This is a genomic window from Bradyrhizobium sp. GW821-FHT13H06 (assembly GCF_058803975.1).
In genome coordinates, this window is record NZ_JBXAPN010000001.1 from 953,837 (window position 1) to 1,065,145 (window position 111,309).

Genomic DNA, 111,309 nt, shown 5'->3' on the forward strand with positions numbered 1-111,309 from the left:
GAGCGCCGCGTCGTCCGCCGTTTCGGCAACGACAAGCGCACCGGCACCTGAGCGTTCATTTCACCACCCAGAATACGAAAGCGGACCGGCCATGCCGGTCCGCTTTTTGATTCGTGTCCGTTACCTTCAGGCTATGCGGCGCGACTGCCGTACATGCTCGAGATCAGCTTCCAGCAAGTGCTGTTGAAGCTGAGAAGAGCGCGCCCGGCCGTGAACGGCGACGCCGCAAGATCGGCGAGTTCGGCCTCAGGCGTCCTCGCGAGGTCGATCGTACCGGTCGATTCGCCGTGGCGGAAAGCCAGATGCGCCCCGAACTTCCTGGCGAGCGCCCGCATCGCGTGATTCTCGGCACCCGTGGTGATGCGCAGCTGCTTGTAGCCTTTCCAGCGCGCCTCCGCGATCAGGCGGCGGAACAGCACTGTGCCGACACCCTGGCGGCGCGCGGACGCTTCCACGCTGAAGGCGACTTCGGGCAAGCAATCATGTTCCGGCGGATGCAGCTCGGCCGCGCCGCGGACCACGCCATCGACGATATAGGCCACGATCACGGTGCCGTCCTCGGCGCAGCGGGCGGCGTAACGCTCGATGAAGCTGTCGTCGAGAAAGCCGTTGAAGCGATCATGTCGGCTGCCGGCATCAAGCCTCAGCAGATGATCACGCAGGAGCGGCAATTCTTCCTGCTGAATCAAGGTCCGTACATAGCCGGGAGCGGTGCGGACGGTCTCTTCAAGTACCACGTCAGAAACTCCTCTTGGTGTCCCTCGAGGAGGCGTTCGAATCCCTAGGCCTCCTATATTGTGCATCGCACCATAATTTTCAAGACGGAGACCTGCCCAAGTTAGAGGCAGCGAGAGCGACTAATTCGTTAATAAAATCAAAGTCCCGTAGTCTTACACGACCAGCTGCGTCTGGGTCACCACTGCAACCAGCTTGCCGTCCTCGGTTTCCAGCCGGGTGGTCCAGATCTGGGTCCGCCTGCCGCGATGAACCGGAGTGGCCGTGGCGATGACTGTGGTTCCCTCCTTGGCTCCGCCGATGAAATTGGTCTTGCTCTCCAGCGTGGTCGTGCCCTTGGCATCCTCGGGCAGATTGATCACGGTCGCCGCCGCGCCGACAGAATCGGCCAGGGCCATCACTGCCCCGCCATGAATGGTGTGGTGAAGGGTGCAGAGATCGGGCCGGACCGTCATCCGCGCCACCACGCGGTCCTTCTCGGCCTCGACGAACTCGACGCCCTTGAGCTCGGCGAACGGCATCTTCATCGCTTTAAGTTTCTCGAGCGGCGTCATCACATCTCCTCCCAATTGCTTGTTGTCTAAGGGTGAATTGCTTCGCGCGGCAAAGCAATGACCTCCGAGGTAATGGCGGTGCTGACATATGCGCCGCGTTCGCGCATATGCTCCCTCCATGCGCCACTTCCCGCCCCGCCGCGTCGTCTGTCTCACCGAAGAGACGGTCGAGACGCTCTATCTGCTCGGCGAGCAGGACCGTATCGTCGGCGTCTCCGGCTACGCCGTGCGCCCACCGCAGGTTCGGCGCGAGAAGCCACGGGTGTCCGCTTTCGTCTCAGCGGACATCCCGAAGATCCTGGCGTTGGAGCCGGACCTCGTGCTCGCGTTCTCCGATCTCCAGGCCGGCATCGCCGCCGATCTCGTCCGCGCCGGCATCGATGTCCACGTCTTCAACCAGCGCGACATCGCCGGGATCCTGGCGATGATCCGCACGCTGGGTGCACTGGTCGGCGCCGCCGGATGCGCGGAACACCTCGCGCAAGGCTTCGAGCGGCGCCTTGCGGCAATCGCCGCAGCGCCCCGCCCCTCGCCGCCGCCAAAAGTCTATTTCGAGGAATGGGATGATCCGTTGATCTCGGGCATCGGCTGGGTCTCCGAGCTGATCGAGATCGCTGGGGGCGTGGATGTCTTCCCGGAACTGCGGCATCGGCCGGCGGCAAAGGACCGCGTCATTTCACCGGACGACGTGCGTGAGGCTGCGCCTGACGTGATTCTCGCATCATGGTGCGGCAAGAAGGTCGTGCCCGCCCGCATCAAGCAACGTGACGGATGGAGCGGCATCCCGGCCGTGCGCGACAATCGCATCATCGAGATCAAGTCGCCGATGATTTTGCAGCCGGGACCCGCGGCGCTGACGGATGGGCTAGATGCGATCGTAGCGGCGTTGTGGGGATGAACGTGCCCAATCTGTCCATCATCATTGCGAGCGAAGCGAAGCAATCCATCGTGTCACTGTGGAGGAATTCTGGATTGATTCGTCGCAAGCGCTCCTCGCAATGAGGTCTGAGAAGTCGTCTTCCTCACGTCACCGCGTTGACGACCTGGTACTCCGGCCGGCGCCACACATCGCCGACGATGACATCCTCGATGATCTCGGCCGCCTTCATCACGTCACGCTCGCCGACATAGAGCGGCGTAATCCCGAACCGCATGATGTCGGGCGCGCGGAAATCGCCGATGACGCCGCGGGCGATCAGGGCCTGCATCGCGGCGTAGCCGCTCTCGAAGGCGAAGGAGACCTGGGAGCCGCGACGTTCATGGGCGCGTGGCGTCACCAGCTTCAGGGACGGACAGCGCCGTTCGACCTCGGCAATCAGGAGATCGCCGAGCCCCAGCGAGCGCGCGCGGACTTCGGCGATGTCGACCCTGTCCCAGATATCGAGCGAAGCCTCCAGCGCCGCCATGGCCAGTACCGGCGGCGTGCCCACGCGCATGCGTTCGACGCCGCCGGCGGCGGCATAGGCGAGTTCGAACGCAAACGGCTTCGCATGGCCCATCCACCCCGACAACGCGGCGCGAGCGCCGTCGGCGTGGCGCGGCGCGACGTAGAGGAAAGCCGGCGAGCCGGGACCGGCATTGAGATATTTGTAGGTGCAGCCCGCGGCGAAATCGGCGCCGCTCCCGGCGAGATCGACCGGCAGCGCGCCAGCGGAATGCGCGAGATCCCAGACCGTGACGATGCCAAGCGCATGCGCTTTCGCGGTCAGCTTCGCCATGTCGTGGCGGCGGCCTGTGCGGTAGTCGACCTCGGTGATGTAGAGCACCGCGACCTCCTCCGACAACGCGGTCTCGATCTCCTCCGGCGCCACCAGGCGCAATTGATGCCCGCGCCCGAGCGTTTCGATCAGGCCCTCGGCCATGTAGAGGTCAGTCGGGAAGTTACCGGTGTCCGACAGGATCACCTTGCGCGAGACGTTCATGTCGAGCGCGGCGGCGAGCCCCTGATAGACCTTGAGCGACAGCGTGTCGCCGACCATCACGGAGCCCGCTTCCGCGCCGATCAGCCGGGCGATGCGGTCGCCGACATGACGCGGCTGGGCGTACCAGCCGGCGGTGTTCCAGGCGCGGATCAGCTCGTTGCCCCACTCGCCCGTGATGACGCGGCCAACGCGCTCGGCAACGCCCAGCGGCAGCGCACCCAGCGAGTTGCCGTCGAGATAGATCACGCCGTCGGGCAAATGGAACAACGCCCTGGTGTCGTCGTAGACGCGAAGCCGGGTCATGGACATCCCTACAGAATCGTGCGCACGCGCCAGAGTTCGGGAAACAGCTCGACCTCCAGCATGCGCTTGAGATAGCTGACGCCGCCGGTGCCGCCGGTGCCGCGCTTGAAGCCGATGACGCGCTCGACCGTCGTCACATGGTTGAAGCGCCAACGCCGGAAATAGTCCTCGAAATCGACCAGCTTCTCGGCGAGCTCATAGAGCATCCAGTGCGTCTCCGGCGCCTCGTAGACGATACGCCAGGCCTGCAGCACGCCTTCGTTGAAGCTGTGGGTCTCACGGACATCGCGCGCCAGCACCGCCGCAGGCATCTCGAGCCCGCTGCGGTCGGCGAGGCGCAACACCTCGTCATAGAGGCTTGGCGTTGCAAGTTCCGCTTCGAGCAGCTTCGTGGTCTCCGCATCGTGCGCGTGCGGCTTCAGCATGGCGTGGTTGCGGTTGCCGAGCAGAAATTCGATCAGCCGGTATTGCCGCGACTGGAAGCCCGAGGATTGCCCGAGTTGCGAGCGGAAGCGGGTATATTCGCTGGGCGTCATCGTGCGCAGCACGTCCCAGGCGCCGTTGAGCTGCTCGAAGATGCGCGACATCCGCGCCAGCATCTTCATGGCGGGCTGCACCTCGTCCCTCGCGATGGCCCGACGCGCGGCGCTGAGCTCGTGGATGGCAAGCCGCATCCAGAGCTCCGTGGTCTGATGCTGGATGATGAACAGCATCTCGTCATGCGCCTCCGACAGCGGGTGCTGCGCGCCGAGGATCGCATCCAGTGCAAGGTAGTCGCCGTAGGACATCCGCCGGGCGAAATCGGTCTCGGCGCCTTCGCTCGTAGGATCGTAGTCACTGGACGTCATGACAGGTCCTTTCGATCGATCTTCCCGGGCTTTGCTCAGTCGAGGCCGACCAGGCGGGCGGTGATCGGCGAGGACGGATCCTTCAGCCCGTCGATCACGGTAAAATGGTTGAGGCCGGGCTCGACGACGAGGCGGGTCGGCACGTCGAAGCCGGTCCAGACATTGGCCAGCAGATCGGACTGGCGGATGAATTCGGGCCGCTCGCTGCCGCCGACCCAGGCGGTCACAGGCGAATGCCCGCGCGGCAGATGCAGCGCGGCGCTTTCCAGCGTCGCCTCCTCCATCGTCATGCGCAGCGTCTCGTTCATCTTGGTCTTCAGCAGCGGACGCAGATCGTGCAGGCCGCTGATCGAGAGTGTGCCGGCGATGCGGTTGTAGACGGCGGACTCGAGGCACCTGTCGTCGCACAGCATGCGGGTGACGAGATGGCCACCGGCGGAATGGCCGGCGAGCCGGATCGGACCTGCGACGAGCGAGGCCGCCTTGGCGATCGCGGCGGCGATCTCGGCTGTGATGTCGGAGATGCGCGCGGCCGGCGCCAGCGTGTAGCTCGGCAGCGCCACCGTCCAGCCATGATGGCGCGCGCCTTCGGCGAGATCGGTCCAGGTCGATTTGTCGAAGCGCAGCCAGTAGCCGCCGTGGACGAACACGACGAGGCCCTTGCTGTCGCCGTCGGGCAGGACCAGGTCGAGCTTCTGGCGCTCGCCGGCGCCATAGGCGATGTCGGAACGAAACTCTGTCAGTCCGGCGCGGTAGGCCGCCGCCTGCTCCGCCCAAAGCGCCGGCATCTTGTCCGAGCCCGGGATATGGGCCGAATTGGCATAAGCGTCATCCCAATCGCGCATCGTGCTTTCCTCGGCGGACTTAAGTCCAGCAAGCCGGACACCAGTCTGCCACCGGCAAGGCCGCCATCCTAGTCTTTATTTTAAGCTTAAAGGATTCGGGCGCGCCCGAGTTTCGGGCAGCGGAGCGGCAGATATTCCCGCCCGAATGGGGATCTGATGTGCCGCTTCCCTCATTGCGAGCGCGGCGAAGCAATCCAGAATCTTGCCGCCGCGGCAGCCTGGATTGCTTCGTCGCTTCGCTCCTCGCAATGACGGCGGAAAGAGCTAGGCCTTCTCCACGCCGCACCATTCCGCAATGAACAGCGCCATCGCCTTGGTCGTCTTCTTCAGCGACTCCAGGTCGACGAACTCGTTGAAGCCATGCATCTCGCCTCCGCTGGCCCCGAAACACAGGCTCGGAATGCCGTGATTGAGACCGTAGAAGCGCGTGTCGGTCAGCGCGGTGAAGACGAGATCCTCGACCGCGCCGCCATAGACGGCGCTGAAGGCCTTGCCGAACGCAGCTTCCGGCGCGGCGGCGTCGGTCAGTTCATAGCCTTCGGACAGGAAGCCAGACCATTCAATCTCCGGCGGATTGTTGGCCAGGAAACGGTGGTTTCGCGCTGCCGCAGCAACGCAAGCCGTGATCTCCTTCTGGTGATCGGCGATCGACCAGCCCGGCAATACCGCAATCCGGCAATCGACGTCGCACCAGGCCGGCACGCTCGAGGCCCAGTCGCCGCCCTTGATGATGCCGGGGTTGAAGTTGATGGGATGGTTGAGCGTCTTGAAGTGACGATCGGCCTTGGCGCGCTCGTTCCATTCGATCTCGAGCTTTTGCAATGCCTGGATCAGGTGATACGCCGCCATGATCGCGTTCGCGCCCGAACCTGCGAAGGCCACGTGGGTCGGATGCCCCTTCACGCGCAGGCGAAACCAGATCACGCCGACCTGCGAGCGCACCATCTTGCCGCCGGTCGGCTCCGGAATGAAGCAGGCGTCCGCGCGATAGCCGCGCTGCAGCGTGGAAAGTGCGCCAACGCCGGTGCTCTCTTCCTCGATCACGGACTGAAAGTGGATCCGCGCCGTCGGCCTGAAGCCGGCGGCCTTGATCGCGTCCAGCGCATAGAGCGCGCCGATCGTGCCTGACTTCATGTCGCAGGCGCCGCGGCCGAACATCTTGCCGTCCTTGATGACCGGCGAGAATGGCGGCGTATCCCACAATTCCAGCGGGCCGGCGGGCACCACGTCGCAGTGCCCCTGCAGGATCAGCGATTTACCGCCATTGGTCTGGGGACGGTAAGTGCCCACCACGGAACGAGCCTTCGAAAAATCGTGCTCGATCGGGCCGAAGCCGCGCAGATCCTTCAAATCGTCGACATTGATGTGCCAATCGTCGACCTCGTAGCCACGTTGCCGCAGGAGATCGCCGATCATGTCCTGGCATGGCCCCTCCGCCCCGCGGGTCGAAGGGATCGCGACGAAATCGCGGGTGGTTGCAAGCTGAGCTTCGAAGCCGCTATCGACGGCGTCAAGAATCCTCTGCTGCGTTTCGGCATTCATCAGGGCAACTCCAGGCATCTCAATGGTTCTCAAGGAGTGCGCAAACTAGCCGATTTCAGCCGTTGGGGTACTCCACAAAATAAGCATCCCGCAATGCATCTTCGAGCAGCCGGCCTTCGGAATAGCCATTCAGCGTCGCGGGCCGGCTCACACCGTCGAGCAGGCGCGGGCACGGCTCCGGAGCGCCGAGCACGGTGCGGACCGGAATGCGCTCCGCGTAGATCGGCAACGCATAGTCCTCGTCGTCGTCAGCGACGCCCTTGGCCCGGATCTTGGCCGAGGCTTCCTCGATCTCCATCGCGATGAAGGACGTTGCCTTGATCTCCTGCGCGGTGCTCTGCCGCAGGCCGGCGGTGCGATCCGGGAAGAAGCGGTCGACCATGGCGATCACCGCCCGCTCCTTCTCCTCGGGATCGGTGACGAGATAGGCCGTGCCGAACGCCATGACTGCGCGGTAGTCGGCGGAATGGTTGAAGCCGCAGCGCGCCAGTACGAGGCTGTCGAGATGGGCGACCGTCAGGCAGACGCGCTCGCCCTTGCTCTGGTTGCGCAGCATGCGGCTGGCGCTCGAGCCGTGCCAGTAGAGCCTGGTGCCCTCCCGCCAGAAGAAAGTCGGCGTGCAATAGGGCTGGCCGTCGATCACGTAAGAGACGTGACAGAGCATCGAGGAATCCAGGATGCGATGGACCGTGGCGTGATCGTAAAAGCCGCGATCGTGCCGGCGCTTCACCTGGTTGCGCGCCGACGTCGGATAGGAATTTGAGGTCTCAGTCTGGCTCACGGCCGCTCCCGCTCGGATTGGAAGAATTCCAGCGCAGTTGTAGCGAGGCTTTTGGTCTGCGATAGTTCCAATTCCATGCGAAAAATTCCGACCAATTCCTCCGCGCCCGGCAAGACCGAGCTGCCCCTCGACCTCACGGGGCCGCACATCACGGCCGGCGCCTCCGCCGCGCACCGGCTCTATCAGGCGCTGTGCGAGACGATCGTCTCCGGCCTCGTCAAGCCCGGCGAGCTGCTGCCGCCGTCGCGGACGCTGGCCAGGCAGACCGGCTTCCGGCGCAACGCCGTCGTCACCGCGTATGAGCGTCTGATCGCCGATGGCTTTGCCGACGCAACCGTCGGCTCCGGAACGTTCGTCGCCGCACGCGTCCCTGCGCGGATGGCCGAGCGGAACAAGCCGAAGGTGGTTGTCGAAACGCCCGGGCAAGGCGCGTTCGCGCTCGGCTGCACCCATATCGACGAGCGCGCGGTGCAGCGTTTTCGCGCCTTCGTCGGCCGCCGCATGCGTGCGTTCGGGGCCGAGCACCTGCACTATGGCGATCCCCGCGGCAGCCGCGAGCTCCGCGCGGCGATTGCCGATCATCTGCTGTCGGCCCGCGGCCTGCGCTGCGACCCCGATCAGATCATGCTGACGTCGGGCACGCTGCACGCGCTGCGCATCGTGCTGAGCGCGATCCTCAAATCCAACGACCAGGTGTGGTGCGAGGACCCCGGCTATCCCGCCGCGCGAAAAACCATCGCGCATTGCGGCTATCGCGCCGTACCCGTCCCCGTCGACGAGCACGGGATGCGTGTCGCCAACGGCCGCATCGCGGCGCCGTCCGCGCGCGCAGCCTACGTCACACCGTCGCATCAATTTCCACTTGGCGTGCAGATGTCGATGCCGCGGCGCCTCGAGCTTCTGGATTGGGCAAGGCAGGCCGGCGCATTCGTGCTCGAGGACGATTACGACAGCGAGTTCCGCTATGACGGCGCACCGCTGATGTCGCTCGCCGGCATCGATCGCCTCCAGCGCGTGATCTACCTGGGCACGTTTGCCAAGACGCTGTTTCCGGGCCTGCGCATCGGCTATTGCGCCCTGCCCGAACGCCTGATCGCGGACGTGGCGGCAGCGCGCGCGGCGCTCGATCGCTTTCCCGGCACGCTGATGGAAGGCGCGGTGGCCGACATGCTCAATTCCGGCGCCTTCGCCGCGAACCTGAAGCGCGTGCGAAAACTCTATCGCGAGGCGCGTGATGCCCTCGCCGAGACGCTGGAGGCCAAATCCGACGGCGCTCTATCCGTGCCGGTGCCATCCCACGGACTGCATCTTGTCGCCCGGTTCGATCCGTCGGTCGACCTGTCGGTGGCAGCGCAGGCCAAACGAGCGGCCGGCGCCGAGGGCTGGCTATTGGCCGACACCTATTCGCGCGCGCGTCCGCTGCCCGGATTCGTGCTGGGATTTTCGGGGCATGCAATTCCGCAACTCGTGGCGGCCGCCGACCGGCTCGCGCGGGAATCGCGCTCGGCCTTGCGCGCGAACAGCAGATCGGGCCGGCGGGCGTAACCAAGCTTCACTATCAGAATCGCTGACCGGCCCCTACATTGCGGCTTCAGTTTCGGGAGCTTCGTCATGTCACTTCTTCGCGCCGCCTGCTGTTCGCTCCTGATCGCCACCGCGGTCGCATCGACGGCGCGTGCAGGCAGCGTCGGACGCGAGCAGGACATCGTCGATCTGAAGCTCGGTCAGCGTGTGCTCGTGGATGACGGAACCTGCCCCGCCGGTCAGGTCAAGGAGGTGCGCGGCGCCAAGATGACGGACAAGGGTGTCTCGCGCACGAGCTCCTGCGTGCCGCGGCACGGACCGAAATCGAGATGATCGGCTGAGAAGCTACTTCGCCGGATCGAACATGCACTGCAAGGTCGGCTTGGCGATCTTGGTGAAGGTCGGGCCGATCTCACCCTGCTTGGATACCGGCACCCAATCGGTCTCGATCGTCGGCACGCCGGTCTCGGTAATGCCGCGCAGCAGCGCCTCGCGCAGATCGCGATCCTCGACGGCAGCGGCGGCATGGTCGTGGAGGCAGCCGCAAACCGCTTCCGGATGCTCCCAGCGCCCGAGCATGCGCGGCGCGCACTGCCGCACGAATTCGCTGCGTGGATCGGGTAGCCGGGAGGGCGTGCGAACCTGCGCCTGAACGGAACCGATCGTCAGAAGGGACGCGAATGCCGCGGCGCAGAGACGAAGCAACATGATGGCCTTGCCGGCTGTTGTCTTGTGTGCGGTCAGAAGCGCGCGGCGACCATGATTGGCTGCGCTGGCGTGATGGTGATGGGCGAACCGCTGTACTGGAAGGTGCCGACACCGGGGAGATTACCGTCAGGCGCTCCCGCAAACGAGGAGCCGGCGAGCACGAAACCGAAAGCAAGGATGAAGCTGAGCGCGCGCATGATCTTGTATCCCAATTCGGTGGCCGGCGGTGCGCCGTCGTCGTTGTGACGCTGATAACCATGGGCGGTTTCGCGCGTGATGCGCGAAAAGCTGAAAATGGTTTCGTCGCCGTGAGAATTGTTTCGTCCCGTCCGTGACGACGAAACAATTGTTGGAAAATGCCAGTCATTTCAGAGAGGTCTGGCTGCAGCTCAAAGTGCCCCGGCAAGTTCCGGCTGCAGCGCGAAAACGCACCCTGCGCCGGCGCCGTCATGCTCCCGCCTCAAGCGCTTCATACGCATTTTACGTTTTTCTGCTGAACAGGCGGCAAACGAGGGCCGGGTCCTATCGAACCGGGGGCGGTTCGGACGCGACCCAAGCCATCGAAACCGAGACGCCCGATTCATCGGGCGCATTCACGTGAGGAATGGCCACCATGACGGCGGGAAATCGCGCAACGCCGCGCGATACGGATCCACCGAGGGATCGCGGAGATGAACCACCCGTTCGCAGCAGCGCCGGCGAAATGGCGCTGCAATCGAGCCGCGGCTTCGAGGCTGCACCGCAGATGTTCGTGCGGCTGACCGGTTCGCATCTCGCGAAACCAGGCGATCGTCTTTGAGCGAGCGCAAGCGCGTCACGGAGTGAAGAACTCGCCGCACTTCTGGACGTTTGCGTCCGCCGGTCCCCACGGCATGATCGGCACGGTCGACGTCGAGTTCTTGGGCGACCCCTCGATCAGCCTGTCCGAATAGACCATGTAGACCAGCACGTTGCGCTTGGCGTCGCAGCCGCGCACGATCTGCATCTTCTTGAAGAACAGCGAGCGCCGCTGGCGGAACATGTCGTCGCCCTGCTCCATCTTGTTCTTGAACCTGATCGGGGCGATCTGGCGGCAGGCGAGCGAGATGTCCGAGACCTCCTCGGCAAGGCCCAGCCACCCCTTGAAGCCCCCCTTCTCCGGCACCGTGAAATGGCAGGCGACGCCCTCGACTTCCGGATCGTCGAGACCATAGGTCGCGAGCTTGTCGTTCGGGCTCATCCATTTGAACACGGTCGAGCGGCGGAAGATCAGATCGGGCTCGTCGGCGGCGGATGCCGACGCCATTGGCGCAGTCAGAGCCAGGAGGAATAAAGCGAGGCCTTTCAAGCGGATGCCCGAAAAACCGGGGAAACGAGATGACATGAAGCTCTCCGGTAACAAGTCCCCGCAATGTAGGAACGCGACAGCTCGACAGGAAGACGACAGGCAGCCCGGCGCGGCCGCCGTTTACCGCTCCGTGAGGCTTTTCTGCTACGGCTTGGACAAATGTAGCTGATCGCAGAACCACCCTGCTGGTGAACGCGTATCCCCTTTGCGAGACTAACGTCTGATTTGGATTGTGGATTCGAGGATGAGCAGCGTGAACGACTCGGGTTCTTTCGCCAAGCGGGCGCGGCTGTGGCAGGTCGCCGTTTTGACGGCGGCGGGTGCGATCGGCACGACCAGCCACGCAGACGCAGCGTTTTACTATTGGACGGATTATTCCGACGGCTCCTACTACGCCCGGCAGCGTCCCGAGCCACTGCGCCAGAAGCCACAGAAGAGCCGCACGGTCGGCAAGAAAGAAGTTGTCGCCGAGAAGGAAGCCGGCACCAAGCCGCAGGGACCGCTCGTCATCGTCGTCTCGATCGACCGGCAGAAGGTGACGGTCTACGACAGCAAAGGCGCGTTCGCGGAATCCCCGGTGTCGACCGGCATGAAGGGTCATTCGACGCCGATGGGTGTGTTCAGCGTCATCCAGAAGCACAAATTCCACCGCTCCAACATTTATAGCGACGCGCCGATGCCGTACATGCAGCGGATCACCTGGTCCGGCGTCGCCATGCATGCCGGCGTGTTGCCGGGTTACCCGGCCTCGCACGGCTGCATCCGCATGCCGATGTCATTCGCGGTGAAGATGTGGAACTGGACCAGGATGGGCGCGCGCGTCATCGTCGCGCCCGGCGAGATGACGCCGCACAGCTTCTCGCATCCCCTGCTCGCCTCCGTGCGTGTGCCGCCGCAGCCCACGGCGAGCCTCGAACCGCAGACTACTGTCGGCGAGAAGGGCGACAAGGGCGCCGCCGAAACCAAGCCCGCGGAGACGAAGACTGCAAGTGCCGACAGCGTGCTCGCGTTGCGCGCGTCCCTCGGCCATGCCGCGATGTCGGATGTGACCACGGGCAGCGCGCCCGCGCGCGAGGAAGCCGGCGCACCGGCCGATAAGGCGAGGACGGCCGAGGCATCCGGTACGGTCAAGCCAGGTCACGACGACAAGCCTGCCAACAAGGTCGAGGCGGTCAAAGCCGAGCCGGTCAAGACGGAGGCGGTGGACTCCGCGAAGACGCCCAATGCACCGGCCACGGCGCCGACAATGACTGCTTCGCCCGACGCAAAGAAGGACGAGACCCGCGTTGCTGACCCGGCGCCAGCTGTAAGACCGGAAGCGCCCAAGCGGGCCGGCCAGATTGCCGTCTTCATCAGCCGCAAGGATTCCAAGCTCTATGTGCGGCAGAATTTTGCGCCGCTGTTCGAGGTGCCCGTCACGATCGCCGCGAGCGACCGGCCGCTCGGCACGCATGTCTTCACCGCCGAAGTCGACAGGGCCGATGCCAATTCGCTGCGTTGGTCGGTGGTGTCGCTGCCCGTCTCCGCCCGTTCCGCGGCACGCGCGGACGACAGCCGCCTCGCGCGCGGCCAGCGCGGCGCCGCCGTGATCCCCGTCGCCGCCAGGCCCGTGGTCACGCCGGACAGCCCGGCCGAGGCCCTCGACCGCATCTCGATCCCCGCGGAGACAATGGCGAAGATCAACGAGATGCTGACGTCCGGCGGCTCGATCATCGTCTCCGACCAGGGCATCAACCAGGGCGAGACCGGCGAAGGCACCGATTTCATCGTCCGCCTGTACTAGGCTTCGTCGCTCCCGATAACGCGGTGTTGAGCAGTCCGGTCGTGCCGGCGGGGTAACATGCGGCCCGGATCATTTCGGGGGACGCCGTCATGATGAATCGCAGGACCATGCTCGTCGCAGCGGTTGCAGGCACGATCGCGCCGGCAGCACGCGCTTTCGCCGATGGCGGCATGAGCCGGATTGCGGCCTACGCCTTCTCCTTCCCCGCGTTGTCTGGCGACGACATCCGCCTCGCCGCGTTCACCGGCAAACCGCTGCTGGTGGTGAACACCGCCTCGCTCTGTGGCTACACTCCGCAATATGCCGGCCTGCAAGAGCTCTGGAACGAATTCCGCCCCCGCGGGCTCACCGTGATCGGCGTACCTTCCAACGACTTCGGGGGCCAGGAGCCCGGCGGCGCGAGTGAGATCACGGACACCGCGCACCACCAATATGGTGTTACCTTCCCGGTTACGGCCAAGGCCGTGGTGATCGGAGCGAAAGCGCATCCATTCTACAAATGGGCCGCCGAGGCGCGACCGAAGGAAGTTCCGAAGTGGAACTTCCACAAATACCTGATCGGCCGCGACGGCTATATCGCCGACGTCTTTGCGTCCGCGGTCGAACCGGCCGACACGCGAATCAAAACGGCCATTGCCAGGGCGCTGGCCGACAGTTGACGCAGGCGCGCCATCCGGCTGGGCACAAGTGTCGGGGCGCGTCAAACAGCCGTTGCAATGGCGATGCCGCACCATCTAGGCTAGGATCGTTTGGGGCAGGATGGTTTTTGCCACAGGCGAAAAGCCGCGGCGGGACAACGGGGCCAATCTCGAGGACAACACCATGCGTGTGGCGGCAGGACTGATTTTGGCAGGCGCGATGTCGGTTGCGATGACCGGCGCAGCATGGTCACAGACACCGGCCTCGAAGCCGGCAGCCGCGACGCAAGCCGCACCGGCGGCGACGCCGGTCGCGTCGGCGCCCGCGACGGCTCCGGCCGCCGCTCCCGCGACAGGCGCCGCGCCAGCAGGGTTCGTCAATCCGCCACCGCCCAAACAGCCGCCGCAGCCGGCACGCGCGGCCTGCAACACGCCGGGCGCGCTCGGTGTCGCCCGCACCGTCGAGATCGACACCACGGGCGGTCCCGGCTTCGGCTTCGAGCATTTCAAGGAGCTCGACTTCCTGCGCGACAAGGAGGTGGTGCTGACCTTCGACGACGGCCCCTGGCCGCGCAACACGCCCGCGGTGCTGAAGGCGCTCGCCGACGAATGCACCACCGGCATCTTCTTCTCCATCGGCAAGCACGCGACCTATGAGCCGGAGATCCTGAAGCAGGTCTACGCGGCCGGCCATACGGTCGGCGCCCATACCTGGTCGCACGCCAACCTCAACAACAAGAAGCTCACCGAAGCGCAGCGCAAGGAAGAGATCGAGAAGGGCTTCAGCGCCGTGAGATGGGCGCTCGGCGGCATCTCGCCCTCACCGTTCTTCCGCTTCCCGGCGCTCCAGCATCCGCCGGAGATGGTCACCTATCTCGGCAACCGCAATGTCGCGATCTTCTCCTGCGACATCGACTCGTTCGACTTCAAGGCCTCCAAGCCCGAGAAGGTGGTCGAGACCGTGATGAAGAAGCTCGATACCAAGGGCAAGGGCATCATCCTGATGCACGACTTCCAGAAGCACACTGCGGAGGCCCTGCCCGAGCTGCTCAAGCGGCTGAAGGCCGGCGGCTACAAGGTGGTGGCGATGCGCGCCAAGTTCCCGGCATCGACGCTGCCGGAATACGACCAGGAGCTGCTCAAGGACGCCAAGCTGCCGACGGTGAGCCAGCGCCCGGTCAATTCCGTGGTGACGACCGTTTCCGAATAGAAGGCCGTTGTCTTTCCGTATCGAAGGCTACGTCATCGTCTCAGCGGACGGCATGCTTGCCGACGCCGATCGCGTGATGCCCGAAAGCCTCAAGTTCGAAGGCGACAAGCTGTTCTTCGAGCAGGCGCTCGATCGCGCCGCGCTGATCGTGCATGGCCGGCACTCGCACGAGCAGCAGCCGAACTCGCCGAAGCGCAATCGGCTGATCCTGACCCGCAAGATCAGGGACCTCACCGTCGACCCGGAGATGCCGAACGCGACGCTGTGGAATCCGCAGCACGCGAGCTTCGATGAGGCCTGCGCGTTCGCGGACGTCGCCTCCGGCATGATCGCCATCATCGGCGGTCCGCTCGTGTTCGACATGTTCATGGACCGCTACGACGCGTTCTGGCTATCGGAAGCCCCGCATGTGCGGCTGCCCGGCGGCGAAGGCTGTTTCGGCGGCGTGCCGGCGCGGACGCCTCACGAGGTGCTGGCTTCGCACGGATTGAAGCCGGGCGCCCCGTACGTGCTCGACGCGGCACATGAGGTGACCGTAACGCCGTGGCGGCCGAAGTAGCCTCCCGGCATGGCCGGCTGGCTTTCGCGCACCGGTGGGATGAGGCTCCGGCGAGAATCTGAGGAACAACCCCATGCACAGTACCGGCATCAGGACACCTTTGCGTATCCTGCGGTTTTATCAAACAAAATTGGCGCCGCCGCCGGCCAGCGCAAAGCCGGCTAGCATATTGGCCGAGGCCCGATAATCGGCCCCGACGGCGGTCATGGCGCTATAGCCAACGTCCGCGGCGCTGCGTCAATACGAGCTGAGGACTGAGAAACACCGGATCAATAGACTGAGACAAAAGCGCAAAACTGGACGGCCTGAACCCTGGCGGAAGCCGCCAATTGGGTGCTGCCTGGCCCGAGACGGCAGCATTGGTACACAAACGAGCCGCTTTCGCTCTGCGGGATAGTCACCATATACGCCGGGGCTCGGGTCTCCCCCCGAAGGCCTCCAGGGCCCTCCGGAAATCCTTGCCATGATTGGCCCGGCTCGCCGGCTTCCGGCCTCAACGATGATCGAGACGCGACCACGGGCACCATGAACGACGACTGCACGACGACAGGTCCGACAGACGCCTCCGGACTGACGGGCAATGCAGCCCCGATTTCGTCCCTGCTACCGGCATTCGGCTTCACTGCCGATCGGATGGAGACAGATGCGAATGTCGCCGCCTGGCGAGAATCTGTCGCCACGCTGTTCGACGTCGACGAACTCGCCGCCGACGACCCGGGCCCGTTTCGCGCCGACATCAGCTCCTACGCCATGGGGCCGGTCCTGATCGGGCTGAGCCGTGCCAGCGGCCAGCGTTTCCGCCGCACCCCCGAAACGATTGCGCGCAGCGGCGTCGACCACATCATTCTCCAGCTCTATCTGAAGGGGGGCTATGACGGCGTCGCGGGCACCCGGCCGATCCGTGTGCGTGCCGGCGACATCTGCCTGTTCGACCTCGCCCAGACCCTGGAGACCAAGGCGACGGCTTTCGAGAACATCACGCTGGTCGTGCCGCGCCCGATGTTCGGCACCCATCTCTTGCGAGTCGACGACCTGCACGGCCTGGTCCTGCCCGGCAGCAGCGTGATCGCAAGGCTGCTGGCGGGACATCTCACCGCACTGGTCGAATTTGCGCCCCGCATGACGCTCGACGAATGCCAATCGGTGGTCGAGGGCACGGTTTCGCTGCTGGCCGCGTGCCTGCGCAACGAGCTCGAACGTGGCGACGCTGACGCCGACCATACCGTCGCTGCGAGCCCGTCCTTGATGCGGATTCGGCAATATATCGAGGCTGGCCTTGCCAGCGAGGATCTGTCGGCCAATTCGATCGCGGCCCATTTCGGCTTGTCCCGGGCCTCACTGTACCGGTTGTTCGCCCCCGTCGGCGGCATCGCAGACTACATTCGCAGCCGTCGGCTGCACCGCGCATTCTTCGATCTCGCCAATTCGGGCTCGCGTGGTCCGCGCATCAGCGAGGTCGCGCGGCGCTGGCAGCTCGGCACCGACGCGCATTTCACGCGCTCGTTCAAGGCAGCCTACGGCATTACGCCCCGCGCAGCGCGCGAGGCCGCCTTGCTCGGCCTGCAGCACGGCACCGATGCAACGAGCAGCGCAACGATTTCCCGCTGGATGCGCGAGATCGCGCCCCCAAGGGCGCATTGATCGCTACACGTCGCCGTAGGCCGCCTCGGCCGGACGCGTGGTGCGGCCGTAGCCGATGATCATGCAGAGCGCGCCGATGATCGACAGGTTCTTGAGCGCGTCGACCAGCATCTTGGCGTTGTCCGGCGGGGTCTGGTTCCAGAAATCGTAGAACAGGACGGTCGCGACGGCGACGTAGATGATCAGCAGCATCGCGAAGAAGCGCGCGCCAAGATTCAGCGCGATCATCAGCCCTGCGATGACCTCGAGTCCGCCGACCGCGATCGCCAGCAACTGCGGCGTGGTCATGGCCGTCGCCCCCTCGACCTGCGTGGCGTAAGGCGCGATGACATCGGGCACTACGATCTTGGTGGCGATGAAGTCCGCGGTCGCCTGGATGGCAAAGAGCTTGGTCGCGCCCGTGTAGATGAACAGCACGGCGAACAGGATTCGCCCGAAAGTCACGAACGCTGGCATGATCGGCCTCTTGGCAAAGCGCTACAGCATGGAACGCTTCAGGGGATTATGAAGAGTCCGATTGCGGTTTTCAAACGGGGAATGGAGAACCGCGAGGAATTCAAAACGCGCCACACATTCGCTACCCCTTCTCCCCTTGTGGGAGAAGGTGGCTCGTCGCGAAGCGGCGAGACGGATGAGGGGTATCTATCGGCACGGAAAGCTCGCGGGATCTCGACTCGCGGAAACAACCCCTCATCCGGCGCCATAGCCGAAGCTTCGCTTCGGCGTTCTTAAGAACGGCGGCCAAAGGCCACCTATGCCACCTTCTCCCACAAGGGGAAGGGACAGCACCCATCCATCCGCTGGACAACCTTCCGGCGGCCCTGCAGCCCGCCCTTACGTGAACAACGTCGGCTGCTGCCGGGCTGCGCGCTCCTGGGCTTCGACGACTGCGACAGCCGTCATGTTGAGGATGCCTCGCGCGGTCACCGACGGCGTCAGGATATGTGCCGGGCGTGCCGGACCGACCAGGATCGGACCGACGGGCAGCGCGTCCGCCAGCGACTTGATCATCTGATAGGCGACATTGGCGGTGTCGAGGGTGGGCATGATCAGGATGTTGGCCTCGCCCTCCAGCTTGGAGTGCGGCAGCACCATCCTTCGCGCAGCGGCGGAGAGTGCGGTGTCGCCCTGCATCTCGCCGTCGGCCTCGATCTCCGGATGCTTTTCCTTCAGCAGCTGGGTCGCCCGCCGCATCTTGCGCGAGGATTCGGTGTCGTAGCTGCCGAAATCCGAGTGCGAGACGAAGGCGATCTTCGGCTTGATGTTGAAGCGCTGCACGTGGACCGCGGCGAGCGATGCGATCTCCGCAAGCTCTTCCGCGCTCGGATTGGGCCGAACCTGCGTGTCGGCGATGAAGAAAGCACCCTTGCTGGTGATCAGCAGCGCAAGCGCCGCGTAGTCGCTGATCCCCGGCGAGAAGCCGATGATCTCGCGGACATGACGCAGATGGCTCATGTAGCGGCCCTCGACGCCGCAAAGCATGGCATCCGCCTCGCCGCGCGTCACCGCGAGCGCGGCGATCACGGTGTTGTTGGTGCGCACCACCGTGCGGGCTGCATCCGGCGTGACGCCGCGGCGGCCGGCGACCTCGACGTAAGACTGCACATAGGAGCGGTAGCGCGGATCGTCCTCGGGATTGACCAGGTCGAAGTCCTTGCCGGCGCGGATCGAGAGCCCGAAGCGCTTGATGCGCGCCTCCACGACCGAAGGACGGCCGACCAGGATCGGCCGCGCCAGGTTCTCCTCCAGCACGACTTGCGTCGCACGCAGCACGCGCTCGTCCTCGCCTTCGGCATAGATCACGCGCACCGGCTGGGTCTTGGCCTTGGCGAACATCGGCTTCATGACGAGACCGGAGCGGAAGGCGAAGCGCTCGAGCAGCGCGGTGTACTCGTCGAAATTGGTGATGGGTCGCGTCGCGACACCCGACTCCATCGCCGCCTTGGCCACAGCCGGCGCGATCCGCAGAATCAGGCGCGGGTCGAACGGGCTCGGGATCAGCGAGCCCGGGCCGAAGCCTTGGGTCTCGCCGGTGTCGAAACCCTGCGCGACCGCATCCGACGGCGCCTCGCGCGCGAGCTGCGCGATGGCCTCGACGGCGGCGTGCTTCATCTCTTCGTTAATGGCGGTGGCGCCGACGTCGAGCGCGCCGCGGAAGATGAAGGGAAAGCAGAGGACGTTGTTGACCTGGTTCGGATAGTCGGAGCGGCCGGTGCAGATCATGGCGTCGGGGCGCGCCTTTCGCGCCTCTTCTGGCATGATCTCCGGCACGGGATTGGCGAGGGCCATGATCAAGGGCTTGTCGCCCATCGCCTTGGCCATCTCGGGCTTGAGCACGCCGGGTGCCGAGAGCCCGATGAAGATGTCGGCGCCGCCGATCACGTCGGCGAGCGTGCGCTTGTCGGTCTTCTGCGCATAGACCGCCTTCCAGCGGTCCATCGAGGTGTTGCGCCCCTCATGCACGAGACCGTCGATGTCGCAAACCCAGATGTTCTTCCGCTGTGCGCCCATCGAGACGAGCAAGTTCAGCGTAGCGAGCGCGGCGGCCCCTGCCCCCGAGGCCACGATCTTGACCTCCGACAGCTTCTTGCCGTTGAGCCTGAGGCCGTTGGTGATCGCCGCGGCGACGATGATGGCGGTGCCATGCTGGTCGTCATGGAAGACCGGGATCTTCATGCGCTCCTTCAGGCGCGTCTCGATCTCGAAGCATTCCGGTCCGCGGATGTCTTCCAGATTGATGCCGCCGAAGGTCGGCTCGAGCGCCGCCACCGTCTCGACCACCCGGTCGATGGTGTCGGCAGCGATCTCGATGTCGAACACGTCGATGCCGGCGAATTTCTTGAACAGGACCGCCTTGCCTTCCATCACCGGCTTGGAGGCCAGCGGGCCGATATTGCCGAGGCCGAGCACCGCGGTGCCGTTCGAGACCACCGCGACCAGATTGGCGCGGGTGGTGAGCGTGGCCGCCTCGGCCGGGTTCTTGGCGATCTCGGTGCAGGCGGCGGCAACACCCGGAGAATAGGCCAGCGCGAGGTCGCGCTGGTTGGCAAGCGGCTTGCTTGCCTGGATCTCGAGCTTTCCGGGGCGCGGCAGACGATGATAGGCCAGCGCCGCCTGGTGGAGATCATCAGAATAGGACGACATGCGGAGTCTCGCCTCACGTTACCGGCATCAAAATGCATGATCCGGAGCTGCCGCCCAAGCGAAACGGTATTTCCGGGTCATGGAAACGGGATGAAGCACGCCGGGTGCCCCGGTGGCAACATCCGATTGCGCCCCCATCAACAGGACGCGCAGTCAACTGTCTGAAAACCATAGCTTTCCCTGGACCGCGCGGCGTTTGCCGAATATGGCAGGTTGCGCGGTGTAGAACGAGCAACTGGAGCCGGGAATGAAGCGAATCCTGATCGGCCTGATCATGGCAGCCGTGCTCGGCGCGGGCGGATGGTTCGGCTTCAATCTCTACGTCCAGCACCGGGCCACCAGCGAGGTCGAGGCGGCGTTCGAGCAGATGCGCTCGGGCGGCGGCAAGGCCAGCCATGGCAAGATCACGTTCGAGCTCGCGACCCGGACGCTGACGATCGAGGACATCGACGTCGAGCCCGCCAACCAGCCGCAGGCGAAGATCAAGATCGCCGGCATCAAGGGCACAGGCGTCCGCCTGATCGATGATGCCAGGTTTTCGGCCGACAGCATCGACATCACGGGTGTCGAGATTGCGATGGACGACGTCGGCCCCGGCAAGTTGAAAGTGGCCTACAAGGTCCCGCAGACGACACTGCGCGACTATGCAGGTCCCCTCCACGTTCAAAACATGCCGGCATCGAGCTCCCTGATCGACGCGTACCGGTTCGCGCTCGTCCAGTTCGCGAGCGTGACGGCAACGTCCGTGACGGTCCCGTCCATCAACATCAATTTCGACGCCGGCAGCAGCGGCGGCAGCGGTGAAGTGCTCTATTCCGGCCTCGCGCTGCAAAATCTCGGCCGCGGCAAGGTCGATGCGATGAAGACGGACCGCGCCACCTTCACGATCAACGTTGCGCAGCCGGGCAAGGCGGACAAGCTGACTGGCGAGATCTCGACCCTCATCGTCAACGATTTCGACTCGACCCCGATCCTCGTCGCACTCGATCCACAAGCGAGCGGTGTCGACAGCTACCGCCGGGTCTACCGGCAAATCTCGAGCGGCCCTTATGTGCTGAAGTCCGCGCTGGGCCTGCGTATGGATATCGACGGCTTCGCCATGGAAGACATCGACGTGCAGCCGTCGAGGCTCCGTTTGTTCGAGATGTTTGCCATGCTGCCGCAGGATAAGTCGGCCCCGCCGACGCAGGCGCAAACGCGCGAGCTGATGGAGAAGGTCGCTGGATTCTACGACGGCATTCGCGTTGGCAAGGCCGAGATCGGCAAGACCTCGATCGGCACACCGCAGGGAACCGGGAAGATCAACGCGATCCACTACCGGCAGGGCGAATTCGCAATCGAGGGCGTCGATGCACCCTCGCCGCAGGGTCAGTTCAAGATGGAGCGCTTCGCGCTCAAATCCTTCAGCATGCCGAACTTCATGCGCTGGGCCTCCGGTCTCAGCAGTCCCGGGCAGCCGCCCTCGCCCGACCAGATGCTGGGCCTGTTCCGGGTGCTCGAAGGCGCCGAGATCAAGGGCGTCGTCTCACCCTACAAGAACACGCGTCAATCCGTCACCATCGATACGATCAGCCTGAACTGGGGCCAGCTGGTCGGCTCGATCCCCAGCAAGGCCAATCTGGTCGTGAAGATGGTCACGCCCACGGATACCGCCAATCCGGCGCTACGGCCGCTGATCATGGCGGGTGTCGACAAGCTCGCGATCGACCTCGATCTCGGCGCCGCCTGGACGGAATCGTCCGGGGCGTTCGCGCTCGCGCCGGCGAGCATCGAGCTCGGCGACCTCGCCAAAGCGCAAGCCCGCTTCGCGCTCGCCAATGTGCCGCGCGGCCTGTTCACCACGACCAACCCAGTGCAGGCGATGGGTCAGGCGGCGCAGGTCGAGACTGGCGCGCTCGAGCTCTCCTTGCGCGACAGCGGCGTCGTCGATCTCGTCGTGGCGCAGTTCGCGCGCATGCAGAATGTCAGCCGCGACGCTGCGCGCAACGCCATCGTCCAGACGATCCGGACGCAAGGCGAGAGGATCGCGGCGTCCAATGCCGACGTGAGAATGGCGGTCGATGCGCTCGCCGGCTTCGTGGAGACGTCGGGGCAGACACTGACCATCAAGCTCACGCCCCGCGCCAAGGTCCCGCTGATGCAATTGATGCAGCTCTCGCAAAGCGACCCGGAGAGCGCGCTGGCGCAGTTCAGGATCGAGGCGTCGACGGGGCTGTAGGAGAGCTGTCTCGTGTCCCGGACGCGCTGCAACGCGCCAGCGTTGCTGCGCAGAGCCGGGACCTAGAATGCTCACTGTTCGCTGAGAGATGGGCCCCGGCTCTGCAGCGCACCGCTGACCGGACGATGCTTCACATCGCCGGGATAGCGGTGCGCTGCGTCCGGGGCACGAGACCGAAACCGCCGCACGCTCACTTCTGCGGCAGGTTCACCCGGATATGCAGCTCGCGGAGCTGCTTGGTGGTGGCTTCCGAGGGCGCGCCCATCAGGAGGTCCATGGCCTGCTGGTTCATCGGGAATAGCGAGATCTCGCGCAGATTCGTGGTGCCGCACAGCAGCATCACGATGCGGTCGACGCCCGCGGCCATGCCGCCATGCGGCGGCGCGCCGTACTGGAAGGCGCGGTACATGCCGCCGAAGCGTTCGACCACTTCCTGCTCGCCGTAACCTGCGATCTCAAACGCCTTCACCATGGCCTCCGGCACGTGGTTGCGGATGCCGCCCGAGGCGATCTCGTAGCCGTTGCAGGTGATATCGTACTGGAACGCCTTGATGGTCAGCGGGTCCTGGCCCTTCAGTGCCTCCAGGCCGCCCTGCGGCATCGAGAACGGGTTGTGCGAGAAATCGACCTTCTTGTCGTCCTCGTTGTACTCGTACATCGGGAAATCGACGATCCAGGCGAGCTCGAACCGATCCTTGTCGGTGAGATTCAACTCCTCGCCGACCTTGTTGCGGGCAAGGCCCGAAAACTTCCAGAACTTGTCGGGATCGCCGGCGACGAAGAAGGCGGCGTCGCCCGCTTTCAAACCGAGCTGCGCCCGGATTGCCTCAGTCCGATCTGGGCCGATATTGTTCGCAACAGGGCCAGCACCGAGGGCGCGAATTGCGTCTCCGATCCGCCCTTCCTTCAAGAGCTTCTCAACTTCGTCCCGCTTTTGCCGATCCTGAGGCTTGTTGAGATCCAACGTCCCTTCGACAGAGCTGGCAGCGCTGTCAACAACCAGTCCTGTAGCCTCGCCGCCCTCGCGCCACATGATGTAGCCGAGGCCGGGCTGGCCTTCGCCCTGCGCCCAGGAGTTCATGCGGTCGCAGAACGCGCGGCTGCCGCCGCCGGCGGCCGGGATCGCCCACACCTGGTTCTTGGGATCCTCGAGCATGCGCGCGAACACCTTGAAGCCGGAGCCGCGGAAGTGCTCGGAGACGTCCTGCATCTCGATGGGGTTGCGCAGGTCCGGCTTGTCGCTGCCGTATTTGCGCAGCGCCTCGGCGAACGGAATCCGGCGCCAGCCCTTGGTGACCGGCTTGCCCTTCGCGAACTCCTCGAACACGCCGGTGATGACGGGCTCCATCGCGGCGAAGACGTCCTCCTGCGTCACGAAGCTCATCTCGACGTCGAGCTGGTAGAACTCGCCCGGTAGACGGTCGGCGCGCGGGTCCTCGTCGCGGAAGCAGGGCGCGATCTGGAAGTAGCGATCGAAGCCCGACATCATCAGCAGTTGCTTGTACTGCTGCGGCGCCTGCGGCAGTGCGTAGAACTTGCCGGGATGAATGCGCGAGGGCACCAGGAAGTCGCGCGCGCCTTCCGGCGAGGACGCGGTCAGGATCGGCGTGTTGAACTCGAAGAAGCCCTGCCCCTCCATGCGCCGACGCATCGACTTGATGATCTCGACGCGCGTCATGATGTTCTGGTGCAGCTTCTCGCGGCGCAGGTCGAGGAAGCGGTACTTCAGGCGGATGTCTTCGGGATATTCCTGGTCGCCGAACACCGGCAGCGGCAGGTCGCCGGCCGGGCCCAGCACCTCGATCTCGCTGACATAGACCTCGACCTTGCCGGTCGGCAGATCGTCATTGTCGGTACCCTCGGGGCGACGGCGGACCTTGCCATCCATCTTGACCACGAATTCCGAGCGCAGCTTTTCGGCCAGCGAGAATGCCGGCGAGTCCGGATCGACCACGCACTGGGTCAGGCCGTAATGGTCGCGCAGGTCGATGAACAGCACGCCGCCATGGTCGCGAACGCGATGGACCCAGCCCGAGAGGCGGATCGTCTCGCCGATGTTGCTCTCGCGGAGCGCGCCGCATGTATGTGACCGGTAGCGATGCATGGTCGTCCCAAAAATCAATGTCGGAGGATGCGAATCGAACGGCCTTTCACGGCCGGTCCGAAGTTGCGGCAGGGTTTACCTCGCTAGGACCAAGGCGGCAACCAAGGGAACGCCCTGTTTTGGGCTGGAAGTGCCCATTTTCAGGGGCCGAGCCTTTGCCTTCAGGCGTTCCAGCCCTATCTTGAGCCTATGACGGTGCATTTCCCCTTCCAGAACTCCTATTCGGCGCTGCCGGACAGCTTCTTTGCCCGCGTCGCGCCGACCCCGGTCGCCGCCCCCCGGCTGATCAAGCTGAACCGGCCTTTGGCAATCCAGCTCGGGCTGGATCCGGACCTGCTGGAGACCCCTGAGGGTGCCGAGATCTTGGCCGGCAAGACGGTTCCCGCCGGCGCCGATCCCATCGCCATGGCCTATGCCGGCCACCAGTTCGGGCATTTCGTGCCCCAGCTCGGCGACGGCCGTGCCATCCTGCTCGGCGAGGTCATCGACAAGAACGGCATCCGCCGCGACATCCAGCTCAAGGGCTCGGGCCCCACCCCGTTCTCCCGCCGCGGCGACGGCCGCGCCGCGCTGGGTCCGGTGCTACGCGAGTACATCGTCAGCGAGGCGATGCACGCGCTCGGCATCCCGACCACGCGCTCGCTTGCCGCCGTCGTCACCGGCGAGCACGTCATCCGCGAGACCGCGCTGCCCGGCGCGGTGCTGACCCGCGTCGCCTCCAGCCATATCCGCGTCGGCACCTTCCAGTTCTTCGCCGTCCGCCGCGACACCGAGGCGGTGCGCCGGCTCGCCGACCATGTGATCACCCGCCACTATCCGGACCTGCTCCAGGCCGAGCGGCCCTATCACGACCTGCTCGCGAGCGTCGTCGCGCGCCAGGCCGAGCTCGTGGCGCGCTGGCTGCTGGTCGGCTTCATCCACGGCGTGATGAACACCGACAACACGTCGATATCAGGCGAGACCATCGACTACGGCCCCTGCGCCTTCATGGACGCCTACAACCCCGCGCAGGTCTTTTCCTCGATCGACGAGATGGGCCGCTACGCCTATGCCAACCAGCCGCGCATCGCGCTGTGGAATCTGACGCGCCTCGCCGAATGCCTACTGCCGCTGTTCTCCGACGAGCAGGAGAAGGCGGTCGCCGAAGCCCAGGACATTCTCGGCGCCTTCTCCGACCAGTTCAGCGCGGCCTATCAGGCCGGCCTGCGCAGGAAGGTCGGCCTGTTCACCGAGCGCGACGGCGACGAGGCGCTGATCCAGGACCTGCTCGACGCCATGGCGAAGAACCAGGCCGACTTCACCCTCACCTTCCGCAAGCTCGGTGACGCCGCAGCTGGCGACGCAGCCGACGCGCGCGCGCAGTTCATGGAGCCCGGCGCGTTCGACGAGTGGGCCGGACGCTGGCGCGCGCGCATCGCGCTGGAGCCGCAGAGCGCCGCCGAGCGGCAGGCCGCGATGCACGCCGTCAATCCGCTCTTCATTCCGCGCAACCACCGCGTCGAGGCCGTGATCCAGGCCGCGGTGAATGATGACGATTACGCGCCGTTCGAGGAATTGGTGCAGGTGCTGGCCAAACCGTTCGATGAGCAGCCGGACTACGCCGCCTACGCCGATCCGCCGCTGCCGGACCAGAGGGTGCTGCAGACATTCTGCGGGACATGAGGCGGGCGCGACCGCGCACCACCATCTCTAATTGGTTCACTGCAGGGATTGCGCCTTCCGCGGTGCATCCTCCTCCCGCGGGCGTTGTGGACACGTCCCGCGCACGGGAGCCGCTGTCATCAAACTGAAACACACGCGCTCTAACCGCCTGTCAGGGTCGTCTTGCCGGAGACGTCCATCCTCCAACCGTCCCGACAGCGCGCCATGCCCTTCAAATTCATCCACCTCACCGATACGCATCTCGCGAACCCCGGGCTGAAGCTCTATGGCCTCGACCCGCGCGCCCGGCTGGACGCTGCGATCGCCGACATCAACCAGCATCAGTCCGATGCCGCCTTTGCCGTGGTGACAGGCGATCTCACGCATTGGGGCGAGCCGGACTCCTACACCAATTTCGCCGAGGCGATGGCTGCGCTGAAAATCCCCTACATCGCCATGGTCGGCAATCACGACCGCCGTGTCACCTGCCTCGATGCGCTGAAGGCCGCGCCGCGCGATTCCAACGGCTTCGTGCAGGGCACGCGCACCACCGAGCACGGCCTGTTCGTCTTCCTCGACACCTTGGACGAGACGAGCCACGCCGGCGAGATGTGCGCTAAGCGCCTCGGCTGGCTGGCGAATACGCTCGCCGCCGCGCCCGCGGACATGCCGCTCGTGGTGTTCATGCACCATCCGCCCTTCCCGGTCGGCGTGCACGCGATGGACGAGATCGGGCTGAAGCAGAGCGCGGAGTTCGCCGAGGTGATCGCGCCTTATCGCGCGCGCATCCGCCATCTCTTCTTCGGCCATGTGCACCGGCCGATCTTCGGCAGCTGGGGCAAGATCCCGTTCTCGACCCTGCGCGGCACCAACCATCAGGTCTGGTTCGAGCTCGACCAGAGCGCGCCGCACCTCGCCAGCCACGAGCCGCCGGCCTACGGCGTCGTGCTGATCGACGACGAGAACCTCGTCGTGCACAGCCACGACTTCCTCGACCAGAGTCTGCGCTTCCCGTTCGCCCCGCCCGCGGGAATGGATGGCCGCGACTATGCGCTCAGTTTCCCGGCGCGGTGAGATGAGCCTCGCCGAACCCGCGACTCTCTCCGTCGCGACCCCGGCAGCGCCGCGCCTGCACATCCTCGAGCGCGTCACGAAGCGTCTCAAAGCCTCGCTGCCGGCCTATCTGCTGCTGCTGCCCTCGCTGGTCTTCCTCGCGCTGTTCACCTACGGCGCGATGGGCCGCGTGCTCGTCGATGCGCTCTATCAGCGCGCCACGCCGAAGGCGCCGCTGCGCTTCGCCGGTCTCGACAATATCGCGTCGGTGCTGGCCGATCCTGCCTTTACCGGCGCCGTCGTCAACAACCTGATCTACGCCGTGGGCACGGCGGTGCCGAGCATCGCCCTCGCGCTGCTGTTCGCGCTGGCGCTTGCGCGCACCCATGCCGTGAACAGCGCGCTGCGCGCCGCGCTGTTCCTGCCGGTGTTGATCCCGATGGTCGCGGCGTCCGCGCTGTTCCTGTTCATCTTCCTGCCCAATGTCGGCCTGCTCGACTACTACATCGGCCGGCTGCTTCCGGTGCTGCCGAACTGGCTCGGCGATCCCGACATCGCGCTCTACGCGATCATGATCATCACGATCTGGAAGAACGCCGGCTATTACATGCTGTTCTTCCTCGCCGGCCTCCAGGCCGTGCCCGAGGACGTGATGGAGGCCGCGCATCTCGACGGCGCGGGCCCATATCAACGCCTGCGCCACATCATCCTGCCGGAGCTCAAGCCCACCTTCCTGTTCGTCACCGTCATCGCCATCCTCAACGCGGTGACGCAGGTCGACCACGTCTTCGTCATGACGCAGGGCGGGCCGTCCAATTCGACCAGTCTGGTGCTGTTCTACATCTACCAGCAGGCGGTGGAGCATTACGACATCGGCAAGGCCTCGGCGGCGACGCTGCTGACGCTCGCCGCGCTGATGGGCCTCACCGCGCTCTCCTTCCGCACCATGGCGAACCGCGAGGGCGGGTCATGAAGCTGGTCGACCGCCTGTTCAGGGACGCACCGCTCGCCACAAGGGGCGAGATCACACCGAAGCTCGGCTTCGCGCTGACGGTGCTGCTTGCGATCGTGTGGCTGATCCCGTTCCTGTGGATGGGCGTGGCGACGCTGCGCCCGGCCTCCGACGGCATCAACGCCATGGCCGAGCTGATGCCGAGCCTGAAGCCGACGCTCGACAATGTCAGGGACGCCTGGGAGATCGGCGATTTCCCGCGCTACACGCTCAACACCACGATCATCTGCACCGGCATCCTGCTGGTGCAGTTCGTCACGATCACGCTGGCGGGCTTCGCCTTCGCCCGCCTCGACTTCGCCGGCAAGACGCTGATCTTCTACCTGTTCCTGATGCAGCTGATGCTGGTGCCGGTGCTGCTGATCGTGCCGAACCTGAAGCTCGTGGCGCAGCTCGGCCTCTACGACACGCTCGCCGGCGTGATGATGCCGTTCTTCGCGTCGGCCTTCGGCACCTTCCTGATGCGGCAGGCGTTCGAGGCGATCCCGACCGAGCTGGAAGACGCCGCCCTGATCGACGGCGCCAGCCTGTTCCAGCGCATCCGCCACATCTACGTGCCGCTGTCGATGCCGAGCTTCTCCGCGTTCGCCATCATCTCCGTGACCAGCCACTGGAACGACTTCCTGTGGCCGCTGATGGTGATCAATTCGCCGGACAAGCGTCCGCTCACGGTCGGCCTCTCGGTATTCACCAAGACCGCCGAAGGCACGCAGGCCTGGGGCACCATCGCCGCGGGCACGCTGATGGTGATCGCGCCGCTGCTCGTCACCTTCCTGATCTTTCAGAAACGCTTCATCAGCTCTTTCGTCACCTCAGGCATCAAATAGGAGATTTTCCGATGCTGTTCTCCCGCAGGCTCATGCTCGGCCTCGCCATGGTTGGCGCTCTGGCCTTTCCGGCGCTGGCCGAAGGTCCCACCGAGATCGATCTGTTCTTCCCCGTTCCCGTCGACGGCAAGCTCGCCCGCGACATGGGCACCTTGATCAAGGAGTTCAACGAGACCCATCCCGGCGTCAAGGCGACCGCCGTCTACACCGGCTCCTACGACGACACGCTGATCAAGACGCGCGCCGCGATCAAGGCCGGCAAGCCGCCGGCCGCGGTGATCATGTCGGCGAACTTCCTGCTCGACATGCAGATCGAGAACGAGCTCACCAATCTCGACAGCCTGATCGCTGCGGACGGCATCACCAAGGAGAAATTCCTGGGCCAGTTCTTCCCGGCGCTGCAGGGCAATGCCGTGATCAACCGCTCGGTCTACGGCGTGCCGTTCCACAATTCGACGCCGCTGCTCTACATCAACGCCGACAAGGCCAAGGAAGCCGGCCTCGATCCAAACAAGCCGCCGCAGACCTGGGCCGAGCTCACCGACTGGGCCAAGAAGCTGACCAAGCGCGAAGGCGACAAGGTGACCCAATGGGGCATCGCGATCCCCTGCGCCTACGACTATTGCGGCTGGATGATGGAAACGCTCACCATGAGCAATGGCGGGCGCTACTACAACGAGGAGTTCGGCGGCGAGGTCTATTACGACACGCCCTCGATGCTCGGTGCGCTCACCTGGTGGAACGACCTTGTCTACAAGCACAAGGTCCACGTCCCCGGTGCGACGCCCGGCCCTGCCGTCAACACCTCCTTCATCTCCGGCAATGCCGCAATGATGATGCTGTCGACGGGATCGCTGACCTATGTGCGCGACAACGCCAAGTTCAATTACAAGGTCGCCTTCATCCCGCGCAACGTCCGCAACGCCGTGCCGATCGGCGGCGCCTCGCTGATCGTTCCGGCCGGTCTCGAAGCGGAGAAGCAGAAGGCCGCCTGGACGCTGATCAAGTGGATGACCTCGCCCGAGAAGAGTGCCTGGTGGAGCCGCGCCACCGGCTATTTCGCGCCCAACATGGCCGCCTACAAGACGCCCGACATGGTCGAATTCCTCAACAAGAACCCGGACGCCAAGACCGCCGTCGAGCAGCTCGACGTCGCCAAGCCCTGGTTCGCGACCTACAAGACCGTCCCTGTCCGCAAGAACCTCGAGGACGAGGTGATGCTGGTCCTGAACGGCAAGAAGCAGCCGAAGGAAGCCCTCGCCGCCGCCCAGAAGGCCGCGGACGAGACGCTCAAGCCTTACAATGCTGAGACGTCGCTGAAGCTGCCGTGAGGCCGCCGACAACGGCAACAAACATCGGCGCTCCGTCATGCGGGGCGTCGAATTCGTTTGGGCCGGTCTGTCCATTAACTCCCCGTCCACCATGCGGCCCGCCCCGCCGCCGGTAACCACGAGAATTAACAGACCCTCAACGTGCTCCCGACAAATCTATCAATGTTTCTGGAGATTTCGCCGTGGATCTGTTGGTTATCGAGTTCCTGGGACTGGCTCTGGTCGCCATGTGCGTCCTCGTGGTGGCGCTGCCCTGCGCGCGAAAATCCTCGCAGCGGGTCCGCTACGAATAGGATTTTCGTCGGAAAAAGGCGCTTCCGGCCTAAAAGCAAGGCTCGAATTCGCTCAGAGCCCCTTGACATCACAGCACTTTCGGCAGAACGGCTGATATCACGTGTCATGGGCCGTTCATGGATTTGATTACCACCACCGCTGACCTCGCGGCTGCCTGCAGCCGGCTGGCCAAGCACCCCGTCATAACAGTCGATACCGAGTTCCTCCGCGAGACCACCTATTACCCGCTGTTGTGCGTGGTGCAGATGGCCAGCGCCGAGGAGGCCGTTGTCATCGACACCCTGGCCGAAGGCATCGACCTCAAGCCGTTCTTCGAGCTGATGGCCAACGAGGGCGTGCTGAAGGTGTTTCACGCCGCCCGCCAGGACATCGAGATCATCTGGCACCAAGCCAACATCATCCCGCATCCGGTGTTCGACACCCAGGTTGCCGCGATGGTGCTCGGCTACGGCGACAGCATCGCCTACGACGCGCTGGTCGAGAAGGTCACCGGCCACCGTCCGGACAAGACCCACCGCTTCACCGACTGGTCGCGACGGCCGCTGACCAAGGAGCAGATGCATTACGCGGTGTCCGACGTCACCCATCTGCGCGACGTGTTCGCCGCGCTGGACGCCGACCTGAAGAAGCGCCGCCGCAGCGAATGGGTCTCCATCGAGATGGAGGTCCTGACCTCCCCCCGCACCTATGATTTTCATCCCGAGCGCGCCTGGGAGCGGCTGAAGACGCGGGTGCGCAAGCCCAAGGACCTCGCGGTGCTGATGGAGGTCGCGGCCTGGCGCGAGCAGGAGGCGCAGAGCCGCGACGTGCCGCGCGGCCGCGTGCTGCGCGACGAGGCAATCACCGACATCGCGACCCACGCGCCGACCACGCTGGAGAAGCTCGCGCATCTGCGGTCGGTGCCGAAAGGATTCGAGAAATCCAAATGGGGCGCGGACATCGTCGCGGCGGTCGAGCGCGGGCTGGCGCGGGACTTTACCAAGCTGCCAAAGCTGGAGAAGCCGCGCAACAACTCCAACGGCGCCGCCATCGTCGAGCTGCTGAAGGTGCTGCTGCGGATGACCGCCGAGCGCCATGCGGTCGCAAGCAAGGTCATCGCGACCGTCGATGATCTCGAAGAGATCGCGGCGGACGACGAAGCGGATGTACCGGCCTTGCGCGGCTGGCGCCGCGAGCTGTTCGGCGACGCTGCGCTGAAACTGAAGCGCGGTGAGCTCGCACTGGCCATCGAGAAGGGCCGCGTGATCGGAGTGCAGCGGGGGTAACATTCAGCCACGCGGACCAACTGTTAGCTCGTCATCCTGAGGTGCGAAGCGTACGGTGCAGAGCACCGTACGCGAAGCCTCGAAGGATGAACGCCCGCTGATGCAGTCGGGCCGTCGCCCTTCGAGGCTCGCCGAAGAGGCGAGCACCTCAGGGTGACGGCGATGGAGTTGCGCTGGCGCCTACGCCGGCGTCAGCTTCGCCACTTCGCCCTTCATATCATTCAGCACGCCGGAGATCGCCCCGACCAGCTCGTCGATCTGGGCCTTGGTCGTGATCAGCGGCGGACAGATGGCGATGGCATCCAGCATATTGCGCGAGATCACGCCGCGCTCCTGGAGCATGCGGCTGGCGATGCCACCGACCGCGCCCGGCGTCGCCGCCGCGGTCTTGCGGCCCTTGTCGAGCACGAGCTCGAGGGCTGCGATCATGCCGACGCCGCGGACCTCGCCGACCAGCGGATGGCTGGCGAGCTCGCGGAGCCTGCCTTGCATGTAGCCGCCGAGTTCGGCGGCATGCGCGACCAGGCCGCGCTCCTCGATGATCTTGAGGTTCTCCAGCGCAATCGCGGAGCCGACCGGATGGCCGCCCGCGGTGAAACCGTGGCCGAGCACGCCGATCTTGTTGCTCTCGTCCGCGATCGGCTCGAACATGCGATCGTTCAGGATGATCGCCGATAGCGGGAAATAGCTCGAGGTGATCTGCTTGGAGACCACGATCGCGTCGGGCTTGATGCCATAGGTCTCGCAGCCGAACATCTTGCCGGTGCGGCCGAAGCCGCAGATCACCTCGTCGGCGACCAGCAGGATGTCGTACTTCTTCAACACCTTCTGGATCTTGTCCCAATAGGTCGCCGGCGGCACGATGACACCGCCCGCCCCCATCACCGGCTCACCGAAGAAGGCGGCGATGGTGTCAGGCCCCTCCTTCTGGATCAGCGCATCGAGCTCCTCGGCGCGGCGCGTCGCGAAATCTTCCTCGCTCTCGCCGGGGGCGCCGTCCTTGTAGAAATGCGGCGAGCCGGTGTGCAGGATGTTCGGCAGCGGCAGGTCGAACGAGCGGTGGTTGTTCGGAAGGCCGGTGAGGCTCGCGGAGGCGATGGTGACGCCGTGATAGGCACGCAGGCGGCTGATCACCTTCTTGCGCTGGGGCTGACCGAGCGCGTTGGAACGATAGGCGATCAGCTTCAACACCGTGTCGTTCGCCTCAGAGCCGGAATTGGTGAAAAACACCTTGCTCATCGTAACAGGCGCGAGCGCGACCAGCTTCTCGGCGAGGTCGATCGATGGCCCGTGCGATTTGGCGGAGAAGGTATGGTAGAACGGCAGCGCCTGCATCTGCTTGTGCGCCGCCTCGACCAGCCGCTTCTCGTTGAAGCCGAGCCCGACGCTCCACAGGCCTGCCATCGCTTCGAAATAGCGCTTGCCCGTCGCGTCGAAGACATAAGGCCCCTCGCCGCGTTCGATCACGAGGGGGCCGGCCTGCTGATGCGTGCGCGCGTTGGTGTATGGATGGAGCTGATAGGCCACATCCCGGGCCTCTTGCGAATTGGGCAGCATGGACATTTGCGAAGATCCTTGAAAGCGTCACGTCGCAGGCAGAGCCGGCGTCATCACTTGATGGCAAGTACCTTGGCTATTGCGACAGCGCAAAACATGCAACGCCAATTCGTCGGCAGCAAACGCTCAACAGCGATGCACAAAGCCGCATGTCACAAATCCGCACATGACAGGACCGCACATCACAGAGCCGCACGGTGGCAGCTCTCACGCCGCGCCGTCGTCGCCATCGTCGTCGGCGGCGGCACTGGCTTCCCGCACCTCCACCAGCGCCATCGAGAGCAAGTAGAGGGTCGTGGGCAGACCAAGCCTGCGCGCCCTCTCGGCGGCACGCGAGAGATCGCTCGCCAGCTCCTTGAGCTCCTTCCCCCGTGACAATCTCTCACCCCATCCGCCGGTTGCGGACGCCTACACCGCAACGGCGCCGCTGGTTCTGATCAGTTCGGCGCTGGACTGCATTGTAGCAAAATTTCCGATGACATTCACTACCGCATACCTGTAGGTGGCGGCATCGTCCGTGCCCGGCTGCCGGCAAGCCGCGGCGTCAGTGACCACCTGGTAGCGATGGCTGCGATGAAACCCGTCGACGGCGGTGGCCAGGATAGTCTCGTCCAGGGAAAAGCCGATCAGAATGCAGCGCGTGGTGCGGATACTGGACATGTAGTCTACAAACCGCGACGAGCTGTAGGCGGACGGCAGCGGGTGCTCGAACGTCATCTCCCCCGGCCGCGGCCTGGTTTCCGCGATCCAATCGGTCAGCCCGGATGCCGGATTGAACCAGGCCGCCTGCGCGATGCGCTTCAGATGCATGACCGGCCACAAATTGCTGCGCCACAGCGTGAGGAGTTCCAGGCAACGCGCCGTCACCGCATCGCCGTCGAGGACGACATGGCGACGGCCGGGGGTCAGATATTCGACCTGAAGATCCGCACAGACCAGTATCGGCGGATCATCATACATGGAAGCCAGCATCTCGTTGCGCGCAGCTGCACCAGTTTCAACGGTCGGCAAATGCGAGGTCTCGCAGCGGTGAGGTCACCGCCCGCCCCGCCGAGGCATCAAGCACGCCAGGCCGGTCCCAATCGCCCTCGGGACGGATGATCACATAGGGATCGCTGTCCAGCGTGATGGCGTCCGGGCCCGGCTCGATCTCCAGCAACATTTCTGTGTAGGAGAAATCCGAGAACGTGATCTTGCGATTGTGGCCGAGCGGCTTGGCGCCGAAATGTGCCCAGAAATCGACCAGCCGGTCCTGCGCCTGGCCGTAGATCTTGCGAAAGCCCTTGCGCTTCACATAATCGACGCTGGCCTGCACCAGCTTGAACGAGACGCGCGAGCGCCGATATTGGTGACGCACCGCGAGCCGCTCCACCTTGGCGAAATCGCCGAAGAACCGCACCCGCAGGCAGCCCGCAGGCTCGTTGCCGACGAAGCCGATGAAATGCGCGGCAACCATGTCATTGCCGTCGAACTCCTCCTCGAACGGACAATCCTGCTCGGCGAGATAGACCGCCGAGCGGATGGCAGTCACCAGCATGAGATCGTTCGGATCGCGCGCGAGACGGATGGTGATGGCGCGGGAACAAGGCTTGGCGAGAGGAATCCTAGTACCGTGCATCTGCAAAGCTCCTTGATTGGATGATCGCGCCTGGCATGCGCATCGGCTGCCGATGCCAGGGACGCTCGTAGCACCAAAGGTCGGGTTGGAAGCTCGGGACAGGCGCAAAGCCCGTCGCCTTCATGATGTCGCGTCCGGCCACCGTTGACGGCTGCGCATAGCAATCCGCGCCGCGAAACCTTATCTGCCGCAGATGAGCCGCGGCCTTGCCGAGACCGGCGATGCCGCGACCCGTCGCCGCGATCGCCCAGATGTAGATGGCTGCGACGTCTTCGTCCGCCGACGCGAGATGGTGCGTCTCGGGCGCGGTGAGGCAGATCTCGTCGAGCAGCAGCGCATCGTGTCCGCGATCGTTGAGAAACAGGAAGGCCATGCCGCCGACGAGGCTGCCCTTCCGGCTGAACGTCAGGATACTCTGAGGATCGAACGTGAAGTACCTCGCAAGCTCCGCTGCGCCGATCTGCACGCCCGGCACCAGCCGCTGCGCCATATCCGAAAGCGCCGCGATTTCGGAGAATTGCGCGCAGCGCACGTCGACATCCGGGCTCAGCGGCAAGGCGTCGAAATCGTGCCTTGCGGCAAACGGGCCCCTTTCCATACTCATATCACGCCTCTATCGTTCGAGGCTTTCGTGCCCCGCTATGACGATGAGCTTAGCGGTTGGGGATCAGGAGTATGCAGCAGTTATTGCACCGGGGTGCTGCGATGATGCAGCACCGTGAAGAAGCCCTGGACGCGTCCTGGGACGATTTAAAGCTGTTTTTAGCTTGCGCAAAATATAAAAGTTTCCGCAATGCGGCCGAAGAGCTCGGGCTCACCTCCACGACCCTGATGCGCCGCGTCGATCGGCTCGAAGAGAGGATCGGGTGCAAGCTGTTCCTGCGCGACCAGAGCGGACTCACGCTCAGCGATGAAGGCACCGCAATGATCGCCGACGTTGCGCATATGGAGCGTCATGCCTTCAACATCTTCCGCCGCGCCTCGCGATCGTCGAACGACACCTCGGGCACCGTGCGCGTCGCAGTGACAGAAGGCCCCGGTAATTTCTGGATCCTGCCGCGACTGATCGACTTCCAGAAGACCTACCGCAAGATCACGGTCGACCTGCGCTGCGCGATGGAGCAGGCCGACGTCGCGCGGCTCGAATCCGATATCGCGATCCAGCTCGAGCCGCCGACCAATCCCGATCTGATCGTCGCCAAGCTCGGCCGTCTCCACATCTATCCCTTCGTCTCCAAGGAGTACGAGACTCTCTACGGCGTGCCGACAACGCTCGCCGAATTGAAGAACCACCGCATCATCAAGCAGAGCGCGCCGCAGGTCGACGACGGCGCCTATGCCCGTGTGCTCGGGCTGAACTCGCTCGAGGGCATCGTCGGGATCAAGACCAATTCGTCGGTCGGCGTGCTCTATGCCGTCGAACGCGGCGCCGGCATCGGCTTCCTGCCGACGGTGTCGATCGCGCTCGGTGCGTCGCTCGTTGCCGTCGATCTCGGCGTCAGCCACCACGCCGATCTCTGGCTCACCTATCACAGGGAGTTCCGCACCTCCGAGCGTCACAAGGTTGTGGTCGACTGGCTGAAGAAGATCTTCGACGCCAGGACCTATCCCTGCTTCCGCGACGAGTTCATCCATCCGAATGCGCTGGTGCCGATGATGACGGCCGCGCGCGAGGGGTTTGGATTGGCGGGCTACGTCGCGGCAACGCCGACCTGAGCGCGGACGAGCTTCAGCTCACCATTTGTATTCGAAGCCAACGGTACCCTGGTGCAAGGTGAGCTCGTTGCGAAACTTGCCGTCGTAGTTGACGTAAAGCCGTGCCACGTTGGTCAGGCTGAGCGAAGCCGAGGCACCGGCGTCCGCGCCGTAGCGGCTCTCGCCGATGCCGGGGACCACGATGCTCTGGGCGCCCAGGCTGACCTGAATCGATCCCAGGTCCTGGTGGAAATTGTCGACGAGCTTGCCGTAGGCCGAGAGGTCCAGAATCTTCTGGTCGAAGATGAAGTAACGGCCGATCTCGGCGCCGATCATCATGCGTGCGCGGGAGAGCGCCGTCGAGCCGACGCTGAGCGGATCGAGACCGCCGGATTCCTGGAATGCGGCACTGGTGGCGCGCACATATTCGAGCGCGCCCTTGGGCACGATGCGCATCTGGTCCCTGGTCCAGTAATAGCTGATCTCGGTCAGCGCGCCGTCGACCGCGGCGTGATAGCCGGCGGTCGCAAGGCCAAGACCTGTGTCGCGGCTGGACCGGACCTTGCCGAAACCGTGCACCACGGCAAAGGCCCAGGTCCATGGACCCTTGTCGACCGAACCATTGAAGCCAAGCTGGGTCAGGTCGAGCGTGGCCGACTGGAGCGCGAGCGGCACGTCGATGTCGGTGTGGCTCTGGTCGATGGAGAAGCCGATGTTGACACCGGGCGCGAGCCGCGCGCCGAGGCCGGCGACGCCGCCAAACGTCCTGCGCTTGTCGCCGACGAAATCGCCCTGCGCCTCAGTGCGGACCGAGATCCCGTAGCCCTCGAACCAGGTACGGTAGCGCGGATCTTCCGTGCTTGCGGAAGCACCGCCGCCGCCGGAATTGGTCCGGAACGATCGGTCGAAACCATTGGCGGCCTGGTTGCCCAGCCGCTCCAGAAATCCCGAGCCGAAATTGAGCATGCTGTTGCCGGCCGACTGATCGTAATTAATCGCGGTCGGCATCGGGACCGGGGTCGGCGACGGTGTGGGCGTCGGGGTGGGTGTCGGGGTCGGAGTGGGCGTCGGACTTTGCGCGAGGACGGATGTCGCGGCCGACATCGTTACGACGAGCGCAAGCGCGATGGCTGCAAACGTGTTGGCGACCGCTGCCGCGATCCGGCGGACGCGGTCCAGCCCGATCGTCTGCCGTGTCCCGGACGGCTGCGAGGTGCAGCGCATGACGACTAAATCCCAAAGCAAAGGGCGGCCCGCAAAAATGCAACACGAGCGGCTCGCGCCGTGTCGCGATTTGTGCCGAACTGCAACGGAGGGTCAACCGGTTGGCCCGCTGTCCCCGAGGCTATTGCCCTCGATTGTGGTTCCGCGGCCACAGGTCGCAAATAGCAGACGATGGTACCAACCGCGGTCTTGAAATTCGCGCTCTGCTTGCTAACGCGCGATTTTCATGTTGCAATATCGGCCACAATCGGAATTGGCCGCTCTGCTGTGCGTTTCGCGACATTGAGACTCAAGACTCGAACAGGCTTCCGGAAAACCCGTTTGTGGCGTGGCACGCGAAAAGCGGCCGCGTCTTTTTTTATCTAGTGGAGGAGACTAGCGATGCCGCAAAAGGGCACCGTCAAATGGTTCAACCCGACCAAGGGTTATGGGTTCATCAAGCCGAACGGCAGCGACAAGGACGTGTTCGTCCATATCTCCGCCGTCGAGCGTGCCGGACTCTCCACCCTCAACGAGAACCAGGCGGTTGAATTCGACCTCGTGGAGAACCGCGGCAAGACATCCGCGGAGAACCTCAAGGTCTCCTGATTTCTCTCGCGTTCGACAAGCGAGAGATCATGACGTTGCCCCCGGCTCTGCCGGGGGATTTTGTTATGCGGCAGGCGCAGCGAGATGTCGCTTCAGCTCACCACCGGCGACACCAGAAAATTCTCCGACGCCGCGCTTCCGTCCGTCCTGCAGACATCGCCCTCGATCCGGACCTTGCCGGTCGCGAGCAGCCGCAGAGCTTCGGGATAGATGCGGTGCTCGACTTCGAGGATGCGCTCTGACAGCGTATCCCCCGTGTCGTGGTCGCTGACGGGCACCGCGCCCTGCATCACGATCGGGCCGGCGTCGGTCTCGGGGATGACGAAATGCACCGTCGCGCCCGACAGCTTGACGCCGGCGCGCAAGGCCTGGCCGTGCGGATCGAGGCCGGGGAAGGATGGCAGCAGCGAGGGGTGGATGTTGAGCATCCGCCCGTACCAGGCCCTGGTGAATTCCGCCGTGAACAGGCGCATGAAGCCGCCCAGACAGATCAGCTCGATGCCGTGCCGATCGAGCGCTGCCTGCAGCACCTTCTCGAAGCCGGCGCGATCCTTGCCGAACGGCTTGCTCTCGATCACCAGCGTGTTGACGCCGCTCGCCCTCGCCTTTTCCAGTCCGAGCGCACCGGGCTTGTTCGAGACGACGAGCGAGATCTCCGCCGGAAAATCCGGCGTGCTGGCTGCCCTGATCAGCGCGGCCATGTTGGAGCCGCGGCCGGAGATCAGGATGGCGACGCGGCGCTTCATCACAGCGCCAGATCGAGGTGGCCGTTGTAGACGACGCGGTGCTCGCCTTCGGCCGGGATCACGGTGCCGAGCTGCGCCACGGTCTCGCCGGCGTCGGTGAAGACCTCGACGACCTCATCGACCTTGTCGGGCTCGACGATCGCGATCATGCCGATGCCGCAATTGAAGGTGCGGAGCATCTCCAGCTCGGCGATGCCGGCCTGCGCCGCCAGCCATTTGAACACCGGCAGCACCGGCAGGCGTGCCAGATCGATGCCGACGCCCAGATCCTTCGGCAGCACGCGCGGGATGTTGTCGGTGAAGCCGCCGCCGGTGATGTGGGCGAGCCCCTTCACCGCGCCGGTCTCGCGGATCGCGCGCAGGCAGGATTTGACGTAGAGCCGCGTCGGCGTCAGCAGCGCGCCGCCGAGCGTCATCACGGGCGCGAACGGCGCCTGTGCCGCGAAGCCGAGACCGGATTGTTCCACGATCTTGCGCACCAGCGAGAAGCCGTTGGAATGGACGCCTGACGAAGCAAGACCGATCACGGCGTCGCCAGCGGCGATGTCCTTGCGCGGCAGCAGCGTACCGCGCTCCGCAGCGCCGACGGCAAAGCCGCCGAGGTCATAATCGCCGTCCTTGTAGAGGCCGGGCATCTCGGCGGTCTCGCCGCCGATCAGGGCGCAGCCGGATTCGCGGCACCCCTCCGCAACGCCCGCGACGATCGCGGCGGTGGCCTCGGGATCAAGCTTGCCGCAGGCGAAATAGTCCAGGAAAAACAGCGGCTCGGCGCCCTGCACCACGAGGTCGTTGACGCTCATGGCAACGAGATCGATGCCGATGCCACCATGCAGCCCGGTCTCGATCGCGATCTTGACCTTGGTGCCGACACCGTCGGTCGCGGCCACGAGGACCGGGTCCTTGAAGCCGGCCGCCTTGAGGTCGAACAGGCCGCCGAAGCCGCCGATCTCGGCGTCGGCGCCCGGCCGTGCGGTGGCGCGCACCATCGGCTTGATCAGGTCGACCAGGCGGTTGCCCGCGTCGATATCGACGCCTGAATCGGCGTAAGTGAGGCCGTTTTTGCGGTCGGTCATGCCCGATTTCCAGTGGGTTTGCGGCTGGTTACGTCGAATTCCGGGGACACGCAATGGCTCGCATGGCGCTCCTGCCTATACTATGTAGATATCAACCGGTTCAGCCTCCCGCGGGGGCCGGATTCGAGGTCAGACCGGGTGCCGGGAAGCGCTTTCGTGAGTATTCCGAACATCATTACCCTGGGCCGCATCATGCTGGTCCCGATCATCGTCTGGGCCATCGTGTCGAGCCAAATGGAGGTGGCGTTCGCCGCCTTCCTGATCGCCGGCATCAGCGATGCCGTGGACGGCTTTTTGGCCAAGCGCTTCAACATGACGAGCGAGCTCGGCGCCTTGCTCGATCCGCTCGCGGACAAGGCACTGCTGGTCTCGATCTACATGGCGCTCGGCATCTGGGGCGCGATCCCGCGCTGGATCGTGATCCTGGTGGTCTCGCGCGACATCATGATCGTCGCCGCCGTGATCGTATCCTGGCTGTTCGACCGGCCGGTCGAAATGAAGCCATCGATGGTGTCCAAGCTCAACACCGTGGCACAGGTGGCGTTCGCGGCGCTGGTGCTGGCGGCGCTTGCCTTCGGCTTCAAGCCGGCACCTTATGATATCATCCTGATGGGTCTCGTCACGATCTTCACGCTCTCCTCCGTGTCGCTCTATCTCGTCGAGTGGCTGCGGCACATGAGCACGATCGAGGCCAAATGAGCCGGGATGCGGCCCCGCAAAAGGCCAAGTCTCGCAAGATCAAGTCCCGCACGATCAAGTCGAACCTCTTCAAACGGGCCGGCGCGCCGGCATGGAGCAAAGCAAGCGTGGCAGGCCGCGTCCATCCCCGACAATTGGCGTTCGCGCTTCCGCATGCGGAGAGCCTCAGCCGGGACAACTTCCTCGAAGGCCCCGCCAATGCGGCCGGTCTCGGCCTGATCGACAGCTGGCCGGAATGGCCGAACCGGATCATGTGGCTGGCCGGCCCCGAAGGAAGCGGCAAGAGCCATCTCGCCGCGATCTGGGCCGAGGAAGCCGGCGCCCGCTCGACCACGGCCAATGCGCTGACCGCGGCAGGCGTTCCGGGCGCGCTCGCCACCGGCGCGCTGGTGGTCGAGGATCTCAAGGCCAAGGATTTTGACGAGCGCGCCCTCTTTCACCTGATGAACCTCGCCCGCGAGGACGGCGCCTATGTCCTCCTCACCGGACGCGAGGTGCCGGCCGCGCTGGAGATCGAGCTTCGCGACCTGCGCTCGCGTCTGCGGGCCGTTCCAGTGGTCGCGCTGCTGCCCCCCGACGACCAGCTCTTTCGCGGCCTCATCGTCAAATTCTGCGCCGACCGCCAGCTCACCGTGGACGAGAGCGTAGTCGGCTATCTCGCCACCCGCCTGGAGCGATCCTCGGCCGCGGCCCGGCAGGCCGTGGAGCTGCTCGACAGCGAAGCCCTGCGGCTCGGCCGCCCGGTGACCCGGGCGCTCGCCGCCGAACTGCTCCGGGACCCCTGATCGGGCCCATGGGCCCCGACGCCTTCCGCAACGGCTTGACGCGGCGGAACGGCGGAACATCAATGTCATCGAAACGTCATCGCTGTAACACATGCTCCCCGGGGTTTTGCGCATAAGTCGCAAAGTGAGGCGAGACAGGATGGACCGACTTCTGATGGACTCTGCGCAAGCCATTGAAATTAAAGAAAAAATTCCGGAGGCCGAGGGCCTTCCGGCGATCGCATCCAGTCCCGAACGGTTCATCAACCGCGAGCTGTCCTGGCTGCATTTCAACCGCCGCGTCCTGGAGGAATCGGTCAATCCCAGCCACCCCGTGCTGGAGCGGGTGCGGTTCCTGTCGATCTCGGCGAATAACCTCGACGAGTTCTTCATGGTCCGCGTCGCCGGCATCAAGGCCCAGGTGCGCGAGGGCATTGCCGAGCGCAGCCCGGACGGCCTGACGCCGTCGGAGCAGCTCGCGCTGATCAACCGCACCGTCTCCCAGCTCGCCTCGGACCAGCAGGCGATCTGGCGCGACCTGCGCAGCGCGCTGGCCGAGGTCGGCATCGTGCTGGTCGACGGCAAGGACGTCTCCAAGTCGGAACGGACCTGGATCGAGGACTATTTCCTCAACAACGTCTTCCCGCTGCTGACGCCGCTCGCGATCGATCCGGCCCACCCCTTCCCGTTCATTCCGAGCCTCGGCTTCACCATCGCGCTCCAGCTCACGCGCGCCGCCGACGGCAAGCAGATGAACGCGCTGATCCGCATGCCCGGCAAGATCGACCGCTTCATCCGCCTGCCCGCCGAGGGCACGGTGCGCCTGATCTCGCTGGAGCAGGCGACCGCCCTGTTCATCAACCGCCTGTTCCCCGGCTACAATCTGCACGGCCAGGGCTCCTTCCGGATCATCCGCGACTCCGAGCTTGAAATCGAGGAAGAGGCGGAGGACCTCGTCCGCCTGTTCGAGACAGCGTTGAAGCGCCGCCGGCGCGGGTCGGTGATCCGGCTCGAGATCGACGCCAAGATGCCGGAGGAGCTGCGCAGCTTCGTGCAGCATGCGCTGTCGGCGGCCGACGACGAGGTGTTCCTGGTCGACGGCGTGCTCGCGATGAACGAGCTCTCCCAGCTCACGCGGCTCGACCGGCCTGACCTCGAATTCACCCCTTACGTGCCGCGCCACCCCGAGCGCGTGCGCGAGCATGGCGGCGACATCTTCGCCGCGATCCGGCAGAAGGACCTCGTCGTCCATCACCCCTACGAATCCTTCGACGTGGTGGTGCAGTTCCTCCAGCAGGCCGCGCGCGACCCTGATGTCGTCGCGATCAAGCAGACGCTCTACCGCACCTCCAACAACTCGCCGATCGTGCGTGCGCTCGCGGAAGCGGCCGAAGCCGGCAAATCGGTCACGGCCTTGATCGAGCTGAAGGCGCGGTTCGACGAAGAAGCCAACATCCGCTGGGCGCGCGATCTCGAACGCGCCGGCGTGCAGGTCGTCTACGGCTTCCTCGAATTGAAGACGCACGCAAAGCTCTCGATGGTGGTGCGCCGCGAGGGCGGCAGCCTCACGACTTACGTCCATACCGGCACCGGCAACTATCATCCGGTCACCGCGCGCATCTACACCGACCTCTCCTACTTTACCTCCGATCCGACCATCGGCCGCGATGCCGCGCGCGTGTTCAATTTCATCACCGGCTATGCCGCGCCCAGCGACCTCGAGAAGATGGCGGTGTCGCCGCTGACGCTGCGCAAGCGCATCATCGAGCACATTCAAGGCGAGACCGCGCATGCGCGGCACGGCTGGACCGGCGCGGTCTGGATGAAGATGAACGCGCTGGTCGACCCCGACATCATCGACGCGCTCTACGAGGCCTCCCAGGCCGGCGTCCAGGTCGAGCTCGTGGTGCGCGGCATCTGTTGCCTCAGGCCCGGCATCCCCGGCCTGTCGGAGAACATCCGCGTCAAGTCGATCATCGGGCGCTTCCTGGAACACGGCCGAATCTACTGCTTCGGCATGGGCCAGGGCCTGCCGAGCGCGAAAGCGGCTGTGTATATCTCGTCCGCCGACATGATGCCGCGCAACCTCGACCGCCGCGTCGAGGTGCTATGCCCGCTGCAAAATCCAACGGTGCATCAGCAGGTTCTCGAACAGATCATGGTCGCCAATCTGAAGGACAATGAGCAGAGCTGGCAGTTGTTGCCGGACGGGTCGTCAACGCGTATGAAGACCGCGAAAGGCGAGGAGCCTTTCAACGTCCACAACTACTTCATGACAAATCCGAGTCTGTCTGGCCGTGGAAAGTCGCTCAAGGAATCCTCGCCGCGTCGTCTCACGCGCCGGAACGAACGTCATCAATCCTGATCGGGGATCTGCGACGTGAAGCGGCCGCGCAAGCGCGGCTCGAGCGTCGCGGTTATCGACATCGGCTCCAACTCGGTCCGTCTCGTCGTCTACGAGGGACTGACGCGGAGCCTCATCCCGATCTTCAACGAGAAGACCCTGTGCGGCCTCGGGCGCGAGGTGCAGAGCACGGGTCTGCTCGCGCCCGATGCCGTCGACAAGGCGCTGACCTCGCTCAAGCGCTTCCGCGCATTGTGCCGCGTGATGCAGGTCGGGCGCGTGTTCGCGATTGCGACCGCGGCCTGCCGCGACGCCTCCAACGGCCCCGACTTCATCGCCAAGGCCGAGCGCATCTGCGCGGTGAAGATCGAGATCCTGTCAGGTCCGCGCGAGGCTCGGCTGTCGGCGCTCGGCGTGATCTCCGGCATCCACCTTCCCGACGGCATCGTCGGCGACCTCGGCGGCGGCTCGCTCGAGCTGATCGACGTTCGCAGGAACAGCGTTCGCAGCGGCGTGACGCTGCCGCTCGGCGGTCTCGCGCTCCAGGACCTCGCGCACAAATCGCTCAAGCGTGCCGATCGCATCGTGCGCGAGGAGCTCGATGAGTTGCCGCAGCTCACCGCGGGCCGCGGTCGCACTTTCTACGCCGTCGGCGGCACCTGGCGCGCGCTCGCGCGCATCCACATCATCCAGAGCGGCTATCCGCTCCAGGTGATGCACGGCTATTCGATTTCGGCCGCCGAGGCGCTCGACTTCTCCCGCCGTCTCCGGCGCCTCGCTGCCGCCGACATGCTCGCCGACATCGAGATCGTCGCCGATGCGCGGCGGCCGCTCCTCACCTATGCGGCGCTGGTGCTCGAGCACGTCATCCGCGTTGCAAAGCCGAAGAACATCGTGTTCTCGACCTTCGGTGTGCGCGAAGGCCTCCTGCACGAGAAGCTGCCGGAGACCGAACGCAACAAGGACGGGCTGATCTGCGCGGCCGAGGAGCTGAACCAGTTGCTGTCACGCTCGGCGAAACACGCCCGCGAGCTGATCGCCTGGACCGACCGCCTCGTGCGCGTCGTGAAGCTGCGAGAGACCGAAGAGGACCGCCGCCTGCGCCACACCGCGTGCCTGCTGTCCGACATCGGCTGGCGCGTGCATCCCGACCATCGCGGCGAGCAGACGCTCAGCCTCGTCGTCAACGCCAATTTCGGCGCGATCACCCACACCGAGCGCGCCTTCGTCGGCCTGTCCGTGTTCTATCGCTATGCCGGCCTGAGCGAGGAAAACCAGCCGCCGACCACGATGCAGGAGCTGCTGACGCCGGCCCAGCTCGAACGCGCGCGCCTGCTGGGCGCCGCATTCCGCGTCGCGCACCTGATCTCGGCGGCGCGTCCGGGCGTCCTGCCCGCCACGCATTTCCGCAGCGAGGGCCGCAAATTGATGCTGGTGTTCGAGCACCGGCTCGGCGACCTCGTCGCCGACCGGGTCGGCAGCCGCTTCCGCCAGCTCGCCCGCCTGATCGGCCGTGCCGGCTCGATCGTGAGGCGCTGACGAACAGAAACAGCGCAACGCTGCCCGAGGTTCGTCGGGACGCACAACGAGCAGGCTGGTCACGCAACGAGGCGTTGGTTGTCCTGCGGCGCGACGATGGCTTTCAGTCCCCCGAGTTCGGAATCGGCGAGAACAAGCTGCCATCCATAGGCACTGAGCACGTCCTGAACGATCGCGAGGCCGAGGCCGGCGCCTTCGCCGCGCTCATCGAGCCTTACACCGCGTTCGAGCACGCGGGCGCGTTCAGCGGACGCGATTCCCGGCCCGTCGTCCTCGACCGAGATCGCCGGATTCGCAGTGGCACCGGCGCCAATGCGCACCTTGCTCTTGGCGTGACGGGCGGCATTTTCCAGGAGATTGCCGAGCACTTCGGCCAGATCGGCGCGATCGAGCGGCACGCTCGGCTCGCCCGTTATGCAGATCTTGAATTCGAGCCGCTGCGCAGTGGGCGTGCGCGCCAGCGTAAGCACCAGGGACTCGACGAGCGGTCTGAGGGGCGTGGAAATTCCGCCGCGCTGTCGTGCCGTCCCCCGCGCCCGGGCGCGTGCCAGCTCGCGGTCGACGTGACGGCTCATCGTGTCGCCGACGGCTTCGATTGCCTGGGCGACGTCCTGCTCACCTCGCTGGCGCAACAGCGCGACATCGGCTGCGAGTGCGGCGAGCGGCGTCTTCAGCCCGTGCGCCAGGTCAGCGGCACGGCTGCGCGAACGCTCGATCTCGCGTTCCTGTGCGTCGATCAGGCTGTTTACCTCTTCCACCAGAGGCGTCACCTCGGCTGGGACATCGGCGGGCAGATGCTTGCGCTGCCCGGAGCGGACCTCCGCGACGCCGCGGCGAAGTGCGTCGAGCGGACGTAAGCCCAGCCCGACCTGGATCGAGGTGGCCGCCGCCAGCACCAGCCCCAGCAGGCCGAGCGCCAGCGTCAGCTCCATGGCGAATTGCGAGCCGGCGGCTGACACCCGAGCGAGATCGGCCGCCACAACGACGCGCACCGGCGTACGGCGGTCGCCGACGGTGAGCAGCACGCGGCGTTCACTGACCAGGAGCCGTGCGTTCGCAGGCCCGGGGACGACATGACGGTGCAGTTCGCTCGGCGACGGCTCGTCCTGCGGCAGATCCAGCGCCGTGTCCCACAGCGAACGCGAACGCAGCACCTGACCACCGTCGTCCGATACCTGCCAGTACAAGCCTGAGAGTGGATCGGCAAAACGCGGATCGGCCGGCGGCCGGCCCACCACCAGCTTGCCCTGCGCATCGGCGTCGATACCCGCGACGAGTTGCTTCAGATAGATGTCGAGGTCATCGCCGATGGTGCGCGTGACGTGGCGTTCGAACAGCAGCGTCAGCCCCGCGCCGGCAATCGTCAGCGCGATCAGGATAGCTACAAGTCCCCCGGCGACCAGTCGCAGCCGCAGCGAGCCCCAGCTCATGGCGGCATCTCCGGTACCAGATAGCCGAAGCCGCGCCTGGTCTCGATCAGGTCGGCACCGAGCTTCCTGCGCACCCGGCCGACCAGCACCTCGAGCGCGTTCGACTCGTGGTCCTCGCCGTGGCCATAGACGTTCTCGTCGAGTTCTTGCTGCGATACCACGCGGCCGCGGTGGTGCAGGAGAAAGGCGATCAGGCGGTATTCCAACGGCGACAACGCGACGGGTACGCCGCGCAACGTCACCTTCATCTGACGCTCGTCGAGCTCGACATCGCCAGCGACAATCCGTGGCGAGGCATGCCCCGCCGAGCGGCGCACGATCGAGCGCAGCCGCGCCAGCAACTCCTCCATCCGAAACGGCTTGGGCAGGTAGTCGTCGGCGCCCGCGTCGATCCCATCGACGCGCTCGGCCCAGCTGCCCCGCGCCGTCAGGATCAGCACCGGCATCGACCTTCCGTTGGCGCGCCAGCGCTTGAGGACCGCCAGACCGTCCATGCCGGGCAAGCCGAGATCCAGAACGACGGCGCCGTAGTCTTCGGTGTCACCGCGGAACCAGGCTTCCTCGCCGTTGCGAACGGTTTCGACGATATAGCCGGCCGCGCGCAGCGCCTTCTCCACGTCGGCCGCGATCCGTCGGTCATCCTCCACAAGCAGCAGCCGCATCATCTCTCCTTGATGCGTTCAATCTCGCCGCTGCGCGCGTCCACATACGCTTCGTAGAGGCGACCCTTGTCGTCGACGAGGCGAAACTCATAGATCCAGCGGCCGCGCTCACGCTCTATTTCGACGCCGGCAACCTCGCCCGGCAATTTGCCACGGACGGATGCGAGGATGTCGGCGAGTGACTTGATCTCGCCCGCCTCGACCGCGCGGCGCACCGCGTCGGGCGCACCCCTATCGTGGTCGCTTGAGGCCGCAGGCACCGACGGGAGCAGAACTCCCACCAGCAATGGCACCGCGAGGAATTCCAGAAAGCGAGATGGCTGCATCCACGAAGTATGCCGCAATCGACCTGACAGATTGCTGACGTGGATCAACAGGCGGCGGTCAGGGCGCTTCTGCCAATGTCCACGCATTGCCTTGCCGCATGATGTGGCCGGGCCATACATACCGGAGAGAACCATGCGCAAGATCACCATCTTCACTGCTGCTGCCGGCGCCCTGCTCGCGGCCGCGACCGCTCATGCCGGCAGCCTCGGGCGCCCCTGCACGGCAGCCCCGGCGACCCGTTGGCTGCCGCTCGAAGAACTGCAGGCCAAGGTCGAAGCCCAAGGCTACAAGGTTCAGAAGGCCAAGCTCAAGAACGCCTGCGGCGAACTCTATACGATCGACAAGTCCGGCAGCCGGGTCGAACTGTTCGTCGATCCGACCAATGGCCAGATCGTCGGCCAGCTGTAGAGGGCGCCACCATGAGCGCCATCAACGACGGGATCGAGGCCGGCGGCGAGACGCCACCGACATCGGTCAAGGTCTGGGACCCCTTCGTGCGCGTGTTCCATTGGTCGCTGGCCGGGCTGTTTCTGCTCGCGTATGCCACGGGTGACGAGATCGAGAACGTCCATATCGCCGCCGGATACACGATTGCCGGATTGCTTGCGCTACGGATCGCGTGGGGCTTCGTGGGGCCGCGCAATGCGCGCTTCAGCGATTTCGTGCGCTCGCCGCGCGCGGTGCTCGCCTACATGCGCGACGTGGCGTTGCTCAGGGCGCCGCGTTATCTCGGCCACAATCCAGCCGGCGGCACGATGGTCGTAGCGCTGATCATCACGCTGATCGTCACCTGCTCCACCGGTTACATGATGACGACCGGCACCTTCTGGGGCGCAAAATGGGTCGAGGAGATGCATGAGGCGTTCGCCAACCTCACGATCGGCCTCGTCGTCGTCCATGTGCTTGGCGTCCTGTTGGCGAGCTTCGAGCACAGCGAGAATCTGGTGAAGGCGATGATCACGGGAAGGAAGCGTCCATCGTGACCGGGGCCGGGGAGCCGACACGACAGGTTCTCGCTATCTCTCGACGAATCGGCTCCCGTTCCACCGCAGCGTACGGCCCTTGCCGCTCGCGTCCAGAACTTCAAGGAAGGCCTGATCGCGGGAAGAAGACAGCCGGACGTCGTAAGCGTGGACGGCCAGCACACGCCTATAACGTCCGCTTTTCAAGACATACACCTCGTGCAGGCAACCTGCAGGCCCGCAATGTACAGCCCTGTTACGGCAATGGAAATCGTCGAAATGAAGAGCCAGGAATTGAGCTCCGGGCACGGTCAGATAAAGAGCAAAGCGCTGGGCGGCAGCGATTGGGCCGCCGCACGCCGTGTCCCATTTCCGCACGTCTGCACGGATGTCGGGCGGCAGCATTTCGATGTGCGCAGAGCTCCAGGGGTCCCGTATCGTTCCGCTATGGGAGAGCGCTGGTTGCAAGAGGCCGACCAGCACAGCAAAGCCGGTCGCCAGGATCGAAGCAAGGTTGGTTGGTCTCACGGCCGCCTCTGCAAACGGTGCGACCACAGCCTAGCTTCTGCAGCTGCGAGGGAATTGAGCGACATCAACCGAAACGCTCAATGGACGGCGGGCAGCCTTCCCAGTTGGCTGTCTCGCTTGAGCCGCTTGAGGCAGATCAACTCACCAACGCGGTGGTGGAGTAAGCCAAACGTCCAATCGAACAGCACTTCGCTCGCCGGTGAGCGTGGGATATTCCTCATGCGAGTCCGTCACGAAACTCTCGTTCCCGCCTCTTCTCGGGGCGCGCTCGCTGGTATGCTCGTAGCGATTGCATTGAGCTTGTTTCCTTCCATGGCGATGGCGGAGGATGAGCTGAAGCTGAGCGATGCGCAGGCGCGCAATCTCGGAGTGCGCGTGACCCACCCGGTCGCGATCCGGACCGATCTGACGCTGCCCTATCCCGTCAAGATCGTGATCCCCACACAGCAAATATGGGTCGTCAGTGCGCCGGTGGCCGGCATGGTCGCCAGTCTCCTCGTCGGGCGCGGTGACCACGCCTCGGCCGGCCAACCGCTCGTCACGCTGGAGAGTCCAAGTTTCGTCTCCCAGCAGCGCGACTACCTGCACGCGATCGCCCAGGAGCATCTCGCCAGCCAGCAGCTGAAGCGGAATGCCGATCTGTTCGAGGGCAAGGCCGTGCCGCAGCGCGTGCTGGAGGCCAGCCAGGCCGAAGCGCGCCAGGCCGCTCTCGTGGTCGCAGAGCGGCGTCAGATGCTGCATCTGAGCGGGATGTCCGACGAAGCCATTTCTCGGCTCGCCCAGCAAGCGGCGATCAGCGCGACGCTCACGGTCAATGCGCCGCAAACCGCATCCGTCGTCGAGGTCGCAGTGTCGCCGGGGCAGCGGCTCGAACAATCCGCGCCGCTCGTCAAGTTGGCGCGGCTCTCGCCGCTATGGGCGGAAATCGCGGTTCCTGCAGCCAATATTCGCGCGATCCGCGCCGGCGCGAAAGTCGAAATCGAGGGCTATTCCACCCCCGGCAAGGTCGTGCTGGTCTCCGAGACCATCGACCCTGCCACCCAGACCATCCTGGTTCGCGCGGAATTCCCCAACGACGGAGAGCTGCATCCCGGTCAGACCGCCGCTGCCCGCATCGGCTTTCTCTCCGCCGGCGAAAGCGCGTGGGAGATTCCCTATCATGGGCTGGTGCGGCGGGGTGAACGGACCTCGGTGTTCGTCGCCATAGCCGGTGGCTTCCGGCTGGTGCCCGTCAAGCTTGTTGCGGACGACCAGGACCATGTCGTGGTGTCCGGTCCCATCACGGAGCAGGACGAGATCGCGATCGGCGGCATCTCGGCGCTTCGCGGCATTCTCTCGGGCCTGGGGCAATAGATGCTCCAGCGCCTGGTTGCGTTCGCGCTTTCGCAGCGATTGTTCGTTCTGCTGAGTGTGCTGCTGCTGGTGGGCGCCGGCGCCGTCCTCCTGCCCGGCCTGCCGATCGACGCGTTTCCCGATGTCTCTCCGGTTCAGGTGAAGATCATCATGAAGGCGCCGGGCCTGACGCCAGAAGAGGTCGAGCAGCGCATCACGGTCCCCGTCGAACTCGAACTGCTCGGATTGCCGCACAAGAAGGTCCTTCGTTCGACCACGAAATATGCACTGGCCGACATCACCGTCGATTTCGAGGACGGCACCGACATCTACTGGGCGCGCAACCAGGTATCGGAGCGGTTGTCGAACATCGCGCGTGATTTCCCCGACGGGGTGACCGGAGGTCTTGCGCCGATCACGAGCCCCCTCGGCGAGATGTTCATGTTCACGATCGACAGTCCCGAGCTCTCGCTCGCCGAACGCCGAACCTTGCTGGATTGGGTGATCCGTCCCGCGCTGCGAACGGTCCCCGGCGTTGCGGACGTCAATGCGCTCGGCGGTTACGTCCGCGCCTTCGAGATCGTGCCGCGTAACGATGCGCTCGCCGCGCGCGGCATCTCCTACGACCTGTTTCGCCGGGCCATCGAAGCCAATAGTCGCAACGACGGTGCCGGACGAGTGAACCAGGGCGAGGACAGCGCCTTGGTCCGGATCGAGGGAAGCATCCGGTCGGTCGAAGACATCAAGGCGATCGTCGTTGACACCCGCGAGGGCGTGCCCATCATGGTCAACGACGTGGCGAGCGTCAAAGTCGGGACGCTGACCCGCTATGGCGCAGTCACGTCGGACGGCAACGGCGAGACGGTCGAAGGGCTCGTCCTCGGCTTGCGCGGCGCCAACGCCGGTCAGCTCGTCCGCGACGTGCGCGCCCGGCTCGCGGAGCTGCAACCCTCGCTGCCGAAAAGCGTCTCGATCAACGTGTTCTATGACCGCAGCCACCTGGTCAACCGCGCGGTCGGCACCGTGGTGCGGGCGCTCGGCGAGGCCACCGCCCTCGTCATCGTTCTCCTGCTGCTTTTCCTCGGCAACTGGCGGGCCTCGCTGGTGATCGCTCTCAGCCTGCCGCTCGCCATCGTCTTCGCATTGATCGTCATGCGCGTGGTCGGGATGTCGGCCAACCTGATGAGCCTCGGCGGACTTGCGATCGCGATCGGCATGTTGATCGACGCGCTGGTCGTCGTGGTCGAGAACATCGTCGGCAACCTCGGCAAGCACGAAGCGGGCAAAGCTGCTCCGCTGATCCACCTGGTGTACCGTTCGGTTTGCGAAGTCCTGGAGCCGGTGGCCTCGGGCGTCCTCATCATCATCATCGTGTTCATACCCCTGCTGACGCTGCAGGGATTGGAGGGGAAGCTGTTCATCCCTGTCGCGCTCGCCATCATCTTCGCGCTCACCGGTTCACTGCTACTGGCGCTCACCGTGATCCCGGTCATGACCTCCTATGTGCTCAAGTCCGGGTCGCATCGCGATCCCATGCTGGTCCGTGCGGCGCAATGGGTCTACGCGCCTGCGTTGGACTGGGCCCTGAAGAACGAGCGCAAGGTGATGGCCGCGGCGCTGATCGGCCTGGTCGCCGCGGGATTCGCCTATACCAAGCTCGGCAAGACCTTCATGCCGACGATGGACGAAGGCGATGTCATCGTCAGCGTGGAGACGTTGCCTTCCGTCAATCTCGACGAGTCGCTTGCCATGAATGCGAGGCTCCAGAAGGCACTTCTGGCCGTGCCTGATATTGCCGGCATCGTCGCGCGGACCGGGTCGGACGAGCTCGGCCTCGATCCCATGGGGCCCAACCAGACCGACACGTTCCTCGTGCTCAAGCCCGCGGCCGAGAGGCAGACCGATAATCGCGAGGCCTTGCTGCAGAAGCTCCGCGAGGTCCTGTCCGGCTTTCCGGGCATCTCGCTCAGCTTCACCCAACCCATCGACATGCGCGTGCAGGAGATGATCAGCGGCGTGCGTGGCGACGTCGCCGTGAAGATCTTCGGCCCCGACATCGCCAGGCTGAACGAAGCCGCGGCCAAGCTGTCGGCGATCCTGTCCAGCATCGACGGCGCCGAGGACGTCTACACCACGCTGAACGAAGGCGCTCAATACTACACGGTCGCGGTCAATCGCATGGAGGCCGGCCGCCTCGGCCTGACCGTGGATTCCATCGTGAACTCGCTCCGTACCCAGATCGAGGGCCGAACGATCGGAACGGCGCTCGAGGAGGGCCGCCGCACCCCCATTCTCGTCCGCGGCAGCGAGACGACCAGGGAGGCGCCGACGCTGCTGGCGAGCCTGCCGCTGACGCTCGCTTCCGGACAGCATGTCGCGCTGTCGCAGGTGGCGCGAATCCAGCGCGTGGACGGGCCGGTGAAGATCGACCGCGAGGACGGCGCGCGCATGAGCGTCGTTCGCGCCAACGTCCGCGGCCGCGACATGGTCGGATTCGTCGAAGCGGCCCGCCAGAAGGTTGCGACCGAACTTCCGCTCCCGAGCGGCTACCGGCTGACCTGGGGCGGGCAGTTCGAGAACCAGCAACGCGCCGCCGCACGCCTGTCCATCGTGGTCCCGGTCGCGATCGGCCTCATTTTCCTGCTGCTCTTCACCACATTCGGTGCCATCCGGCAGGCCTTGCTGGTGCTGGTCAACATTCCCTTTGCTCTGATCGGGGGCGTCTTCGCACTGGTCGTGACGGGCGAGTATCTGTCGGTGCCGGCCTCGGTCGGATTCATCGCGCTGCTCGGCATCGCCGTCCTCAATGGAGTCGTTCTGGTGTCCTACTTCAACCAACTCCGGGCCCATGGCCTGAGCGAGGATCGTATCGTCGTCGAAGGTGCCATGCGCAGGCTTCGGCCGGTGCTGATGACCGCGAGCATCACGGCGCTCGGGTTGATCCCGCTGCTATTCGCGTCCGGGCCAGGGTCCGAAGTGCAGCGACCGCTCGCCATCGTCGTGATCGGAGGGCTGCTGTCCTCCACCCTGCTCACCCTGATTCTCCTGCCGATCCTGTATCGCCGCTACGGCGGAACGTCGAAGGTGGCGAAATGACCGATGGACCGGTCTGCCTCACGCTGATCGTACCGCATCGGCTCCGCGACGAGGTGTTCGACTATCTCATCGAACAGACCGACCTCGTTTCGGGATTCACGGCATCGCACGGAGCCGGTCACGGCGCCGAAGTCCGATTGCAGACGGCCGCCGAGCGCGTGAAGGGCCACGCCGATCAGACCGCCGTGCAGATGATCCTGGCGGGGAAAGATGCCGTCAGCCTGCTCGACCGGCTGCGGGTTTCATTGGCCGGAACCAAGCTCGTCTACTGGACGATGCCCGTGACGGAGTTCGGCACGATCGATTGAGACCACCTCAAAAATCCGTCGACATCGACAAGAGCAGGGTTCGCGGCGCCCCTTGCGCCAGTGCCGAGTAGCTTGCGACTCCGGCCCAGTAATTGGTGTCGAACACGTTCTGAACCAGGGCCCGTAGCGTGACGGGCCGATTGTTGATGCGCGTGCTGTAGCGCGCGCCGAGATCGAGCCTGGTCCAGGCCGGAACGACCTGCACGTTTGCCGCATCCAGATACTGATGCCCGGTATAGATGGCATTTGCGACCAGCGTCAGTCCTGGCGCGAACGGGGTATCCCATTCGGTGGACAGATTGGCCTGCACCTGGGGCACGCCGATCGGCGTCTTGCCGAGATTGGCTAGCGTGCTCGTCTTTGTCAGCTCCGCGTCGATCAACGTCACGCCGCCGAGCACGCGAATTCCCGGCTGCACTTCTCCGAACACGGTGAATTCCACGCCACGATTGCGCTGTTCGGCATCCGCCCGGTAGACCTTGTCGAGGCCCAGCTGTCCCGAGGGTTTGGTGATCTCGAACAGGCTGATCGTGGTGGCGAGCATGCCGAGATCGACCTTGACGCCTACTTCCTTCTGCTTGCTGAAATAGGGCGCCAGGACCTCGCCTTGATTGCTCGCCGTCGTCGGTGCGATGTCGCCTTTGCTGAGACCCTCGATGTAATTGGCGTAGAGCGAAACGTTGCTCCAGGGCTTGACGACGACGCCGACCATGGGCGTGTACGCCGTCTGATCGTAGGCGGAGGTCACGGCTCCCGTGGTGGTGTTGTAGTTGTTCGACTTGACGCCCTGTTGCCTGACGCCGAGGGTCAGCTGAAGGCGCTCCTGGAAAACCGACATGGTGTCGGCCAGCGCAAGACCGGTCAGCTCGGTGTCCGACAGCTTCGGCACGGCCGCGGGAGCCGGAACGAGCTGCTGGGGACGAGCGATCGGCGCATAGATGTTGGACAGCACTGGCGTGCCGTTCACCGAGCCGCGCGAAACCTCGTCAATGTAATAGCTCCCCTGGAAGCTTACGGCATGGCTGATCGCGGCGGTTTCGAACCGGGCGCGCACGCCGGCGTCGGCCACGTTCCTGTCGATGTCGAACTTGAAGCGCCCTGGTGTCGACGTGGTGTCACCGGCCGCGTTCAGGATCGTCGGCGTGCCGAACAGACGATCGACCTGGGTCCTGCCACCGCCGGCATCAGCGAACACCGTCACGCTCTCAGTGACATCGTATTCGGCGCGCGCCAGCAGCGAGTTGTCGTGAACCTTGGCCCATTCCCAGGACTGCGTGACATTGCGCCGCCCGACCGGCGCCGTCGGGACGGCGACGCCCGTTGCGACGAGAAACGGCCTCGTGGGCGCGTCGAACTTTTCTTCCTGATCGATGAAGTCGAGCGAGGCTCTGAATTTCTCGCCGCGATAGTCGAACGCCGCGGAGCCGACATGCGCCTCCCGGCTCTGGTTGTCCAGCGGCGTATCGCCGTTGTGATAGCTGCCATTGACCCGAATGCCGAATTCGCGGTTCTCGCCGAACCGTCGGCTCACGTCGACATGGGTGCCGAGCTGGGTGCTCGTCGCATAGTCGGTCGTGACCCGCGTGAGGTCGACGTCCCCTGCGCGCTTCGGAACGATATTGATGGTGCCGCCGACGCTGCTGTTTGGCGCCATGCCGTAAAGCAGCGCAGTCGGGCCCTTGATGATCTCGATGCGCTCGACGTAGTCGGTGAACACACGGTAGTTCGGCGCAACGCCATAGACGCCGTTGAAGGCAATCTCTCCGACATTCCCCTCGCCGATCGGAAAGCCGCGGATGAAGAAGGAGTCGAGGATGCCGCCGGTCTGCCCCGTGAAACGGACCGAAGGATCGTTGCTGATGACGTCGGCGACGGTGACGGCCTGTTGATCTTCGATCTTCTTCGCCGTGTAGCTCGTGACGTTGAACGGCGTATCCATGAAATCCTTGTTGCCGAGCAAGCCGACCTGTCCGCCGCGGGCCACCTGCCCGCCTGCATAGGTCGGCGGCAGTGCACCGGGCCTCGCAGCCGCGGGGGTCGCTTCTGCCTGCAACTTGGCCCGATCGTTCGCGGGCGCGCCACGGCCCGCCCTGCGGCCTGGATTGGAGCGCGGGCGTGCGCGCGGCTTCGGCGCATCTGCGGTGACGGTCACGGCTGGCAAAGTCGACTGCTCCGCCCCCGTCCCGGCGCTTTGCGCGTTGGTGCCGTGCACGAGGCCGTCGGCGAACAAGGCGATGGAGACCAGGGAGGCAGCGAATGCCGCAGGGCTGGAGAACCTCGGAGACGCTTTGACGGTAGGCGCCCGAACAGCAATGGAACGGCAAATGACTTTCGACGGCATCTCGTGACAGCTTCCGGTTTGATGAATACCGGAGCGACGTGATGTGGGAACCCTCACCGAGTCAACGAAAGGGCCTTTATTTTCAGTAGTTTAGAATAAGACAATATCTAAATATGGGGAGAAGCGCCGGGTTGGTGGCCGCGCAGCACCCCTGGATCGCAACCGGCTCGGCGCAGGCACCGGCTGCCGTCTCAATCACTCCGCGGAGGCCTTGGCGTGGCGCTCGGAGGATTCGAGCGCTGCCTGGGTCAGGCTGCGTCGGCGCCAGATGTAGCCGACCACCAGCACGACCACGACGCCGAGCACGGCACAGAGATATTCGCCGCCTGCCCCGCCATGTCCGAACTGCGGCGGGATGCGCAGCGCGCCGAGCATGCTGTCCAGCGAGGTGCCCAGCGGGCCGTCGAGCAGCGTGTGCAGCCTCGGCGCGACGCCCGGGTCGGTCGCGATCACCTCGCCCGCGACCCAGCCGAGCAGCGCAGCGCCAGCCCAGACCAGGACCGGCAGCTTTGCGAGCAGCGCCATGATCAGCGCGGCACCGGCGACGATCAACGGCACGCTGATGGCGAGGCCGAGGATCAGGAGCGGCACGCTGCCATTGGCAGCGGCAGCGACCGCAATGACGTTGTCGAGACTCATAACGATGTCGGCGACCACGACGATCTGGATGGCGTGCCACAGATGCGAGGCTGATTCGACGTCGTCCTCGTCATCGTTTTCCGGTACCAGCAGCTTGGCCGCGATCACGATCAGCGCCAGACCGCCGATGAGCTTGAGGTACGGCAGCCCCATCAGCGTGGCGACGATGCCGGTGAAGATGATCCGCAGCATCACCGCTGCGCCGGCGCCGAAGATCATGCCCCAGAGCCGGTGGCGCGGCGAGAGCCCGCGGCAGGCGAGCGCGATCACCAGCGCGTTGTCGCCGGAGAGCAGGATGTTGATCCAGATGATCTTGCCGACCGCAATCCAGAAGGTCGGTTCGGCCATCTCGTTGCGGAACTGGGTGAAGAATGCCCCGATCGTAGCGGGATCGAAGATCTGCCAGAGCCAGTCCACAATGAGTCCTTTCGCCCGTCGTCCCTAACCTGTCGGCCGATCGATCAGCCGACGATCTCGTTGCCCGAGAAGAACTGCGCGATCTCGATCGCGGCCGTCTCCGGCGCATCCGAACCGTGCACCGAGTTCTCGCCGATCGACTTTGCGTAGAGCTTGCGGACGGTGCCCTCGGCGGCCTTGGCCGGATCGGTCGCGCCCATCACCTCGCGGTACTTGGCGATCGCACCCTCGCCTTCCAGAACCTGAACCACGACCGGGCCGGAGGTCATGAACGCGACGAGCTCGCCGAAGAACGGGCGCACCTTGTGGACGGCGTAGAAGGTCTCGGCCTGCTCCTTGGTCATGCGGATGCGCTTCTGCGCGACGATGCGCAGGCCCGCCTTCTCAATCACGGCGTTGACCGCGCCGGTCAGGTTACGCTCGGTCGCGTCGGGCTTGATGATCGAGAAAGTGCGTTCGATGGCCATAATGTTGTCCTTGGAAAGAAAGCGGTGGTTCGGAGGTTGCGGGGCTTATATCGGCGCCTTTGCCGGACGGCAAGCGACCCGCCGAAACGGCCCGCACAGGCGCTTGCCGCGGGGGCGGCTGCCAATTCCAGCATGGATGACAACGATTTCACCCAGATGAACCCAATCTGAAACCGCCGTCAGGGATCGGTTCAGCTTCGCCGGCGTAAGGTCAGGCCCATCGAAACCGAAGCCTGATCACCAGGCGGATCGTTTCGGCGGCCTTTCCATCGACGCGATAGCCCCGCGCCGGCAGTCTTTAGGAGATCATCATGTGGAGGAAACTTTCGCTTGCCGCCGTCGCCGCGGTCGCGCTGGGTGCCGCGCTGGCACCGACCTCGGCCTCCGCGCACTGGCACGGCGGCCGGGGCTGGCACGGCGGCGGCTGGCACCACGGCCACGGCTGGGGCGGACCGCGCTTCTACGCCGGCGGCCCCGTCTCCTACGGCTATGGCGGCTGCTATGTGCGCCGGCTGGTCCCGACCCCCTGGGGACCCCGCTGGCGGCTGATCAACCGCTGCTACTGAGCCCGTCAGCACCTTCCCGAGGGTACCCAAGCCCCCCCAGGTACCTTCCAGGAGAAGCCCCGGCGCCCCCTCGCCGGGGCTTTGCCTTGAGCGGAAAAGGCTTGGTTCATACAATTTTTACGAGAATGCCCGGCATCGCCCGCCGCCGGCGAAACTATTTGGGCGGCAATGACTTGGTACCGTGTCCTTACTTTAAGCGCACGGAACCCTGTGATGGCTAGCCTCCTTGCCAATGACAGCGAACAGATCGACCGGCGGACCAGCCGCTCGATTTGCGATGCCGTGGGCGAGCGGCTGCAGCAGAGCCTCCGCCCCGAGCCTCGCCTCCCGACCCATCTCGAGCAGCTCCTCAACGAATTGAGGCAGCGCGAGCGGGAGCCGCACTGACGGAAAAACGAGTTGCGTTCGACGCGCCTTGCGGTGACAAGGCCGCATGCTGTCCATCACCGATCTCTCCATCCGTCTCGCCGGACGCCTTTTGATCGACCAGAGTTCCGTGCAGATCACGCCCGGATCACGCGTCGGCCTGGTCGGGCGCAACGGCACCGGCAAGTCGACGCTGTTCAAGGTGATCCGCGGCGAGCTCGCGGCCGAGCACGGCTCGGTGACCCTTCCGCCGCGCTGGCGCATCGGCAGCCTCGCGCAGGAGGCGCCGAACGGCCCCGAAAGCCTGATCACGGTCGTGCTCAAGGCCGATCTCGAACGCGATGCGCTGCTCGCCGAAGCCGAAAGCGCGACCGATCCGCACCGGATCGCCGAAATCCAGACCCGGCTCGTCGACATCGACGCGCATTCGGCGCCGAGCCGCGCCGCCGCAATCCTCTCCGGCCTCGGCTTCTCGGCAGCCGACCAGCTGCGCCCCTGCGCGGAATTCTCCGGCGGCTGGCGCATGCGCGTCGCGCTCGCCGCCACGCTGTTCGCGGCCCCCGACCTTCTGCTTCTCGACGAGCCCACCAACTATCTCGACCTCGAAGGCACGCTGTGGCTGGAGGATCACCTCGCGCATTATCCGCGCACGGTGATCGTGATCAGCCACGACCGCGACCTCCTGGAAAGCTCGGTCGACCAGATCCTGCATCTGGAGCGTGGCAAGCTCACGCTCTACAAGGGCACCTACTCCTCCTTCGAGGAGCAGCGCGCCGCGCGCGAGCTGCTCGACGCGAAGGCGGTCAAGCGCCAGGAGGCCGAGCGTGCGCGCCTGCAGGCCTTCGTCGATCGCTTCAAGGCGAAGGCCTCCAAGGCGCGCCAGGCGCAATCGCGCGTCAAGATGCTGGAGCGGCTCAAGCCGATCACGGCGCTGGTCACCGAGGACGTACGCGAGATCAGCTTTCCGGCGCCGGAGAAGATCCTGTCGCCGCCGATCATCGCGGTCGACAACGCCTCGGTCGGCTACGATCCGGCCAACCCGGTGCTGAACCGCGTCACCCTGCGCATCGACAATGACGACCGCATCGCGTTGCTCGGCGCCAACGGCAACGGCAAATCGACGCTGGTCAAACTGCTCGCCGGACGCCTCGCGCCGTTCTCGGGCAAGGTGACGCGCGCGGACAAGCTGTCGATCGCCTATTTCGCGCAGCACCAGCTCGACGAGCTCAACGAGGACGCCTCCGCCTACGATCACGTCCGCAAGCTGATGGGCGATGCGCCGGAGGCGAAAGTGCGCGCCCGCGCCGGCGCGATGGGCTTCTCCGGCAAGGCCGCCGACACCAAGGCCGGCAAATTATCGGGCGGCGAGAAGGCGCGGCTCTTGCTGGGGCTTGCGACCTTCTTCGGCCCCAACATGATCATCCTGGACGAGCCGACCAACCATCTCGACATCGACAGCCGCGCCGCGCTGGCGGAAGCGATCAACGAATTCCCCGGCGCCGTCATCATGGTCTCGCACGACCGCTACCTGATCGAGGCCTGCGCCGATCGGCTCTGGATCGTCGCCGACCGCACCGTGACCAATTACGACGGCGACCTCGACGAATATCGCCGCCTGGTGCTGTCCACACGCAACGGCGAGCCCGCCCCGCGCGAACGCAGCGCCGCGAGCGAAAAGCCGCAGCGCGTGAGGTCGGACAACCGCGGAGGCTTGAAGAAGCGCATTGCGGAAGCCGAAGCCGAGATCGCCCGCGTCAGCGAGATCATCACCAAGATCGACACCGCGCTGGCCCTGCCCGACATCTTCACGCGCGATCCCAAGCAGGCCGCGCAGCTGTCGAAGGCGCGCGCCAACGCCGCCGACGCGCTGGCGCGTGCGGAGGAGCAATGGTTGGAGGCAAGCACGCAGTTTGACGAGGCGGCGGGGTAAAGCCGCCCCGGCGAGGCCGCCTCATCAAAACCTGCAAAACAACCCCATGCACAGTACAGGTATTACAACACCCATCACTTACTCTTTGCACAGCCTACTCTTTACCAACTCAGTCGGCGTCCTCCAGCCTGGCAACCGTACGCCGGAATCGCTCAGTCCGCGTATTGCCCGGCTGCCTTGATGATCGGCGCCCAGCGGTCGATCTCACTCGTCAGCATCGCGCCCAGCGCCTCGGGCGTCGCCTTGTCCTGCGGGACGGGCTCGGTGTTGATGTCGTTGAACCGAGCGATCAGCGCCGGATCCTTGAGTGCGGTCTGGAGCGCGACCGTCAGCTTCTGAACGATCGCCGGCGACGTGCCCTTTGGCGCATAGATGCCGTGCCAGACGCCGAGCTCGAAGCCTTTGAGGCCGGCCTCGTCGGCCGTCGGCAGATCTGGCAGGCTCTTCAGCCGCTCCTTGGTGGTGATCGCATAGGCCTTGACCTGCTTGGCCGTGATCGGACCGGTGGTGTTCGTCGCCTGATCGCAGGTGAGATCGATCTGCTTGCCGAGCAGATCGTTCATGATCGGGCCGTTGCCCTTGTAGGGCACCGTGGTGAGCTGCTTCTGGATCGCCGTCATGAACAGCATGCCGCAGAGATGCGATGCCGCTCCAAGGCCGGCATTGGCGTAGGTCAGCTTGTCGCCCTGCTGCTGGGCGTAGGCGACCAGTTCCTTGAGCGTGTTGGCCGGAAAATCCGGACGCGCGATGATGGTCATCGGCGCGTTGGTCACGAGCCCGATCGGCGCAAAGGCCGTCTTCGTGTCATAGCTCAGATTGCGGTACAGCGTAGCTGCAGTCGAGATGCCGACATGATGGATCAACAGCGTGTAACCGTCCGGCTGAGCGCGCGCGGCGCGGGTCGTGCCGATGGTGCCGCCGGCGCCGGTCGCGTTCTCGACGATGACCTGCTGTCCCAGGGATTTCGCCATGCCTGCCGCGGTCAGGCGCGCGATGGTGTCGGTCGGCCCGCCCGCGGCGAACGGCACCAGCATCGTGATGGGCCTCGTCGGATAGTCCTGGGCGACTGCCGGGCCGAGCGACAGAAGCAGAGCCGAGATGATCGCGGTGAAGCGCATGCTTTCCTCCAATTTTTTGTTGCTCCATATGAGCGCATTCCGGGCCGCGCGGCCACCGGGAAAGCGGACGTCGTCAGAAGTGTTGCAATTGCGATCGGCGCCGCCGGCAGGAAGCCACGGCGCACGGTCTTGTCTGGCGGGCGGGAACGGCTTCACAAGTTCCACGGCAGAGCCATCTGCTTGCGGATCGGGTCCCGCATCGGCAAATTAATGCCGCCTTGCGGAGGGATCGCGGATGCCGACCGACTTTGAACAGAGGCGAGAGGCGCTTGTCGGCCTGATCTATGACGCCGTGCTCGACGCTTCGCTCTGGAGCGCGGCTCTGGAAGGCATCGCAGATATCACTCACAGTGCCGCCGCGCTGATCCACGGCTACAGCGTCGATCACAAATTGTACACGTTCCACAACCTCGGCCGGATCGACCCCGAGTGCAAGCGGCGCCACGAACTCTATCATGTCAGCAATCCGTGGATGCGGTCGAGCCGATTTCCGGCAGGCCAGATGGTGCATACGGATGACCTGATCGAGCTGTCGCAGCTCAAGCGAACCGCTTTCTATGACGACGTTCTCCGCCCGCAGAACCTCGCGCATGGCCTGATCGTCAACGTGGTCAGCCGTCCGGAATTCCGCGTCTCGCTCAATGTCGAACGAAGCGAGACCAGCGGACCGTTCAGCGCACGAGACCGCGCAATCTTGAGCTCGCTGTTGCCGCATCTGCGCCGCGCCTGCGAGCTGCGGCTGCGCGTGCTCGACTACCAGGAGGCGGCCCAGACGGAGCGCGACGCACTCGACGCGTTGTCGACTGGAATCGTGGTGTTCGATGCCGGGCAGCGTGTGCTGTTCGCAAACTCGGCGGCTCGGGCCCGGGCCGAAGAGGTCTCGCTGCGCCTCGACGCCGGCTGCGCGCCTTCGGGCCCTTCAGCGAACGAGCTCCGCGCCGTGCTCGCGGACACCCTCCGCGGCGAGACCGTAGGAACGTGTCGGCTGTCACACCCCATCGGCCGGGAGATTCGGATCACCGTGACACCGGTGAAGGGGCGCGCGTTCGCACATCCCTCCCACCACAAGAGAGCGTCCCCCGCGGCAATCGCGCTCCTGGGCGACGTCTCGCGAAGCCGCGATGCCGCCAGCGCGCTGCTGGCAGCCCGGCACGGCCTGACGGCGGCCGAGTTGCGGGCGGCAGCCGCGCTGGCCCAAACCAGCGGCATGGAGGCAGCCGCGGCCATGCTTGGCCTCAGCCGCAACACGCTCAAGACTCACGCCAAGCGGATTTACGCAAAGATCGGCGTCCGTGGCCACGCCGAGCTGGTTCAGTCGATTGCGCAAATCGCCCAAACCCTCGATCCACCGACGTGAAATTGGGCTGATCCGCAAGGGAGCTGCGATCACCCCTGGGGGTGATGACGGACGATCGGCCGAGACGGACAATCCGCCGCTTTTCGCGAGGAGACCGAACATGATCCGCTTGGCGCTTGCCTTGCTCTCGCTTCTGTCGCTGGCCCACCCCCTGCATTCGGAGTCGGGATATCCCCAATCGACCATTCGGATCGTACTCGGGTTCAGTGCGGGAAGCGCGCCTGATGTCGCCGCCCGCATCCTCGCCGACCAATTCGCGGCAACGTGGGGCAAGCCGGTCGTCGTCGAGAACATGCTCGGAGCGGGTGGCAACATCGCGGCGGACCACGTCGCGAAGTCAATGCCGGATGGCGCCACGCTGCTGATGGCAGGCAATGCGGCAATCGTCATCAACCCGTCGCTCTACGCCAGGCTGCCATATGATCCGGTGCGCGATCTGATCCCCGTGGCGCAGGTCACGGTCGCACCGAACATCCTGGTCCTGAACAGGGACGTGCCGGCGGCGAGCGTCCAGGAGCTGGTCGATTTGGCGCGGCGCAGCCCCGGCACCCTCACCTTCGCGTCGGCTGGAGCGGGTACCTCGACCCATTTGGCCGGCGAGCTGTTCCAAACCATGGCCGGAATCAAGCTCCAGCACGTGCCGTATCGCGACAGCGCGACGCTGTTGAACGACCTCATTGCCGGCCGCGTGACGATGTTCTTCGGCAGCATCGCCTCGGTGCTGCCGCATGTCCGCGACGGCAGCGTGCGCGCTCTGGCGATCACATCGCTGCGGCGCTCACCGGCCGCGCCCGATGTGCCGACGCTGGATGAGCTCGGCTTTCGTGGCTTCGATGCGACCGCCTGGTTCGGCTTGATGGCACCGGCCGGAACGCCGGCTGCGATCGTCGCACTCCTGCATGAGGAGGCCCAGAAGGCCGTGGCAGCGCCGGCTGCCCGACAGAAGTTCGCGGCGCTCGGCATGGAAACGGTGACGCGTACGCCGAGCGAGTTCGGCGACCAGATCCGGGCCGAGGCTCCGAAATGGGCCGAACTGATCAGGCGGGTGGGAATCGCGCCGATCCAGTGATCGGCGGCCGAAGGCCGAGCCCTCAGGCCGCGTGCTTTTTCTTCGGCTTCACCGCCCTCGGCACCGGCTGCGGCTCGGGATTGCCCTCGATCGAGGACAGGCGTCCGGCGGAGAAGGTGTAGATGCCGGCGCGCGGGCCGGTGGTCCAGGTGACGACGGCGACCCGTCGGCCGATGGCGTCGGTGGACAGGTTGACGTTCGAAGGCGCGCCGATGCCGCGCACCACGTCGCACTCGGTATGCCCGAGCGCGACCGTGCCGCCCATCGGTGCGGGGGCCGTCGTCGACGCGTTGGCGTCGGCGGGCCCGGGAGGCGGCGCCATGCCCGGACAGGCGCCATCGGCGCTGACGAGGTCCTCGGCTCCCACCGGCTTGTCAGGCGTGAGCGGCGGCGATTCGATCGAGATGTTCTTGATGAAGAGACGGCCCGGCTTCTGGAACCATTCTGCGTCCTTCGACAGCAGATCAGTGCCGCCTGAGCAGCCCGCGACCAGCGGTGCCACGGCGGCCAACGCAATCATGAGCGAGCCGGGAAGCTTTTGATGTCGCACGATAAACCAATTCCCCGCCTGAAGGACCAGCCCTAAACGATTGTCCCAACATCCCTTTGCGGCACGAAGGTGGCCAAAGCCAGTATCGTTCGAAAAGTGCAAATTATCATTAATTGCTGACGGCCGCTAATTCCGCTTCTGCCACCGGCCCCGGTCGTCGGCCTGCCAGTAGGTGACATCAAATCCCCGCGCCTTGCAATCGGTCCAGGCCGCGCGGGCGAGCGCAAGCGCATCCGGATCGTCGCCGTCGAACAGCAGCACCATGCGCTCGTAGCCCTGCGAGTCCTCCGGCAGCACGGCATTGTCGATCAGGAAGCGGACATTGGCACCGTTGGGATTCCCCCCCTCGATCGCCAGCACGATCGGCTGATCGGCAACGTCGTTCACCCGCCATGTCGCGTGCGGCAGGAAAGAGTCGTCGCGATAGGTCCACAAATGCGAATCGAGCGCATCGGCGCGTTCCTCCGAGCTCGACTGCACCACGACGCGCCAGCCGCGCTCGAGCGATTTCTCGAGAAGCGGCGGCAACACATTCTCCACCGTCATGTTTTGGAGATGGTAGAACAATACTTCAGTCATCTCGGATCATTTGCGCTCGTAATGGTCGGAGACCAGGCGATCGAGCAGGCGGACGCCGTAGCCGCTTCCCCAGCTCTGGTTGATGTCGGTCTTCGGCGCGCCCATGGCGGTGCCTGCGATGTCGAGATGCGCCCAGGGCGTGCCGTCGACGAAGCGCTGGAGGAACTGCGCCGCAGTGATCGAGCCGCCATGGCGGCCGCCGGTGTTCTTCATGTCGGCAAACTGGGAATCGATCAGCTTGTCGTATTCGGGGCCGAGCGGCATCCGCCAGACCTTCTCCCCACTCTCGACGCCGGCCACGAGCAGCCGGTCGGCGAGTTCGTCATTGTTGGAGAACATGCCGGCGTGCTCGGTGCCGAGCGCCACCATGATCGCGCCGGTCAGCGTCGCCAGGTCCACCATGAATTTGGGCTTCGCCTTCTTGGCAACGTACCAGAGCACGTCGGCGAGCACGAGGCGGCCCTCCGCGTCGGTATTGATGATCTCGATGGTCTGACCGGACATCGAGGTCACGATGTCGCCCGGCCGCTGGGCGTTGCCGTCGGGCATGTTCTCGACGAGGCCGATGGCGCCGACCACGTTGACCTTGGCTTTACGCGCAGCGAGCGCATGCATCAGGCCGACGACGCAGGCCGCGCCGCCCATGTCGCCCTTCATGTCCTCCATGCTGCCGGCCGGCTTGATCGAGATGCCGCCGGTGTCGAAACAGACGCCCTTGCCGACAAAAGCGACCGGCGCCTCGCCTTTCTTGCCGCCGTCCCAGCGCATGATCACGGTGCGGCTCGGCCGCGCCGAGCCCTGGCCGACGCCGAGCAGCGCACCCATGCCGAGCTTCTGCATCGCCTTGACGTCGAGCACCTCGACCTTGACGCCAAGCTTGCGGAGCTGACCGGCGCGGCGCGCGAACTCCTCGGGGAAAAGCACGTTCGGCGGCTCGTTGACGAGGTCGCGCGCGATGATCACGCCGTCGATGACGTGGGCGGCCGAGGCAAACGCCTTTTTCGCAGCACCGGCATCGCCCACCGCAAGCGAGATGTCGGCGCGCGAGCCGCCCTCCTCGCCCTCCTTCTTCTTCGTCTTGTAGCGGTCGAACTTGTAGGTGCGTAAGCGAAGGCCCGAGGCGATCGCCACCGCCTGCTCGCTCGTCATCGCGCCGCCGGGCAGCTCCGCCATGATGGTCATGGCGCTGGTGCCGGAGGGCAGCTTGCTCGCTGCCACCCCGCCGAATTTGAGGAAATCGTTCGCCTTCAGACCGGTCGCCTTGCCGGCGCCGATCACGATCAGCCGGGTCGCCTTCACGCCCTCCGGCGCCAGGATGTCCAGCGCGGCCGCGCTCTTACCTCTGAAGGCAGCGGCGGCGGCCGCGCGCTTCACAAGTTCGACAGCGCCGCCCAGTGCCTTGGCCGTCGCCGGGCCGAGCTTCAGGTCGTCATCGCAGAACACCACAAGGATGCCACGGGGGGCGGCAGACAAGGGGACAAAGCCGACCTTGATGGCATCGGACATAGATAACTCCTTTAATGCATGTAACTTTTCGCCGTTCGGCGGTGCCGGTCCCAGCCGAAGCTGAACGGCGATTCACTGAGGCTTGCCCTACTATGGGCCAGCGGCCCGCCCCATGCCAAGCGCCGCCGTGGCCGCCCGGCCACAACCAGCGAAATATTAACCATATATTGAAGGTGCCACGGGGCAGCCATTTTGTTGACGGATCAAAGGGATGGTAGTGAGAAAGTGAACCACCGGAAGAGCTGATGGCCAACCTTGGGGATCCCCTGATCGGGGATTGGTTGGACAGCCGGAATTCTGGTCGACATCGGGGCTGATGGGGATTCGTGCGGTAGCGCATGGGGTCGATCGATAGGTATATTTTCCGCACGACGCTGGCGTCGTTTGCGCTCGTCCTGGTCAGCCTCACCGGCGTGATCTGGATTACGCAGGCGTTGCGCGGCATCGACCTGATGACGAGCCAGGGTCAGACCATCCTCACCTTCCTCGGCATCACCAGCCTAGTCATCCCGGCCCTGGTCCTGATCATCTCGCCGATCGCGCTGATGATCGCGATCTCGCACACGCTGAACAAGCTCGCGACCGATTCCGAGATCATCGTGATGAATGCCGCCGGCTTCTCGCCGTTCCGGCTGTTCTATCCGTTCTTCTATGCCACCTGCGTGGTGGCGCTGCTGGTTGCCTTCATCGCGGCCTATCTCGCCCCCGACGGCATGCGGCGGATCAAGCAGTGGGACGCCGAGATCACCGCGGACGTGCTCACCAACATCCTCCAGCCCGGCCGCTTTGCCCAGCTCGACAAGAACCTGACGATCCGGATCCGCGAGCGCCTGCCCGGCGGCATCCTCGCCGGCATCTTCATCGACGACCGCCGCGATCCCAACGAGCGCGTCTCGATCGTGGCCGAGCACGGCGAGGTCGTGAAGAACGAAACCGGCTCGTTCCTGGTGCTGGAGACCGGCAATCTCCAGCGCTTCGAGGCGGGCAAGCGCGATCCCGCGCTGGTGGCCTTCGGCCGCTACGGCTTCGACATGTCGAAGTTCTCGGGTCAGGGCCGCGACGTCACCCTCGGCATCCGCGAACGGTATCTCTGGGAGCTGTTCTCGCCGTCCGAGGACGATCCAGTCTACAAGCAGATTCCCGGCCAGTTCCGCTCGGCCCTGCACGACAGCATCCTGGCGCCGGTCTATCCCTTCGCCTTTGCGGTACTGACCTTCGCCTTCCTGGGCGCGCCTCGCACCACCCGCCAGAGCCGCAATTTCTCGATCGGCTCCTCGATCATCGCGGTGTTCGGCCTGCGCATGGCCGGCTTCGCCTGCTCGGTGATGGCGGTGAAATCTCCTGGCGCGGTGCTGGCCCAATACGCGATGGTCATGGGCGCCATCGGCGTCGGGATGTGGATGATTGTCGGCGGCCTCGTGGTCGAGCCGCCCCCTGGCCTTATGGAGGCCATCAACAGGTCGAACGCACGGATCGCGCGGCTGTTCGGACGCCCGGCCGCCGCATGAGCATGCTCACCAACACACTCGGGCGCTATTTCGCCGGCCGCTTCGTGGTGGCGGCGCTTGGCGTGTTCGCCAGCATCTTCCTGCTGCTGGTACTGGTCGACTACATCGAGATGGTGCGCAAGACTTCGGGCCTCGCCTCCGCCTCCGCGATCATGGTGGCCGAGACCTCGCTGTTCCGGGTGCCGCAGCTGCTGGAGAAGCTGACGCCGTTCTGCATGCTGATCGGCGCCATGACCTGCTATCTCGCCCTCTCCCGCCGGCTCGAGCTCGTGGTGGCGCGCGCCGCCGGCATCTCCGCATGGCAGTTCATCTCGCCGGCGCTCGGCAGCGCGCTCTTGATCGGGGTGATCGCCACCGTCGCCTACAATCCGATGTCGGCCAATTTACGCGAAGCCTCCAAGCGCATGGAAGCCGAGCTGTTCGGCTCGGCGCCCGGCGGCGGCATCCAGGACGCCTCCGGCTTCTGGCTCAATCAGGTGACCAGCGACGGCCAGACGATCATCAATGCGGCGCGGAGCGAGCAGCAGGGCATCCGGCTCACGGGGCTCACGCTGTTCCGGTTTGACCCGGACCAGCACTTCAAGGAACGGGTCGAGGCGCGCGAGGCGACGCTCGAGGCCGGCCGTTGGCTGTTCAAGGGCGTCCGCCGCTTCTCACTGGACGCGCCGCCGATCGAGCAGGCCAGCCTGGAGATTCCCACCACGCTGACCGAGGCGCAGGTCCGCAACAGCTTTTCCACACCCGAGACTGTGTCTTTTTGGCAACTACCGAGCTACATCCGCTCCTCCGAAAGCTCGGGCTTCGCGACAGCCGGTTACCGACTCCAGTATCAGAAGCTTCTGGCACAGCCGTTTTTGCTTGCGGCCATGGTGATGCTCGCGGCCTCCGTGTCGTTGCGCTTCTTCCGGATGGGCGGCGTGCAGAAGATGGTTTTGAGTGGCGTGGGCGCAGGCTTTCTGCTCTACGTTCTGTCGAAAGTAACTGAGGATTTGAGCAAGGCTGAGTTGATGCATCCGATCGCTGCGGCGTGGTTGCCCGTTGTGGTGGGCGGCCTCACCGGCTTTTTGGCCTTGCTCTATCAGGAGGACGGATAGTGACTGCCGTCCACCGAGGGCTCGTGTCTCGTTTGACGCGGCGCACGTTGGTGCGTGCGGACGGGTGCGGCTGGTCCATTCGCAGGCTCCTGCTCGCTGTCGCCGCTGCCGCCTCGCTCGGCGGGCTGATCGGCGCTGCCACCGTGGCGCCGGCCAACGCCCAGAGCTTCACCTACAATCCGCTGCCGCCGCGTCCGAAGCCGCCGAGGGTCGCCAACGACAACCAGATGCTGGTTCAGGCGACCGAGGTCGACTACGACTACAACAACTCGCGCGTCTCCGCGGTCGGTAACGTCCAGCTGTTCTACAACGGCACCAGCGTCGAGGCCGACAGGGTTATCTACGACCAGAAGACCAAGCGGCTTCATGCCGAAGGCAACATCCGCATGACGGATGCCGACGGCAAGATCACCTATGCCGAGATCTTGGATCTCTCCGACGATTACCGCGACGGTTTCGTCGATTCGCTGCGCGTGGACACGGCCGACCAGACCCGCATGGCCGCAAGCCGCGCCGACCGCTCCAGCGGCAACTACACGGTGTTCGAGAACGGCGTCTACACGGCCTGCGCGCCGTGCAAGGACGATCCGAAGAAGCCGCCATTGTGGCAGGTCAAGGGTGCGCGCATCATCCACGACCAGCAGGAGAAGATGCTGTATTTCGAGACCGCACAACTCGAATTCTTCGGCGTGCCGCTCGCATACATGCCCTATTTCTCGACGCCCGACCCGACCGTGAAGCGGAAGAGCGGCTTCCTGATACCGGGTTATATTTCCGGCACGGACAACACGGGCTATGGCGTCGAGGTTCCCTATTATTGGGCGATCGCGCCCGACATGGACGCAACCTTCACCCCGCGCATCCTGTCGCGGCAAGGCGTGCTGCTGCAGGGCGAATTCCGACAGCGCCTGATCGACGGCGCCTACCAGATCCGCGCGTACGGCATCAACCAGCTCGATCCCGGAGCGTTTGCCGGGCAGCCCGGCGACCGCGACTTCCGCGGCGCCATCGACACCAAGGGTCAGTTCGCATTGAACGACAAATGGGTCTGGGGCTGGGACGGCGTCCTGATGTCCGACTATTATTTCTTCTCGGACTACCGGCTCTATCAGTACCGCGACCCGCTCGGCTCGTTCCTGCTTCTGCCGACGGAAGCGCTGTCGCAGCTCTATTTGACCGGCGTCGGCAACCGCAGCTTCTTCGATGCGCGTACGATGTACTGGCTGAGCTATTCGGGCAACCAGAGCCAGGTGCCGATCGTCTATCCGGTGATCGACTACTCCAACGTGCTCAACTATCCCGTGTTCGGCGGCGAGTTCAGCTACAAGACCAATTTCGTGAACCTGTCGCGTGACGAGGCGGTGTTCGATCCGATCACGACGGTCGCCAACACCAGCAGCCTGTGCACCACGGCGTCGGCCGATCCGCTGGCCCGTACGCCCTCGCAGTGCCTGCTGCGCGGCTTCCCCGGCACTTACACCCGCCTCACGGCGGAGGCGCAGTGGCGCAAATCCTTCACCGATCCGCTCGGCCAGATCTGGACGCCGTTCGCCAGCCTGCGCGCCGACGCGATCAACTCCTCGGTCTCCAACCAGCCCGGCGTGTCGAACTACCTGCCCGTCGGCGACACCCAGGCGTTCCGCCTGATGCCGACCGTAGGCCTGGAGTACCGCTATCCGTTCATCAACATCCAGCCCTGGGGCTCGACCACCGTCGAGCCGATCGCGCAGATCATCATCCGCCCGAACGAGACCTATGCCGGCAAGCTGCCGAACGAGGACGCCCAGAGCATGGTGTTCGACACCTCGAACCTGTTCAGCGTGGACAAGTTCTCCGGCTACGACCGCGTCGAGGGCGGCGGCCGTGCCAATGTCGGCGTGCAGTCCACCACGCAGTTCGACCAGGGCGGCGCCGTCAAGGTGCTGTTCGGCCAGTCCTACCAGCTGTTCGGCCTGAACTCCTTCGCGGTCCAGGACACCATCAATACCGGCCTCGATTCCGGCCTCGACAAGCCGCGGTCCGATTACGTCGCGAGCGCAAGCTATTCGCCCAACAGCACCTACACGTTCAGCGTCCGCTCCCGCATGGACGAGCAGACCTGGAACGTGCAGCGCTTCGAGGCGGAAGGCCGCGCCAACTTCAATCGCTGGTCGGTCAGCATGCTGTACGGAAACTACGCGGCCCAGCCGGAGCTCGGCTATCTGACCCGCCGCGAGGGTATCCTGACCACAGGCTCGCTGAAGATCGCGACCAACTGGGTGGTGTCGGGGTCGGCGCGCTGGGACCTCGAGGCCAATAAGCTCAACCAGTATGTGGTCGGGGCCGGCTATGTCGACGATTGCTTCGTGCTGGCGGCGAACTACGTAACTTCGTATAGCTATTCCGCGGGCACCGCACCGCCCGTGCTGAGCCACGCGTTCATGTTCCAAATCGGCCTGCGCACGCTGGCGAACTCGTCGACGACCAGCAGTTCCTCCGGCCTCCAGTGAACGGTTTGAAGTGCCGGCCGCGTTTGCCCCATCACGACGCGGTTGACATGCGAGCGACATCATGACGACCCCATTTCCTGTCTTCCGCCTCCTTCTCGCCCTCGGTGCTGGCCTGGTGCTGCTGACTGCCCTGCCCTCGCCGTCGCGCGCGCAGAACATCGTCGTCATGGTCAACGGCGATCCGATCACCGATTTCGACATCGAGCAGCGCTCCAAGCTGGACCAGCTGACGACGCAGAAGACCCCGAGCCGGCAGGAGGTCATCAACGAGCTGATCGACGACAGGGTGAAGCTCAAGGAGGGCAGGAAGTACGGTGTCGACCCCGGCGTGTCCGACATCAACCAGTCCTATGAAGGCATGGCGCAGCGCATGCGCATCACGCCGGATCAGCTGACCAAGTCCCTCGAATCCAAGGGCGTCCGACCCGAGACGCTGAAGGGCCGCATGAAGGCCGAGATGGTCTGGACCAGCCTGGTGCGCGGCCGCTACAAGGAGCGCCTCCAGGTCGGCGAGCGCGACGTCGCGCAGGCCGTGCAGGCCCAGACCGGCGAGAAGCTCCAGGTCGAGGGCACCGAATACAAGATGCAGCCGATCGTGCTGATCGTGCCCCGCGGCTCGTCCCCTGCGTTCCTGGAAACGCGGAAGAAAGAAGCCGAGACCTATCGCGCGCGCGTCGGCAGCTGCGAGGAAGCCAATTCGCTGTTCCGCTCGACGCCGAACGCCACCATCCGCGACGCCGTCACCAAGACCACCGCGGAGCTGCCCGAACCGCTGCGCAAGGTGCTCGACGACACCCCGATCGGCCACCTGACCGCGCCCGAGGTGACCAAGGCGGGCATCGAGATGGTCGTGCTGTGCTCGCGCAAGCCGACCATGATCGACACGCCGAAGAAGCGCGAGGTCCGCGAGAAGATGTACCAGGAGAAGTACGAGAAGACCCAGAAGGCCTATCTCGATGAGCTCCGCAAGGCCGCGATGATCGAATATCGCAACCGCTGATGGCCAAGTCCCTCCTAGAGCCTTCCGCCAAGTCCGCAGCCAAGTCCGCAGCCAAGCCCCTTGCCCTGACCCTGGGAGAGCCCGCCGGCATCGGCCCCGACATCACGATCGCGGCCTGGCTCAGGCGCCGTGAGCTGAACCTGCCCGCCTTCTACCTGCTCGGCGACGAGGCGCTGATTGCGCGGCGCGCCAAGGCGCTCGGCGCCGATATCAGGATCGCCGCGGTGAGCCCCAGTGAGGCCGCTTCCGCCTTCACTGATGCCCTGCCCGTGGTCGCGACCGGCGAGCGCGCGACGGCCGAGCCCGGCAAGCCCGACGCATCCAGCGCGCCGGCCGCGCTCGCCTCGATCCGTCAGGCGGTCATTGACGTGCGCGCAGGTCGTGCCGGCGCCGTCGTCACCAACCCGATCGCCAAGAGCGTGCTCTACCGCGCCGGCTTCCGCCATCCCGGCCACACCGAGTTCCTCGCCGAGCTTGCCGCGGAAAACGGCCGCGTGCCGCAGCCGGTGATGATGCTGTGGTCGCCACAGCTCGCCGTGGTGCCCGTGACCATCCACGTCTCGATGCGCGATGCGCTGGCCCAGCTCACCAGCACCCTGATCGTCTCGACCGTCCGCATCGTCGCCACCGAACTGAAATCCCGCTTCGGCATCGCAAAGCCGCGCATCGCGGTCTCCGGCCTCAATCCGCATGCCGGCGAAGACGGATCGCTCGGCCACGAGGAACAGACCGTCATCGCCCCGGCGCTGAAAGTGCTGCGCAACGAGGGCATCGAAGCCAGGGGCCCGCTGCCCGCCGACACCATGTTCCACGAGGCGGCGCGACAGACCTATGACTGTGCGGTCTGCATGTATCACGACCAGGCGCTGATCCCGATCAAGACGGTCGCCTTCGACGATGCCGTCAACGTCACCCTCGGCCTGCCCTTCATCCGCACCTCGCCCGATCACGGCACTGCCTTCGACATCGCCGGCACGGCCAAGGCCAATCCGGCGAGCCTGATCGCGGCGCTCAAGCTTGCGCGCCGCATGGCCGCTTCCATCAGCTGATGGGCGCGATCGACGACCTCCCGCCGCTGCGCGAGGTCATTCGCCAGCACGCGCTGTCGGCCAGGAAATCGCTCGGCCAGAACTTCCTGCTCGACCTCAATCTGACCGCGCGCATCGCGCGCGCGGCCGCGCCCCTGGACGAGGCGACCATCGTCGAGATCGGCCCCGGCCCGGGTGGGCTGACGCGGGCGCTCCTCGCGCTCGGCGCCCGGCGCGTCATCGCCATCGAGCATGACGAGCGCGCGATTCCCGCCCTGCAGGATATTTCGGCGCGCTATCCCGGCCGGCTCGAGATCGTGCATGGCGACGCCATGACGTTCGATCCGCGCCCGCTGCTCTCAGGCGAACGCGCCAAAATCGTCGCCAACCTGCCCTACAACATCGCGACCCAGCTTCTCATCAACTGGCTCACCATCGAGCCCTGGCCGCCCTGGTACGAGATGATGGTCCTGATGTTCCAGCGCGAGGTCGGCGAGCGCATCGTGGCGCGCGAGGACGAGGAGGCCTATGGCCGGCTCGGCGTGCTCGCCAACTGGCGCTGCGAGACCAAGATCCTGTTCGACATTGCGCCGTCCGCCTTCGTGCCGCCGCCGAAGGTCACCTCCTCCGTCGTGCGCCTGGTGCCGCGCCCGGAGCCTTTGCCCTGCGATCGCAGGCTGCTCGAGCAGGTCGCCGCCGCAGCCTTCGGCCAGCGTCGCAAGATGCTGCGGCAAAGCCTGAAGTCGCTCGGCGTCGATCCCGCGCGGCTTGCGAGCGCAGCCGGCGTCGATGCGACGCGGCGCGCCGAGACCATTCCGATTCCGGGCTTTGTTGCCATGGCGCGCGAATTGGCCGATATACGCAGCGAAGCGGCATGATCCGGAAACGCGTGAAGCGGTTTTCCGAAACAGGTCATGCTCGAACAACGAGCTAATTTCGGAGGAAGGAATATGGCGTTGATGCGTCGGCAATCCCTGGTCAAGTTCGATGCGCCGCTGTGCGAGACCATCGTGGACACGCCCAAGCCGCAAGGCCGCGAGGTGCTGGTGCGCATCGAGCGCTGCGGCCTCTGCCATTCCGACCTGCACATCCAGGACGGCTATGCCGATCTCGGCGGCGGCAAGAAGCTCGACACCACGCGCGGCATGGCGCTGCCCTTCACGCTCGGCCACGAGATCGCCGGCGTCGTCGACGAAGTCGGCCCGGACGTCGCCGCCAGCCTCGTCGGCGCCAAGAAAGCCGTCTTCCCGTGGATCGGCTGCGGCCAGTGCCGCGATTGTCAGAACGGCGACGAGAACCTCTGCGTCAAGCAGCGCTTCCTCGGCGTCTCGATCGACGGCGGCTTCGCCACCCACGTGCTGGTGCCCGACGCGAAATATCTGCTCGACTACGATCCCCTTCCCGTCAACCAGGCCGCGACCTTGATGTGCTCCGGCGTCACCGCCTACGGCGCGCTCAAGCGCCTGGTCGACCGTCCGCGCCAGCGCAACCTGCTGCTGATCGGCCTCGGCGGCGTCGGCATGATGGGCCTGTCGTTCGCGCAGGCGATGTTCAAGCAGCCGATCACGGTCGCCGACCTCTCGCCGGCCGCGCGCGAGACCGCGCTCAAGAACGGCGCGGCCTTTGCCTATGACCCGGCCGAGCCTGACGTCATCAAACGGATCCTCAAGGAGACCGAGGGCGGCTTCGACGAGATCGTGGATTTCGCCGGCAACGAGAAGTCGATGGCGTTCGCGGTGGCGGTCGCCGCGCGCGGCGGCAAGATCGTGGTCTCCGGCCTGATGGGCGGCCAGTTCACGCTGCCCATGGTGCAATGGGTCTACAAGCGCATGACCATCGAGGGCTTCATGGTGGGCACGCTCGCCGAAGCCCACGAGCTGATGGCGCTGGCGCGCGCCGGCAAGATCAAGCCGACGCCGATGCGCGAGGAGCCGATGGGCGACGTCCAGAAATGGATCGACGAATTGCGTGCCGGCAAGGTCGTCGGCCGCATCGTGCTGAAGAACTGACTCACTCGGCGGCGGGCCTGACCGAAGTCTCGCCCGCCGCACGGAACGCCTTCGGCCCGGCCGCGTTGGCTGCGCATGTCCATTCGCTGCACCGTCGAAAGCGCGTTCTTCATCGCCTGGAGCTGCCTGGAGACGAGCGGTGAGCTCGGTCCGCCGGACGAGAGCGCGAACTTCCTGCTCGACGCCATCGAGGCGCAACTCAGGACCGGGGAGCGCCGGCAGTTGATGCTGGCGAACAAGGCGATCGATGCCTACCGCGCGCACGCCTCGCTAAGCCGATCTTCGCGGGACTGCGAAGCGCACTTCAGATGAAGGATCATCGCCTCCCGCGCCGACCGGGCGGCGTTCGGGCGGGATCGAGGACGGTGGGTCCGTCGGGCAAGGCCGAAAATCCCGGAAGCTGAAGGCGTCCTTTTTCAGCGTCTGAACATCCGTTGTGTGCACTTTGGAACCGTCGGTTCCGTCGCGGAAAAGTAGGTTTCCCGCTGGCGCCGATTCCCGGCCCGCCAAGAGAACACATTGTGACCGGTCGGCCCCAGAACGATCTGCTCCGGCAGCTCAATCACCAGGACTTCGAACTGCTCGCGCCTCACCTCCAGCCGGTCGAACTCGAGGCGAGCCACATCCTGCATCACGCCGGCGACGACGTCGCAGTGGTTCATTTCCCCTGCGGTCCCGCGCTCGTGTCCTTCGCGGTGCCGGTCGAGGACGATCGCGAGGTCGAAAGCCTGCTGGTGGGACGTGAGGGTGCGGTGGGCATTGCCCCCGGCCGCACGCCTTCGCTCGCCTATTCGCGCATCATCGTGAAGCTCGGCGGCACCCTGGTCCGGCTGCCGCTGCGCGCGCTCGAGCAGGCGCAGCAGAGGTCGGCCACGCTCCAGGAGGTCTTCTTGCGCTATGCCGACTGCCAGTTCGCGCAGCTGCTGCAGACCGCGGCCTGCAACGCTGCGCATTCGATCGAGCAGCGCGCCGCCAAGTGGATCATCTCCGCGCAGGAACATATCGGCGGAGCGGAGATCCCTCTCACCCACGAGCAGCTCGCCGGCATGCTGGGCGTCTCGCGCAGCTATGCCAGCCGTGTCATCCAGATGTTCAAGGCGAGGCGCATCCTCGCGACCCGCCGCGGCGCCATCCTGATCCTCGACGCATCGGCACTCGAAGCAAGAGCCTGCTGTTGCAACAACTGGGTGAACAAGTATTTCGACGAGGTGCGGGGCGCAGCGGCAGGCGCCGAGGGCTAAAGCATGATCCGGAAAAGTGCGCAGCGGTTTTCCGAAAAGATCAGCTTGAACAACAACCTAAAACGCGATGACGATTCATCCTGATCGCATCGCGCTTTAGTGCCTCCGTCTCACGCAAGCGGCGGCGCCTGCCGCTTGAGGTGCAGATAGACCGGACTGAAATCTCCGAGCCGCTGCAGCTCGCGCCATTTCAGCACGATCAGCTCCCCCTCGCGCAGATCCATGACGCCGCTTCGCCTGAGGTCGGCGAGCGTCCGGTTCACCGTCGCGATCGCCATGCCCAGCGTCTCGCCGAGCTGGGCCAGGCTGATCGGCACGCGGCAGCGATTGCCGCGGACCAGCTGCGCCGCGCGGGCGCGGTAGAACAGCTCGCAAAACAGGTGTGCCATGCGCGCCTGCATCGGCCGGGCGCTGTTGTTGGTGATGGCCTCGCGAAAGATCGCGGCGTCGAGCAGCGTCTCGCGCCAGACGGCCAGCGCAAAGGTTGGCCGCCGCCGGAAGGCGATGAACAATTCGCGATGCGGGATGAAGGCGGCTGTGGCCGCCCCCAGCGCGCTCAATCCGTGGTCCATCTGGTCGATGAACAGCCCCTGCGCATCCGGAAGGTCGCCGGTGAGATGGAACGCCAGGTACTGCCGCCGCCCGCTCCCGAGCAGGTGGTAGCGCGCGACCATGCCGGAGACGACCAGCACCGAATGTTCGGGTTCGTCGCCCTGACGGATGAAATCCTCGTTGGGCTCCAAATCGCGCAGCGTGAAGGTGAGCGCCCGGATTTCCGCGATGTCCTCCGCTTCCAGCGCGGTATGCTCGGAAAGGTTCCGGATCAGTACGTCGTGGGATTTTTCCATGGGCCGCCAAAAATCGCGCCGGTTCTATCAAATGATACGTCCGGCTTGCATTCAGCGGATTAGAACGCGAGTCGAGAGCACAGGTTGCTGACCGGTTTGCCACCGTACCAAGTCGCATCCAACCCGTCCCCCTCGACCGCGAACGAGCCGTCCCTTCATGAGCCCTACGACCATCCTGGAGCGCATCCGCAGGCTATTCACGTCAGATACGAGCGAGCACCTCGACAGCATCCGCGATGCTTTCGTCGCGGGCACGCTGAAAGAGCCGGTCCGGCCAATGTCCGATCAGGAACTCGCTCGCGCCATCCGCGAGTTCCGCTCCGCGCCGGTCTCCGACGGGACCCTCGCAAAACTCTCGCAGCGCTTCGTCGCGGCGTCGGTGCCGCGAGACGTCTGAAGCAGCACGCGAGGCTCATGCCGCATCCGAAGTTCATCGCGCGTCTCCAGGCGATCGAAGGCCTGTCCGAGGACGAACGCCGGCAGATCGCAGGCTTGCCGTCCACGCTGCGCCAGGTCGCGGACGGCGAGATCGTGCTGCGCCAGGGTGAGACCGCTTCGCGCTGCGTGTTCGTCGTCAGCGGCTTCCTCTACCAGGCCCGCATCGTCGGCGATCGCAGCCAGATCCTCGCCTTCCACGTTCCCGGCGACATGCCGTGCCTGCACACGCTGCTGGTCTCGCCGCTGGATGCGGACCTCGTCGGGCTCGGCCCGACCATCGTCGGCACCGTCGCGCACAGCCATCTGCGCCAGCTTCTCGACGGCTCGATCCACCTGACCCGCGCCTTCTGGCGCGAGACGCTGATCGACGCGGCGATCTCGCGGCAATGGATCGCGCGCCTCGGCGCGCAGGCAGCGCTGCCCAAGGTCGCGCATCTCATCTGTGAACTTGCCGCAAGGCTGGAGCTCGTCGGCCTTGTCAGGGACGGCAGCTTCCAGATGCCGATGACGCAGCGGCACGTTGCGGACGCCTGTGGGCTCTCGATCGTCCACGTCAATCGTACCATCCAGGAGCTGAGGCATCGCGGGCTGATTGCATGGGAGGGCAGCGAGATCGATCTGCTCCAGCCCGACGAACTGCGCAAGCTTGCGGATTTCAGGCCTGATTATCTGCGCTGAGCGCGGCGCGGCACGAGGCGCTAGCTCGTGCGTCGGATCTCCTCCCGCCGGGACTCGACCTCCTCGGCGTCTTCGTCGTCGACCTTCATGACGTGGTCGCGGCCGGCCACCTTGAGCAGCTCGTCCAGCTTGGCGTGGATCGCCTGGGTGTCGCGGTGCTCGGCGCGCTGGATCACCAGCGTCATGCCCCATGTCGCCAGCGTCGCGAACGAGTGCCATTCGAGTCCGTTGCCCAGCGTGATCCAGGCGATGCCATAGACCACGTAAACGGCGAACGCGGCCGGGCGCGAGGTGGCGACGCCGATCTCGGTGAGCCAGCCCTTTGACTTCGGAAGAGACATGTGCGGCAACTCGCGTAGGCCGCCGGCGTTCCCGCAGACGCTGAAGATGCGCTGGCCAAGTCGCCCCTCTAAGGTCGCCCCTCTAGGATCGCGACGAATGCGACCGCCAGTGTCTGAGCAGCGGACCGCCGGCCCCCAGCACAGGATCCGTCTTCGGCTTGCGGACCTTGGCGATGCGCTTGATCGCGTCAGTCCGCTCCCGCGTGTCGGTGCACTCGTCGTACGTGCCGTCCTGCGGATAGGCTCCGACGACCAGAAAGTCCCGGCCGGACTCGATCAGCCGGTGGCCCGTGCCCGCGGGCAGGACCAGAACGTCACCGGCTTTCACATTGAGGATGCGACCCTTGATGCCGCCGCACTCGATTCTCGCCGTGCCGCGCGCCACGCCCATCACTTCATGGATCTGCGAATGGTAATGGACGAAATCGTACACGGTGTCGCGCCACGACCGGGCCCAGCCGTTCGTGGCGAACAGCGTGTCGATGATGACCTCCGGCGGAAAACGCCGGCCCTTCAGCTTCACCGTCCCGCGATAAAGCAGCAGCGGAAGTTTCGGATTGTTCGGCACGATGCCATCGTCGCGAAAATGGATGGCAGTCGGCTTCCGCGCCCGCACCAGCGCCCGCAGCGTCGCCGCGTCGGGATGCTCCTCCACGAGCTTCCTGGCAAAATTCTTGATCTGATCCTTGACCGGCATGCTTGCTCCTTAGCCGCGATTCAACGACGGCAGAGGCGAGAAGTTTCGAGGTGGAACGGGCTTCATCGGGAGCATGGACTCATTCCCCTCCCACGGGGCTGAGCTCCTGGGCGTGCCAGTTTCGCTTGTGCGAGCGCGACGTCGTAAGATGCGTCACGCCCATTTGGAGCAGCCGGCAAGAGCACAGGCAAACACCGGAAGAAGTCTGCTCCCCAGGTCACAAACCGACTTTCAACTCAGCACGGCGATGTCAGCTATGGGGCCAATGGCTGCCGCTTCTGGCCTCACTTCCGCGGAGGGATGTGGCCTAATTCATAGTCTGATAAGCTCTCTGCATGGGAACGTTGATAGCCGAAAACCAGACCGTGAAATATCAGTAGGCGAGCGATGTCGCCTTCGATGGCATTTACTTGGAAGTTCTCTCGGACAATGGAGATGAGCTCTTTGTTGTTGGCGTGCCCGACGACGGGCCAGTGACCATCAACACGTTCGGCAAGGACGTTGCGGCATCTCTGATCGAGGCAGCAATTCAGGTTGCCCGAACAAGATAGGCCGTCCTCGCCCACATCACTGTTCGCCAGCCGAACTTGCCTAAGACACGACGGTTCCAGCGCGGAGACGCCACGCCGCCCCTTAACAGGTCACCGGAAGCTATCCGCCTGTGCCGGGTGGCATCTCTGAGTTGAACGAGTAGTATTGAGCATTGCGAAAACAGGAGGGCCGATCATGCCGTTGGACCGCCCCGTGCCGTTTTTCTCCCAAAACGCCGGCCCAAGCGGGCCCCAGATCGATGATCCCACAGGTTGCTGGTACGCATCCGCACGAATGATAAGCGTGTACTATGGGGGCCCCTATTCCTCACGCAAGGGTGTACCGGAGCTCGACAACCCGGACGGCACTCACAAGGGGCTGCCGATGGCGGGGAAGGAGTTAAGCATCTTCCTCAAAAATGAAAAATTGCTGCCTGTCACGACGCGGATGACCACGCCGGACGATTTCGGCGCGGTACTGACCAATAGCGGGCCGATCATGGTCAATTGGTGGGCCCCAAGTCGCGGCCTTCACGTGTCGGTCATCATCGGAATCCTGGAGAAGGACGTCGTCTACCATGATCCCGCCGTTGGCCCCAATCAGTCGATGTTGGTGACAATGTTGAATCTTCGGCGCACGGGTCCAATGGGCCGCGTAGACCCGATGTATGTGCGCAACCCAAAAACCATAGGAAGGCGGCTGGAATCAAATCCAAGAGAACTCGTTCTCGCATCGGACGGAGTGGTCAAGAAATACCCGCTGCCGTGGCCGACGGGCTGGTGGCGCGTGTGGGACGGCGGCACATGGTACTACTACCTCGGCGACAATGGGGCCGCGATGTCAAGCAAGACGCCGCCGTCCAATACCGAGCCGCCCGCCAAGACAAAGGTACACAACACCGGCACTTGGGTTCGCACCTCGCCGAGGACGCTCGTGGTCACCTGGAAGCAGGTCGCCGGCGCGCCGAAGAAGTGCGAGGAAACGTTCTGGAACGCGGTTGACGAGTGCGAGCGGATGGACGCGACCTCGAACCTTTACTCCCCGCTGGTGGCGACGCGGTTTCGGGCCAAGTGAAATCGGCCGGCCCATGGCGACGCCCAAAAGCTTCGTTGGGCGAATTGCGCCAACGTCCGCCTTAGGGTCAAGATACGAAGAACTCAATCTGAGCAAATCTAGTCCGCCGTGCCTCAGTGAGCGGAATTCGTGGAGGGGATTCGCCAGTTCGCTGACGGCCAGAACCGGACTCCCGAGGCGTCACTCGATGACCTGGTCGGCCGTGGCCAGTAACGAATGCGAAACGGTGAGACCGAGTGCTTTCGCGGTCTTCAGATTGATGACCAGCTTGAGACGAGTGGGCTGCTCTATGGGCAGATCGCCGGGCTTTGCGCCTTTCAGGATCCTGTCGACATAGCCGACCGCCCGCCGGAAATGATCGGGAAAATCCGGTCCATAGGATAGCAGCAGGCCGTAAGGGACCTGTTCAGCGTTTGACGCAATTGTCGGCACCTTGTGCGCCATGGCCGAGGCGCCCACCTGCACCCGTTCATTGTACATCGGCGGCCCAACAGCAAATGCGCCATCAAAGCCCTCGCGTGCAATGGCCGAAAAGGTCGGGTCAATTTCATCCGCCGTCGTCACTTCGAATACTTTTGTCAGGCATCCCGCAGCTCTCCCCGCTGTTTCGTTAGCGATGGCGGTGGGCTTGGAAGACGGCTCGCGCGGATCGAGCACGAGGGCCAGGCGGGTCAATTTCGGAACGATTTCCTTGAACAGCGCGAGCCGCTTGCCGGAGAGGTCGACGGTCATCAGTGAAAGTCCGGTCACGTTGCCACCAGGACGCGCGAGGCTCTCGACGAGCCCCCGACCGACCGGATCCGGGTCCCCGACAAGCACGATGGGGATAGTGCTGGTCGCTCGTTTGGCCTCCCTGGCGCCAAGTCCCGTCACAGCGACGATCACATCGACTTTGCCTTCCGCAAGTTCCTGCGCCATTGTGCGAAATCGTTCAGGTTGCTCGGCAGGAAAGCGGTGCTCCAGTTCGATATTCCTGCCGTCGAAGTAGCCAAGCTCCTGAAATGCCTTGATCAGGACGACCAGATATTCCTCTTCCTGCTTGGCGTCGGCGGCATGCCAGAGAACGCCGACGCGCGGGTTCGGTTTGCGTCGCTGCGCGCGCGAGGTTAGTGGCCATGCTGCAGCAGCGCTTCCGAGAAGCGTGATGAATTCGCGGCGTTTCATTCGATCACCTCGCCACATTCTGGCTGAGCTGCGGACCGCATTGGAGCACGATCCAGACGACGTGAAACACAGGTTGCTACGAGCTGTCGCTAATGCTTCGCCATGAACGCAAGCACCGCTTGATCATAGGCGTTGGCGGCACCGGCGAAAGGTATTGCTAGACGACATTTCTGCCTCTGCGCAATTGCGGTTCGCTACGTCGGATCTCGTCTCGGAGATGGCCTCAACAGCCGCGCTCGTCTTCCCGGCGAGGCGGTGGCGGCTTTGACGGCGCCTGGGTGGTGACCAGCGTCGGCTGCGGTGGCACCACGTCCGGTGCGGTCGTCGTCTCCTCGGGCAAGGTCATCGGCCAGGGGGTCAGCGGTACCGTCAGCCCGAGCGGCGCCGTCAGGACAGTCGGTCAAGGCGATGGCGTGACCTTCACGGGCTCCGGCCGTCTCGGCGGCGGCAGCGGGTCCGGGACGTGGCGTCGCTCCGACGGCTGCGGCGGAACCTGGACTTCAGCCAAGCAGTAAGGCCGAAAAGGCTGACATCGCGGCGGAACGATCGCGCCACAGGCCCGATTCAAGCCACATCCTCTCCGGATTTGCGGCTCATTGCCACCCAACTCTTTGACGAGAAAGGGCTGGTTGAGAGTTGCGTCATGCGTAACCGGGAGACCAGGATGGGCAACCGAACCGCAAAATTCGTATCTGCGCTAGTTGGTAGCATCATTGCCGGCGCACCGCTGGCTGCCGTGTCGCAGAACGCGCCGGCCCCATCGAGCGCTGCCAGCACGGCTTCCGACTGCCTCGCAGCGCCAAAGGGCGCCGCGCCGCAGGGACAGCACTGGTACTACCGCCTCGAACGCACGACCAAGCGGCAATGCTGGTACCTGCGTGCCGCCGGCGACAAGGACAGCGCGAAAACCGCACAAACCGCGCAGGCTCCGAGCGATACCCCGCAGGCGGATGCGCCGGCGCCGCAGCAATACGCTGTGCAGGACGCGCGCGCCGAATATCCGACGCCGCGGAGCAGCGCCGCCCCGAAGACGCCGAACGCCCCCGCGCAAGCCGCCGCCGCAAGACCGGTCCAACCAGCCGCGGAGCAGACCGCCGACGGCAACGCGCAGCAACCCGCCGCCGCGCCCTGGCCCGATGTCTCCACCGCGTCCGCTCCGCCGGCACCAACCGCCGTCGCAGCACCCACGCAGCCGGGCGCAAAGCCGTCGAAATCCCCGTCGCCAGTGGCGCTCGCTGCGGCAGACAGCACGACCGACAAGCCGACCGGCTCGCTCCAGACGCTGCTGCTCGTGATCGGCGGCGCGCTGGCGCTTGCCGGAATCCTCGGCAGCGTCATCTACCGCTTCGCCGGCGCGCGCGTCCGCCTCCAATCCGCCGACCGTCAAAGACATTGGGGCGATCGGGAGATGCAGGACGAGGACGGAAGCCGTGCGCCCTGGCTCGCTTCAACGCCGGCCGGCGCCCAGCCGCCTCACCCCATCGACTTCGATGCGGTACGTCCGCAGCCGAAACAACGAGGGACAAAACTTGCCGCGATCGGCCGCGAGATCGAGCTGATCGACGCGCGCAGGCAAAGGGCCGCCGCCCCGGCCGCAGAACCTGTCGAGGTCAAGAGCGACAAGGTCGAGATGAAGGTGGTCGGCAAGCAAATCGAGACCGTGGCAGCTCCCCAGCTCACCGCCAACGAGATCGGCGAGGATCGCGATCACGCACCGGCAGGTCGAGACGACGATGCCGTCGATGTCGACGTCATCACGACGATGCTGGAACAGCTGGCGAAGGAAGGGCCGCGCCTGTCGCGGCCTAACCTTGAAGCTGACCTTGCAAACTTCGCACGAAGCCTGCGAGGCCGATCCGCCGCTCGCGCTTGAGGCGCTCGGCCTTCAGGATCGACTGCACCTCGGCGAAGGCCTCGTCGATGTCGTGGTTGATCACGATGTAGTCGTACTCGGCCCAGTGGCTCATCTCGTGACTTGCGCGGCTCATGCGCTTGCGGATCACCTCGTCGGAATCCTGTGCGCGCGAATGCAGGCGCTTCTCGAGATCGCTGGCCGAGGGCGGCAGGATGAAGACGCTGACGACGTCGGCGCGCGCCTTCTCGCGCAGCTGCTGCGTACCTTGCCAGTCGATGTCGAACAGCACGTCCTGCCCGGCCGACAGCGCCGCTTCGACCGGCGCGCGCGGCGTGCCGTAGCTGTTGTCGAACACGGTCGCCCATTCCAGCAGCTCGTCGCCCTTCACCATGGCGTCGAACCTGGCCTTGTCGACGAACAGATAGTCGCGCCCGTCGACCTCGCCGGGGCGCTTGGCGCGCGTGGTGGCGGAGACCGACATCCTGAGGCCCGGCATCCGCTCGATCAGGAGCCGGGACAGTGTCGTCTTGCCCGCGCCCGAGGGCGAGGACAGCACGAACATCAATCCGCGCCGCTCGACACCGTCAGTTCCGTGACCGCCCGTCGTCATCGATCACTCCAGATTCTGGACCTGCTCGCGGAACTGCTCGACCACGTTCTTCATGGCCAGCCCCGTGTTGGTCAGCTCGATGTCGTTCGACTTCGAGCAGCAGGTGTTGACCTCGCGGTGAAACTCCTGCGCGAGGAAATCGAGCTTGCGTCCGATCGGGCCGCCCTTGCCGATCAATTCGCGCGCCTGCGCGATGTGGGAAGCGATGCGGTCGAGCTCCTCGCGGATGTCGGCCTTGGTGGCGATCAGGATCGCCTCCTGCATCAGGCGGTCGGAATCGAACCGGTCCGAGGTGTCGAGCAGGGTTGCGATCTGCTCGGCGAGCCTGGCCTTGATTGCCTCAGGCTTGCGGCCCGGCGCAGCTTCGGCCTTTCTCGCAAGCTGCTCGATCTCGTCGACACGCTGGGTCAGGATCTGGCCAAGCGAAATCCCCTCGCGCTTGCGCATCTCGACGAGGTCGGCGAGCGCCCTGTTGAAGGCTTCGGCCGCGGCGACACGCGCGGCCTTGTCCTCCTCCTCGTCGCCCTCGGGCTCGGCGATCTCGACCACGCCCTTGATGGCGAGCAGGCCGTCGATGCTCGGCGCCACCGCGTCGACCTTGCCGGAGATCAGCGCGGCGGCCTTGAGGACCGCATTGAGCACGTCCTCGTTGATGCGGACCGTGGCGGCCGCATTGGTGCGCTTGACGTTGAGATTGGCGTAGACCGTCCCGCGCGACAGAAGCTCGCCGGCGTGTTTCTTGGCATGGGCCTCCAGCTCCTCGAAGCCCTGCGGCAGCCGCACCCTGAGGTCAAACCCCTTGGCGTTGACCGACTTCAATTCCCATTCGAACGTGTAAGGCCCGCTCGCGCCGTGGCTTCGGGCAAAGCCGGTCATGGACGACAGGGCCATCGGTTCAGATTCTCCAGGAACACGGGATTCGCGAGGCTATCAAGCCACGCGAATCTTAAGACTATTTTGCCGGAAAGTGGAATCCGCAATGTCCGCAGGCAAGGTCCGCAAGTCTAGCGCTGGACCACCGGCGGCGAGGACTGCACCGCGCCCTGCCGGGCCGGCGCGGGATTGGCGGGGCGAGTGGCCGGCGGCTTCTTCTGCTGGTTCGGCCGCGCCGGCGTGGTCGCGGTCGGCGTATCGGCGGCCGCCGGAGCGCTACCTGCCGGCGGCTGCGCCTCCTCGGCCGGCTCGACCGTGTCGTTCTGGATCTGCTTTTCCATCGCGCGGAGCTTCGCGACGTTCTTCTGATGCGCGTCGTAGGTCTCTGTGAAGGCATGCCCGCCGGTGCCGTCCGCGACGAAATAGAGGTCGCGGGTGCGGGCTGGATTGGCGGCGGCCTCGAGCGAGGCCCGACCCGGATTGGAGATCGGGCCCGGCGGCAGGCCCTCGATCACATAGGTGTTGTAGGGCGAGGGCTGCGTGATCTCGCTGCGCTTGATCGGCCGGCCCAGCGTGCCCTTGCCGCCGACGAGGCCGTAGATGATCGTCGGATCGGACTGCAGCTTGATCCTCTGCTTCAATCGGTTGACGAACACCGCGGCGACCCGGCTGCGCTCGTCGGGCTTGCCGGTTTCCTTTTCGACGATGGACGCCAGCGTGACCAGCTGCTCCGGCGTCTTGACCGGAATGTCCGGATTGCGGCGCTCCCAGATCTCGGCGAGCACGCGCTTGTGCGCCTGCTGCATGCGCTGGACCACCTGCTCGCGCGGTGTGCCGCGCGGGAACTTGTAGGTCTCCGGCAACAGCGTGCCTTCGCGCGGCAGCTCGCGCACGCTGCCGGTGAAGATGTCGTTGTCGGAGAGCCGCGCCACGATCTGCTCGGAGGTAAGACCTTCCGGAATCGTGACGGCATGCTGCACCACCTTGCCCTCGACGATGGTGGCGATGACGTCGCGCAGCGACGCGTTCTTCTGGAACGAATACTCACCCGGCTTGAGGTCCGAACTCGCCTTCAACGCGGCGACGCTGGCGATGAACACCCAGGGATTGATGTCGGTCACCCCTTCCCTGTTCAGCGTCTCGGCGATGTCACGCTTGCCCGCGCGCTGCGGGATGTTGACGATCTTGTCCTCCGTAAGCGGCCCGGGTGCTTCCAGCAACTGCCGGCCATAATAATAGACGCCGCCGGCGCCGAGCATGGTGATCAGCAGAAGGGTGATGATGGCGTTGCCGACGATCACGAGCGGATTGCGCGCGCGGTCCGACCGCTTGGGCGGCGGCGGGAGCTGCTCGGGCTCGAGCGCTGCCCGCGGACTCCGCGGTGAAATGGGCGGCCTTTCACTCATCGAGACAACCTGAATCCTGCCGGTTCAATCGCGGCCGACAATCGCTTGCCCTGCCAAAATGCACGCGCCCACGTCCATGACTATCGCCGAATGCGGCAAAACGGTGGTTTCGTCTCAAACGCAAACTAACTGGCCAAGCGGCGGAAGATCACCGACGCATTGGTACCGCCAAAACCAAAAGAGTTCGATAACGCGACGTTGACCTCACGCTCCTTCGACTTGTGCGGCACGAGATCAATCGCAGTCTCGACAGAGGGATTGTCGAGGTTAATCGTTGGCGGCACGACGTTATCGCGAATCGCGAGAATCGCGAAGATCGCTTCGATCGCACCGGCCGCGCCGAGGAGATGGCCGGTCGACGACTTGGTCGAGGACATCGCAACCTTGGAAGCGGCATTGCCGAGCAGACGCTCGACCGCGCCGAGCTCGATCTCGTCGCCGAGCGGCGTCGAGGTGCCGTGCGCGTTGATGTAGTCGAGATCGGACGGCGTGAGGCCGGCGCGCTTCAGCGCCGCCAACATGCTGCGGAAGCCGCCATCGCCGTCGGGCGACGGCGAGGTGATGTGATAGGCGTCGCCCGAGAGGCCATAGCCGATCACCTCGGCGTAGATCCTGGCGCCGCGGCGCCTGGCGTGATCGAGCTCTTCCAGCACGAGGACGCCGGCGCCCTCGCCCATCACGAAACCATCGCGGTCCTTGTCGTAGGGACGCGAGGCCTTCTCGGGCGTCTCGTTGAAACCGGTCGAGAGCGCGCGCGCGGCGTTGAAGCCGGCAATGCCGATGCGGCTGATCGGCGACTCGGCGCCGCCTGCGACCATCACATCGGCATCGCCGAGTGCGATCAGGCGGGCAGCATCGCCGACCGCATGTGCGCCGGTCGAGCAGGCCGTGACCACGGCATGGTTCGGTCCCTTCAGCCCGTGCGCGATCGAGACGTAGCCGGAGGCGAGATTGATCAGGCGGCCCGGAATGAAGAACGGCGACACCCGGCGCGGTCCGCGCTCCTTCAGGAGGATAGCGGTTTCGGCAATGCCGTTGAGACCGCCGATGCCGGACCCGATCATGGTGCCCGTCGCGCACTTGTCCTCTTCAGTCGCGGGATGCCAGTTGGCGTCGTCGAGCGCCTGGCCGGCCGCCGCCATGCCGAAGATGATGAAATCGTCGACCTTGCGCTGGTCCTTCGGCTCCATCCACTTGTCGGGATTGAAGGTGCCGTTGGTGCCGTCGCCGCGCACGACGGTGCATGCGTATTTTGTCTGAAGATCGGAGACGTCGAAGCTCTCGATCGGGCGCGCGCCGCTTTCGCCGTTGAGGATGCGTTTCCAGGTCGGTTCGACGCCGCAGCCGAGCGGCGACACCATGCCGAGACCAGTGACGACAACCCGCCTCATATCCGAAAACTCCGCATCGAAAGACTCACGGCCAATAACAAGAAACCGGCTGACCGCTGCGAAGCGGCCCGTCCGGTTTCAATGTTGTCCCCGCGAAAATAGAAGAGCTTAGCTCTTCGCGTTCTTCTCGAGAAACTTCGTGGCGTCGCCGACGGTGAGAATCGTTTCCGCAGCGTCGTCCGGAATCTCGCAACCGAATTCCTCCTCGAACGCCATCACCAGCTCGACGGTATCCAGACTGTCGGCGCCGAGGTCGTCGATGAAGCTCGCGTTGTCGACAACCTTCTCGGGCTCAACACCAAGGTGTTCGACCACGATCTTCTTAACCCGCTCGCCAATGTCACTCATTGCTTAACCTCGTGTTGTTCCCTGTAGACCCGACCCCCCGGGACGATACGAGCCGTCGTGGTCGTTTGACTGCCTTCGCTTACGAACTTGATTTGGCCCATCCTAACCGATGCAGGCCGGCGAACGACGGCCAAAGGCTCCGCATCGCCAATATACAGGGTTTCAAAAACCTGCAATGGCGTTCTTTGCCCATCCGTTGAAGGTCCGGTTATCATACTTCAATTGCCTTGACTACAAGCCTCATTTCGCTCCGGAAACGGCCGTTTGCCGCATCCGGCATCCAGCACCGCCTTGACGGCAGTGCGGCACGAGGCGTCAGATCATGGCCATGCCGCCGTTGACGTGGATGGTCTGCCCGGTGACATAGGATGCTTCGTTCGAACTCAGGTAGACCGCGGCTGCCGCAATGTCTTCGGGCGTCCCCAGGCGGGCGGCCGGAACCTTGGTTAGAATCGTTTCACGCTGCTTGTCGTTGAGCGCATCCGTCATCGGCGTCTTGATGAAGCCGGGCGCGATGCAGTTCGCGGTGACGCCACGCTTGGCGTATTCGGCACCCAGCGTCTTGATCATGCCGATCAGGCCTGCCTTCGACGCAGTATAATTGCCCTGCCCTGGATTGCCGGTGACACCGACCACCGAGGTGATGGCGATGATGCGGCCGAAGCGCTTGCGCATCATCAGCTTGGTCGCGGCGCGCGCCAGGCGGAAGGTCGCGGTCAGATTGACATTGATGACCTCGTCCCAGTCCTCGTCACGGAGTTGCACGAAGAGGTTGTCGCGCGTGATGCCCGCGTTGGCGACGAGAATGTCGACCTGGCCCATCGCAGCTTCCGCAGCCGGCACCAGCGCCTCGACCTCGTCGGCCTTGGAAAGATTGCAGGGCAGCACATGGGCGCGCTCGCCGAGCTTGCCCGCAAGCTCGTCCAGCACTTCCTTGCGCGTCCCCGATATCGCGACGGTGGCGCCCTGCGCATGCAGCGCCTGCGCAATCGCGCCGCCGATGCCGCCGGTCGCGCCGGTGACGAGCGCCTTTCGGCCAGTCAGATCGAACATCGATAACTCCTCCAAAGCACGACCCGGAAAAATGCGCAGCGGTTCTCCGGAAAGATCGTGCGTCAACTCGATAACTCAAGCGCGACGACCATCCATCGCGCTTCAAGCCTGCTTCGCAGCGGCCAATGCATCCTTGGCGGCGGCAATATCGTTCGGACCGCCGACCGCAACGCCCACGGCACCGTCCGCGATGCGCTTGACGAGACCTGTCAGCACCTTGCCGGCGCCGATCTCGAAGAAGCGGTTGACGCCCTGCCCGGCCATGTAAGCGACCGACTCGCGCCAGCGCACCGTGCCGGTGACCTGCTCGACCAGGCGGCGGCGGATCTCGTCGGGATCGGTGATGGCGCTCGCCAGCACGTTCGACACCAGCGGCGCGGCCGGCGCCTTGATCGTGACCTTGGCCAGCGCGGCCGCCATGGCGTCCGCAGCCGGCTGCATCAGCTTGCAATGGAACGGCGCGGACACCGGCAGCAGCATCGCGCGCTTGGCACCCTTGGCCTTGGCGATCTCGACGGCGCGATCGACCGCGGCCTTGTCGCCCGAGACCACCACCTGGCCGCCGCCATTGTCGTTGGCGGCCTGGCAGACCTGCCCTTGCGCCGCCTCGCCCGCGACCTCCATGGCGGCTTCATAGTCGAGACCGAGCAGCGCAGCCATCGCGCCGACGCCGACCGGGACGGCCTTTTGCATTGCGAGACCGCGCGTGCGAAGCAGACGGGCGGTATCCGAAACCGTCAGGCTGCCGGCCGCGGCCAGCGCCGAATATTCACCAAGCGAATGACCGGCGACGAAGGCCGCATCTCGTCCCACGGAAAAACCGGCCTCGGCCTCTAGCACGCGCAGCGTGGCGACAGACACCGCCATCAGCGCCGGCTGGGCATTCTCGGTGAGCTGAAGGGTTTCGGCCGGGCCCTCCCAGATGGTGGCCGTCAACTTCTCGCCAAGCGCGGCATCGACCTCGTCGAACACGGCGCGCGCCACCGGAAAGGCGTCGGCCAGGGCCTTGCCCATGCCGACGGCCTGGGAACCCTGCCCAGGAAATGTGAATGCAGCCGTCATCGGCGCTCCCTGCTTGTCGGGCATGGTCCCTGCGAGAACCGGCAGCCGATTGCGCACGGCCTTAGGCCATGGTTCCGGATCATGCTCCAAAGGGGGCCGTAGACACCGTCCGGGGCTGCACTGTCAAGCCGAGATGGGGGCTTCGACCAGCATTCAACGTGGAATGCGCCCCCTCAGAACCCGCCGGCGGTCTGGTTGGCATCGACCTCCGCCCCGGCCTGCGCGCGGCGCGCACTGTTGACGAGTTGCCCCGGCCGATCCTCGCGGTTCGGCCTGGCCGTCGCCAGCCGCAGCACCGCCGCGTAATTCGGCTGCACTTCCATGCGGCCGGCATACCGGCTCGCACTGAGGAGGCGATGCACCTTCGGCAGATTGTAGCAGGGCACGTAGAACAAGAGATGATGCTCGAGGTGATAGTTCACGTAGTACGGCGCGATGAACAGGCGCTCGAGGAAATTGGCATGCGTGGTGCGGGTGTTGCGCAGGGGATCGCTGCTATCGGGGACGACGGCGTGCTCTGCGATGTTGCGAATGCGGGTGATGACCATCATCCAGGTCAGGAGCGGCACCAGCCATAGCAGCGGATAGGCCCACCACACGCCGGCCGCAGCGAGCGCCGCAAACATGATCGCGTTGACGATGCATTGCGGGCCAAGCTTCTCCCAGAAATGCGCCGCACGCTGCCGCCACGGCCAGTCCTTTGGCCCAAGCGCGTTGAGCAGTTGCGCCTTGCGCTGCTGGTAGCCGGTCTGGCCGGTGATGTCGCGAATGAACTTGCGGCGATAGCTCAGCCTGGTGATCGGAAACGGCGCCGACAGCACGAGATCGGGATCGTCCTCCTGCTGGGTGCGCGCATGATGCTGCAGGTGATAGCGCCGGTAGCTGCGCGTCTCCGCAAACAGCGGATAGGCGCAGAACCACTGGCTCAGCGCCAGATTGGTCTTCTCGTCGGCGGACAGGCAGCCATGAGCACCGTCATGCATCAGGATCGCAAGGCCGAGCTGGCGCGAGCCGATGATGGCGACGGCCAGGACGTAGGTGATCGGATTGGGCCACCACGCGACCAGGGCGATCGCTCCTGATATCAGCGCCCAGGCGTGCGCGATCAGCGCAACACCTTTCCATGTCACGCGCTGGCGCACGTCGGCCAATTGACGGTCGGTCAGGAAATCGCGGGCACGCATGCGAAGCGCGGTCATGGCCTAACCCTCTCCATTCGAATCGCTGGATTCGCCGGCCTCCTCGACGAGACGCAGGCGGGCGGTGTCGCCGGTGGATTTCGCCTGCTCGCCCAGCACGCGCAGCATCTCGGCGCAGAGTTCCTCGGGCGAACGGCCCATGGCGTAGCCTTCGAGAATGACGCCGATGGCGACGGCCCAGAACCGCCGCGAGCTTTCGTCGGGCGCGCGCAGGGAGCGCCAGCCGTGCCGCGCCACCTGGCTGGCATAGGCGCGCGCGCCTTCGCCGTGCAGGCGCTCGATGGTCCGCTCGACCAGCGGTGCGAGATCCTGACGACGACGCGTCAATGTCAGCGCTTCCGCGAAGAAAGCGACCGAATCGCTCGCCGTGACCGTCGCGGCCAGCGCGTGGGTATATTCCCGCGGCGTCCGCGCCCTCAGCGCCGCCTGCTCGGTGGCACGCGCCAGATAAAGCAGATCGCGGCAGGCGCATTCGACAAACAGCGCCTCCTTGGTGCGGAAGTAATAGGTGATCTGGCTCGGGAACGCGTCCGCGGCGGCCGCGATGTCGGTGATTGCCGTGCCGGACAGCCCCCGCTCCCGAAACAGCGGGCTCGCGGCATCCAGGAGCAACGACCGCATTTTTCGGCCGGCCGAGCGCGTCGCGCGCGCGGCGTGCTTGGGGTCGCCTGCCGCCTCGAGCGGCCCGTCGGCCGAGGCTTCTGCCATGGAGGGTCCTCCGCGTCGATTTATTTGTATGACATACAAACAAATGGGTCAAGCGGATATGGTATGGGAGGATGGTCCGGTTTCGCCGGCGCGGGATCCGGGCCGAAACCTGGCTCCCAAACTTGCAAAGCCGGCCAAAATCCGTATAAGGCGCGCATCCGCAGACCCCGGCCGGGAGCTGAACGGACGGTCTCAGCAAATCATTCGTGATTTTGGTGTGGCAGGGCCAGTCGGCCCGTCGTCCCGTGTTTCCGCCTTCTGAGCTTCATCCCAGAGTCCTTTCCGAAGGTCTCTTAAGGGCTTGACGCCGGGCGATGCGCCAACATGAGGAAAGGACTTCCATGCCTCTTTACGAGCATGTTTTTCTTGCGCGCCAGGACGCGAGCCCGCAGCAGGTCGAAGAGCTGACGGCGCAGATGACCGGCATCGTCGAAGGCCTCGGCGGCAAGGTCACCAAGACCGAGAATTGGGGCGTACGCTCCCTCACCTACCGCATGAACAAGAACCGCAAGGCGCACTTCGTGCTGCTCAACATCGACGCGCCGTCCGCGGCGATCGCCGAGATCGAGCGCCAGGAGCGCATCAGCGAAGACGTGATCCGCTATCTCAGCGTCCGCGTCGAGGAGCTCGAGGAAGGCCCGTCCGCGATGATGCGCAAGGCCGATCGTGATCGCGAGCGTGACGATCGTGGCGGCGGCTTCCGCGGCGAGCGCGAAGGCGGCTTCCGGGGCGACCGCGAGGGCGGTTTCCGCGGCGATCGCGGTCCGCGTCGTCCGCGCGACGAAGCTGAAACCACGGATGGGGAGTAAGACCAATGGCTGAAGCTGGTGCACGTCGCCCGTTTTTCCGTCGTCGCAAGAGCTGCCCGTTCACGGGCGCCAATGCGCCGAAGATCGACTACAAGGACTCCAAGCTGCTGATGCGTTACGTCTCCGAGCGCGGCAAGATCGTGCCGAGCCGCATCACGGCGGTGTCCGCAAAGAAGCAGCGTGAACTCGCCCGCGCCATCAAGCGCACGCGCTTCCTGGGCCTGCTGCCCTACGTCATTCGCTGATACGACCAATTCGACCGGCGGCCGCTGGGCCGCCGGTCGTGACTTTCTGAACTCATAAGGCTTCCGGGTCGTCCGGTCGCCGATGGTTGGGGCAAACGACGCCTCTAACCGCTCGAAGGGAGCGGGACAGCTGATGATGGCATTTGGACTCATTGCCCTGATCGCCGGCGCCGCGTCGGCCCTGATGTTCGCCTCGATCATCTCGGGCGCGATGATCTCGCTCGTCCTGTTTTATCTCGCACCGCTGCCGCTGATGGTCGCCGCGATCGGCTGGGGACCGCTTTGCGCCAGCCTCGGCGGCATTGCCGCCGCGATCGGCCTCGGCGCCCTGTTCGGCCTGCCCTACTGCATCGCCTTCGCCGTCACCGTCGCGTTGCCGGCCTGGTGGCTCGGCCATCTCGCCCTGCTCGGTCGGCCGGTGGGAAGTCTCGCGCCGGACGCCGCCTCCGCCAAATCGCCGCCGGAACCCGGGATCGAGTGGTATCCGGTCGGCCGCCTCCTGCTCTGGATCGCAGGCTTCGCCACGCTGACCACGATGGCCGCGCTGCTCACGCTCGGCAGCGACGCCGAGACCATCACCGGCACGCTGCGGCGCGGGCTGATGCGCCTCCTCCGCACCACCGACCCGCAGACCTCGGGCGAAGCCAGCCAGCTCGTCGACGCGCTGGTGCGCATGGTACCGGCCGGCGCCACGATCATCGCGATGATGACGCTGACTCTCAACCTCTGGCTCAGCGCCAAGGTGACCGCGACGTCGGGCCGGCTGCGCCGTCCCTGGCCGGATCTGATGGCGGCCGAGCTGCCGCCGATGACCCTGGTGGCGCTCTGCATCGCGCTCGCCTTCTGCTTCACCGGCGGGCTGCTTGCCATCGTCGCGCAGATCGCGACGGCCGCGCTGATGATGGCCTATGCGCTGACCGGTTTCGCCGTGCTGCATACGCTGACGCTCGCGCTGAAGAGCCGCACATTCTGGCTCGGCTCGACCTACGCCGTCGTCGTCGTGTTCGGATGGCCCGTGATCGCGATGGTCATCCTCGGTCTTGCGGATGCCGTGTTCGGCTTTCGCGAGCGCTTCCTGCGCAGCCGGCAGCCGCCCCCACTGCCGACCCCTTAAGTCACCCGAAACTGAAACCTACAGAGCACTTCAAGAGGAGAACGAATATGGAAGTCATCTTACTGGAACGCGTAAACAAGCTCGGCCAGATGGGCGAAGTCGTGAAGGTTCGCGACGGCTACGCTCGCAATTTCCTGCTCAAGCGCGGCAAGGCGCTGCGCGCCACCGCCGACAACCGGGCCAAGTATGACGGCATGAAGGCCGAGCTCGAGGCCCGCAACCTCAAGGCCAAGGGCGAAGCGTCCAAGGTCGCCGAGAAGATCGAAGGCAAGAACATCATCGTGATCCGCCAGGCTTCCGAAGCCGGCCAGCTGTTCGGCTCGGTCACGGTGCGCGACATCGTCGTCGCCTTCGAGACCGACGGCGTCCATCTCGACCGTCCGCAGGTGCAGCTCGACGCGCCGATCAAGACCATTGGCAAGCACACCGTCACCGTCGCGGTTCACCCCGAGGTCGAGGTCGAGATCACCGTGACGGTCGCGCGCAGCCAGGACGAGGCCGAGCGCATCAACCGCGGCGAGGATATCTCGACCCGCAACGAGGACCGCGATGCGGCCGCCGAGGCGATCGCCGCCGCCGGCGAGTTCTTCGATCCGGACGCCCAGCACGAGGACGTCGAGCCGGCCCCGGCTGCGGAAGAGAAGTAAGTACGCCAGCTCGTCATTCCGGGGCGATGCGAAGCATCGAACCCGGAATCTCGAGATTCCGGGTCCAGCGCTGACGCGCTGTCCCGGAATGACGAACAAGAAAGCCCGGTCGCCTCAGGCGGCCGGGCTTTTGGTTTTGCCGGCGACATCCTCGCTCAGCATCGCGATCGAGGCCAGCGCGGTTGCCGTATGCTTCTCGACTCCGTCGCTGACGCAGAACACGTCGGCCGCAACCACAGCGACCTGCCGGCCCGGCTTGATCACCTTTGCCCGGCAGATCAGCTTTTCACCGACCGCTGGCGACAACAGGTTGAGCTTGTATTCGGCCGTCAGCGCCGCCTGGCCGCGCGAGGTCGCGGCCGCGATCGTCGTGGCGTTGTCGACCAGGAAGGCGGTAACGCCGCCATGGAAGAAGCCGTGCTGTTGAAGCAGCTCCGGCCGGCGCTCCACGGCGATGGTGCAGGTGCCGCGCGACAATTCGGAGAGCTCGGCGCCCACCAGGTTCATGAAACCCTGCCGGCCGACATTGGCGTGGATGCGTTCGGCAACGGCTGCGAATTCCGGATCAGATTCGGCCCGCATGCGGCCTCTCCCTATTGCTTGTTGATGCGATCGAGTGGCCTCAGCGCACGAATGGCGCAAGCGATCAGGGTGTCGGCCTCACTGCGCGGATCGGTGCGGTCGCGCCCCGACAGAAAGGCACGGCAGAAGATCTGCGCCGGACCGATGAGCTGGCTGACGAACATCACCGGCGTCATCGGCAGAAGCTCGCCGCTTGCAACCAGCGGCGCACGCCAGCGCTCGATGCCCTCGGCAAGCCGCGCGTTCTGCGCGCGCTGGGCATCGCGCACGTCCTCGCCCCATTCGCTGCGCGAAATCTCGAAGAGGTAGCGCGCCTCGCGCCGGCTGGTCACGACCCAGTCGAGATGGGCCCGGATCAGGCGATCGATGCCCTGCTCCGCATCGGGCACGGGATCGAGCGCGGCCAGCACCGCGGCGTGATAGTGCCGCAAGACCTCCAGGAACAGCGCACCGGCGAGTTCCTTCTTCGAACCGAAGGCATGAAAGAAGCTGCCGTTGGAGGCGCGGGCCCGGCAGCGGATCGCAGCCACCGTCGCGGCTTCGAAGCCGACGCGGTCGAACACCAGCAGCCCGGCTGCCAACAGATCGTCTCGCACGCTCGCCGCCATCAACGCCCCTCCTAGAGCATTACTCTAGAGCAACACTCTAGCAACGGTCAATACGATGCGGAGACCGCGTTGAAAGCGGCCTCCGCATGTCGGGCTGAGAACGTAGCGGAACTAGCGCGAGATCGGCGGTACCGGCGGGCCGGACGGCGCCGGCGGGGCTGCAGCGGTCGCGGGCGGTGCCGGGTCCTGCTGCGGCCTGGCCGCCGGTTCGGGGCTCGCTGCTGGCGCGGCCGGCTTGGAAGCGGTCTCTTCCGCCGGCTTGGACGACGCCGGTTCGGCGGGCTTTGCCGCGGCAGGTGCGGCCGGCGCCACCTGCGGGACCGGGTCGGGTCGCAGTGCCGGAGCTTCGCTGCCGCGCGTTTCGACCTTTGAGCTGTCCGGCCTGGCCTCAACGGGCTTCTCGGATGCCTTGTCGGATGCCTTGCCGCTGTCGGCCTCAGGCTTTGGCTCGCTCTTCTTGTCCTCGGTCGCCGGCGCAGCGGCATCGACCTTGGGGGATTCCTCAGTGCCCGGCTTGGCGCGCCGCTTGCCTTTGCGCGGCTCGGGCGCCGCCTGTCCCTCCGGCTTCGCACCTTCTTCCTCGGCGGGTCGCGCCGCGCGCTTCTGGCGCGCGCCCTCGGGGGCCGGAGTAGCACCCTCACCCTCCGGCCTGGCGGCCTCTTGCGAGCGGTGGCGGCGGCCCTGATGCTCAGGCGACTGGCCCGGAGCGGTGTTGGCTTCCTTCTCCCTGGCGCCGTCCTTCTTGCCGTCCTTGGCCTGGTAGCGGGTGTCGGTGGCACCGTTGGAGACCAGGTAGGAGGCGAGGACGCCCGCCATGTCCGAGCTCGTGGTGTAGTGCTGGCGCAGGAATCCCGGCAACGAGCCCGGCGTCACGGACTTCAGGAGTCCGCGCGGGCTCTTGTGGCAGGCGTTGCAGGTCTGCGCGAAAAGCTGGGACGGGGTCTTGCCGGCCTCGAGGTTCGTCGCCTGCGCAAGAACGGTATCGGCCGCACCGAAGCCGGTCAGAAGCAATACCGTCGCGAGGCTGAGCGCTCGGCTCGACATTCCCATCATCTCCATTGAATTCCGCGAATGCAGCCGGCCTCCGGCGCGGCGGCGGTCACCTTTTAACCGATTGAGCTGCGAATGGAAGCAGGCTCCGCGCGCAAGGATGTGATTAAGCCATTTTCGAATATCGGCTTTGAATACAGCGCAATAGCGCAGCCGGAACCGGCTCGCTAGATTTGCATGCAAACGCATAGGAACCGCTGCGGCGCCTGGGCGTGAGATGTGAAGGCCGGGTTAGTCGCATCTTTTCGGGTTCGCTCGAGAGGAAATGTCGATGGACCGTTTGTTGCGTAGATTCCTGTCTCAATTCATCCGGCGCGGGTCGATGACGGTGACCAGCGCAAGCGGATCGAAGTTCACCGTCGGCGACGGCTCGGGCGAGCCGGTCGCGGTGCGCTTCGTCACCGCGGACGCGGAGCGGAAGAGCCTCATCAATCCCGAGCTCGGGCTCGGCGAGGCCTATATGGACGGCGAGTTCGTGGTCGAGCGCGGCACCATAGCTGATGCCCTCGCGATCCTGCTCGATCAACCTGACCTATTGCCGCACTGGGCTAAACCGTGGTGGCACCTGCGCTACCTGACGCGGCACCTGAAGCAGTTCAATCCCCGCACCCGCGCCCGCCACAACGTCGCCCATCACTACGATCTCGACGGCCGGCTCTATTCGCTCTTTCTCGATGCCGACAAGCAATATAGCTGCGCCTATTTCGAAACGCCCGAGATGCCGCTCGACGACGCGCAGCTTGCCAAGAAACGGCACATTGCTGCGAAGCTTCTCATCAAGGACGGCCAGCGCGTGCTCGACATCGGCTCCGGCTGGGGCGGCCTCGGGCTCTATCTCGCCGAGATCGCGGGCGCCGACCTCACCGGCATCACGCTGTCGACCGAGCAGTTGCAGGTCGCCAATGCACGCGCTGCCGAAAAGGGCCTGACCGACTCGGCCAGATTCCAGCTCCAGGATTATCGCGACATTGACGGCACCTTCGACCGCATCGTCTCGGTCGGCATGTTCGAACATGTCGGGGCAAGATTCTACGACGCCTATTTTCAGCGCTGCGCCGAATTGCTGAGCGAGGACGGCGTCATGCTGCTGCACGCGATCGGCCGTTCGCAGGGCCCGGACTCGACCAATCCCTGGATCGCCAAATACATCTTCCCCGGCGGCTACATCCCCGCCCTGTCGGAGGTGCTGCCGGCGATCGAGCGAGCGGGCCTCCTGATCTGCGACATCGAGATTCTGCGCCTGCACTATGCCGAGACGCTGAAGGCCTGGCGAGAGCGCTTCATGGCGCGGCGCGAGGAGGCGGTGCAGCTCTACGACGAGCGCTTCGCCCTGATGTGGGAGTTCTATCTGGCGGCCTGCGAGATGACGTTCCGCAAGCAAGCCATGATGAACTTCCAGATCCAGCTGACCCGTCGCCAGGGCGTGGTGCCGATGACCCGCGACTACATCCAGCGGGAGGAAGCCCGGCTGCGGGCGCGTGAGGCCTCGGCCATGCCCAGGCTCAAGCTGGCTGGTGAATAGACCCCAGGTCCTGTGAATAGACCCCAGGTCCTAGTGACGCAGGATCGACATCCGGGAGGTCCGGGAAGAGGCCGCTAGTGCGAGTTGGGCGCGCAGCTGCAGCAGGATCTCGGGTGCGACCGGCTGGCGACGGACGTCGGGCCGTTCCGCGTGCTCCATGGCCGCGATCAACCCGGACAGCCAAAGCCGGCTGCCAGCCTCGCTTCGCCAGTTCTGGTGCTGCCGTTCTGGCTGCATCGCTTGCCTCGTGTCCCTGTTGGCGGGGGTTAGGACAATCCCCGGCCGGCCTGGCTGTTCCGCATTATCCCCGAAAGAATCCGGGGAGATGTGATCTGCTTCACATAAGTCTGGTCGGGGCTGTCTTAGACCGTCGCCATGAGCAAAGAGACCCGAACCTCATTCGACGTGCCGGACGACCTCCGTACCGATTATGCCCTGATCGTCACCGGCGTCGGGGCCGCCCTGGTTGCGCTGGTCTACCTCCTGCTGGTCTGAACCGAGCCGAACGCGGCCAGCGTGCGTCATTTCGCGCGCTCTCAATACGTCTGCCCGCCGGTCGATAGGGTTCATGGGTTTCAGTCTTTTTCGATGGCGCGGCCGCTGCCGCGCCGCGCGAGTTCCGCGGAAATGCGTCAAGCGCGGCGCATGCTGCGACCGCTAATCATCCACCATTTTAACTGAGCGGTTGATAGCGATCAGCTTTTGCTTCCGCTTTCGCCTGCGGCGGCGCTTTATCCCGGCCCCGCATCTGCCCAAGAAAATTGCTAAGCACCTCCGACCATGGCCCTGACTGATTCGAACGTTCTCAAACTCGCGCCCGATGCCGGGACTCCCGCCTATCGGAGCGCGCCGCACAATATCGAGGCGGAACAGAGCCTTCTGGGCGCGATCCTGGTCAACAACGACGCCTTCTACCGCGTCTCCGACTTCCTGGAGGCGAAGCATTTCTTCGAGCCGCTGCACCAGACGATCTTCGAGACCGCCGGCAGCCTGATCCGGATGGGCAAGATCGCGACGCCCGTCACGCTGAAGACGTTCCTGCCCGCCGATACCGATGTCGGCGGCATGACCATCGGACAATATCTGGCGCGGCTCGCCGCCGAAGCCACCACCATCATCAACGCCCAGGACTATGGCCGCACCGTCTACGACCTGTCGTTGCGGCGCGACCTGATCGGCATCGGCGAGGACATGGTCAACGTCGCCTACGACGCACCGGTCGACTTCCAGCCACGGGCGCAAATCGAGGACGCCGAGCGCAAGCTTTATGAACTCGCCGAGTCCGGCCGTTACGACGGCGGTTTCCAGAAGTTCTCGCAGGCGCTGGCGGTCGCGGTCGATCTGGCGGCAAAGGCTTTCCAGCGCGACGGAAAGCTGTCGGGCATCTCGACGGGCATGCGCGACCTCGACACCAAGATGGGCGGCCTGCAGCACTCCGACCTCATCATCGTCGCGGGCCGTCCCGGCATGGGCAAGACCTCGCTCGCGACCAACATCGCCTACAATGTCGCACGAGCCTACGTTCCGGAACTCCAGGCCGACGGCACCACGAAGGCTGCCAATGGCGGCGTGATCGGCTTCTTCTCCTGCGAAATGTCGGCCGACCAGCTCGCCACGCGTATCGTGGCCGAGCGCACCGGCGTTCCCTCCTCCCACATCCGCCGCGGCGGCATCTCGGAAGCCGATTTCGAGAAGATCCGGGAGGTCTCGATCGAGCTGCAATCGCTGCCGTTCTACGTCGATGCCACCGGCGGTCTGTCGATCGCGCAGCTGATGGCGCGGGCGCGACGGCTGAAGCGCCAGAAGGGCCTCGATCTGCTCGTGATCGACTACATCCAGCTGCTCTCGGGCTCGAGCAAGCGCGCCAGTGACAGCCGCGTGCAGGAAATCACCGAGATCACCACCAGCCTGAAAGCGCTCGCCAAGGAGCTCAACGTTCCCGTGATCGCGCTGTCCCAGCTTTCACGCCAGGTCGAATCCCGCGACGACAAACGGCCGCAGCTCTCCGACTTGCGCGAATCCGGATCGATCGAGCAGGACGCCGACGTTGTGCTGTTCGTTTACCGCGAGGAATATTACCTCGCGATGAAGGAGCCCCGCCCAGGCACGCCTGAACACGAGAAGTGGCAGCTCGACATGAGTCTTGCGCACGGAAAGGCCGAGGTCATCATCGGCAAGCAGCGCCACGGCCCCACCGGCACCGTCGATCTGGCGTTCGAAGCCTCGGTCACGCGGTTCGGCGATCTTGCGCCTGACAGCCAGCTGCCGACTCGCAGCGACAACGACTACTGAGTTCCTTGAACCGGACCTGCCTCTTGCGTAAAACGGCGCCATGACAATGGCGTCCGACCCGAAACCGATCCCGCAATCCGGCCTTTCCTCCGCAGAGGCCAATCAGGCTGCCGCGCTCGCGGCCTATGGCGGCGTGCTGACCGTCGATCTCGATGCGATCATCGCCAATTGGCGCAAGCTCGAGAAGACGGCGGTGCCGGCCGAATGCTCGGCGGTGATCAAGGCCGACGCCTATGGCTGCGGCGCCGAGCAGGTGTCACGGGCGCTGAGCAAAGCGGGCTGCAGGACCTTCTTCGTCGCCACCCTCGAGGAGGCGCGCAAGGTGCGCGCCGCCGTGCCGGAGCCCACGATCTACGTGCTCGGCGGCTATTTCCAGAATACCGGCGAGCACTACGCCAAGATCAATTGCCGTCCGGTGATCGGCGATCTGAACGAGCTCGCCGAATGGGACGTATTCTGCCGCCGCAGCGGCTGGACCGGCGGCGCGGCTGTTCACATCGACACCGGCATGAACCGGCTCGGCCTGACGCTTGCGGACGCACAGGCCATCATCCCCCGCATCAACGCCGGCGATCACGGCATCACGCTGGTGATGAGCCATCTGGTCTCGGCCGAGCAGCTCAACAGCCCGATGAATGCCAAGCAGCTCGCGACCTTCCGCAGCATTGCCAGCGAGTTCACGGGCGTCCCGGCGGCCCTCGCGAATTCCTCGGGCATCTTCCTCGGTGCGCCATTCCAGTTCGATCTGGTCCGACCAGGGGCTGCGCTCTACGGCGTCAATCCGACGCCGGAGGCCGACAATCCTATGCAGCAGGTGGTCGAGCTCAAGGCGCGCATCGTGCAGATCCGCAATGTCGAGCGCGGCGAGAGCGTCGGCTATGGCGGCACCTGGACCGCGCGGCGGCCGACGAAACTTGCGATCATCGCGGTCGGTTATGCCGACGGTTATTTCCGTGCCGCCAGCTCCAATGACGGCACCCGCGGCGCCGACGTCATCGTGGCCGGCAAGCGCTGCCCGATCGCGGGCCGCATCTCGATGGACCTCATCGCCATCGACATCACCGACCTGCCGCCGAACGCGGCGCGGCGCGGTCACATGGTGACGCTGCTCGGCGACGGCATCACCGTCGACGAACTCGCGCACCATTTCGGCACGATCGGCTACGAGGTGCTGACGAGCCTCGGCCACCGCTATGCGCGCGTCTACAAGGGCGGCGATGTGATGGAGCCGCTGGAACGGCCGTCGCTGCCGACGGGAGCCGAGCAGCCGCTCCCACCGCCGCCCATCGAGCAGCCCGCAAGCCCACCGCCCCTGCCGACCTGATCGACACGCTTTCGTGCCCCGGACGCAGCGCAGCGCTCCTTCAGCGGTGCACTGTAGCGCCGGGTCCGTCTCTCCGCATTGCCCCCTCGCTTTCCGGGTCTCCGCGCCGCATCGCTTTCGCGACGCGGCTTGTCCGGGACGCGAGATTGGCTGCCCTGCTTACTTCTTGCGGCTGTCCAGGGCCGCCTTGCAGGTGTCGCTGAGCTGGTCGCGCTTGCCGTTGAGGCAGGCGACGACCCGACCGCCGCCCGGCGCGATGCCGGCGCAGAATTTGTCGTAGTCCGCCTTGCACGCGCCGCGCGGATCGGACGATTGTGCCGATGCGCCTCCGGAGAACGCGACGACGAGTGCGATGGCAACAAAGCTCATTTTGGACATTGTATCTCCGGTGACGGAACGCAGGAGCCGGTAGCTCTACATGAAGATCGCGACATTCAACATCAACAACATCAACCGCCGCCTGCCCAATCTGTTGGCATGGATGCGCGTCGCAAAGCCCGATGTCGTCGCGCTTCAAGAGTTGAAGGCAAGTGATGGCGAATTTCCGGCGGCTGCGATCGAAAAGGCCGGCTACGGCGCGGTATGGTGTGGACAGAAGACATGGAACGGCGTCGCCATCCTTGCCCGCAATGCCGAGCCCATTCTCACCCGCGACCGCTTGCCGGGAAGGCCTGGCGATCTCGAAGCCCGCTACATCGAAGCCGCCGTGCGCGGCATCATCGTCACCAGCATCTACCTGCCCAACGGCAATCCGCAGCCGGGGCCGAAATTCGACTACAAGCTCGACTGGTTCGCGCGGCTCAAGCGCCACGCCAAGACGTTCATCAAGCAGGACCTGCCCGTGGTGCTCGCCGGCGACTACAACGTCGCACCAACCGAGATCGACATCTATCCAACGCGGTCATGGGACAAGGATGCGCTGATCCAGCCGAAGAGCCGCGCGGCCTTTGCGTCGCTGGTCGAACAAGGCTGGTGCGACGCGGTGCGCGAGCTCTACCCGGGCCAGCGCATCTACACGTTCTGGGACTACAAGCGAAACCGCTGGCCGCGCGACGCAGGGCTGCGGCTCGATCATCTCCTGCTCAGCCCTGCCCTCGCCCCGCGTCTGGCAAAAGCCGGCGTCGACAGGAAGATCCGCGGCGAGGATGGCGCGAGCGATCACGCGCCGGCGTGGGTGGTGCTGCGGTGACCTTCACCGCAAGTTCCTGCCGTCGATGACGTTCACAGGCACTGCATCCAGATCGAAAGCGTCGAGCAAGCGCGCATTGGCGGCGTCGCCAGCAGCGAGAGGCTCTTCAGACTGCCCCTTCGTCCGGAATGTTGAGAAGAGTTCCACAGGCCTTGCAATGCACCGCATCGGCGTCGTGCCTCTGGAGCCCGCAAGCCGGACACGGAAATCGCACCTTGTTGGGACTGAGGAGCGCGCGGGCGAGATTGAAGAACAGCGTTACGCCGAAAATCATGATCACGACGGTTATCAAACGACCGACCGTACCCGACAGGGTAATGTCGCCAAAGCCGGTCGTCGTCAGTGCCGTGACGGTGAAATACAGGGCGTCGGCATAGTTCCGGATCTCGTCGTTGCGAAATTTCTGAGTCTCGTAAACGATCCCGGTCATGACGAATATGAAGACTGCCAGGTTCGTGACGGCGAAGATGACGTCTTCGTTGCGGCGAAAGAACGGAGAATCGATGCGCAACCTCACCAGCATCTGATAGTCACGAAGCAGCCCCAAGGTTCGCAGGATCCGGAGAAAACCGCCCGCCTCGCCGGCAAGCGGCGCCAGGAAGGATACGATCGCAACCATGTCGGCCCACGTTGCGATTTCAGTGATTTTTCGAAACGGATGCCGATCGACGAGGAGCCGAGCCGAGAAGTCGGCAAGTAGCATGACGCCGAACAGGACATCGAGCGTTTCAATGATCTCACTGGGCTGCAGGAACGAGGTTGCGATGATGAACAGCACCGTCACGATGTCGAAGACGAGCAGCGCATAGCGGAAGCGCACGCCGCTCGGCGTTGCACCCTCGTAAAGGCGGCGGACGTTGCATCTGAGAGACGTCAGGGTCACGGCATCATGATCGCGGTTTGCATGGATGATGGCAACTCGCACAGCGCGCCGCAAGATCGGACCGAAATTCAGCCACTCCGTGGCCGAAGAGACCCAAATCGATCTCGGGCGCCGTCGTCTGGAATCTCGCGCCCGTTCCAGTGAGGATGACCCGTGAATGGCGACGGAGCTCATCAGCCTCACCGGCAACACCTTTGTCGGCGGCGTTTGCGGCCATGCTCCGTGACGGCGTGTCGCCGCAACGCGCAATTGTCGCTGCGGAGCCGCTTTCACCGAACGCCTCGGAGCCGGAGCTCACACCGGCATGCGCATGCGCAGCACAGGTTCCCTCGCCCGACGCGGATCGCCGGTATTGCTGCCAGGGGCTAAACTCTCCCGATTCGTGGAGACTGTGTTGGCCTTTCTCTTCGTCCTCAGCGTCGGCCTCGTCGCCGGCACCATCTCAGGCATCGTCGGCACCGGCTCGTCGATCATGCTGATGCCGGTGCTGGTCTATGCCTATGGGCCGAAGGAGGCCGTGCCGATCATGGCGGTCGCTTCCGTGATGGCGAACTTCTCGCGGATCCTGGCCTGGTGGCGTGAGGTCGATTGGCGGGCCTGCGCGGCCTATTCGGTCACGGGCATTCCCGCCGCAGCGCTCGGTGCGCGGACCTTGCTGGCGCTGCCCTCGCACGTCGTCGATCTCACGATCGGCATCTTCCTGATTGCCATGGTGCCGGTGCGGCACTGGCTGGCGCGGCATGACCTCAAGGCCAATCTCTGGCATCTGGCCGTCGGCGGCGCAGTCATCGGCTATCTCACCGGCATCGTGGTCTCGACCGGCCCGCTCAGCGTGCCGCTGTTCCTGTTCTACGGCCTCAGCAAGGGCGCTTTCCTCGCCACCGAAGCGGCCTCATCGCTCGGCCTCTACTTCGCGAAATCAGTGACCTTCGAGCGTTTCGGCGCGCTGACGGGCGACGTGTTCATGAAGGGCCTGATCGCGGGCTGCTCGCTGATGTCAGGTGCCTTCATCGCAAAACGCTTCGTGCTGCATCTGAGGCCGGACGTGTTCCGCCTGGTGATGGATGCGATCATGATCGCAGCCGGGCTCTCGATGCTCTGGAGCGCGGCCCAGCCGTAAGAGGGCCGCGTTCAGGCGGCGAATTCCGGCGCGATCGATGGGCTCTCGGTGGTGCCCCGTCTCGGCGCCGCCGGCTGCCTGTGGAGCCGTTGCAACAGGGCCTCGAGCGGCTGCGGCCGCTGATAGAGGAAGCCCTGCCCGAACCTCACGCCCATATCACGCATGGCCTCGGCCTGCTCGGCGTGCTCGATGCCCTCTGCGACCAGGGTCAGCCCCAGCGTGTCGGCGAGCGATGCGATCACGCCGACGATGGCCTTGTCTTCAGCGCTGTCGGGAATCTCCCGGATGAATGCCTTGTCGATCTTGACCTTGTCGAGCGGGAAGCGCCTGAGATGAGCCAGCGAGCTGTAGCCGGTGCCGAAATCGTCGAGCGCGATCGTGGCGCCGAGGCGCCGCAGGCGATGCAGCGTTTCGGAGGCGCTGGCGATGTTGTTGATCAGCGACCCCTCGGTGATCTCGAGCTCGAGAGATGAGGCCGGAACATCGAAGCGCGCACAGGTCGCACCCAGCTCGGCGGCGAGCGAATGGTCGGCAAGTTCGGACGGCGGCAAATTGATCGCGATCCGGATCTGCGGCCTGCCGGCGGCGGCCAACCGTTGCAAGGCCCAGCAGGCATCGGTCAGCACGTAGCGGGTCAGCCGCGCATTGTTGCCGCTGCGCTCGATCAGCGGCAGGAATTCGCCGGGGCCGATCACGCCGTGTTCAGGATGGCGCCAGCGGATCAGCGCTTCCAGACCGACGATGTCGTGGGTTTCGAGATCGACTTGGCTCTGGTACCAGACCTCGAACTGCCCCTCGGCGAAGCCGGTGGGAATGGCGAGCTCGAGATCCCTGCGGCGGCGGTAGTCGCGCTGGAGCGCTTCGTCCAGCACGGCGACCGTGCCCGGCGCCTTGCTCTTGGCATGATAGAGCGCGATGTCGGCGAGCGTCGGCAGATGCGACAGCTCCGGATCGTCGGCGCGGCGCACGGCAAGGCCGATGCTGGCACGCGGCACCACTTGCTTGTCGTGGAGGCGGATCGGTTCGGAAATGGCCTCCAGCACATGCTGAGCGAATGCGTGCGCCGCCTGCTCGTGGCTCACCTCGGGACGAATGACGACGAACTCGTCGCCGCCTAGTCGGGCAACCCAGTCCTCCGCTTCGACCGCACTACGAAGACGCTCCGAAATCTGAACCAGGAACTTGTCGCCGGCCTCGTGACCGAAGGTGTCGTTGATGCCCTTGAAGTCGTCGAGATCGATGAAGCAGAATGCGACCAGCGTATCCGGCGAGCCTCCGTCCCGGCTCGCCACGGCCAGGCGCTCGGTCAGGGAGCGCCGGTTCGGCAGCCCCGTGAGCGGATCGTGCGTGGCCATGTGCCCGAGCCGGTCCAGCGCGCCTGACGTCGTGTGCTGCATGGCGTTGAAGGCGCGCGCGAGCTGGCCGAATTCGTTCGAGGACGTGACGTCCGCCGGATAGGCCCGGCGATCCTGCTTGCTGCGCTGTATCGCCGACATCATGGCCGCCAGCGGCCGGCCGATGAAGATGTTGGCGGAGATCCGCATGGCGATCAGGGTCGCAAACGTCGCGAGCAGGCCGACCACCAGCAGCAGCAGCAGGCGGCTGCCCGCATCCGCGTACAGCGTCGCACGCGAATAAGCGATGGCGATGCGGCCGGCCTCAACGGCCATGTTGCCATTGCTGTAGTGGATCGGGCGCGAGACTTCCGCGACCGCCTGGTCTTCGGCCCGCGCGACCACGCGGGCAATGGCGGCGCCGGTATCGTCATAGACCGCCGCCGCGGCGATGGTCTCGTCGTGCATGATCTCGTTGAGCACGCCGGTGACCTTGTCGTAACGCATCTTCCACAGCGGCTCGGCGATCAGCTCGGCCCGGCTCTCGGCGACGCGGGCGATGCGGGCGTCGAGCTGCCTGACCTGAGACCAGAAGCTCGATGCCTCGACGCCGGCGGAGGCGAGCAGTTGCACCAGCAGCAGAACGGGCACGGTGGCCCAGATCATCGCGTCGACGACCGAGCGCAGGCGCGGTGGCGCCGCCTGCTCGTTGCGATCCGGATCGGTCATCGCCTCATCCTCCCGCATCAGTCCGCAACGCCTTCGGCAAGCGGCAGCGACGAGATGAGCGCATCGAGGGAGAAGTCATATTGGCCGCAGCGTCCGGCCTTCGCATGGAACCGCGCAAAATCGATCCGGTCGAACGCACGCGTCCTGATGAGGTCGCCAACCGAAGCGAGGTTGTCGCGCGTGATCGCAGACGTCTTGACCTCGACGTGCGGGGAAACGGCCGCGAAATCGCAGCCATCGGCATAGTCGCGCAGGAGAACGATCGACCAGCCGCCGAGCAGGAAATGCCCGCCGTCGGTCAGGAGCAGGCGACCAGCCTTGATCTCGCGCAGCGCGTCCTCCGACCAGTTGAGGCCCACCACCTGGATGTTTCGACCGGGCACGAGGCCGGCTGCGATCGCCGCGCGGAGCGCGCCGAGCGCCATCGGATCGTTCCCGGCCCATATGCCGGCAGGCCGGATCTCCTTGCGAGCAGCCCAGCCCAGGTAATTCGCCGTGACCCGCTCGGCCTCCGACTGCGTCCAGTTGGCGAACAGCAGCCGGTCCACCACGACGTCAGGCGCGGCATCCAAGGCCAGCTTGAGACCGGCGTTACGGGCAATCGAGGCCGGGGTGATCTCGTCGCCGCCGATTCCGAGAATGTGGATCTTGCCATCGGGGCTCTGCCATTTCTCGGCACGCGCCACCCCGATCAGCGCATTGGCCATCCGTGCGCCCGCGGTCTGCAGATCGGTGGTGATGTCGCCGAGCCAGGTCTTGAGCTTCTCGCGCGGCGGTCCAAGACGCGCCGCATCCTCGCCGATCAGCGTGTTCGAAAGCAGCAGCGTCTTGACGCCCGCAGCCTCGGCCGCCTCCAGGATCGGGACGGCGGCGGACTCCTCGTTCGACAGGATGAGGAAATCGGGCTTGTCGGGACGTGCCACCACGCTGAAGCCGAGCTCCTGCATGGTGCGATAATTCCGCTCGCTGGTCAGCACCTCGACATGGGCGTCGAGCCTGCGGCCGGCGGCCTGCATGGTCTGCGCGACCATGTCCCAGTAGACCTCACCGGTCTTGCCGGGATTGACGAAGACGATGTCGAGGGGCTTGGCAAGGCTACCGCCGGCATACGCGAAAATGCTGCAGGCCATGCCCGCGGCGAGCAATATTCGTCGGAATCCCGGCATTTCCATTCCCAACCCGATCGGTTCCGAGATTGGACCCGCGTCCGCTAACACTTTGCAAAATCAACCAGGCCACAGCGGCACAGAGCTAATGAACGGTATATCTATCGTGTCGGATTGAGATAATCGAAGCGCCGGCGATCAGGCGTCCCTTCCGTGCCCTCAGCCATCGCTGGGTGGCCGCGAATTCTCAGGCGTGCCACCTTGATCGACGCTCCGTGCATGATCGCACGATCTGATGTTCGACCGGGGAGATGTGTCTTGAGCGCACTGGCGGAAGCGGCCGATATCACAAGTCTCCGAAGCAAAGCGGCCGGGCGAACCGACGGCCAACAAGACACCCTCAAATTCGCCGAAGCTGCCCTTGCCGACAGCAAGCGTGATGGCCTGCTGCTGGCCGTCCGGGCCCGCTGGGTCGCGCTCGCGATTACTGCCGTTACCCTGTCACTCATCAACCCGAACCGGGATGTCGTCTATTACATCCTGATGCTTGGCTTCTTTGCCGTCATCGGCTGGGCGCAACTGAAGGTCGGCAAGGTCGGCCGTTCTGGTCCCGAACTTTTCCTCATATTTTGCGATCTGGCGTTGTTGGCCTTCCTTAGCGTCGTGCCCAATCCCTGGAGCAACGTTCACTGGCCGATCGGAATGCAATTCCGATTCGACAGCTTCATCTATTTCTTCATTTTCCTCGCCACTGCCACGCTCGCTTATTCCTGGCGAACGGTGCTCGCGATTGGCATGTGGACCGGAGCACTCTGGGCCATCGCCGTCGGCTGGGCTTATCTGCAACCGGAAACCCATGCCGCGCTGTCGGAGCGCGTCAGGGAGGCGATCGGTGCGGATATTC

109 protein-coding genes (2 of these 109 only partly in view) are annotated in these 111,309 nt (G+C 65.1%); 56 read left to right on the forward strand and 53 right to left on the reverse strand.

Annotated features, from left to right (window positions below):
• Window positions 1–51 carry the 3' end of a hypothetical protein gene (locus AC1RQP_RS04585; RefSeq protein WP_028182079.1) on the forward strand. It extends 255 nt beyond the left edge of the window, so only the last 51 of its 306 coding nucleotides appear in the window; its start codon lies beyond the left edge, outside the window; the stop codon is at window positions 49–51.
• A gap of 80 nt (window positions 52–131) precedes the next feature.
• Here AC1RQP_RS04585 and AC1RQP_RS04590 read toward each other — a convergent pair whose 3' ends face one another.
• Together AC1RQP_RS04590 and AC1RQP_RS04595 are read right to left on the reverse strand one after the other, a co-directional pair.
• Window positions 132–737: a GNAT family N-acetyltransferase gene (locus AC1RQP_RS04590; protein WP_061876526.1), complete on the reverse strand. Its 606-nt coding sequence runs from the start codon at window positions 735–737 to the stop codon at window positions 132–134.
• A 153-nt stretch (window positions 738–890) separates the two neighbouring features.
• Window positions 891–1,289 (reverse strand): PaaI family thioesterase, encoded by a 399-nt coding sequence (locus tag AC1RQP_RS04595; RefSeq protein WP_492936067.1) that lies wholly within the window; start codon window positions 1,287–1,289, stop codon window positions 891–893.
• A gap of 118 nt (window positions 1,290–1,407) precedes the next feature.
• Here AC1RQP_RS04595 and AC1RQP_RS04600 point away from each other — a divergent pair, with 118 nt between their 5' ends.
• Window positions 1,408–2,187 (forward strand): cobalamin-binding protein, encoded by a 780-nt coding sequence (locus tag AC1RQP_RS04600; RefSeq protein WP_492936068.1) that lies wholly within the window; start codon window positions 1,408–1,410, stop codon window positions 2,185–2,187.
• A 124-nt stretch (window positions 2,188–2,311) separates the two neighbouring features.
• On the opposite strand, the gene kynU is transcribed toward AC1RQP_RS04600, so the two are convergent.
• From kynU to AC1RQP_RS04625, 5 genes are all read right to left on the reverse strand, one after another.
• Window positions 2,312–3,514: a kynureninase gene (kynU, locus tag AC1RQP_RS04605; protein WP_492936069.1), complete on the reverse strand. Its 1,203-nt coding sequence runs from the start codon at window positions 3,512–3,514 to the stop codon at window positions 2,312–2,314.
• 8 nt (window positions 3,515–3,522) lie between these two features.
• The gene (gene kynA / locus AC1RQP_RS04610; RefSeq protein WP_492936070.1) at window positions 3,523–4,362 is read right to left on the reverse strand and encodes a tryptophan 2,3-dioxygenase; all 840 of its coding nucleotides are present in this window, start codon (window positions 4,360–4,362) and stop codon (window positions 3,523–3,525) included.
• Between the two features lie 35 nt (window positions 4,363–4,397).
• Window positions 4,398–5,207 carry a hormone-sensitive lipase gene (locus tag AC1RQP_RS04615; RefSeq protein WP_492936071.1) on the reverse strand — a complete coding sequence of 270 codons (810 nt, stop codon included), beginning with the start codon at window positions 5,205–5,207 and terminating at the stop codon, window positions 4,398–4,400.
• A gap of 264 nt (window positions 5,208–5,471) precedes the next feature.
• The gene (locus AC1RQP_RS04620; RefSeq protein WP_492936072.1) at window positions 5,472–6,749 is read right to left on the reverse strand and encodes an ArgE/DapE family deacylase; all 1,278 of its coding nucleotides are present in this window, start codon (window positions 6,747–6,749) and stop codon (window positions 5,472–5,474) included.
• Between the two features lie 55 nt (window positions 6,750–6,804).
• Window positions 6,805–7,530 carry a pyridoxamine 5'-phosphate oxidase family protein gene (locus tag AC1RQP_RS04625; RefSeq protein WP_239623298.1) on the reverse strand — a complete coding sequence of 242 codons (726 nt, stop codon included), beginning with the start codon at window positions 7,528–7,530 and terminating at the stop codon, window positions 6,805–6,807.
• A 75-nt stretch (window positions 7,531–7,605) separates the two neighbouring features.
• On the opposite strand from AC1RQP_RS04625, the gene pdxR reads away from it, so the two are divergent.
• Window positions 7,606–9,075 carry a MocR-like pyridoxine biosynthesis transcription factor PdxR gene (pdxR, locus tag AC1RQP_RS04630; protein ID WP_239623297.1) on the forward strand — a complete coding sequence of 490 codons (1,470 nt, stop codon included), beginning with the start codon at window positions 7,606–7,608 and terminating at the stop codon, window positions 9,073–9,075.
• A gap of 66 nt (window positions 9,076–9,141) precedes the next feature.
• The gene (locus tag AC1RQP_RS04635) at window positions 9,142–9,387 is read left to right on the forward strand and encodes a DUF6719 family protein (RefSeq protein WP_239623296.1); all 246 of its coding nucleotides are present in this window, start codon (window positions 9,142–9,144) and stop codon (window positions 9,385–9,387) included.
• Between the two features lie 12 nt (window positions 9,388–9,399).
• On the opposite strand, the gene AC1RQP_RS04640 is transcribed toward AC1RQP_RS04635, so the two are convergent.
• Together AC1RQP_RS04640 and AC1RQP_RS04645 are read right to left on the reverse strand one after the other, a co-directional pair.
• On the reverse strand, window positions 9,400–9,762 hold the full coding sequence (locus tag AC1RQP_RS04640; protein WP_492936073.1) for a hypothetical protein: 363 nt from the start codon (window positions 9,760–9,762) through the stop codon (window positions 9,400–9,402).
• A gap of 32 nt (window positions 9,763–9,794) precedes the next feature.
• Window positions 9,795–9,959: a hypothetical protein gene (locus AC1RQP_RS04645; RefSeq protein WP_239623294.1), complete on the reverse strand. Its 165-nt coding sequence runs from the start codon at window positions 9,957–9,959 to the stop codon at window positions 9,795–9,797.
• Window positions 9,960–10,366: 407 nt separating this feature from the next.
• Here AC1RQP_RS04645 and AC1RQP_RS04650 point away from each other — a divergent pair, with 407 nt between their 5' ends.
• A complete protein-coding gene (locus tag AC1RQP_RS04650; protein WP_492936074.1) occupies window positions 10,367–10,561 on the forward strand; it encodes a hypothetical protein in 195 nt (64 codons plus the stop codon).
• Window positions 10,562–10,576: 15 nt separating this feature from the next.
• Here the strand turns inward: AC1RQP_RS04650 and AC1RQP_RS04655 are convergent, their stop codons facing one another.
• Window positions 10,577–11,125 carry a CreA family protein gene (locus AC1RQP_RS04655; RefSeq protein ID WP_492936075.1) on the reverse strand — a complete coding sequence of 183 codons (549 nt, stop codon included), beginning with the start codon at window positions 11,123–11,125 and terminating at the stop codon, window positions 10,577–10,579.
• A gap of 208 nt (window positions 11,126–11,333) precedes the next feature.
• Here AC1RQP_RS04655 and AC1RQP_RS04660 point away from each other — a divergent pair, with 208 nt between their 5' ends.
• The 5 genes from AC1RQP_RS04660 (at window position 11,334) to AC1RQP_RS04680 (ending at window position 16,920) form a co-directional block, all read left to right on the forward strand.
• Window positions 11,334–12,872, forward strand: coding sequence for a L,D-transpeptidase (locus AC1RQP_RS04660; RefSeq protein ID WP_492936076.1), 1,539 nt, complete (start codon window positions 11,334–11,336; stop codon window positions 12,870–12,872).
• An 89-nt stretch (window positions 12,873–12,961) separates the two neighbouring features.
• A complete protein-coding gene (locus AC1RQP_RS04665; protein WP_492936077.1) occupies window positions 12,962–13,531 on the forward strand; it encodes a glutathione peroxidase in 570 nt (189 codons plus the stop codon).
• Between the two features lie 163 nt (window positions 13,532–13,694).
• Complete coding sequence (locus tag AC1RQP_RS04670) at window positions 13,695–14,720, forward strand: polysaccharide deacetylase family protein (protein WP_492936379.1); 1,026 nt, start codon at window positions 13,695–13,697, stop codon at window positions 14,718–14,720.
• Between the two features lie 7 nt (window positions 14,721–14,727).
• Complete coding sequence (locus tag AC1RQP_RS04675) at window positions 14,728–15,279, forward strand: dihydrofolate reductase family protein (protein WP_239623290.1); 552 nt, start codon at window positions 14,728–14,730, stop codon at window positions 15,277–15,279.
• Between the two features lie 525 nt (window positions 15,280–15,804).
• Window positions 15,805–16,920 carry a helix-turn-helix domain-containing protein gene (locus AC1RQP_RS04680; protein ID WP_492936078.1) on the forward strand — a complete coding sequence of 372 codons (1,116 nt, stop codon included), beginning with the start codon at window positions 15,805–15,807 and terminating at the stop codon, window positions 16,918–16,920.
• A gap of 3 nt (window positions 16,921–16,923) precedes the next feature.
• Here the strand turns inward: AC1RQP_RS04680 and AC1RQP_RS04685 are convergent, their stop codons facing one another.
• Both AC1RQP_RS04685 and AC1RQP_RS04690 read right to left on the reverse strand, forming a co-directional pair.
• Window positions 16,924–17,376 (reverse strand): DoxX family protein, encoded by a 453-nt coding sequence (locus tag AC1RQP_RS04685; protein WP_239623289.1) that lies wholly within the window; start codon window positions 17,374–17,376, stop codon window positions 16,924–16,926.
• Window positions 17,377–17,754: 378 nt separating this feature from the next.
• The gene (locus AC1RQP_RS04690; RefSeq protein WP_239623288.1) at window positions 17,755–20,064 is read right to left on the reverse strand and encodes an NADP-dependent malic enzyme; all 2,310 of its coding nucleotides are present in this window, start codon (window positions 20,062–20,064) and stop codon (window positions 17,755–17,757) included.
• Window positions 20,065–20,311: 247 nt separating this feature from the next.
• On the opposite strand from AC1RQP_RS04690, the gene AC1RQP_RS04695 reads away from it, so the two are divergent.
• Complete coding sequence (locus tag AC1RQP_RS04695) at window positions 20,312–22,282, forward strand: aq_1923 C-terminal domain (protein WP_492936079.1); 1,971 nt, start codon at window positions 20,312–20,314, stop codon at window positions 22,280–22,282.
• Window positions 22,283–22,472: 190 nt separating this feature from the next.
• Here AC1RQP_RS04695 and aspS read toward each other — a convergent pair whose 3' ends face one another.
• The gene (gene aspS, locus AC1RQP_RS04700) at window positions 22,473–24,386 is read right to left on the reverse strand and encodes an aspartate--tRNA ligase (protein ID WP_492936080.1); all 1,914 of its coding nucleotides are present in this window, start codon (window positions 24,384–24,386) and stop codon (window positions 22,473–22,475) included.
• Between the two features lie 189 nt (window positions 24,387–24,575).
• On the opposite strand from aspS, the gene AC1RQP_RS04705 reads away from it, so the two are divergent.
• From AC1RQP_RS04705 to rnd, 6 genes are all read left to right on the forward strand, one after another.
• Window positions 24,576–26,048: a protein adenylyltransferase SelO gene (locus AC1RQP_RS04705; RefSeq protein ID WP_492936081.1), complete on the forward strand. Its 1,473-nt coding sequence runs from the start codon at window positions 24,576–24,578 to the stop codon at window positions 26,046–26,048.
• Between the two features lie 204 nt (window positions 26,049–26,252).
• The gene (locus AC1RQP_RS04710; protein ID WP_492936082.1) at window positions 26,253–27,101 is read left to right on the forward strand and encodes a phosphodiesterase; all 849 of its coding nucleotides are present in this window, start codon (window positions 26,253–26,255) and stop codon (window positions 27,099–27,101) included.
• 1 nt (window position 27,102) lies between these two features.
• Window positions 27,103–28,053, forward strand: a complete 951-nt coding sequence (locus AC1RQP_RS04715; protein WP_492936083.1) for a carbohydrate ABC transporter permease — start codon at window positions 27,103–27,105, stop codon at window positions 28,051–28,053.
• On the forward strand, window positions 28,050–28,919 hold the full coding sequence (locus AC1RQP_RS04720) for a carbohydrate ABC transporter permease (RefSeq protein WP_492936084.1): 870 nt from the start codon (window positions 28,050–28,052) through the stop codon (window positions 28,917–28,919). The genes AC1RQP_RS04715 and AC1RQP_RS04720 overlap by 4 nt, the downstream gene beginning before the upstream one ends.
• An 11-nt stretch (window positions 28,920–28,930) precedes the next feature.
• Complete coding sequence (locus AC1RQP_RS04725) at window positions 28,931–30,250, forward strand: ABC transporter substrate-binding protein (RefSeq protein ID WP_492936085.1); 1,320 nt, start codon at window positions 28,931–28,933, stop codon at window positions 30,248–30,250.
• Between the two features lie 410 nt (window positions 30,251–30,660).
• The gene (rnd, locus tag AC1RQP_RS04730) at window positions 30,661–31,809 is read left to right on the forward strand and encodes a ribonuclease D (RefSeq protein ID WP_492936086.1); all 1,149 of its coding nucleotides are present in this window, start codon (window positions 30,661–30,663) and stop codon (window positions 31,807–31,809) included.
• A 180-nt stretch (window positions 31,810–31,989) separates the two neighbouring features.
• On the opposite strand, the gene AC1RQP_RS04735 is transcribed toward rnd, so the two are convergent.
• From AC1RQP_RS04735 to AC1RQP_RS04755, 5 genes are all read right to left on the reverse strand, one after another.
• Complete coding sequence (locus AC1RQP_RS04735) at window positions 31,990–33,372, reverse strand: aspartate aminotransferase family protein (RefSeq protein WP_239623279.1); 1,383 nt, start codon at window positions 33,370–33,372, stop codon at window positions 31,990–31,992.
• Between the two features lie 201 nt (window positions 33,373–33,573).
• Entirely contained in the window at window positions 33,574–33,744 is a 171-nt protein-coding gene (locus AC1RQP_RS04740) for a hypothetical protein (RefSeq protein ID WP_239623278.1), read from the reverse strand.
• A 30-nt stretch (window positions 33,745–33,774) separates the two neighbouring features.
• Entirely contained in the window at window positions 33,775–34,338 is a 564-nt protein-coding gene (locus AC1RQP_RS04745; protein WP_492936380.1) for an isochorismatase family protein, read from the reverse strand.
• 25 nt (window positions 34,339–34,363) lie between these two features.
• On the reverse strand, window positions 34,364–34,984 hold the full coding sequence (locus tag AC1RQP_RS04750) for a GNAT family N-acetyltransferase (RefSeq protein ID WP_124158925.1): 621 nt from the start codon (window positions 34,982–34,984) through the stop codon (window positions 34,364–34,366).
• Entirely contained in the window at window positions 34,971–35,588 is a 618-nt protein-coding gene (locus AC1RQP_RS04755) for a hypothetical protein (protein WP_239623277.1), read from the reverse strand. The genes AC1RQP_RS04750 and AC1RQP_RS04755 overlap by 14 nt, the downstream gene beginning before the upstream one ends.
• Before the next feature lie 71 nt (window positions 35,589–35,659).
• Between AC1RQP_RS04755 and AC1RQP_RS04760 the strand changes: the two genes are divergently transcribed.
• Entirely contained in the window at window positions 35,660–36,700 is a 1,041-nt protein-coding gene (locus AC1RQP_RS04760; protein WP_194387676.1) for a LysR family transcriptional regulator, read from the forward strand.
• Between the two features lie 18 nt (window positions 36,701–36,718).
• On the opposite strand, the gene AC1RQP_RS04765 is transcribed toward AC1RQP_RS04760, so the two are convergent.
• Window positions 36,719–37,903, reverse strand: a complete 1,185-nt coding sequence (locus AC1RQP_RS04765; RefSeq protein WP_492936087.1) for an autotransporter outer membrane beta-barrel domain-containing protein — start codon at window positions 37,901–37,903, stop codon at window positions 36,719–36,721.
• 381 nt (window positions 37,904–38,284) lie between these two features.
• Here AC1RQP_RS04765 and AC1RQP_RS04770 point away from each other — a divergent pair, with 381 nt between their 5' ends.
• The gene (locus AC1RQP_RS04770; protein WP_028180514.1) at window positions 38,285–38,491 is read left to right on the forward strand and encodes a cold-shock protein; all 207 of its coding nucleotides are present in this window, start codon (window positions 38,285–38,287) and stop codon (window positions 38,489–38,491) included.
• A 92-nt stretch (window positions 38,492–38,583) separates the two neighbouring features.
• Here AC1RQP_RS04770 and purN read toward each other — a convergent pair whose 3' ends face one another.
• Both purN and purM read right to left on the reverse strand, forming a co-directional pair.
• Entirely contained in the window at window positions 38,584–39,237 is a 654-nt protein-coding gene (gene purN / locus AC1RQP_RS04775; protein WP_239623275.1) for a phosphoribosylglycinamide formyltransferase, read from the reverse strand.
• Window positions 39,237–40,310, reverse strand: a complete 1,074-nt coding sequence (purM, locus tag AC1RQP_RS04780) for a phosphoribosylformylglycinamidine cyclo-ligase (protein WP_239623274.1) — start codon at window positions 40,308–40,310, stop codon at window positions 39,237–39,239. The genes purN and purM overlap by 1 nt, the downstream gene beginning before the upstream one ends.
• 156 nt (window positions 40,311–40,466) lie before the next feature.
• Here purM and AC1RQP_RS04785 point away from each other — a divergent pair, with 156 nt between their 5' ends.
• The 4 genes from AC1RQP_RS04785 (at window position 40,467) to ppx (ending at window position 45,656) form a co-directional block, all read left to right on the forward strand.
• On the forward strand, window positions 40,467–41,009 hold the full coding sequence (locus AC1RQP_RS04785) for a CDP-alcohol phosphatidyltransferase family protein (protein WP_239623273.1): 543 nt from the start codon (window positions 40,467–40,469) through the stop codon (window positions 41,007–41,009).
• Window positions 41,010–41,116: 107 nt separating this feature from the next.
• Window positions 41,117–41,794, forward strand: a complete 678-nt coding sequence (locus AC1RQP_RS04790) for a P-loop NTPase family protein (RefSeq protein ID WP_061876616.1) — start codon at window positions 41,117–41,119, stop codon at window positions 41,792–41,794.
• Between the two features lie 154 nt (window positions 41,795–41,948).
• The gene (locus tag AC1RQP_RS04795) at window positions 41,949–44,138 is read left to right on the forward strand and encodes an RNA degradosome polyphosphate kinase (protein ID WP_492936381.1); all 2,190 of its coding nucleotides are present in this window, start codon (window positions 41,949–41,951) and stop codon (window positions 44,136–44,138) included.
• A gap of 15 nt (window positions 44,139–44,153) precedes the next feature.
• On the forward strand, window positions 44,154–45,656 hold the full coding sequence (gene ppx, locus AC1RQP_RS04800; RefSeq protein WP_194387680.1) for an exopolyphosphatase: 1,503 nt from the start codon (window positions 44,154–44,156) through the stop codon (window positions 45,654–45,656).
• 59 nt (window positions 45,657–45,715) lie between these two features.
• Here ppx and AC1RQP_RS04805 read toward each other — a convergent pair whose 3' ends face one another.
• Genes AC1RQP_RS04805 through AC1RQP_RS04815 form a run of 3 tightly spaced genes read right to left on the reverse strand, consistent with a single transcriptional unit; the run spans window position 45,716 to window position 48,074 of the window.
• On the reverse strand, window positions 45,716–47,086 hold the full coding sequence (locus AC1RQP_RS04805) for a sensor histidine kinase (RefSeq protein WP_492936088.1): 1,371 nt from the start codon (window positions 47,084–47,086) through the stop codon (window positions 45,716–45,718).
• On the reverse strand, window positions 47,083–47,748 hold the full coding sequence (locus AC1RQP_RS04810; protein WP_239623270.1) for a response regulator transcription factor: 666 nt from the start codon (window positions 47,746–47,748) through the stop codon (window positions 47,083–47,085). The genes AC1RQP_RS04805 and AC1RQP_RS04810 overlap by 4 nt, the downstream gene beginning before the upstream one ends.
• Window positions 47,748–48,074, reverse strand: a complete 327-nt coding sequence (locus AC1RQP_RS04815; protein WP_492936382.1) for a PepSY domain-containing protein — start codon at window positions 48,072–48,074, stop codon at window positions 47,748–47,750. Before AC1RQP_RS04815 ends, AC1RQP_RS04810 begins: the two co-directional genes overlap by 1 nt.
• 133 nt (window positions 48,075–48,207) lie before the next feature.
• Here AC1RQP_RS04815 and AC1RQP_RS04820 point away from each other — a divergent pair, with 133 nt between their 5' ends.
• Together AC1RQP_RS04820 and AC1RQP_RS04825 are read left to right on the forward strand one after the other, a co-directional pair.
• Window positions 48,208–48,483 (forward strand): PepSY domain-containing protein, encoded by a 276-nt coding sequence (locus tag AC1RQP_RS04820; protein ID WP_492936089.1) that lies wholly within the window; start codon window positions 48,208–48,210, stop codon window positions 48,481–48,483.
• Window positions 48,484–48,494: 11 nt separating this feature from the next.
• Window positions 48,495–49,058 carry a cytochrome b/b6 domain-containing protein gene (locus tag AC1RQP_RS04825; RefSeq protein WP_492936090.1) on the forward strand — a complete coding sequence of 188 codons (564 nt, stop codon included), beginning with the start codon at window positions 48,495–48,497 and terminating at the stop codon, window positions 49,056–49,058.
• Between the two features lie 33 nt (window positions 49,059–49,091).
• On the opposite strand, the gene AC1RQP_RS04830 is transcribed toward AC1RQP_RS04825, so the two are convergent.
• Window positions 49,092–49,565 (reverse strand): hypothetical protein, encoded by a 474-nt coding sequence (locus tag AC1RQP_RS04830; RefSeq protein ID WP_239623267.1) that lies wholly within the window; start codon window positions 49,563–49,565, stop codon window positions 49,092–49,094.
• A gap of 276 nt (window positions 49,566–49,841) precedes the next feature.
• Here AC1RQP_RS04830 and AC1RQP_RS04835 point away from each other — a divergent pair, with 276 nt between their 5' ends.
• Genes AC1RQP_RS04835 through AC1RQP_RS04845 form a run of 3 tightly spaced genes read left to right on the forward strand, consistent with a single transcriptional unit; the run spans window position 49,842 to window position 54,301 of the window.
• Window positions 49,842–50,918 carry an efflux RND transporter periplasmic adaptor subunit gene (locus AC1RQP_RS04835; protein ID WP_239623266.1) on the forward strand — a complete coding sequence of 359 codons (1,077 nt, stop codon included), beginning with the start codon at window positions 49,842–49,844 and terminating at the stop codon, window positions 50,916–50,918.
• Window positions 50,919–53,993, forward strand: a complete 3,075-nt coding sequence (locus AC1RQP_RS04840) for an efflux RND transporter permease subunit (protein ID WP_492936091.1) — start codon at window positions 50,919–50,921, stop codon at window positions 53,991–53,993. It begins immediately after the preceding gene.
• Window positions 53,990–54,301, forward strand: coding sequence for a DUF3240 family protein (locus AC1RQP_RS04845; protein ID WP_239623264.1), 312 nt, complete (start codon window positions 53,990–53,992; stop codon window positions 54,299–54,301). Before AC1RQP_RS04840 ends, AC1RQP_RS04845 begins: the two co-directional genes overlap by 4 nt.
• Before the next feature lie 7 nt (window positions 54,302–54,308).
• Here the strand turns inward: AC1RQP_RS04845 and AC1RQP_RS04850 are convergent, their stop codons facing one another.
• From AC1RQP_RS04850 to ndk, 3 genes are all read right to left on the reverse strand, one after another.
• Complete coding sequence (locus tag AC1RQP_RS04850; RefSeq protein ID WP_492936383.1) at window positions 54,309–56,240, reverse strand: TonB-dependent receptor; 1,932 nt, start codon at window positions 56,238–56,240, stop codon at window positions 54,309–54,311.
• A 597-nt stretch (window positions 56,241–56,837) separates the two neighbouring features.
• Window positions 56,838–57,698, reverse strand: coding sequence for a TerC family protein (locus AC1RQP_RS04855; RefSeq protein ID WP_239623263.1), 861 nt, complete (start codon window positions 57,696–57,698; stop codon window positions 56,838–56,840).
• A gap of 44 nt (window positions 57,699–57,742) precedes the next feature.
• Window positions 57,743–58,165, reverse strand: coding sequence for a nucleoside-diphosphate kinase (ndk, locus tag AC1RQP_RS04860; protein ID WP_492936092.1), 423 nt, complete (start codon window positions 58,163–58,165; stop codon window positions 57,743–57,745).
• Window positions 58,166–58,476: 311 nt separating this feature from the next.
• Here ndk and AC1RQP_RS04865 point away from each other — a divergent pair, with 311 nt between their 5' ends.
• The 3 genes from AC1RQP_RS04865 to AC1RQP_RS04875 all read left to right on the forward strand — a co-directional run bounded on the left by AC1RQP_RS04865 (window position 58,477) and on the right by AC1RQP_RS04875 (window position 61,027).
• The gene (locus tag AC1RQP_RS04865) at window positions 58,477–58,731 is read left to right on the forward strand and encodes a hypothetical protein (RefSeq protein WP_028178706.1); all 255 of its coding nucleotides are present in this window, start codon (window positions 58,477–58,479) and stop codon (window positions 58,729–58,731) included.
• A 213-nt stretch (window positions 58,732–58,944) separates the two neighbouring features.
• Window positions 58,945–59,118, forward strand: a complete 174-nt coding sequence (locus AC1RQP_RS04870) for a hypothetical protein (RefSeq protein WP_239623262.1) — start codon at window positions 58,945–58,947, stop codon at window positions 59,116–59,118.
• 46 nt (window positions 59,119–59,164) lie between these two features.
• The gene (locus tag AC1RQP_RS04875; protein WP_492936093.1) at window positions 59,165–61,027 is read left to right on the forward strand and encodes an ABC-F family ATP-binding cassette domain-containing protein; all 1,863 of its coding nucleotides are present in this window, start codon (window positions 59,165–59,167) and stop codon (window positions 61,025–61,027) included.
• 152 nt (window positions 61,028–61,179) lie between these two features.
• On the opposite strand, the gene AC1RQP_RS04880 is transcribed toward AC1RQP_RS04875, so the two are convergent.
• Window positions 61,180–62,145 carry a tripartite tricarboxylate transporter substrate-binding protein gene (locus AC1RQP_RS04880; protein ID WP_239623260.1) on the reverse strand — a complete coding sequence of 322 codons (966 nt, stop codon included), beginning with the start codon at window positions 62,143–62,145 and terminating at the stop codon, window positions 61,180–61,182.
• 235 nt (window positions 62,146–62,380) lie between these two features.
• Here AC1RQP_RS04880 and AC1RQP_RS04885 point away from each other — a divergent pair, with 235 nt between their 5' ends.
• Both AC1RQP_RS04885 and AC1RQP_RS04890 read left to right on the forward strand, forming a co-directional pair.
• Window positions 62,381–63,502 carry a PAS domain-containing protein gene (locus AC1RQP_RS04885; RefSeq protein WP_492936094.1) on the forward strand — a complete coding sequence of 374 codons (1,122 nt, stop codon included), beginning with the start codon at window positions 62,381–62,383 and terminating at the stop codon, window positions 63,500–63,502.
• 100 nt (window positions 63,503–63,602) lie between these two features.
• Window positions 63,603–64,571, forward strand: a complete 969-nt coding sequence (locus tag AC1RQP_RS04890) for a tripartite tricarboxylate transporter substrate binding protein (protein ID WP_492936095.1) — start codon at window positions 63,603–63,605, stop codon at window positions 64,569–64,571.
• A gap of 22 nt (window positions 64,572–64,593) precedes the next feature.
• Here AC1RQP_RS04890 and AC1RQP_RS04895 read toward each other — a convergent pair whose 3' ends face one another.
• The 3 genes from AC1RQP_RS04895 to AC1RQP_RS04905 all read right to left on the reverse strand — a co-directional run bounded on the left by AC1RQP_RS04895 (window position 64,594) and on the right by AC1RQP_RS04905 (window position 67,206).
• Complete coding sequence (locus AC1RQP_RS04895) at window positions 64,594–65,082, reverse strand: hypothetical protein (RefSeq protein WP_239629729.1); 489 nt, start codon at window positions 65,080–65,082, stop codon at window positions 64,594–64,596.
• A 165-nt stretch (window positions 65,083–65,247) separates the two neighbouring features.
• Window positions 65,248–65,700, reverse strand: a complete 453-nt coding sequence (locus tag AC1RQP_RS04900; protein ID WP_492936096.1) for a DNA polymerase III subunit chi — start codon at window positions 65,698–65,700, stop codon at window positions 65,248–65,250.
• Between the two features lie 6 nt (window positions 65,701–65,706).
• Entirely contained in the window at window positions 65,707–67,206 is a 1,500-nt protein-coding gene (locus AC1RQP_RS04905) for a leucyl aminopeptidase (protein WP_239623256.1), read from the reverse strand.
• A 338-nt stretch (window positions 67,207–67,544) separates the two neighbouring features.
• Here AC1RQP_RS04905 and lptF point away from each other — a divergent pair, with 338 nt between their 5' ends.
• From lptF to AC1RQP_RS04950, 9 genes are all read left to right on the forward strand, one after another.
• A complete protein-coding gene (lptF, locus tag AC1RQP_RS04910) occupies window positions 67,545–68,714 on the forward strand; it encodes an LPS export ABC transporter permease LptF (protein WP_492936097.1) in 1,170 nt (389 codons plus the stop codon).
• On the forward strand, window positions 68,711–69,808 hold the full coding sequence (lptG, locus tag AC1RQP_RS04915; protein ID WP_028178692.1) for an LPS export ABC transporter permease LptG: 1,098 nt from the start codon (window positions 68,711–68,713) through the stop codon (window positions 69,806–69,808). Before lptF ends, lptG begins: the two co-directional genes overlap by 4 nt.
• Entirely contained in the window at window positions 69,808–72,297 is a 2,490-nt protein-coding gene (locus AC1RQP_RS04920; protein ID WP_492936098.1) for an LPS-assembly protein LptD, read from the forward strand. The genes lptG and AC1RQP_RS04920 overlap by 1 nt, the downstream gene beginning before the upstream one ends.
• Window positions 72,298–72,358: 61 nt before the next feature.
• Complete coding sequence (locus AC1RQP_RS04925) at window positions 72,359–73,297, forward strand: SurA N-terminal domain-containing protein (RefSeq protein WP_239623253.1); 939 nt, start codon at window positions 72,359–72,361, stop codon at window positions 73,295–73,297.
• On the forward strand, window positions 73,297–74,346 hold the full coding sequence (gene pdxA, locus AC1RQP_RS04930; protein ID WP_492936099.1) for a 4-hydroxythreonine-4-phosphate dehydrogenase PdxA: 1,050 nt from the start codon (window positions 73,297–73,299) through the stop codon (window positions 74,344–74,346). Before AC1RQP_RS04925 ends, pdxA begins: the two co-directional genes overlap by 1 nt.
• Window positions 74,346–75,203, forward strand: coding sequence for a 16S rRNA (adenine(1518)-N(6)/adenine(1519)-N(6))-dimethyltransferase RsmA (gene rsmA, locus AC1RQP_RS04935; RefSeq protein WP_239623251.1), 858 nt, complete (start codon window positions 74,346–74,348; stop codon window positions 75,201–75,203). Before pdxA ends, rsmA begins: the two co-directional genes overlap by 1 nt.
• A gap of 72 nt (window positions 75,204–75,275) precedes the next feature.
• Entirely contained in the window at window positions 75,276–76,334 is a 1,059-nt protein-coding gene (locus tag AC1RQP_RS04940; protein WP_492936100.1) for an alcohol dehydrogenase, read from the forward strand.
• Window positions 76,335–76,409: 75 nt separating this feature from the next.
• Complete coding sequence (locus AC1RQP_RS04945; RefSeq protein ID WP_492936101.1) at window positions 76,410–76,646, forward strand: hypothetical protein; 237 nt, start codon at window positions 76,410–76,412, stop codon at window positions 76,644–76,646.
• Between the two features lie 209 nt (window positions 76,647–76,855).
• Window positions 76,856–77,575: a Crp/Fnr family transcriptional regulator gene (locus tag AC1RQP_RS04950; protein ID WP_492936102.1), complete on the forward strand. Its 720-nt coding sequence runs from the start codon at window positions 76,856–76,858 to the stop codon at window positions 77,573–77,575.
• A 110-nt stretch (window positions 77,576–77,685) separates the two neighbouring features.
• Here the strand turns inward: AC1RQP_RS04950 and AC1RQP_RS04955 are convergent, their stop codons facing one another.
• Window positions 77,686–78,423: a Crp/Fnr family transcriptional regulator gene (locus AC1RQP_RS04955; RefSeq protein ID WP_492936103.1), complete on the reverse strand. Its 738-nt coding sequence runs from the start codon at window positions 78,421–78,423 to the stop codon at window positions 77,686–77,688.
• A 157-nt stretch (window positions 78,424–78,580) separates the two neighbouring features.
• On the opposite strand from AC1RQP_RS04955, the gene AC1RQP_RS04960 reads away from it, so the two are divergent.
• Both AC1RQP_RS04960 and AC1RQP_RS04965 read left to right on the forward strand, forming a co-directional pair.
• The gene (locus tag AC1RQP_RS04960; protein ID WP_492936104.1) at window positions 78,581–78,820 is read left to right on the forward strand and encodes a hypothetical protein; all 240 of its coding nucleotides are present in this window, start codon (window positions 78,581–78,583) and stop codon (window positions 78,818–78,820) included.
• A gap of 17 nt (window positions 78,821–78,837) precedes the next feature.
• On the forward strand, window positions 78,838–79,539 hold the full coding sequence (locus AC1RQP_RS04965; protein ID WP_239623245.1) for a Crp/Fnr family transcriptional regulator: 702 nt from the start codon (window positions 78,838–78,840) through the stop codon (window positions 79,537–79,539).
• A gap of 20 nt (window positions 79,540–79,559) precedes the next feature.
• On the opposite strand, the gene AC1RQP_RS04970 is transcribed toward AC1RQP_RS04965, so the two are convergent.
• Both AC1RQP_RS04970 and AC1RQP_RS04975 read right to left on the reverse strand, forming a co-directional pair.
• Window positions 79,560–79,880: a low affinity iron permease family protein gene (locus AC1RQP_RS04970; protein WP_239623244.1), complete on the reverse strand. Its 321-nt coding sequence runs from the start codon at window positions 79,878–79,880 to the stop codon at window positions 79,560–79,562.
• Between the two features lie 82 nt (window positions 79,881–79,962).
• Window positions 79,963–80,577: a cupin gene (locus AC1RQP_RS04975; protein WP_492936105.1), complete on the reverse strand. Its 615-nt coding sequence runs from the start codon at window positions 80,575–80,577 to the stop codon at window positions 79,963–79,965.
• 726 nt (window positions 80,578–81,303) lie between these two features.
• Between AC1RQP_RS04975 and AC1RQP_RS04980 the strand changes: the two genes are divergently transcribed.
• Complete coding sequence (locus tag AC1RQP_RS04980) at window positions 81,304–82,182, forward strand: papain-like cysteine protease family protein (protein ID WP_492936106.1); 879 nt, start codon at window positions 81,304–81,306, stop codon at window positions 82,180–82,182.
• Between the two features lie 180 nt (window positions 82,183–82,362).
• On the opposite strand, the gene AC1RQP_RS04985 is transcribed toward AC1RQP_RS04980, so the two are convergent.
• Window positions 82,363–83,346 carry an ABC transporter substrate-binding protein gene (locus tag AC1RQP_RS04985; RefSeq protein ID WP_492936107.1) on the reverse strand — a complete coding sequence of 328 codons (984 nt, stop codon included), beginning with the start codon at window positions 83,344–83,346 and terminating at the stop codon, window positions 82,363–82,365.
• 664 nt (window positions 83,347–84,010) lie between these two features.
• On the opposite strand from AC1RQP_RS04985, the gene AC1RQP_RS04990 reads away from it, so the two are divergent.
• Window positions 84,011–85,219 (forward strand): hypothetical protein, encoded by a 1,209-nt coding sequence (locus AC1RQP_RS04990; protein WP_492936108.1) that lies wholly within the window; start codon window positions 84,011–84,013, stop codon window positions 85,217–85,219.
• Here the strand turns inward: AC1RQP_RS04990 and gmk are convergent.
• The 9 genes from gmk to AC1RQP_RS05035 form a co-directional block, all read right to left on the reverse strand.
• Complete coding sequence (gene gmk, locus AC1RQP_RS04995) at window positions 85,152–85,811, reverse strand: guanylate kinase (RefSeq protein ID WP_239623238.1); 660 nt, start codon at window positions 85,809–85,811, stop codon at window positions 85,152–85,154. The genes AC1RQP_RS04990 and gmk overlap by 68 nt on opposite strands.
• A gap of 3 nt (window positions 85,812–85,814) precedes the next feature.
• Complete coding sequence (locus AC1RQP_RS05000) at window positions 85,815–86,702, reverse strand: YicC/YloC family endoribonuclease (protein ID WP_492936109.1); 888 nt, start codon at window positions 86,700–86,702, stop codon at window positions 85,815–85,817.
• Window positions 86,703–86,815: 113 nt separating this feature from the next.
• On the reverse strand, window positions 86,816–88,090 hold the full coding sequence (mltG, locus tag AC1RQP_RS05005; RefSeq protein WP_239623236.1) for an endolytic transglycosylase MltG: 1,275 nt from the start codon (window positions 88,088–88,090) through the stop codon (window positions 86,816–86,818).
• A gap of 125 nt (window positions 88,091–88,215) precedes the next feature.
• Window positions 88,216–89,481: a beta-ketoacyl-ACP synthase II gene (fabF, locus tag AC1RQP_RS05010; RefSeq protein ID WP_492936110.1), complete on the reverse strand. Its 1,266-nt coding sequence runs from the start codon at window positions 89,479–89,481 to the stop codon at window positions 88,216–88,218.
• A gap of 108 nt (window positions 89,482–89,589) precedes the next feature.
• Window positions 89,590–89,829, reverse strand: coding sequence for an acyl carrier protein (locus AC1RQP_RS05015; RefSeq protein WP_008551805.1), 240 nt, complete (start codon window positions 89,827–89,829; stop codon window positions 89,590–89,592).
• Between the two features lie 315 nt (window positions 89,830–90,144).
• Window positions 90,145–90,882 (reverse strand): 3-oxoacyl-[acyl-carrier-protein] reductase, encoded by a 738-nt coding sequence (gene fabG / locus AC1RQP_RS05020; RefSeq protein ID WP_027574176.1) that lies wholly within the window; start codon window positions 90,880–90,882, stop codon window positions 90,145–90,147.
• Between the two features lie 102 nt (window positions 90,883–90,984).
• The gene (gene fabD / locus AC1RQP_RS05025; RefSeq protein WP_492936111.1) at window positions 90,985–91,944 is read right to left on the reverse strand and encodes an ACP S-malonyltransferase; all 960 of its coding nucleotides are present in this window, start codon (window positions 91,942–91,944) and stop codon (window positions 90,985–90,987) included.
• Between the two features lie 173 nt (window positions 91,945–92,117).
• Complete coding sequence (locus AC1RQP_RS05030) at window positions 92,118–93,143, reverse strand: fatty acid desaturase family protein (protein WP_492936112.1); 1,026 nt, start codon at window positions 93,141–93,143, stop codon at window positions 92,118–92,120.
• A 3-nt stretch (window positions 93,144–93,146) separates the two neighbouring features.
• Window positions 93,147–93,851, reverse strand: coding sequence for a TetR/AcrR family transcriptional regulator C-terminal domain-containing protein (locus AC1RQP_RS05035; RefSeq protein WP_239623232.1), 705 nt, complete (start codon window positions 93,849–93,851; stop codon window positions 93,147–93,149).
• 341 nt (window positions 93,852–94,192) lie between these two features.
• On the opposite strand from AC1RQP_RS05035, the gene rpsF reads away from it, so the two are divergent.
• From rpsF to rplI, 4 genes are all read left to right on the forward strand, one after another.
• On the forward strand, window positions 94,193–94,660 hold the full coding sequence (rpsF, locus tag AC1RQP_RS05040) for a 30S ribosomal protein S6 (RefSeq protein ID WP_024338128.1): 468 nt from the start codon (window positions 94,193–94,195) through the stop codon (window positions 94,658–94,660).
• Between the two features lie 5 nt (window positions 94,661–94,665).
• Entirely contained in the window at window positions 94,666–94,905 is a 240-nt protein-coding gene (gene rpsR, locus AC1RQP_RS05045; protein WP_492936113.1) for a 30S ribosomal protein S18, read from the forward strand.
• Window positions 94,906–95,038: 133 nt separating this feature from the next.
• Window positions 95,039–96,019, forward strand: coding sequence for a DUF2232 domain-containing protein (locus AC1RQP_RS05050; RefSeq protein ID WP_239623231.1), 981 nt, complete (start codon window positions 95,039–95,041; stop codon window positions 96,017–96,019).
• 47 nt (window positions 96,020–96,066) lie between these two features.
• Complete coding sequence (rplI, locus tag AC1RQP_RS05055) at window positions 96,067–96,666, forward strand: 50S ribosomal protein L9 (protein WP_492936114.1); 600 nt, start codon at window positions 96,067–96,069, stop codon at window positions 96,664–96,666.
• A 114-nt stretch (window positions 96,667–96,780) separates the two neighbouring features.
• Here the strand turns inward: rplI and AC1RQP_RS05060 are convergent, their stop codons facing one another.
• From AC1RQP_RS05060 to AC1RQP_RS05070, 3 genes are all read right to left on the reverse strand, one after another.
• On the reverse strand, window positions 96,781–97,248 hold the full coding sequence (locus AC1RQP_RS05060; protein ID WP_492936115.1) for a PaaI family thioesterase: 468 nt from the start codon (window positions 97,246–97,248) through the stop codon (window positions 96,781–96,783).
• A gap of 11 nt (window positions 97,249–97,259) precedes the next feature.
• Window positions 97,260–97,856, reverse strand: a complete 597-nt coding sequence (locus tag AC1RQP_RS05065; RefSeq protein WP_492936116.1) for a TetR/AcrR family transcriptional regulator — start codon at window positions 97,854–97,856, stop codon at window positions 97,260–97,262.
• Window positions 97,857–97,967: 111 nt separating this feature from the next.
• Window positions 97,968–98,900 carry a hypothetical protein gene (locus tag AC1RQP_RS05070; protein ID WP_492936117.1) on the reverse strand — a complete coding sequence of 311 codons (933 nt, stop codon included), beginning with the start codon at window positions 98,898–98,900 and terminating at the stop codon, window positions 97,968–97,970.
• 277 nt (window positions 98,901–99,177) lie between these two features.
• Here AC1RQP_RS05070 and AC1RQP_RS05075 point away from each other — a divergent pair, with 277 nt between their 5' ends.
• A complete protein-coding gene (locus AC1RQP_RS05075; protein WP_492936118.1) occupies window positions 99,178–100,428 on the forward strand; it encodes a cyclopropane fatty acid synthase in 1,251 nt (416 codons plus the stop codon).
• A 30-nt stretch (window positions 100,429–100,458) separates the two neighbouring features.
• On the opposite strand, the gene AC1RQP_RS05080 is transcribed toward AC1RQP_RS05075, so the two are convergent.
• Window positions 100,459–100,665 (reverse strand): transcriptional regulator, encoded by a 207-nt coding sequence (locus AC1RQP_RS05080; RefSeq protein WP_492936119.1) that lies wholly within the window; start codon window positions 100,663–100,665, stop codon window positions 100,459–100,461.
• Between the two features lie 543 nt (window positions 100,666–101,208).
• Between AC1RQP_RS05080 and AC1RQP_RS05085 the strand changes: the two genes are divergently transcribed.
• On the forward strand, window positions 101,209–102,720 hold the full coding sequence (locus AC1RQP_RS05085; protein WP_239623225.1) for a replicative DNA helicase: 1,512 nt from the start codon (window positions 101,209–101,211) through the stop codon (window positions 102,718–102,720).
• Window positions 102,721–102,766: 46 nt separating this feature from the next.
• Window positions 102,767–104,044, forward strand: coding sequence for an alanine racemase (gene alr / locus AC1RQP_RS05090; protein ID WP_492936384.1), 1,278 nt, complete (start codon window positions 102,767–102,769; stop codon window positions 104,042–104,044).
• Window positions 104,045–104,203: 159 nt separating this feature from the next.
• Here alr and AC1RQP_RS05095 read toward each other — a convergent pair whose 3' ends face one another.
• Complete coding sequence (locus AC1RQP_RS05095; protein WP_492936120.1) at window positions 104,204–104,422, reverse strand: cysteine rich repeat-containing protein; 219 nt, start codon at window positions 104,420–104,422, stop codon at window positions 104,204–104,206.
• A 40-nt stretch (window positions 104,423–104,462) separates the two neighbouring features.
• Between AC1RQP_RS05095 and AC1RQP_RS05100 the strand changes: the two genes are divergently transcribed.
• A complete protein-coding gene (locus tag AC1RQP_RS05100; protein ID WP_492936121.1) occupies window positions 104,463–105,233 on the forward strand; it encodes an exodeoxyribonuclease III in 771 nt (256 codons plus the stop codon).
• Between the two features lie 106 nt (window positions 105,234–105,339).
• Here the strand turns inward: AC1RQP_RS05100 and AC1RQP_RS05105 are convergent, their stop codons facing one another.
• The gene (locus AC1RQP_RS05105) at window positions 105,340–106,116 is read right to left on the reverse strand and encodes a potassium channel family protein (RefSeq protein WP_492936385.1); all 777 of its coding nucleotides are present in this window, start codon (window positions 106,114–106,116) and stop codon (window positions 105,340–105,342) included.
• Between the two features lie 394 nt (window positions 106,117–106,510).
• On the opposite strand from AC1RQP_RS05105, the gene AC1RQP_RS05110 reads away from it, so the two are divergent.
• A complete protein-coding gene (locus AC1RQP_RS05110) occupies window positions 106,511–107,236 on the forward strand; it encodes a sulfite exporter TauE/SafE family protein (RefSeq protein WP_492936122.1) in 726 nt (241 codons plus the stop codon).
• A gap of 11 nt (window positions 107,237–107,247) precedes the next feature.
• Here AC1RQP_RS05110 and AC1RQP_RS05115 read toward each other — a convergent pair whose 3' ends face one another.
• Together AC1RQP_RS05115 and AC1RQP_RS05120 are read right to left on the reverse strand one after the other, a co-directional pair.
• Window positions 107,248–109,317, reverse strand: coding sequence for a putative bifunctional diguanylate cyclase/phosphodiesterase (locus tag AC1RQP_RS05115; RefSeq protein WP_492936123.1), 2,070 nt, complete (start codon window positions 109,315–109,317; stop codon window positions 107,248–107,250).
• Entirely contained in the window at window positions 109,317–110,465 is a 1,149-nt protein-coding gene (locus AC1RQP_RS05120) for an ABC transporter substrate-binding protein (protein ID WP_492936124.1), read from the reverse strand. The genes AC1RQP_RS05115 and AC1RQP_RS05120 overlap by 1 nt, the downstream gene beginning before the upstream one ends.
• Before the next feature lie 258 nt (window positions 110,466–110,723).
• Between AC1RQP_RS05120 and AC1RQP_RS05125 the strand changes: the two genes are divergently transcribed.
• A protein-coding gene (locus AC1RQP_RS05125) for an adenylate/guanylate cyclase domain-containing protein (protein ID WP_492936125.1) crosses the window boundary here: on the forward strand, window positions 110,724–111,309 show its beginning. 818 nt of this gene lie beyond the right edge of the window; only the first 586 of its 1,404 coding nucleotides appear in the window; the start codon lies at window positions 110,724–110,726; its stop codon lies off the right edge, out of view.

Bases quoted from the DNA above. Each gene is read 5' to 3' on its own strand.
- AC1RQP_RS04595 (WP_492936067.1), bottom strand. From the start codon at position 1,289: ATGACGCCGCTCGAGAAACTTAAAGCGATGAAGATGCCGTTCGCCGAG.
- AC1RQP_RS04600 (WP_492936068.1), top strand. From the start codon at position 1,408: ATGCGCCACTTCCCGCCCCGCCGCGTCGTCTGTCTCACCGAAGAGACG.
- kynU (WP_492936069.1), bottom strand. From the start codon at position 3,514: ATGACCCGGCTTCGCGTCTACGACGACACCAGGGCGTTGTTCCATTTG.
- kynA (WP_492936070.1), bottom strand. From the start codon at position 4,362: ATGACGTCCAGTGACTACGATCCTACGAGCGAAGGCGCCGAGACCGAT.
- AC1RQP_RS04615 (WP_492936071.1), bottom strand. From the start codon at position 5,207: ATGCGCGATTGGGATGACGCTTATGCCAATTCGGCCCATATCCCGGGC.
- AC1RQP_RS04620 (WP_492936072.1), bottom strand. From the start codon at position 6,749: ATGAATGCCGAAACGCAGCAGAGGATTCTTGACGCCGTCGATAGCGGC.
- pdxR (WP_239623297.1), top strand. From the start codon at position 7,606: ATGCGAAAAATTCCGACCAATTCCTCCGCGCCCGGCAAGACCGAGCTG.
- AC1RQP_RS04635 (WP_239623296.1), top strand. From the start codon at position 9,142: ATGTCACTTCTTCGCGCCGCCTGCTGTTCGCTCCTGATCGCCACCGCG.
- AC1RQP_RS04640 (WP_492936073.1), bottom strand. From the start codon at position 9,762: ATGTTGCTTCGTCTCTGCGCCGCGGCATTCGCGTCCCTTCTGACGATC.
- AC1RQP_RS04645 (WP_239623294.1), bottom strand. From the start codon at position 9,959: ATGCGCGCGCTCAGCTTCATCCTTGCTTTCGGTTTCGTGCTCGCCGGC.
- AC1RQP_RS04650 (WP_492936074.1), top strand. From the start codon at position 10,367: ATGGCCACCATGACGGCGGGAAATCGCGCAACGCCGCGCGATACGGAT.
- AC1RQP_RS04655 (WP_492936075.1), bottom strand. From the start codon at position 11,125: ATGTCATCTCGTTTCCCCGGTTTTTCGGGCATCCGCTTGAAAGGCCTC.
- AC1RQP_RS04660 (WP_492936076.1), top strand. From the start codon at position 11,334: ATGAGCAGCGTGAACGACTCGGGTTCTTTCGCCAAGCGGGCGCGGCTG.
- AC1RQP_RS04665 (WP_492936077.1), top strand. From the start codon at position 12,962: ATGATGAATCGCAGGACCATGCTCGTCGCAGCGGTTGCAGGCACGATC.
- AC1RQP_RS04670 (WP_492936379.1), top strand. From the start codon at position 13,695: ATGCGTGTGGCGGCAGGACTGATTTTGGCAGGCGCGATGTCGGTTGCG.
- AC1RQP_RS04680 (WP_492936078.1), top strand. From the start codon at position 15,805: ATGAACGACGACTGCACGACGACAGGTCCGACAGACGCCTCCGGACTG.
- AC1RQP_RS04685 (WP_239623289.1), bottom strand. From the start codon at position 17,376: ATGCCAGCGTTCGTGACTTTCGGGCGAATCCTGTTCGCCGTGCTGTTC.
- AC1RQP_RS04690 (WP_239623288.1), bottom strand. From the start codon at position 20,064: ATGTCGTCCTATTCTGATGATCTCCACCAGGCGGCGCTGGCCTATCAT.
- AC1RQP_RS04695 (WP_492936079.1), top strand. From the start codon at position 20,312: ATGAAGCGAATCCTGATCGGCCTGATCATGGCAGCCGTGCTCGGCGCG.
- aspS (WP_492936080.1), bottom strand. From the start codon at position 24,386: ATGCATCGCTACCGGTCACATACATGCGGCGCGCTCCGCGAGAGCAAC.
- AC1RQP_RS04705 (WP_492936081.1), top strand. From the start codon at position 24,576: ATGACGGTGCATTTCCCCTTCCAGAACTCCTATTCGGCGCTGCCGGAC.
- AC1RQP_RS04710 (WP_492936082.1), top strand. From the start codon at position 26,253: ATGCCCTTCAAATTCATCCACCTCACCGATACGCATCTCGCGAACCCC.
- AC1RQP_RS04715 (WP_492936083.1), top strand. From the start codon at position 27,103: ATGAGCCTCGCCGAACCCGCGACTCTCTCCGTCGCGACCCCGGCAGCG.
- AC1RQP_RS04720 (WP_492936084.1), top strand. From the start codon at position 28,050: ATGAAGCTGGTCGACCGCCTGTTCAGGGACGCACCGCTCGCCACAAGG.
- AC1RQP_RS04725 (WP_492936085.1), top strand. From the start codon at position 28,931: ATGCTGTTCTCCCGCAGGCTCATGCTCGGCCTCGCCATGGTTGGCGCT.
- rnd (WP_492936086.1), top strand. From the start codon at position 30,661: ATGGATTTGATTACCACCACCGCTGACCTCGCGGCTGCCTGCAGCCGG.
- AC1RQP_RS04735 (WP_239623279.1), bottom strand. From the start codon at position 33,372: ATGTCCATGCTGCCCAATTCGCAAGAGGCCCGGGATGTGGCCTATCAG.
- AC1RQP_RS04745 (WP_492936380.1), bottom strand. From the start codon at position 34,338: ATGCTGGCTTCCATGTATGATGATCCGCCGATACTGGTCTGTGCGGAT.
- AC1RQP_RS04750 (WP_124158925.1), bottom strand. From the start codon at position 34,984: ATGCACGGTACTAGGATTCCTCTCGCCAAGCCTTGTTCCCGCGCCATC.
- AC1RQP_RS04755 (WP_239623277.1), bottom strand. From the start codon at position 35,588: ATGAGTATGGAAAGGGGCCCGTTTGCCGCAAGGCACGATTTCGACGCC.
- AC1RQP_RS04760 (WP_194387676.1), top strand. From the start codon at position 35,660: ATGCAGCAGTTATTGCACCGGGGTGCTGCGATGATGCAGCACCGTGAA.
- AC1RQP_RS04765 (WP_492936087.1), bottom strand. From the start codon at position 37,903: ATGCGCTGCACCTCGCAGCCGTCCGGGACACGGCAGACGATCGGGCTG.
- AC1RQP_RS04770 (WP_028180514.1), top strand. From the start codon at position 38,285: ATGCCGCAAAAGGGCACCGTCAAATGGTTCAACCCGACCAAGGGTTAT.
- purN (WP_239623275.1), bottom strand. From the start codon at position 39,237: ATGAAGCGCCGCGTCGCCATCCTGATCTCCGGCCGCGGCTCCAACATG.
- purM (WP_239623274.1), bottom strand. From the start codon at position 40,310: ATGACCGACCGCAAAAACGGCCTCACTTACGCCGATTCAGGCGTCGAT.
- AC1RQP_RS04795 (WP_492936381.1), top strand. From the start codon at position 41,949: ATGGACTCTGCGCAAGCCATTGAAATTAAAGAAAAAATTCCGGAGGCC.
- AC1RQP_RS04805 (WP_492936088.1), bottom strand. From the start codon at position 47,086: ATGAGCTGGGGCTCGCTGCGGCTGCGACTGGTCGCCGGGGGACTTGTA.
- AC1RQP_RS04810 (WP_239623270.1), bottom strand. From the start codon at position 47,748: ATGCGGCTGCTGCTTGTGGAGGATGACCGACGGATCGCGGCCGACGTG.
- AC1RQP_RS04815 (WP_492936382.1), bottom strand. From the start codon at position 48,074: ATGCAGCCATCTCGCTTTCTGGAATTCCTCGCGGTGCCATTGCTGGTG.
- AC1RQP_RS04820 (WP_492936089.1), top strand. From the start codon at position 48,208: ATGCGCAAGATCACCATCTTCACTGCTGCTGCCGGCGCCCTGCTCGCG.
- AC1RQP_RS04825 (WP_492936090.1), top strand. From the start codon at position 48,495: ATGAGCGCCATCAACGACGGGATCGAGGCCGGCGGCGAGACGCCACCG.
- AC1RQP_RS04835 (WP_239623266.1), top strand. From the start codon at position 49,842: ATGCTCGTAGCGATTGCATTGAGCTTGTTTCCTTCCATGGCGATGGCG.
- AC1RQP_RS04840 (WP_492936091.1), top strand. From the start codon at position 50,919: ATGCTCCAGCGCCTGGTTGCGTTCGCGCTTTCGCAGCGATTGTTCGTT.
- AC1RQP_RS04845 (WP_239623264.1), top strand. From the start codon at position 53,990: ATGACCGATGGACCGGTCTGCCTCACGCTGATCGTACCGCATCGGCTC.
- AC1RQP_RS04850 (WP_492936383.1), bottom strand. From the start codon at position 56,240: ATGGATACGCCGTTCAACGTCACGAGCTACACGGCGAAGAAGATCGAA.
- ndk (WP_492936092.1), bottom strand. From the start codon at position 58,165: ATGGCCATCGAACGCACTTTCTCGATCATCAAGCCCGACGCGACCGAG.
- AC1RQP_RS04865 (WP_028178706.1), top strand. From the start codon at position 58,477: ATGTGGAGGAAACTTTCGCTTGCCGCCGTCGCCGCGGTCGCGCTGGGT.
- AC1RQP_RS04870 (WP_239623262.1), top strand. From the start codon at position 58,945: ATGGCTAGCCTCCTTGCCAATGACAGCGAACAGATCGACCGGCGGACC.
- AC1RQP_RS04875 (WP_492936093.1), top strand. From the start codon at position 59,165: ATGCTGTCCATCACCGATCTCTCCATCCGTCTCGCCGGACGCCTTTTG.
- AC1RQP_RS04880 (WP_239623260.1), bottom strand. From the start codon at position 62,145: ATGCGCTTCACCGCGATCATCTCGGCTCTGCTTCTGTCGCTCGGCCCG.
- AC1RQP_RS04885 (WP_492936094.1), top strand. From the start codon at position 62,381: ATGCCGACCGACTTTGAACAGAGGCGAGAGGCGCTTGTCGGCCTGATC.
- AC1RQP_RS04890 (WP_492936095.1), top strand. From the start codon at position 63,603: ATGATCCGCTTGGCGCTTGCCTTGCTCTCGCTTCTGTCGCTGGCCCAC.
- AC1RQP_RS04900 (WP_492936096.1), bottom strand. From the start codon at position 65,700: ATGACTGAAGTATTGTTCTACCATCTCCAAAACATGACGGTGGAGAAT.
- AC1RQP_RS04905 (WP_239623256.1), bottom strand. From the start codon at position 67,206: ATGTCCGATGCCATCAAGGTCGGCTTTGTCCCCTTGTCTGCCGCCCCC.
- lptF (WP_492936097.1), top strand. From the start codon at position 67,545: ATGGGGTCGATCGATAGGTATATTTTCCGCACGACGCTGGCGTCGTTT.
- lptG (WP_028178692.1), top strand. From the start codon at position 68,711: ATGAGCATGCTCACCAACACACTCGGGCGCTATTTCGCCGGCCGCTTC.
- AC1RQP_RS04925 (WP_239623253.1), top strand. From the start codon at position 72,359: ATGACGACCCCATTTCCTGTCTTCCGCCTCCTTCTCGCCCTCGGTGCT.
- pdxA (WP_492936099.1), top strand. From the start codon at position 73,297: ATGGCCAAGTCCCTCCTAGAGCCTTCCGCCAAGTCCGCAGCCAAGTCC.
- rsmA (WP_239623251.1), top strand. From the start codon at position 74,346: ATGGGCGCGATCGACGACCTCCCGCCGCTGCGCGAGGTCATTCGCCAG.
- AC1RQP_RS04940 (WP_492936100.1), top strand. From the start codon at position 75,276: ATGGCGTTGATGCGTCGGCAATCCCTGGTCAAGTTCGATGCGCCGCTG.
- AC1RQP_RS04945 (WP_492936101.1), top strand. From the start codon at position 76,410: ATGTCCATTCGCTGCACCGTCGAAAGCGCGTTCTTCATCGCCTGGAGC.
- AC1RQP_RS04955 (WP_492936103.1), bottom strand. From the start codon at position 78,423: ATGGAAAAATCCCACGACGTACTGATCCGGAACCTTTCCGAGCATACC.
- AC1RQP_RS04960 (WP_492936104.1), top strand. From the start codon at position 78,581: ATGAGCCCTACGACCATCCTGGAGCGCATCCGCAGGCTATTCACGTCA.
- AC1RQP_RS04965 (WP_239623245.1), top strand. From the start codon at position 78,838: ATGCCGCATCCGAAGTTCATCGCGCGTCTCCAGGCGATCGAAGGCCTG.
- AC1RQP_RS04970 (WP_239623244.1), bottom strand. From the start codon at position 79,880: ATGTCTCTTCCGAAGTCAAAGGGCTGGCTCACCGAGATCGGCGTCGCC.
- AC1RQP_RS04975 (WP_492936105.1), bottom strand. From the start codon at position 80,577: ATGCCGGTCAAGGATCAGATCAAGAATTTTGCCAGGAAGCTCGTGGAG.
- AC1RQP_RS04980 (WP_492936106.1), top strand. From the start codon at position 81,304: ATGCCGTTGGACCGCCCCGTGCCGTTTTTCTCCCAAAACGCCGGCCCA.
- AC1RQP_RS04985 (WP_492936107.1), bottom strand. From the start codon at position 83,346: ATGAAACGCCGCGAATTCATCACGCTTCTCGGAAGCGCTGCTGCAGCA.
- AC1RQP_RS04990 (WP_492936108.1), top strand. From the start codon at position 84,011: ATGGGCAACCGAACCGCAAAATTCGTATCTGCGCTAGTTGGTAGCATC.
- gmk (WP_239623238.1), bottom strand. From the start codon at position 85,811: ATGACGACGGGCGGTCACGGAACTGACGGTGTCGAGCGGCGCGGATTG.
- AC1RQP_RS05000 (WP_492936109.1), bottom strand. From the start codon at position 86,702: ATGGCCCTGTCGTCCATGACCGGCTTTGCCCGAAGCCACGGCGCGAGC.
- mltG (WP_239623236.1), bottom strand. From the start codon at position 88,090: ATGAGTGAAAGGCCGCCCATTTCACCGCGGAGTCCGCGGGCAGCGCTC.
- fabF (WP_492936110.1), bottom strand. From the start codon at position 89,481: ATGAGGCGGGTTGTCGTCACTGGTCTCGGCATGGTGTCGCCGCTCGGC.
- AC1RQP_RS05015 (WP_008551805.1), bottom strand. From the start codon at position 89,829: ATGAGTGACATTGGCGAGCGGGTTAAGAAGATCGTGGTCGAACACCTT.
- fabG (WP_027574176.1), bottom strand. From the start codon at position 90,882: ATGTTCGATCTGACTGGCCGAAAGGCGCTCGTCACCGGCGCGACCGGC.
- fabD (WP_492936111.1), bottom strand. From the start codon at position 91,944: ATGACGGCTGCATTCACATTTCCTGGGCAGGGTTCCCAGGCCGTCGGC.
- AC1RQP_RS05030 (WP_492936112.1), bottom strand. From the start codon at position 93,143: ATGACCGCGCTTCGCATGCGTGCCCGCGATTTCCTGACCGACCGTCAA.
- AC1RQP_RS05035 (WP_239623232.1), bottom strand. From the start codon at position 93,851: ATGGCAGAAGCCTCGGCCGACGGGCCGCTCGAGGCGGCAGGCGACCCC.
- rpsF (WP_024338128.1), top strand. From the start codon at position 94,193: ATGCCTCTTTACGAGCATGTTTTTCTTGCGCGCCAGGACGCGAGCCCG.
- rpsR (WP_492936113.1), top strand. From the start codon at position 94,666: ATGGCTGAAGCTGGTGCACGTCGCCCGTTTTTCCGTCGTCGCAAGAGC.
- AC1RQP_RS05050 (WP_239623231.1), top strand. From the start codon at position 95,039: ATGATGGCATTTGGACTCATTGCCCTGATCGCCGGCGCCGCGTCGGCC.
- rplI (WP_492936114.1), top strand. From the start codon at position 96,067: ATGGAAGTCATCTTACTGGAACGCGTAAACAAGCTCGGCCAGATGGGC.
- AC1RQP_RS05060 (WP_492936115.1), bottom strand. From the start codon at position 97,248: ATGCGGGCCGAATCTGATCCGGAATTCGCAGCCGTTGCCGAACGCATC.
- AC1RQP_RS05065 (WP_492936116.1), bottom strand. From the start codon at position 97,856: ATGGCGGCGAGCGTGCGAGACGATCTGTTGGCAGCCGGGCTGCTGGTG.
- AC1RQP_RS05070 (WP_492936117.1), bottom strand. From the start codon at position 98,900: ATGTCGAGCCGAGCGCTCAGCCTCGCGACGGTATTGCTTCTGACCGGC.
- AC1RQP_RS05075 (WP_492936118.1), top strand. From the start codon at position 99,178: ATGGACCGTTTGTTGCGTAGATTCCTGTCTCAATTCATCCGGCGCGGG.
- AC1RQP_RS05080 (WP_492936119.1), bottom strand. From the start codon at position 100,665: ATGCAGCCAGAACGGCAGCACCAGAACTGGCGAAGCGAGGCTGGCAGC.
- AC1RQP_RS05085 (WP_239623225.1), top strand. From the start codon at position 101,209: ATGGCCCTGACTGATTCGAACGTTCTCAAACTCGCGCCCGATGCCGGG.
- alr (WP_492936384.1), top strand. From the start codon at position 102,767: ATGGCGTCCGACCCGAAACCGATCCCGCAATCCGGCCTTTCCTCCGCA.
- AC1RQP_RS05095 (WP_492936120.1), bottom strand. From the start codon at position 104,422: ATGTCCAAAATGAGCTTTGTTGCCATCGCACTCGTCGTCGCGTTCTCC.
- AC1RQP_RS05100 (WP_492936121.1), top strand. From the start codon at position 104,463: ATGAAGATCGCGACATTCAACATCAACAACATCAACCGCCGCCTGCCC.
- AC1RQP_RS05115 (WP_492936123.1), bottom strand. From the start codon at position 109,317: ATGCGGGAGGATGAGGCGATGACCGATCCGGATCGCAACGAGCAGGCG.
- AC1RQP_RS05120 (WP_492936124.1), bottom strand. From the start codon at position 110,465: ATGCCGGGATTCCGACGAATATTGCTCGCCGCGGGCATGGCCTGCAGC.